Below are 94,220 nucleotides of genomic sequence, written 5' to 3'. Positions count from 1 at the left end.
CCCGCAGCCTCGCTGCTCAACCTACCCCATATCGATCAAACATCCCGGAAGTCTGCCGCAGCGAAGCGAAGGCAGGCTGTCCGGGATCCATTCCGCGGCTTGGCAAGCATGACGAAAGAGGGGATGGAAGCCGTTTTTGCCTACCGCCCTTCGCGGTACCACATGCCGCCCAGCGCCAGCAGGAGCAGGCCGAGGCCGAGGAAGCCGCCGAACAGGGGCACGCTGCTGACCGATTTCAGCACGCTGTCCTCGGTGTTGCGCAGGCCGATCCAGTCGCCGCCGGAGGCTTCTCCCGATGCGCGCACCGGCACGACCGAGGGCAGGTTGACGCCGCCCGGGTCGGAGCCGGCCAGCCGGCGCACGCTGCCGCCAACCGCCTCGGCCGCCGGTTTCAGCTTGTCGGTGGTCGAAACCACGTCGGCGAATTCCGGGGCGTTCACCGGGCCGACATGGGCAAGCGTGGACAACTCGCCATTGGTGATTTGGTAGAGGCCGATCTCGTCGGTCTCGATGCTGCCGGTGAAGATGCCGGGCTCGGATTGCGCAAGCCGCACCTGCACCTTCTTGCCCGATGGCGTGGTGACTTCCGCGGGGCCGGGGTCCTCGCTCATCGTCTGGCGGCGGATGTCGAGCGCCATGCCGCGTCCGTCGGCGGTCAGCCGCTCCTCCTCCAGCTCCGGTTCCTTCATCAGCCAGTGGGCCAGCCTGCGATAGAGCTGCACATGCGGGCCGCCGCCCTCGTAGCCGCGCGCCCACAGCCAGCCCTGGTCGGACAGCAGCATGCCGACCCGGCCTTCGCCCTTGCGGTCGAGCAGAAGCAGGGGCTGCTCGTCGGCACCCTTCATCACCACCTCGCCTTGCGGGTCCTCGATGCGTACCGTGCGGAACCACCGGCCCCAGCGCGGCGGCTCGCTGGCCGAACCGTCGAGGCCGCGGGTCACCGGGTGGCGCTGGCCAAGCTCGGTCAGGCGCGGATAGAAGGCCTTGTCGATCACCTCGCCGGTGGGCATGGCCGGCAGGGCGGACATCAGCGGCGTGTTGGCGATGGTGCTGTAGCCGGCATATTCGGGACCGGCGGCGATCAGCAGGGCGCCGCCCTTTTCCACATATTCGGCGATGTAGTCGTAATACAGGATCGGCAGCACGTCGCGGTGCTGGTAGCGGTCGAAGATGATCAGGTCGAACTCGTTGATCTTCTCCACGAACAGTTCGCGGGTGGGGAAGGCGATCAGCGAAAGCTCGTGAATAGGTGTCGAATCCTGCTTTTCCGGCGGGCGCAGGATGGTGAAGTGGACGAGGTCGACCGAGGCGTCGGACTTCAGCAGGTTGCGCCAGGTGCGCTCGCCGGCATGGGGCTCGCCCGAGACCAGCAGCACGCGCAAATTCTCGCGGATGCCGTCGACCAGCGCGATGGCGCGGTTGTTGGTGTCGGTGAGTTCGCCTTCCTCGGTGGGAATGGACAGTTCGACGATGTTGCGCCCGGCATTGGGCACGATGATCTCGAGCGGCATTTCCTGGCCGATCAGCGCCTGCTGCGTGCCCACGGTCTCGCCATTGACGGCGATGCGCACATCGACCGACCCCGTTTGCCCGTCGGTCGCGATGACGCGGTAGGTCATGTCGAGCGGCTTGTCGACGAGGCCGAAGCGGGGCGCCTTCTCGAAGCGGACGCGGCGGTCCTTCTCGCCCTCATGGCCGGTGACGAGCGCATGAAGCGGCGCCCCGAACTCGGGCGCGGTGGCGGGCACGTCATGCACCTGCCCGTCGGTGATCATCACCGCGCCGGCGATGCGGGAGTTCGGAACGTCGCGGAAGGCACCTTGCAGCGCCGAGAACAGGCGCGTTTCGGTGCGGTCGCCGGCAGCGGCATCGTTGCGGCCGGTCTCGACCACGCGCACGTCGAACTGGCCGAAGCGGGCGAGGCGCTCCTTCATGCCGGCCAGCGCGGCGTCGGTCTGCTGCTCGCGCTCGCCGATCGACTGGCTCTGGCTGCGGTCCACCACGAGGGCGACGACGCTTTGCAGGGGATCGCGCTCCTCGTCGAGCAGGACGGGGTTGAGGAGGGCGGCGGCAAGCGCCGCCAGCGCCGCGAGCCGCAGGACGGCGCCGCGACGGCGCATCCACAGGCCGGCCAGCGCTAGCAGCGCCAGCGGGATCAGCACCGCCACGAGCATGGGCAGGGAGAGCAGCGGTTCGAAGGACAGCGACCAGTTGTTCATGACATCACCGCTCCAATCCTACTGGCCCAGCCGTTCGAGCAGGATCGGCACATGCACCTGATCGGATTTGTAGTTGCCGGTCAGCATGTACATCATGATGTTGACGCCGCCCCGCAGCGCGTAGATGCGCTGCATCGGGTCCGGCGGCACGGTCGGCAGCAGCGGGCCGCCATCGGCGTCGATGGCCCATGCGCCGGCGAGGTCGTTGGCGGTGATCAGGATCGGCGACACGCCGTCGCCGGTGCGCACCGGCCGGTTGTCGGTGTTGGAGGCGTCGAGCGAGGCTTCCACCCACATCGGGCTGCCGTTGAAGCGGCCGGGAAACTCGGGAAGCATGTAGAACGACTTGGTCAGCACATGGTCGGCCGGCACGGGCTCGAGCGGCGGCACGTTGAGATTGCCGAGAATGTCGCGCAGGCGCTGGGTGGCGGGACTGGCCGAACCTTCCCCGAAGCCGCTGGAATACTGGTCGCGCGTGTCGAACAGGACCGTGCCGCCCTGGCGCATATAGGCGTCGATGCGGGCGATGGCGGCCTCGACCGGCATCGGGCCGGCGGGGTCGATCGGCCAGTAGATCAGCGGGTAGAAGGCCAGTTCGTCCTTGGCGATGTCGACGCCGGCCGGCTCCCCGGGCTCCAGCGCGGTCTTGTCGACGAGGAAGCGGGTCAGGCCCTGGAGGCCGGCGCGGCTGACCGCATCGACGCTGGAAACGCCTGTGATCACATAGGCGAGCCGGGTCGTGGACACGGCCTCGATGGAAATGGCGTCGTCGGGCCTGGCATCGTCCGGGTTGGCATCCTGCGCCAAGGCATTGCCGGCAAGCAGCACGGGCAGGGCGAACAGGACGAACATGGAGGCGGCGGTGGCGGCGTTGCTGCCGCCGCGCGACCGGCGGGCCATGACGCCACCCATCCAGAACACGGCCAGCGTGTCGAGCGCCATCAGCGCCAACGCGGCGGCGATGAGCGGGCCCTTGAGCGGGCTCGATTCATCGAAGGCATAGCTGATCTGCGTCACCGGCACCTGCGCCTGCGGGGGCTGGATCGGCGCAAGCCGGCTTTCGGAGGAAAGCAGGTTGTGGGCCAGCACACCAGCTTCCGAACCGTAGAGGCCGGGCGGATTTTCCATCGTCACTGCATTGCGGGCGCCCGGCGTCAGCGGCCGCGCCTCGGGCGAGGGCGGCACCAGCGCGCCGTCGGCGGCGATCATGCGATAGGGGGCGAGCGCTGCGGCCGTGGTGTCGGCGGAGGCCTCGACATTGCCCTGGTTGCGCGACAACTGCACCACGCGTTGCAGCATTTCCACGAAGCTGCCGGAAATCGGCAGGTTGGACCATGTCGCCGTCGGGGCGATGTGGAACAGCACGATTGAGCCCTTGCCCCGCTTGGCGCCGGTCACCAGCGGCGTGCCGTCGGAAAGGCCGGCCCAGGTGCGGTCCACGATGTCGGGCGAGGGCTCGGCCAGCACCTGCCGGCTCACCGTCACCTCGCGCGGCGGGGTGAGGTCGGCGAAGGGGCCGGAGGCGGGGAAATCCGCCACCGCCTGCGGCGTGGTCCAGGACAGCGCGCCGCCGAAGCTGCGCTCGCCGCTGCGCAACCGCACCGGCAAAAGGTCGTCATTGCCGGCATTGGCAAGGCGCGGGCCGGCGAAGCGCACCAGCGTGCCGCCGCCCTCGACCCAATCGGTGAGCCTCTGCTGCGCCTGCTCGGGCATGGTGCCGACGTCGGACATGACGATCATGGCCGGCTTCTGGTCGAGGATTTGCGGAATGGCCTCGGCAAGATCGGGGTTGGAGGGCTCGATCAGGTCGGCGAAGGGCGAGAGCGCGCGGCGGATGTAGTAGAGCGGCGACAGCAGCGGCTGCGCCTGGTCGGCCTCGGCCTGCGAGATCAGCCCGACGCGGCGGCGCTTGGAGCTTTCGTCCAGCACCCGCACCGCACCGGCGTGAAGCTCGCCGTCGAGCGCGATGGAGGCGAAATCGTTGCGCAGTTCGAACGGCACCGTCATCGTGGCCGTCGCCGTGCTCTCGCCGGCATTGAAGGTCAGCGCGGCGTCGGCGATGCGCCGGCCCTTGTCGTCGAACGCACCGGCCGTGAGCCGGGCCGGACCGGCATTGCCGGGCGCGCGGATCGCCGTCAGCGAAAAGCCGTCCACCTCGTTTTCCGAAGCGGTCAGCGCCACCGGCGCGATGCGGTCGGGCGCGGCCCAGACGAGGTTTGCCGCGCCGCGTTCGAGCAGCGCCTGGAAGGCCTGGTCGTCGCCCGGCGCTTCCAGCCCGTCGCTCAACACGGCGATGCTGGCGTCTGGCATCGAGGCCAAAGTCTCGGCGACACGGGCATAGACCGCCTGCCGGTCGGTCGGGATCGGCCGCGGCGTGGTCGCGCGCAGTCGGTCCAGCGCGCCGTTGGCGTCGAACGGGCCGATATCGGCATTGGGCTTCTCGGCGGTGAAGGCGATGACCACGGGCAGGTCGGAGGCGCCGGCATCGGCGATCAGGCGCTGCGCGGTGGCGACGCGCTTGTCCCAGTCCGGCGCGGAGGCCCAGCCATTGTCGATGACCAGCGCGAGGCCGGCCCCGCCCGTCGCCACCTTCTCGCGCGGGTTCAGCACCGGTTCGGCCAGCGCCATGATGACGAGCGCGGCCATCAGCAGGCGCAGCAGCGTCAGCCACCACGGGCTTTGCTGCGGCGTTTCCTCGCGCTTGAGGACGCGGGCGAGGATTTTCAGCGGCGGGAACAGTTCCGTCTGCGGCTTGGGCGGCGTGAAACGCAGCAGCCACCAGATCACCGGCAGGGCCAGCAACCCGAACAGCACCATCGGTGCGCCGAAGGAGAGCGGCAGCCAGCTCATGCCGTCCTCCTTGATGTCTGGCGCTCCCGGGAGTTCTTCACGCGCTGCATCTCAGATTCGCGCCCCCATTGGATAGCCGCCCGCCGTGCTGAGGGCCGCATGCAGGCGCACCAGCGCCTCGGAGGCGGGGCGGTCGGTATGGTTGACGGTGAAGCTCCAGTCGTGGCGCTTGGCGTGGGCGGCAAGCTCTTCGCGCCGGGCCACGTAAAGGTGGCGGTAGTCGGCGGCCAGCATCTCGGCGCGGCCGGCGGTCAGCCTGTCGCCGCTTTCGGGATCGGTGAATTCGGTGCGGCCCGCATAGGGGAAGGTTTCCTCGGCCGGGTCGGCCACCTCGATCAGATGGGCGCGCACGCCGTTGCGGGCCAGAACGTCCAGCCAGGCGAGCGTTTCTTCCACCGGATCGAGGAAATCGCCGATCAGCACCACGTCGCAGAAGCGGCGGATGCCGGAAAGGTCGGGCCTGTCCGGCAGGGCGGACGCGTGTGCGAGCTGGGAGGCGATGCGCTCGGCGCCGTTGCGGGCGCTGAACGGGTCGGTCAGGCCCAGCCAGCCGATGCGCTCGCCGCTGCGCGACAGAAGTTCCGCCGCCGCCAGTGCCAGCACCAGCGCGCGCGCCTGCTTGGAGACGCTGGCGAGCGTCGACTTGTAGAGCATGGAGCCGGACATGTCCGCCCACAACCACACCGTATGCGCGGCTTCCCACTCCCGGTCGCGGATATAGGTGTGATCGTCGCGGGCGGAGCGGCGCCAGTCGATGCGGCTGACGGATTCGCCGTCCACATAGGGCCGGAACTGCCAGAAATTCTCGCCGATGCCGCGCTTGCGGCGGCCGTGCCAGCCGGCGGTCACCGTGTTGACGATGCGCCGGGCCTCGATGAGCAGGTCCGGCACCAGGGCCACGCGCTGGCGTGCCCTTGCCAGCGCCTCGCGCGCTTCGGCAGGTGCCTGGAGCTCGCCGATCCTGGGCATCAGATCGCCTTTGCAAGCCTCGCCACGACATCGCGCACGCTCATGCCCTCGGCGCGGGCAGAGAAGGTCAGCGCCATGCGATGTTGCAGGACAGGCTCGGCCAGTGCCTTCACGTCGTCGACGGAAGGGGCGAGGCGGCCGTCATAGAGGGCGCGGGCGCGGGCGCACAGCGTCAGCGCCTGGCTGGCGCGCGGGCCGGGGCCCCAGGCGACATCGCGGTCGGTTTCGGTCACGCCCTGGCCGGGGCGGGCCGAGCGCACCAGCTTGAGGATCGCCTCGACCACGCTTTCGGGCACCGGCATGCGGCGGATGAGGGTCTGGATCTCCTTCAGGCGTTCCGGCCCGATGGCGTTCGTGGCCCGGGCCTCGGCGGTGCCGGTCGTCTCCAGCAGGATGCGCCGTTCCGCGTCCAGATCGGGGTAGAGGATGTCGATCTGCATCAGGAAGCGGTCGAGCTGGGCTTCGGGCAGGGGATAGGTGCCTTCCTGCTCCAGCGGGTTCTGCGTCGCCAGCACATGGAAAGGCGCCGGCAGGTCGAAGCGCTGGCCGGCCACGGTGACGTGGTATTCCTGCATGGATTGCAGGAGAGCCGACTGCGTGCGCGGCGAGGCGCGGTTGATCTCGTCGGCCATCAGCAATTGCGCGAAGATGGGGCCGGGAATGAAGCGGAAGGAGCGGCGGCCGTTCTCGTCCTGCTCCATCACCTCGGAGCCCAATATGTCGGAAGGCATCAGGTCCGGCGTGAACTGGATGCGGCGCGCGTCGAGGCCGAGCACGGTGCCCAGCGTCTCGACCAGCTTGGTCTTGGCCAGACCCGGCACGCCGACCAGCAACGCGTGGCCACCGGCCAGAAGCGCCACCAGGGTGCGCTCGACCACGCTTTCCTGGCCGAAGATCACCTTGCCGACGCCCTCACGCACCCGCGAAATATCGGCCAGCGCCTTTTCGGCCTGGGCGATCATGTCCTTTTCGGTGATCGGGCTTTCGGTGACGATGACGCTCATGGTGCCTCGATCCTTCTTGTCCGGGCCTTATGTAGCGGCGGTTTCCTGCCGCAATGCCGCGACTCGCGGCATTGCATAAAGACTTAAGGAGTCTAAATCACAGGCCAAGGCTGACAAGCGCGACAACAGTGACTATTTCGTGACCATGACCGAAAGCAAGCCAGATCGACAGCAAGGCCTCGCCGCCGCCGCGGATACCGGTGGACTGGAGGCGCTGATCGCGCGCGCCGCCCGCGCCGGCAAAGGGCTGCCGCCGGTGGAACGGTGGAATCCGGACTTCTGCGGCGACCTCGACATGGAGATCCGCGCCGACGGCACCTGGTTCTATCTCGGCACGCCGATCGGCCGGCCGGCGCTGGTGCAACTGTTCTCGACGGTGCTGCGCAAGGACGCGGACGGCCGCACCTATCTGGTGACGCCGGTGGAGAAGGTCGGCATCCGGGTCGTCGACGCGCCGTTCGTGGCCGTCGAGGCGGATGTCTCGAAGCAGGCCGGCCGGCAGGTTGTCACCTTCCGCACCAATGTCGGCGATGTGGTCGAGGCGGGTCCCGATCACCCCATGCGGTTCGTGGAGGAGGACGGCACAGGCGGGCTCAAGCCCTATGTGCTGGTGCGCGGGCGGCTGGAGGCGCTGGTGTCGCGCCCGGTGATGTATCAGCTCGTCGAGCATGGCGAGGAGCTCGAGACGCCGCAGGGGCCGATGTTCGCGCTGCGCTCGCATGGCGAAATCTACCCGATCATGCCACTCGAACAATTGACGCGGCTGAGCCGATGACCGCCATGACCACGATCCCTCCCTTTTCGGCCGAGGCGTTTCGCAGGCGGGCGCGCAGGCAGACGCCTGCCGGTGTGGCCGAGCCGGACTATGGCGACCATCGCTTCAATCCGGATCATCCGCGCCTGAAGCTCAACGGCGTGCGGCTGCGTCCCGCCGCCGTGCTGATCCCGGTGGTCGACCATGGCGACGAGGCCACGGTTCTGCTGACAAAGCGTTCGGAAACCCTGCGCAACCATACCGGCCAGGTAGCCTTTCCGGGCGGGCGCATCGATGCCACCGACCCGACGCCGGAATATGCGGCGCTGCGCGAGACGCAGGAGGAGATCGGCCTGCCGGACAGGTTCATCGATGTGGTGGGGCGCATGCCGGACTATGTTTCCGGCACGGGCTACCGCATCGCGCCGGTGCTTTCGGTGGTGAAGCCCGGCTTCCACCTCACCCTCAACCCGGATGAGGTCGATGCCGCCTTCGAGGTGCCGCTGCGCTTCCTCATGGACCCGGTCAATCACCGGCAGGGCAGCCGCATGTGGAACGATCTCGAATGGGTGTTCTACGAAATGCCCTATGGCGGCCAGCGCATCTGGGGCGTCACCGCCGGCATCATCCGCACCCTTTACGAAAGGCTCTATGCGTGAGCGGGACGGTAAGCATTGCCGGGCGCGGCGACTGGCTGGCCGACGAGCATCTGCAGCGGCTGCTGGCGGTGCTCGGCGAGGGGGACGAACAGGCCCGCATCGCCGGCGGCGCGGTGCGCAACGCGCTTCTCGGCCAGCCGGTGGCGGATGTGGACATCGCCACCACCAACCCGCCGCGCGAGACCATGCGCCGGGCCGAGGCGGCCGGCTTCAAGGCGGTGCCGACCGGTCTTGACCACGGCACGGTCACCATCGTCGCCGGGGGGCGGCCGTTCGAGGTGACGACGCTGCGCGCCGACATCGAAACCGACGGCCGCCATGCGCGCGTCGCCTTCGGGCGCGACTGGAAGGCGGACGCGGAGCGGCGCGACTTCACCATCAACGCGCTCTATGCCGAGGCTGACGGCACGGTCGTCGATCTGGTCGGCGGGCTGGCCGATATCGAGGCGCGGCGGCTGCGTTTCATCGGCGATGCCGAGGCCCGCATCCGTGAGGACTATCTGCGCATATTGCGCTTCTTCCGCTTCTTCGCCTGGTATGGCCATGGGCGGCCGGACGGCGAGGGCCTGAAGGCTTGCGCGCGGCTGAAGGAAGGGCTCGACCGGCTATCGGCCGAACGGGTCTGGGCGGAACTGAAGAAGCTGCTCTCGGCCCCCGATCCGTCGCGCGCCCTGCTGTGGATGCGGCAGGCCGGCGTGCTGTCGCGCATCCTGCCCGAAAGCGAGAAATGGGGAGTCGATGCGATCCATGCGCTGGTGCGCGCCGAAGCCGATCTCGGTTGGCCGGCCGACGCCATGCTGCGGCTGGAGGCGATCCTGCCGCCGGATGCCGTGCGCATGAAGGAACTGGCCAAGCGCATGCGCATGTCGCGGACGGAGGCAGACCGTCTGGTGCAGTGGGCTCTGGCGCCCGTCGCCAGGCCCGATACGGGCGAGGGGGCACTTGCCCGCCAGCTCTATGCCGGCGAGGCGCAGGCCATCACGGATCGGCTTCGCCTCGCCCTGTCGGGCGCGCGGGCGCGGGCGGCGGAAGATGACAAGGCGCTGGTGGAGGCCGGCAATTTTGCCCGCCAGCTCGGCTTCGCGCTGAAATGGCGGAAGCCGGAATTTCCGCTCAAGGGATCGGATCTGAAGGGCCTCGGCGCTGCGCCCGGGCCGGAACTCGGTGCCCTGCTCAAGCGCCTCGAGCAGGACTGGATCGCGAGCGGTTTCGCGCTCGGGCGCGACGCGCTTCTGGAGCGCGCGGCCGGCGAGGTCAGGCCGCGTCTCTGACCTTGTCGATGCGCGAGCGGATGGCCTCGATCATCGTTTCGCGGATGATGGTTTCGCCATGGGTCTCGCGCATATGCTCGACGGCACGGCGCATGACTTCCGCTTCCTCCTCGGCGCGGGTGTGCCACTCGCAACCGGGGACGAGCGATCCGCAATGAAATTCCTTCATCGGTTCCTCCTTTACCTGTCTGTCGGGCAACAATAACACATCAGGGCGCGGTTCGATCCCTTTCGTGTTCAAATTTGATCCGCGGCGCCGTGCGTGTCCGGGCGGAGCATGAGGCCCCACCCGGCAAGTGTCTGGAAAGTCAGCCTATTTCGTGACCGTGACGGATTCGGCGATCTTGTTCTTGCCACTCATGTCCCAGGTCACGGAGACTTTCTCGCCGACCTTGAGGCCGGGGTCCTTGAAGGTCTTCGCCAACTGGAAGGTCGAGCCGTCCTGAAGGACGAGGCTTTTGCCGGCGGTGAATTGCTTGATGCTGCCGGTGGTCTGGTGGGGTGCTGCGAATGCCATGGGACCGCTGGCGAGGAGGATGGCCGCAACGGTCGTAACAACAAGCTTGCGCATGGCAGGCTCTCCTGAGAATGCGGGCGCCCGGTCGTTGGAGCCCGCTTGGGCGGACCGTCCGGACACGTCGGGTCGCGGTCCGAGGCTTGACGAACCGCCGGCGTTTCCCGGTCCGTCACGCAACATATCGCTGTTTTTTCAGGAGGATATTAGACGAAAAAGAAAATCCGGAGCGCCGGGATGGCCACAATCCATGTCCGATTCCGCAATCTGGACATGGATTGTGGCGGCCGGTCCGTTCACGGAAATTTTTAACGCAGGACCGTCAAGGCCATTTCGCTTCCGGCGGCAGGCTGGACAGGATGGAATTGACGTTGCCGCCGGTCTTGAGCCCGAACACGGTGCCGCGGTCGTAGAGCAGGTTGAACTCGGCGTAGCGGCCGCGGCGCACGAGCTGTTCCTCGCGGTCCTGCTCGCTCCAGCCGTCGTTGAAGTTCTTGCGCACGATGTGCTGGTAGGCGACGAGGAAGGCGCGGCCGACATCCTGCACGAAGGCGAAATCAGACTTCCAGCCGCCCTTGTCCTCGCCCGAATGCAGCCAGTCGAAGAAGATGCCGCCGATGCCGCGCGGCTCGTTGCGGTGAGGGAGGAAGAAATACTCGTCGCACCAGTCCTTGTAGCGCGGATAGTCGGCGACGCCGGCATGCTTGTCGCAGGCGAACTGCATGGCACGGTGGAAGGCCACCGTATCGGCGTCCTCCTGGCTGCGGCGCCGGTCGAGCACCGGCGTGAGATCGGCGCCGCCGCCGAACCATTGCCGCGAGGTGACGACCATGCGCGTGTTCATGTGCACGGTCGGCACGTTGGGGTTCCACGGATGCGCGATCAGCGAGATGCCGCTCGCCCAGAAGCTCGGGTCTTCGTCCGCGCCCGGAATCTGGCTGCGGAACTCCGGCGAGAATTCGCCATGCACGGTCGAGGTGTGCACGCCCACTTTCTCGAACAGCCGGCCCTTCATGATCGACATGACGCCGCCGCCGCCGCGGCCTTCGTCACGTTCCCACGGGCTGCGCTCGAAGCGGCCGGGCGTCCAGGTGGATTGCGGGCCGGACAGTTCGTCCTCCAGCCCTTCGAAGGCCGTGCAGATGCGGTCGCGCAATTCCTCGAACCAGATCCTCGCCGTCTGCTTCTTTTCTTCGATGTCGGCAGGCAGTCCTGCCGGGATCTCGGGTCGTTGCTGCACTGGCGTCTCCGCTTGCGGGCCCCGCGGCCCGTAAAATGACTCGTCTTTTGCGGCCGTGATCCCTAATCTCTGTGAGGCAAGCGTCAAGGAGGCTTTTTTGCGCACGCCCGCAAGACCGCCGCTGGATGGCCTCAGGAAACGGCTGGAACGCAGCCGGACGGAGCGCGGCAGCAGGTCGCGCGACGGCTTCCTCAGGGAAACCTTCGTCCTGTCCCGTCCCGAGGCGCGCGCCAAGGCGCAGGAATGGTTCCAGCGCTGGCCGAAGCAGGCCTACTGGACCGAGATCGAAAGCTGGTTCGAGAGGCCGGGCGACATCATCGAGTTCACCATCCGCCGGCTGCCGGCGGCGGACTGACCCTCACCGCAACTGCCTGAGCGCCTCGCCGGCCACCATCGCGGCCGACAGGGCGATGTTGATGCTGCGCGCCCCTTCGACCATGGGAATGAGCAGGCGCGCATCCGCCGCCGCATGCACATGGTCGGGAACGCCAGCCGATTCGCGTCCGAACAGCAGGATGTCGGTCGGCGCAAAGGCGAAATCGGTGTAGGCGGTCGCCGCCCTGGTCGAGAGCAGAATGAGGCGATGCCCCTTGCCTTGCCGCGCTTCCTCGAACGCCTTCCAGTCGACATGGCGGGTCAGCGCCGCCATTTCCAGGTAATCCATGCCGGCGCGCTTCAGCGCCCGGTCGGAGAGGTCGAATCCCGCCGGCTCGATGATGTCGACGCCAAGCCCAAGGCAGGCGGCGAGCCGCAATATGGTGCCGGTGTTGCCGGCGATGTCCGGCTGGTAGAGGGCGATGCGCGGACGGGTTTCCAAAAGCTTGCTCTATTCCAAGTTGCAATTCGGCCACAGGTGGTGCTGGCATCATCGGTCGGCGCGCCTGTCGTCTGGCCACGGGGTGCGAATGGGTATATAGGAGCGCCATTGTCAACTCGAACCGAAGGAGGCGGGTATGCAGATACTGATGTACGCAATCATCCATCGCCTCCGGCCAATCGCCTGACGGCGGCAGTCGGTTCGACGTCATCTGACCTAGCAAGCACGTTCGATTCGATTCCCGCCTGAACCTTTCCCGGTTTCGAGCAGGAATCCCGACTTGTCCCGCCAATCAGATCTTCAAGCCTCCGCCTCGTTCAACGCCCTTCCATGGGCGTTCTGCCAGGCGGACCTATATTCCCCGCATGCGGCCGCATCCGCGGCTGCGCTCCCGGCGCTCCCGCGCCGTTCTGCGGGCATCGAAATTTGAACGCAAGAGAGCAAAGATGTTTCGCTGGTTTGAAAACAGGCTCAATCCGTTCCCGGCCGAGGAGCCGGTGGAGCCGCCGAAATCCCTGGTCGCCTTCTGCGTGCACTACACGCGCGGTGCGTGGCCCTATATCGCCCTCGACGCGGTGCTGATCGCGGCCATCGCCATCACCGAGGTGTGGATGTTCCAGTTCCTCGGCTCGATCGTCGACTGGCTGTCGGCGCACGACCGCGAGACCTTCCTGCAAACGGAAGGCTGGAAGCTGGCCGGCATGGCGCTGGTCGTGCTGGTGGTGTTGCCCGCGACCGTGTGGTTCCAGTCGCTGATCCATACGCAGACGCTGATGGGCAATCATCCGATGCGCATCCGCTGGCAGGTGCACCGCTACCTGCTCAAGCAGTCGATGACTTTCTATCAGGACGAGTTCGCCGGCCGCATCGCCACCAAGCTGATGCAGACGGCGCTGGCCGTGCGCGACTGCGTCATCAAGCTGGTCGACGTGCTCAACTATGTCGTCGTCTATTTCATCGGCGTGCTGGTCATCGTCGGCTCGGCCGACTGGCGGCTGGCCGCCCCGCTTCTGGTGTGGCTGGCCGGCTATCTGCTGCTTCTGCGCTATTTCGTGCCGCGGCTCGGCAAAGTCGGCCAGGAGCAGGCCGACGCGCGCTCTTTGATGACGGGCCGCATCGTCGACAGCTACACCAACATCCAGACGGTCAAGCTGTTCTCGCATGCGCGGCGCGAGGCGAGCTATGCGCGCGAAAGCATGGCCCTGTTCCTCGACACGGTCTATCGCTCCATGCGGCTGGTCACCAGCCTCTATGGCGTGCTCTATCTGTTGAACTCGCTGCTCCTGGCGTCCGTCGCCGGCCTGTCGATCTGGCTGTGGCTGGGCCAGCAGGTGTCGATCGGCGCCGTCGCGGTCGTCATCGGCCTGGTGCTGCGGCTGTGGGGCATGTCGCAGTGGATCATGTGGGAAGTATCGGGCCTGTTCGAGAACATCGGCACGGTGCAGGACGGCATCGGCTCGATCTCCATGCCGCGCCTGGTCGAGGACAAGCCGGGGGCGAAGGAGCTGGTGGTCGACAAGGGCGCGATCCGCTTCGACGACATCGGTTTCCACTACGGCAAGAAGAAGGGCATCATCGAGCACCTGTCGCTGACCGTGAAGCCGGGCGAGAAGGTGGGCATCGTCGGCCGCTCGGGCGCGGGCAAGTCGACGCTGGTCAACCTGCTGCTGCGCTTCTACGACCTCGAGCGCGGGCGCATCCTGATCGACGGGCAGGACATCGCCGCCGTCACCCAGGATTCGCTGCGCGCCCACATCGGCATGGTCACGCAGGACACCTCGCTGCTGCACCGCTCGGTGCGCGACAACATCCTCTACGGCCGTCCCGATGCGACCGAGGAGATGGTGATCGAGGCGGCGCGGCGGGCCGAGGCGCTCGACTTCATCGCCGGGCTTGGCGACGCCAAGGGCCGCAAGGGCTTGGACGCCCATGTCGGCGAACGGGGCGTGAAGCTTTCGGGCGGCCAGAGGCAACGCATCGCCATCGCGCGTGTTATGCTGAAGGACGCACCGATTCTCATCCTCGACGAGGCAACCTCCGCGCTCGACTCGGAGGTCGAGGCCGCCATTCAGGAGAACCTCTACAGGCTCATGCAGGGCAAGACCGTCATTGCCATCGCCCACCGGCTTTCGACCATCGCGGCGATGGACCGGCTGGTCGTCATGGACAAGGGCCGCGTCATCGAAGAAGGCACGCATGACGAGCTGATCGGGCGGGGCGGCCTCTACGCCCAGCTCTGGCAGCGCCAGTCCGGCGGTTTCCTGATCGATGACGACGGTCAGCACGAGCCTGCCGCCCGCATGAAGCTCGAACTTGGAGAAGAGCCGGCCGAATGATCGACACCTGCCCCGCCGAACGGCAATTTCCCAGCGCTGACCCGGCGGGGTGCCCGCGATGATGAAGGCCATCTACAACTGGTTCGAGGCGAGGGTCGATCCCTTCCGCGAACCCGGCAGCCTGCGGCCGCCGGCCACCGTCGGCGGCTTCCTCTGGCACTATGTCGGGCAGGCGAAATTCGCCTTCTTCGCCATGCTGGTCATCGGCGGCGTGGCACCCCTGGTGGAAGCGGGCCTGTTCTACTTCGTCGGGCGGCTGGTCGACATACTCGACCAGCTTCCGGCGGAGCGGAGCTGGGCGGTGCTGTGGGACGCGGCCGGCTGGGAACTTGTGTTCATGGTCGTCGTGGTGCTGGTCATCCGCACCCTTGTGGTGGGCCTGTCGGCGCTGCTCGACGAGCAGACCATCACGCCCGGCTTCTACAATCTGGTGCGCTGGCAGGCGCACCGGCATGTCTCGCGCCAGTCCTATTCCTTCTTCCAGAACGATTTCGCCGGCCGCATCGCCACCAAGGTGTGGCAGGCGGGGCAGGCGACCGGCGACCTCATGGAAAGCTTCATCGAGGTCGTGTGGTTCATGATCGTCTACACCGTCACCACGCTGGCGCTGGTCGCCGGGCTCGACTGGCGGCTGGCGGCGCTGGTGATGGTGTGGATCGTCGCCTTCGGCTGGCTGGCGCGCACCTACCTGCCGGAAATCCGCAAGCACGCGGAGGCCACGGCCGAGGCGGGTTCGATGATCAACGGCCGCATCGTCGATTCCTATTCCAATGTGCAGACGCTGAAGCTGTTCGCCGCCGACGGCGACGACCGCTATCTGCGCAGCGGCTTCGACATCTATCTCGGCGCGTTGCGGCCGTTCACGCGTCGGCTCACCGGCGTGCGCATGGCGCTGACGCTGCTGTCTGGTGTGATGATCACGCTGATCGCCTGCTTTGCCATCTATCTGTGGGTGGAGGGCGCCATCACCGTCGGTGCGGTCGCCTTCACCCTGTCGCTGGTGCTGCGCCTCAACATGCTGCTCGGGCGGCTGATGATGCAGCTCAACGGCATCCTGCGGAATCTCGGCGTGCTGGAAAATTCCAAGGCGCTGATCTCGCAGCCGCTCGGGCTGGTCGATGCGCCCGATGCGAAGGAGCTTGTCGTGGCCGGCGGCCGGATCGACGTGAAGGACCTCACCTTCCACTACGGCAAGGGGCAAGGCGTTCTGGACGGCATCGACCTCGTCGTGCGGCCGGGCGAGAAGGTCGGATTGGTCGGCCCCTCGGGGGCGGGCAAGACCACGCTCGTCAACCTCATCCTGCGCCTCTACGACACCGAGGGCGGCAGGATCGCCATCGACGGCCAGGATATCGCGGCGGTCACGCAGAACTCGCTGCGCGCCAATATCGGCGTGGTCAGCCAGGAGACGGCGCTGTTCCACCGCTCGCTGCGCGACAATATCAGGCTCGGCGCGCCGGACGCGACCGATGCCGAGGTGATCGCGGCGGCGAAGAAGGCCGAGGCGCATGAATTCATCCTCGCCTTGCAGGACAACAAGGGCCGCCACGGCTACGACGCCTTCGTCGGCGAACGCGGGGTCAAGCTTTCCGGAGGCCAGCGCCAGCGCGTGGCGATCTCGCGCGTCTTCCTCAAGGACGCACCGATTCTCATCCTCGACGAGGCGACTTCGGCGCTCGATTCGGATGTCGAGGCGGCGATCCAGGAAAATCTCCACAGGCTGATGGAGGGCAAGACGGTCATCGCCATCGCCCACCGCCTGTCCACCATCGCCGCGCTCGACCGGCTGGTGGTGCTCGACCGTGGCCGCATCGTCGAGGAGGGCACGCATGACGAGCTGGTGGCGCTCGACGGGCTCTATGCAAGGCTGTGGAAGCGGCAATCCGGCGGCTTCCTGTTCAACGAGGAAAGTCCGCTCGAAGAGACGCGCCCGGCCTGACAAGGGTGTGGGCAACGCGCCGCGCATGCTCGCCCGGACAGGCCGAAAGCCCGAAAAACCGGCATTTCGCGCCGGGCGCGACAATCTGCCCTCCTGTCATGTTGCGGTCTGGACAAGTGATGGCTTCGCGCATAAACCGAAGTCCAAATGCCGGAGGAATTCGCTAGCCTTTTGCCATGCGTGGAAGGCTGGCGTTTGAGCGGGGACAGGGCTCGATCTTCGGCACGGATGAGGCGAAAGGATCAGTCACCCGTGAGCGCAACCGATATCGAAAATCCAGCCCGTCGAGATTTTCTATACATCGCCACCGGCATGGCCGGCGTCGTTGGTGCCGGAGCCGTGGCCTGGCCGTTCATCGACCAGATGCGCCCCGACGCTTCGACGCGCGCGCTGTCGTCGGTCGAGGTGGACGTCGCGGCGCTGGAGCCGGGCATGTCGCTGACCGTCAAGTGGCGCGGCAAGCCGGTGTTCGTGCGCAACCGCACGCCTCAGGAAATCGAGGCCGCGCAGGCGGTCAAGCTTGAAGAACTGAAGGACCCGCTGGCCCGCAACGCCAATATCGGTTCCGACGCGCCCGCCACCGACGTCGATCGCTCGGCCGGCGAGGGCAAGGAGAACTGGCTGGTCATGGTCGGCGTCTGCACCCATCTGGGCTGCATCCCGCTCGGCCAGCAGGGCGATTTCGGCGGCTGGTTCTGCCCGTGCCACGGCTCGCACTACGATACGGCCGGCCGCATCCGCAAAGGCCCGGCGCCCGAGAACATGGCGGTGCCGACCTTCGAGTTCATTTCCGACACCAAGATCCGCATCGGCTGAGGCAGGGGACAATTCGATGAGCGAGGGACACTCCACCTATACGCCGAAGACCGGAATCGGTCGCTGGTTCGATGAACGCATGCCGCTGCCGCGGCTGGTCTACGACAGCTTCATCGCCTACCCGGTGCCGCGCAACCTGAACTACATGTGGACGTTCGGCGGCATCCTGTCGATCATGCTGGTCTCCCAGATCCTGACCGGCATCGTCCTGGCCATGCACTACGTTTCCGACACGAGCATCGCCTTCGGCTCGGTCGAGAAGATCATGCGCGACGTCAACTCCGGCTGGCTGCTGCGCTACATGCACTCCAACGGCGCGTCGTTCTTCTTCATCGCCGTCTATCTCCACATCATGCGCGGCCTCTACTACGGCTCCTACAAGGCGCCCCGCGAGCTGCTGTGGATCCTCGGCTGCATCATCTACCTGCTGATGATGGCGACCGGCTTCATGGGCTATGTGCTGCCCTGGGGCCAGATGTCCTTCTGGGGCGCCACCGTCATCACTGGCTTCTTCACCGCCATTCCGGTGGTCGGCACCTGGATCCAGGAGCTGCTTCTCGGTGGCTTCGCGGTCGACAACCCGACGCTGAACCGCTTCTTCGCGCTGCATTACCTGCTGCCGTTCATGATCGCCGGCGTCGTCGTGCTGCACGTATGGGCGCTGCACGTCACCGGCCAGAACAACCCGACCGGCATCGAGGTGAAGTCGAAGACCGATACCGTGGCCTTCACGCCCTATGCGACCATCAAGGACGCGCTGGGCATGATCGTGTTCCTGCTCGTCTTCGCCTACTTCATCTTCTACATGCCGAACTATCTCGGCCATCCGGACAATTACATCCAGGCCGACCCGCTGAAGACCCCGGCGCACATCGTTCCCGAATGGTACTTCCTGCCGTTCTACGCCATCCTGCGCGCCATTACCTTCAACATCGGGCCGATCAACTCCAAGCTGGGCGGCGTGCTAGCCATGTTCGGCGCCATCGCGGTCCTGTTCGTGGTGCCGTGGCTCGACACCTCGAAGGTTCGCTCCGCCGTCTACCGTCCGTGGTACCGGCTGTTCTTCTGGATCTTCGTCATCAACTCCATCTTCCTCGGCTGGCTGGGCTCGCGTCCGGCGGAGGGCACCTACGTCATCATGGCGCAGATCGCGACGCTCTACTACTTCGCGTTCTTCCTCGTCATCATGCCGGTGCTGGGCCTCATCGAGACGCCGAGGCGGTTGCCCAACTCGATCACCGAGGCGGTGCTGGAAAAGAACAAGGCCGGCGGAGCCGTCCATCCCGAGGGCGCGGCCGCGTCACCGGAAACCCGAGGCTGAGCGAAGAGTCTTTCGAGAGGAATTTGGGTATGAAGAAGATTCTCGCTTCACTGGCTGCCCTGGGCTTCGTGATGGCTGCTGGCGCCGCCATCGCCCAGGACGAGGGCCACAACGCGGCCGAGCCGACGCATTTCCCCATCCATAAGCCGAAATATGTGGACTGGAGCTTTGCGGGTCCGTTCGGCACCTATGACAAGGCCCAGCTCCAGCGCGGCCTCAAGGTCTACAAGGAAGTCTGCTCGGCCTGTCATTCGATGGATCTGGTGGCGTTCCGCACGCTGGAAGACCTCGGCTACTCCGAGGCGCAGGTGAAGGCCTTCGCCGCCGAATACACCATCGAGGACGGCCCCAACGACGACGGCGACATGTTCGAGCGTCCCGGCCTTCCGTCCGATCATTTCACCTCGCCGTTCCCGAACCACCAAGCCGCCGCGGCGGCCAATGGCGGCGCGGCTCCGCCGGACTTCTCGCTGATCGCCAAGGCGCGCGGCGTGGAGCGCGGCTTCCCGACCTTTATCTTCGACATCTTCACGCAGTATGCCGAGAACGGGCCGGACTACATCTACTCGCTGCTGACCGGCTATGACGAAGAGCCGCCGGAAGGCATGGAAATCGCCGAAGGCACGCACTACAACCCCTATTTCATCGGCGGCAAGTCGCTGGCCATGGCGCCGCCGCTGTCCGACGATCAGGTGACCTATGACGACGGCGCGCCGCAGACCGTCGACCAGTATTCGCGCGACGTGTCCGCATTTCTGATGTGGGCTGCCGAGCCGCATCTGGAGGCTCGCAAGAAGACCGGCTTCCGGGTGGTCGTGTTCCTGGTTCTGTTTGCGGGCCTTATGTACGCCACCAAGCGCAGGGTGTGGGCCAACGTCCCGCACTGACCGCACAGGCCGATAGCTTGAAAAGAAAAGGGCGCTGTCTGGCGCCCTTTTCTTTTGGGTCGAGTACCGTAAAACTGGCGCGCCAAGGGAACCTGCCTATGAACACTTCTGTCCGCGACAAGCTGCTCGCTTCCATCCGCACCATTCCTGACTATCCGAAGCCCGGCGTGCAGTTCCGCGACATCACCACGCTTCTGGGTGATGCGGATGCATTCGCCACGGCGGTGGACGGGCTGGTGGGGCCGTTTGCCGACCTCGGCATCGACAAGATCGCGGGGATCGAGGCGCGCGGCTTCATCCTTGGCGGCGCCGTGGCGCACCGGCTTTCCGCCGGCTTCGTGCCGATTCGCAAGAAGGGCAAGCTGCCGCATGAGACCGTGCGGGTGGCCTACAGCCTGGAATACGGCCTTGACGAGATGGAAATGCACCGCGACGGCGTGAAGCCGGGCGAAAAGGTGATCGTCATCGACGATCTCATCGCCACCGGCGGCACGGCGGAGGCGGCAGTGAAGCTGCTGCGCCAGATCGGCGCCGATATCGTCGCCGCCTGTTTCGTCATCGACCTGCCCGACCTCGGCGGACGCCGCAAGCTGGAAGCGCTCGGCGTATCGGTGCGGACCCTGATCGCCTTTGAGGGCGATTAGTCCTTTCGGTCGCCGACTTTCACGAGCATGGCGTTCTCGAATTCGAACACCTTGTCGCCGCCCGGATCGAAGGCTTCGCCCCTGATGCTGAACATGACCCAGCCGGGCCGCGATGCGAGCGGGCGATGCGAAAGCCCGGTGCGGGCGAAGGTGATGGTCTGGCCGGAATAGACCGGCTTCAGCCATTTCAGATTGCGGAAGCCGGGGGAGGGGCCGAATTCCGGTGCCGGACCGGCGCCCTGCCAGCCCTTCATGGCGGCCATGCGGTCGAGCGCGTCGAAGCGCATGAACATGGAGGCGGTGTGCCAGCCGGAGGCGCACAGGCCGCCCAGGACGCTGCGGCGCGCGGCTTCCTCGTCGAGATGGAAGGGCTGCGGATCGTATTTGGCGGCGAAGGCCTTGATCTCGCCGGCCTGGAAGGTGTGCGCGCCGATCGTCTTCGTCACGCCGATGCCGAGAAATTCGTCCAGTGTCATCGGGCGGCCTCGCGGCTCAGGAACATGCCGGTGTTCTCCAGCTCGAACACGCTCTCGCCGCGCTGGTTGACCATCTCGGCGCGCATGGAGACGAAGCCGAGGCCGGGGCGGGACGACGACAGGCGCTTGCCCAGAATGGTGGATCGCGCCGTCAGCCTGTCGCCGGCCAGCACCGGTTTCTTCCATTTGACCTGATCGATGCCGGGTGAGCCCTGCGAGGTGGAATCGAGCAGGAACGCATCGCACATCAGGCGCATGAAGATGCAGCAGGTGTGCCAGCCGGAAGCCGCCAGCCCGCCCAGAACGCTGGCCTTGCCGGCTTCCTCGTCCAGATGCATCGGCTGGGGATCGAATTGCGAGGCGAATTCCACGATCTCCTCGGCCGTCACCAGTTTGGAGCCGAGATCGAGCGAGGCGCCCACCTCGAAATCCTCATAGGCCCACTTCTTCGCCGCCATCCGCCAAATCCCGTTCAAGCTTGTACGATCACCATGGACGCTGCCGGCCCGTTTCGCAAGCGCGGGGCGGGCATGCCCTCCGGCGGCTTCGTAGCGAACGGCCTCGTTCAGGTGTTGAACCTGAACAGCATGATGTCGCCATCCTGCACCACATATTCCTTGCCTTCGTCGCGGGCCTTGCCGGCTTCCTTGGCCGCGACCTCGCCGCCCAGCGTGACGAAATCGTCATAGGCGATGGTCTGGGCGCGGATGAAGCCGCGCTCGAAATCGGTGTGGATGACGCCGGCGGCCTGCGGGGCCTTGGTGCCGCGCTCGACGGTCCAGGCGCGCGTCTCCTTGGGGCCGGCGGTGAAGTAGGTGATGAGATGCAGAAGCTCGTAGCCGGCGCGGATCAGCCGGTCGAGACCCGGTTCCTCCAGCCCCATGGAAGCGAGGAATTCCTGTGCTTCCTCGTCGGGAAGCTGGGCCACTTCGGCCTCGATGGCTGCCGAAATGACGACCACGCGCGCCCCTTGCGCCTCCGCCATGGTCTCCACAGCCTTGGTGTGTTCGTTGCCGCTGGCAGCGTCGCTTTCGGCGACGTTGCAGACATAGAGGACGGGATGCGAGGTGAGCAGGTTGAGGCTCTGGAGAATGCGCAGGTCCTCGGCGGCGATGCCGTCGAGCAGCACGCGCGTCGGCTTGCCGTTCTGGAGCAGTTCCAGCGCCTTTTCCATCATCGGCAGCACGGTGATGGATTCCTTGTCCTTGCCGGTGGCGCGCTTGCGGGTCTGGACGATGCGGCGCTCGAGGCTCTCCAGGTCGGCCAGCATCAGCTCGGTCTCGACCGTCTCCGCATCCGCCACCGGGTCGATGCGGCCCTCGACATGGGTGATGTCGTCATCCTCGAAGCAGCGCAGCACGTGCACGATGGCGTCGACCTCGCGGATATTGGCGAGGAACTGGTTGCCCAGCCCTTCGCCCTTGGAGGCGCCGCGCACCAGGCCGGCGATGTCGACGAAGGAGATGCGGGTGGGGATGATCTCCTTGGAGCCGGCCGCCGCCGCGATCTTCTTCAGGCGCGGGTCGGGAACCGCCACCTCGCCGGTGTTCGGCTCGATGGTGCAGAACGGATAGTTGGCGGCCTGCGCGACGGCCGTCTTGGTCAGTGCGTTGAAGAGCGTCGACTTGCCGACATTGGGCAGGCCGACGATGCCGCATTTGAAACCCATGATTTGCTGATCCTGTCCTGCTGGGGGAGTATTCCCGGCTATGGTCGATAGGGTTGCCGGTCGTCAAGGCCGGGCTGGCTATTCCTTGCCGAACAGCTTCTTGAGCATCGCGGCCATCGGACCGTTTTCGGGAACGTTGATGGCCGGTGCCTGCTGGCGAGCCTGCCTGATATGGCTCTGGGCCTTAGGAGTCTTTTTTTTGGCCGGAGGTGTGTCGTGTTCGCCGGTTGGCTGGAGCTTGTCGCGCAGGGCGAGCGTGATGCGGTTCATGAAGGAACTGTCGTCGTTGCCGGCGATCAGGCCGGCATTGTCGGCGATCGCATCCAGCAGCACGTCCAGCCACTCACGATCGGCCTTGGCGAAATCGCCCAGCACGTGGCCGTGCACCATCTCGCGCACGCCCGGATGGCCGACGCCGATGCGCACCCGGCGATAGTCCTTGCCGATATGCTGGTCGAGCGAGCGGATGCCGTTGTGGCCGCCGGCGCCGCCGCCCTTCTTCACCCGCACCTTGCCGGGTTCCAGGTCGATCTCGTCGTAGAAAACGGTAACGGCGGAGGGGTCGATCTTGTAGAAGCGCATCGCCTCGCCGACCGCCTGGCCGGAGAGGTTCATGAAGGTCTGCGGCTTGATCAGCAGCACCTTCTCGCCGTCCAGCCGGCCTTCGGCGATCTCGGCCTGGAACTTGCGCGTCCAGGGCGAAAAGGAATGGCGGCGGGCAATCGCGTCCGCCGCCATGAACCCGACATTGTGCCGGTTGTCCGCATATTTCGCGCCCGGATTGCCGAGGCCCACAAAGAGCAGCATCGTCAGCCTCCGGGCGTGGAGAATTACTTCTCTTCTTCCTCGGCCACAGCCTCTTCGCCGTCGGCGTCGGACTTGGCGGCGGCGGAGCCGGCCACGGTGGCCACGGTGAAGTCGCGGTCGGCGATCACCGGCTTGACGCCCTTCGGCAGCTTGATCGAGGAGATGTGGATGACGTCGCCGATCTCGGTGCCTTCCAGATCGACGGTGATCGAGTCCGGGATGGAGTCGGCCGGGCAGACGAATTCGACGTCATGGCGCACGACGTTGAGCACGCCGCCGCGCTTGAGGCCGGGCGACTTCTCTTCGTTGATGAAGTGGACGGGAATGTTGACGGTGACTTCCGACTTGGCGCTGACGCGCAGGAAGTCGACATGCAGCGGGAAGTCGCGAACGGCGTCGAGCTGGTAGTCCTTCGGCAGGACGCGGATCTTCTTGCCGTCCACGTCGATGGTGGCAACGGTGGTCATGAAGCCGCCGCCGTGGATCTTGTAGAAGATGTCCTTGTACGACACGACGATGGCCAGGGGAGGCTGCTTGTCGCCATAGATGACTGCGGGAATCTTGCCTTCACGGCGAATGGCACGGGCGGACCCCTTACCGACCCTTTCGCGCGTCTCGGCCTTGAGCTCGTAGCTGGTGCTCATGGCATTTCCTTTCATAATGTGCGGAGCGCTTGTAGCGGGACTCTCCCGGCACAAACGTGGAAACGCCGCACGTCCCGAAACGCCATGCCTGCCGGGCAGGTGGTGACGATGCGGGAAGGCGGGCTTCGACCGCGTTGCCTCCAAGGGTGTCTACGCGGCTGGCGGCTCTATAGCGGAAGGGGCGTGCCCGCGCAAGGCCGCGGGCGCCGGAAGCCCTCGGCGGCCGGTCGTCTTCAGGCCTGGGCGGCCCGCGCCTGCTTCATGTTCGGCAGGAAGATGGTCAGCAGGCCGATCAGCGGCAGGTAGGAGCAGGCATGGTAGACATATTCGATGCCCTTGGCGTCGGCGACCACGCCCAGCAGCGCCGCCGCGATGCCGCCCATGCCGAAGGCGAAGCCGAAGAAGATGCCGGCGATCATGCCGACGCGGCCCGGCACCAGTTCCTGTGCGAACACGACGATGTTGGAGAAGGCCGACGACATGATGAGGCCGATCAGGATGGTGAGGATGATCGTCCATTCATAGTTCGCGTAGGGCAGGGCCAGCGTGAACGGGATGACGCCGACGATGGAGAACCAGATCATCGCCTTCTGGCCGAAGCGGTCGCCGAACGGCCCGCCGAGCAGGATGCCGAGCGCGCTGGCGCCGAGGAAGGCGAAGAGCAGGACCTGCGACATCTGCACCGAAACGCCGAACTTCTCGATGACATAGAAGGTGTAATAGCTGGAAAGTCCCGCCATATAGGCGTTCTTCGACAGGACGAGGATGGTCAGCACCGTGAGCGCCCAGGCGACGCGCTTGCGCGGCAGCACGAGGACGGGTGCCGCCGACTTGGCGCTTGCCGCGTTCCGGGCCCGCAACCGCTTGTACCAGTTGCCGACCTGATAGAGCACGATGATGCCGAGCAGCGATGCGAGCGCGAACCAGGCGATGCTCGACTGGCCGAAGGGAACGACCACGAAGGCGGCCAGCAGCGGGCCGATGGCCTGGCCGGCATTGCCGCCCACCTGGAACAGGGATTGCGCCAGCCCATGCCGGCCGCCCGAGGCGAGGCGGGCGATGCGCGAGGATTCCGGATGGAATATGGACGAGCCGATGCCGATCAGCGAGGCGCCCAACAGCAAGGCCCAGTAGTGGCCGGCATAGGCGAGCACGACCAGCCCGATCAGCGAAGACGTCATGCCGACCGGCAGCGAGAACGGCATCGGCCTGCGGTCGGTGACCAGCCCGACCACCGGCTGCAGCAGCGATGCGGTGACCTGGAAGGTGAAGGTCAGGAGGCCGATCTGCCAGAAGTCGAGGCCGTAATTGTCCTTCAGCAACGGATAGATCGCCGACAGGAGCGACTGCATGATGTCGTTGATGCCGTGGCACAGGCTCACCGCCAGGATCACGGTAAAGGCCGTGCCGGTCGCGGAGGCGCGTTGGGCGGGCAGGGCGGTATCGGTCAAGGCAGGCTCCGTGCGCTCAGGCATCGCATCAATTCCAAGCTCGGGCTTATAGTCCTGTTGCAATGCGGTTTCTTTCGTGGTTTGGTCCATTACTTTCGCGAGTGGGCCAATAAGCATGGCGACTGCACATCCGGAAACGGCCGGCGGCCGGACCGATCTGTTCGAGACGCATCTGCGCCGATTGAAATGGCTGGAGCAGGCCAGCGACCAGATCGTGGCCATGCCCAGCGACTATCCCGACGGCCACAGGGTTCCCGACCATGAGCACAGCCGCTGCCAGTTGCTGCATGCGCTGACCGGCGTGGTGCTGGTCAAGACGCATTTCGGCCGCTGGATGGTGCCGCCCGACCATGCCATGTGGATTCCGGCCGGCATCGTGCACTCGGTGGAGATGCTGGGCGATGTCAGGATGCGCTCGGTCTATGTCGTGCCGGATGCGATAGAGGGGTTGCCGTCGCGCCTGCGCGTGGTTGCGGTCAGCGACCTGATGCGCAGCCTGATCGTCGAGGCGGTGCAACTGCCTGTCCGGCCGGTGCCGTCGGAGCGGGCGGTGCTGGTGCTCAACCTCCTGCTGCACGAGATCCCGCGCCTGCCGGAACGGCCGCTCGGCCTGCCGTTTCCCTCCGACCCGCGGATCGACTCGCTATGCCGTCGTTTCGTCGCCGAACCCTCGCCCCACACGACCATCGACGACTGGGCGGAATGGCTCGGCATGAGCCGGCGTTCCTTCACCCGTACCTTCCATCGCGAGACCGGCCTGTCGCTTTCGACATGGCGCCAACAGGCGCTGCTGTTCGCGGCGCTGCCGCGCCTGGCCGATGGCGAGCCGATCACCAGTGTCGCGCTCGACCTCGGCTATGACAGCGTCCCGGCCTTCACCACCATGTTCAAGCGGATGCTGGGCTCGGCGCCCCGCAGCTATCTGCGCGGCTCGCGCGAGGGGGAGAGGCCGGGCCGGACTTCCCGGCCCGACGAGAGCGGCATGCTCAGCCGTCCTTCAGCTCCATGAAGCGGATGCGGTTGTTGAACGGGTCGATGACCTCCAGTTCCAGCCGCGTTCCCTCATCCTCCAGCCCCGGTTTCATGTAGCGGTAGTTCCTGGCCGACAGCTCCCTGTGCAGGTCGCGGATGCCGGTCATGTAGACGCACATGTTGCCGCCGGGCGTGGCGTCGCCCGCATGCTCGGACAGGTGCAGCCGCAGGCCGGCGCGCGAAACCTGCGTGTAGAGCGGGAAGTTGTCGCCGTAGCGATGCTCCCAATCCACGCTGAAGCCGAGGAAGCCGAGATAGAACTCGTGCGCCTTGGCGACATCGAAGATGCGCACGATGGGCACGGCCCCCTCGAAGGCGATCGCGCCGGTGTCCGGGGCGGCGGTGTCGATCTTGTGCGCAAGGATGTTCCAGTTCGCCAGCCCGAACTGGCGTGCGACGATTTCCAGGGCCTGGCTGTGGGTGATGTCGATATGCTGTGCGGCCAGCGCCTCGCGCATGGCTTTCGCCATGGCCTTTGCATCGCGGTAATCCCGCATGTCCGTTCCTTTCGTCACGGCGAAGCTCTCGTCGGTGCCCGCATTGCCGACGCCTTCGCCTGACGGTGAAACGTGCAGGAAGGCTCGCGGGAGGCGTTCGCCAGGCCCCTTTCGGGGGCGCGGGCTGCCGGCCGCCTCCAGCCGTAGCCGCACTTTAATGCGTTGTTGCGGCTATTTCCAGCCGGCGTGTTTGCGAAACGGACGGACCATGCGCCGCAAGGTGTCGTCGCGGCGAAGGAAATGGTGGTGCAGCGCGGCCAGCGCATGGCCCAGCGCCAGCAGACCCGTGCCGTAGGCCAGCAAGGCATGGACGCGCGACCAGAACGCTTCCGCCGCGTCCGAGGCCGCCAGCGGAAGGTTGGGTATGACGACCAGGTCGAAGGCGTAGCTGGGTATGGCGAGCGGCGACGCCGACACCACTGCCCAGCCCGCCAGCGGCACCACAATGGTCAGGCCGAGCAACAGGGAGTGGGCTGCATAGGCGGCCAGCCTTTCCAGCCGGCCCATATGCCCGGCCGGCGCCGGTCGGATGCCGATCGCCCACCAGCCGAGTCTGAGCAGGGCCAGCGCCAGGATGAGGAAGCCCAGCGATTTGTGCCATTGATAGAGCCGGAATTGCAGCGCGGGATCATCGGCGCTTGCCTGGGTGAGGTAACCCAGCGCGAGCTGGCAGGCGAACAGCAGCGCGATCAGCCAATGCAGAACTTGCGCTGCGAGCCCGTAGCCGGCCTGCGTATTGCGCCACATGGCCTTCTCCCATGCCTCGGTGCTTTCAGCTCAATTGCCGGTAGGCGCGCACGGCGATCTCCTGAAGCCGTTCCTTGGGCAGGTCGCCGACCAGCGCGCAGCCCAGCGTCGCTTCGGTCCAGGCAAAGGATTCGAGGGCGCCGGCGGCGACATAGCGCAGCGAGGTTTCCTTGCCGTTCTGGGTGGGCACGACGTAGAGGGTGACGCGCCGGCCGCCATCGTCCTCATACATGAACTGCGCGGCCGCGCCGCCATTGGCCGGCAGCAACCGCCCACCCACCAGCGTCAGCCCCTCGTCGCGAAGGTCGGGGATGACGAGAGGGCGGTCGAGCCGCTTCGACAGCCAGGCGGCCAGATGGGCTTCCTGGTCGCCGCGCACTTCCACTGGATGCAGCACCTCGCGCGTATAGAGGCTGTGGGCGGCCAGGGCTTCGCTGATCATCGAGCTGTCGGCGAGCGAGCCTGCCGCCATCATGTCGCGCCCGAACCAGCCCGAAACGGCGCCGGCCGTCACCAGCAGGACCGCGGCCGCGGCCATACGCCAGTTGCGGTTCGTTTCGGCCTTCACCCGGTGGGCCATGCGATGCGCGGAAAGCCGGGCCGGCACCGTCTCGCGCGCGACATGGCCGTAAAGTTCGCGCAGCGTCTCGTTTTGCCTGCGCCAGTGGCCGACATCCTCGGCAAGCACGGGGTTGTCGGCGAGATGCCGCTCGATCTCGGTGCGACGATCATCGTCAAGCAGCCCGTCGGCATAGGCGAGCAGGTCGCTTTCGGTGATCGGACTGGTGTCGCCGGTCATTTCATCGTCCTCAGTTTCGGCCCGCCTTCCTCCGTAAGGCTGCGCAGCGTCGCGCGCGCCCGTCCGAGGCGCGACATCAGTGTGCCCACCGGTATGTCGAGAACCGCTGCCGCATCGGCGTAGCTGAAGCCCTCGACGGCGATCAGAAGCAGCGCCTCGCGCTGGTCGGCCGGCAGTTCCTGCATGGCCCGCGCCGTCTCGGCCAGCGCCAGCCGGCCGGGCGAAGCGCTTTGCACCTGCGGTTCCGCCACGAGGTCGGTCATCGGCATGGTGTCCGGGGCGCGGCGCCGATGCCGCAACTCATTGCGGTGGATGTTCAGCAGCATGCGGAACAACCACGCCCGCAGCGGCCCGGTCGGCCGCCACAGGCTGCTTTTGCGGATCGCCCGTTCGAGGCAGTCCTGGACCAGATCGTCCGCCAGATCGGCATTGTGGGTGAGGGCGCGTGCGTAGCGCCGCAGCGCCGGCACGCAATCCTCGACCTGGTCCAGGAATTGCGACATGGGCTTGGAACCGGTCCTACTCTTTCACCACATGCCAGGCACCGCCCACTCCGTCACCGCTCACGTCGCCCGGCTGCTTGTCGGCCTGCCACAGATACAGCGGCTTGCCGTTGTGCGCCCACTGCCTGGAACCGTCCTTTCGGCTCACCAGCGTGAACGGCGCTGCGTCGGTGGCGGAAGCGTCGGCCATCAGCGGCGGCCACTTCACGGCGCAGTCATCGTAGCAGTTCGAGGTGTTTTCGGCATCCTTGTCGAAAGTATAGAGCGTCATGCCCTTGGCGTCGGTCAGCACCTCGCCCTTGCTGGTTTCCATGGTCTTGATCGCACCGCCGGCATAGTCCTCGGCATGGGCGGCAAGCGGAAGGCCGAAGGCGACGGCTGCGATGGCAAGAAGCTTCGTGGTTGCGGACATGGTGCTTTCCTCCAGGTTGTTTGCTCGCGGATCATCCCGCCCACACGAGGGTCAACACCGGCCGGAAAGCTTTAATCCCGCCCCGGCCGGCTATTTTCGGCAATCACCGGCGTCCTTCGACGGTCATGTCGAATTTCACGACATTGGAATAGATGGGCGTGCCGACATCCATGCCATAGGGCGAGCGCAGCACGTTGCCGGTGACATGGAAGGCGATGCCGCGTCCCTGCTGCCGCAGCAGAACCACCTCGAAGCTCTCCCGGCGCGCAACGCCGCGCGCCGAAAGAACGCCTTCCACCGTGGCGCTGCGTGGTCCGGTCTGCGTGACCCTGGTCGAGCGGAAGGTGATGGCCGGATGGTTGTCCACGTCGAACACGGCCGAGGAGCGCAGGAAATTGGTGATGCGGGGCTGGCCGGCCTGCACGCTGGCGGGGCGCAGGGTGAAGGACACCGCCGAGCGCGAGACGCGCGCGGCATCGATGATGAAAGTGCCGGAGAACTGCCGGAACTGGCCCTCTATACCGCCGCCGCCGACCTGGCCGACACTGAAGACGATGCGTGACGAGGGTTCTATCGCATAGCGGCCGCCCGCGCTGGCCAGGCTTTCGCCGAACGAAGGCGACGAAGCCAGGGCCAGGGCGCCCGCCAGCAGGATGGGCCGGATCATGACGACCTCCCGGTGTTGAAGCTCTATCGGCAACAACACCGGCGGCGGGATTTTAATCCCGGGATTTTGGCGGAAACGTCAGTCGAACAGGCTGGACACCGACTGTTCGGACGCCGTGCGCGAGATCGCCTCGCCGAGAAGGTCGGCGATGGTGATGGTGCGGATGTTGGGGGCGTCGATCGTAGTCTGCGTCGGCTGGATGGAATCGGTGATGACCAGTTCCTGCAGTTGCGAGCCGGCGATGCGGTTCGCTGCGGCGCCCGAGAGCACGCCGTGGGTGATGTAGGCGGTGACGCTGGTGGCGCCCTTTTCCAGAAGCGCATCGGCCGCGTTGCAGAGCGTACCGCCGGAATCGACGATATCGTCGATCAGCAGGCAGTCCTTGCCGCGCACGTCGCCGATGACGTTCATGACCTCCGACTCGCCGGGGCGCTCGCGACGCTTGTCGACGATGGCGAGCTGGGCGTCGAGGCGCTTGGCCAGCGCACGGGCGCGCACCACGCCGCCGGTGTCGGGCGAAACGACCATGACGTTGTTGAGCTGCTTGTACTTGGCCTTCACGTCGCGGGCCATCACCGGAACCGAGAACAGGTTGTCGGTCGGGATGTCGAAGAAGCCCTGGATCTGGCCGGCATGCAGGTCCAGCGTCAGCACGCGCGAGGCGCCGGCGCGGGTGATCATGTTGGCGACCAGCTTGGCCGAGATCGGCGTGCGGCCCGAGGCGCGGCGATCCTGGCGCGCATAGCCGAAATAGGGGATGACCGCCGTGATGCGCCGCGCCGAGGAGCGCATGAACGCATCGATCATGATGAGCAGTTCCATCAGGTGGTCGTTGGTCGGGTAGGAGGTCGATTGCAGGACGAAGACGTCCTCGCCGCGCACGTTCTCCTGGATTTCGACAAAGATTTCCTGATCGGCGAAGCGCCGCACGCTGGCCTTGCCCAGCGGAATGTTCAGATAGCGGGCGACCGCCTCGGCCAGCACCCTGTTGGAATTGCCCGCAAAGAGTTTCATGCCTTGTCCCCGGAGAGAAATTTACGGGGTTTTTAGCCGCCTTGACCGGTATTGCAAGCGCCACAAACGGGATTCTCGAAGCAAATCCCAAGAATCAGGACAGGTTGTTGCCCGTTGGACATGGGAAAATGTCGCAGGCCGGTGCCTGCTATCCCTGGCCGGGGGCGCTGTCGAACCAGGTCGACAACTGGTCCATGGTCGTATCGGCAATGGCCTTGAGCGTGTCGGGACCCACGCCCGGCCAGCCCTCGGCGCCGTTCACCGCCGTCGCCTTCTGCTGGCCGGAGATGCGGTGCAGGCGGCTGCCGGCCGGGTCATACACGTCCCAGACATAGATGACGGTGGCGGCGCCGTCCTCGTTCAGGACCGAGAAATAACCCTTCAGCACATGGGTCGCGCTCTGGTCGGAACTGCCGGCAAGGGTGACGCCGCGCTGGCGGGCGCGCTGCTGCAATTCCTCCAGCAGCGGGCCGGCCGCTTCCACCGAAGTGCCGACGATGGGCGCGACCTGGAGCCTGATCCGGCCGGGGCGGGCCGGCGGCTGCACGGCGGCGGCCGACGAAGACGCGGCATTGTCGCTCGCCGGCGGCTGGCCTGTGGATGGCTGGCCCGTGGGTGGCTGGGCCGTGGCGGTCTGGCCGGGGGTGCCGATGGCGGACGGATCGAGCACGCTCGAACTGTTGCACGCGGCCAGGGCCAGCGCCACAAAAAGCACGGTCGACAAGGACGCTCGGCTCATGCCCCACAACACTCCATACGCACGGGGCCATCCAAGCGCCCCGCACGGAATGTATCACTTCACGATCAAGTCGAGATCATGGCGCGACAGCGGCCGGGCCTGGGATTCGGTGGTCAGGTAGGTGCGGCCGAGCGTCATCGCCGTCTCGGTTTCGGAATCCATGATGATCATGTGGGCGAACAGCGTCATGTTCGGGGCGATCGGCTCGGGATTGCCCTGGTAGAACATCGGCATGTCCATCCAGGAGGGCGAGAAGCGGGCGCCGACCGAATAGCCGCAGGCGTTCAGCCGGTGCTTGGTCAGGCCATAGGCTTCCATGGTGCGGGCGTGGGCTTCGAAAACGTCGCCGAAGGTGTTGTCGGGCGTCATCGCCTTCTCGACGGCCAGCAGGGCGGCCTGCGCGGCGTCGAACAGTTCCTGATGGCGCTTGGAAACCTTGCCGGTCAGCACCGTGCGCATCGCCGGTGCATGGTAATGGTGGAAGACGCCGGCCCATTCCAGCGTGAGCTGGTCGTTCTTGTTGAGCTTGCGGCGGCCGGCCTTGTAGCGGCACAGCAGCGCATCCGGACCGGAGCCGATGATGAACTCGTTGGCGGGATAGTCGCCGCCGCCGGCAAAGATGGTGCCCTGCATGGCGGCCAGGATGGCGGCTTCGTCGCCTCCCTGCTTGATCAGCGGCAGGGCGGCGTCGAGCGCATCGTCGGTCAGGGCGGCGGCCTTCTCCACCTTGGCGATCTCGGCCGGGCTCTTGAACAGGCGCAGCCGCCCGACAATGCCGGAGGCGTCGGAAATCTGTCCGAAGGTCTGCAACTGCTCGTCCAGCCGGCGGCCGTTGTAGGCGGTCAGGCCGTGCGTGTCGTATTCGACGCCGATGCGGGCGCCGAGCAGGTCCAGCTCGTTCAGCAGGTTGCGCAGGTCGATGGCCGGGTTGGCGCCGTCGCGGTCGGTCCACAGCACGATGTTGTCGATGATGGAGGTCTGGCGTGCCTGGCGCATGTCGGCCGAGCGCGTCAGCAGTGTCATGGAACCGTCCGCCTGCACCACCAGACATTGGAAGAAGCAGAAACCGAAGGTGTCGTAGCCGGTCAGCCAGTACATGCTTTCCTGCGCGAACAGCAGCACGGCGTCCAGCTTGCGCTCCGCCAGCTCGATCATCAGGCGGTCGCGGCGGGCGTCGAATTCGGAACGTTCGAAATGCAGCGCCATGGCTCTTACCTCTCCAGAACGATGGCCGAGACCTGCCGGCCGTAGTCCGGCTCCTTGCGGTGGGTCGTGCGGCGATAGGAATAGAACAGTTCTTCTTCCTCATAGGTGCAGCGGCCGAGCGCCTCGGCGGTCACGCCCGCCTTGCGCAGGCGCTCCACCGTGTAGCCGTTGAGGTTGAAGAGGAAATGATGCGGCTTGCCGGACGGGACGAACCAGTCTTCGTTGGCGGCATCCGCCGCCACGAACCGCTCGCGGAACTCGGGGCCGACCTCGTAGTTGCGGCCGCTGATCGAGGGGCCGAGCACGGCCACGATGCCGTCGCGGCGTGCGCCGAGGCCTTCCATGGCCGCGATGGTGTTTTCGAGGACGCCGGTGAAGGCGCCCTTCCAGCCGGCATGGGCCGCTCCCACCACGCCGGCCCCGGCATCGGCGAACAGCACCGGGCCGCAATCGGCGGTCGAGGCGCCGACGGCGATGCCCGGCCGGTCGGTGACGATGGCGTCCGCCTTCGGCCGTTCGCCGGCGAAGGGCTCGCGGGCGACGATGACGTCGGGCGAGTGGATCTGGTAGGCGGTCAGCAGGCGATCGGGCGCGACGCCCATCCATTCCGCCACGCGGCGGCGGTTCTCGGCCACCAGCGACTGGTCGTCCTGCGAGCCGGTGCCGATGTTGAGGCCTTGGTAAATGCCCTCGGAAACGCCGCCGATGCGGGTGAAATAGGCGTGGCGGATGCCGTGAGCCCCGGCCTTTTCCAGCAGTGGAGAGCGGATCGGTTCCGGCTTTTGCTGATTCACCATTAGGGCTTTGTTGTCTCCCCGGACCGTTTCGTCAAGCGGGAGATGCGAGGGATTTCGCCTGCGCGACGGCTTGCCAGAGTGGTCCCGGCGGACCGGAAAAGTCAATCGCGCGCCGGAAAAGGTACGTCGGCTGCGTCCTTTGGCAGCACCGCCAGCACCTTGAACAAATCGCCCATCTGGTCGGGCGCGGCCAGCCGCTCGACCTGCGCGGTGATCGCTTGCCGTGCGGCCTCGTCGGCGTCGGCGCCCAACCGGCCGGCGCGCTCCAGCAGGCCCATGGCGAGCAGGAATGCGCCTTGAGTGGCCGTCGAAACCTTCAATCCATGGGCGCGGGCCACCCCGCCGAGGGCGGCGAAATCGACATGCGTGGTCAGGTCCGCTTCGCCGGGGTGGGCCAGCACATCGTCGGGGGCATGGTCCTTGAGCGCCTGCAACGTGTCGCCGACACCGGCTTCGAGATAGCCATAGTCGATGAACAGGCCGGCCCCGCCGCGTGCGGCGATGCGCGCCGCGATATCCGCCATCAGGGCGCTGCGGGCCGGGGCGAGCTCGACAATGGCGCCTTCGGGGGCTGTGCCGGCATCTGCCGGCAGAAGCGACGGGTCGAGCGAGGCGGCGCCGGCGAAGAAGGCGAGCCGACCGGCCTCGTCCAGCCCCACCATGCGCTCGCGCCAGCCGGAGGCGGTGCGCACGAACTGGCGCACCGGAACGGCGTCGAACAGCTCGTTGCCGACGATGAGCAGTGGTGCGTGGGGCAGGGTGGCCACCGTTTCGTGCCATGTAACGCGTTCGGCCACCGCCCCCAGCGTCTCGCGCTGGATTTCCGTCAGGCGAGGGCTCGTCTCGATCAGAGCGAAGCGCGCTTCTGCGAAAAAGGCCGGGTCGAGCCGCGCCCATGTGCGCAGCATGTCCTTCATCAGCGTGCCGCGTCCCGGCCCGATCTCGACCACGGTGACGGGCAGCGGCCGGCCATTGGCGATCCATGCCTGATAGAGCCAGACGGCGACAAGCTCGCCGAACATCTGGCTGACCTCTGGCGCGGTGATGAAGTCGCCCCTGGCGCCGAACGGCTCGCGGGTTGTGTAGTAGCCGTGCCGGGGGTGGAACAGGCACAATGCCATATATTCGCTGACCGGGATCGGGCCGTCGGCCGCGATCAGTCCGGCTATATGCCGGCCGAGCCCCGTCATGCCTGTGCCGAGCGCGCCAGCGGCCTTGCGGTGGTCATCGCCCAGATGCCGATCAGCACCATCGGCACCGACAGCACCATGCCCATGGTCAGCCAGTTGCCGGCGAGATAGCCGATCTGGGCGTCCGGTTCGCGGAAGAACTCGACGAAGATGCGCGACAGGCCGTAGCCGCAGATGAAGGCGCCGGAAACGAAGCGTGGGGTCCCCAGCTTCAGGCGCGAATGGGTGAGCAGGCGCAGGACCAGGAACAGCACCACGCCTTCCAGCAGGCCCTCGTAGAGCTGGCTCGGATGGCGGGGCAGGGAGCCGCCGGTGGGAAACACCACCGCCCAGGGCATGTCGGAAACGCGGCCCCACAATTCGGAATTGATGAAGTTCGCCAGCCGTCCCAGCCCTAGGCCCACCGGCACCCCGGCGGCCACCACGTCGAACAGCGACCAGGGATGGATGCCGCGCGAACGGGCGAACAGGAGCATGGCGATGGTGGTGCCGAGAATGCCGCCGTGGAAGGACATGCCGCCCTGCCAGACGGCGAAGATGTCGCCCGGGTTTGCAAGATAGCGGGCGAAATCGTAGAACAGCACATAGCCGATGCGCCCGCCGAGCACGACGCCGACCGCGGCCCAGACGACGAAATCGTCTATGTCCTGCGGCTTCATCGGCAGCTTGCCGTCCGGCCACAGGCGCGGGTTGGAAACCAGCCGCTTGGCGTACCACCAAGCAAACACGATGCCGACGACATAGGCCAGACCGTACCAGTGAATGGCGAGCGGGCCGATCTGCACGATGACCGGATCGATTTCGGGGAAGGGCAGGGCCGCAATCGGCAGCAAAGACGGAAAGCTCAACGAGATGTCCTCGTGCGGGTTGGATCGGCGCGGACCATGCGGCAGGGTTTGGACATGGTCAAGGCGACATGGCAAGGCGATGAAGGACCCGCGCGGGCGGCAATCATGCATGCGCCTGCGCGGATGCACTTGCATTCGCAATCCATCGCCACTACGTCAAACCGACCAAGCGAGGTGCAGCCATGTCAACCGGACCCAACCGCATTCTGGACGAATTCGCCAAGCTGATGACCGATGCGGCCGGTGCCGCCCAGGGCGTGCGGCGCGAGGTGGAGACCGCCTTCCGGGGGCAGGCCGAGCGTATCCTCAATTCCATGGACATCGTCCAACGCGAGGAATTCGAGGCCACCCGCGACATGGCCGTCAAGGCGCGCGAGGAAAATGCCAAGCTTTCCGCGCGTATCGAAGCGCTCGAGGCAAGAATTGCCGAGCTGACCGCCAGCGCGGAGAAGTCCGCGCCCGCTTCCGGCTCCCGCGCCAAGAAATAATTCCAGAAGTTTTCCACAAAGGGCGATTCTGGAAAAGCTCTTTGTCATGAATCCCTTACGCACCGGCAGGGAATCCGGTCGTAAGAGGCTTTCCACATGCGAATGACTCTTCGCCGAAAATTGGGCTGGTCACGCGACTCCGGATCAATAGACTGAATTTGTTGCATGATTCGTGAAGGCGAACATGCGCCGGGCGGTGGGGTCCGGTCATGGGTTGTTGTTGCGTCGAGCAGTCCAGACCGTCCGAGTTCTAGAAATCAATGTTCGTTGTGCGTGCCTATCCACGGAGCGTGTGATGGTGCTCCCGAACGACAGGAAGCAGTGAATGGAACTCCTCGAACTCGAAGTCTCGCGCGAAATCCATCCGGTGGATGTCATCGAGCAGGTCGCCCACAACAATGACTGGTCCTTCGAGCGGGCCGGTGACGATGAAATCTCCATCTCGGTTGCCGGAAGCTGGACCGAATATCACGTCTCCTTCTCCTGGATGGAGGATTTCGAGGCGCTGCATCTGGCCTGCGCCTTCGACATCAAGGTGCCGGAAAACCGGGCGCTGGAGGTGATGCGGCTGCTCTCGCTCATCAACGAACAGATGCTGTTCGGCCATTTCGACCTGTGGGAGCAGGAAGGGGCCATCATGTTCAGGCAGTCGCTGCTGCTTGCCGGCGGGGTCGAGCCGTCGAGCCAGCAGGTCGAGGTGCTCCTGTCCTCGGCGCTGGAGGCCTGCGAATGCTATTTCCAGGCATTCCAGTTCGTCGTGTGGTCGGGAACCTCGGCCAGGGATGCACTGGCCAGCGTCCTGTTCGAGACGCACGGCAACGCATAAGGACCAGCGCAGAAATGAGTTCAGGTACGGCGCGCAAGCCGGAGATCGGTTTTGCCGATTTCGACAAGGTCGATATCAGGACCGGCACCATCGTCGAGGCCGAGCCTTTTCCTGAGGCGCGCAAGCCGGCCTTCAAGCTGAAGATCGATTTCGGCCCGGAGATCGGGGTCCGGAAATCGTCGGCGCAGATCACCCGCCACTATACGCCCGAGGCGCTGGTGGGGCGGCAGATTTTCGCGGTGGTGAACTTTCCGCCACGGCAGATCGGTCCGTTCATGTCCGAGGTGCTGACGCTCGGCTTCTCCGACGAGAACGGCGATATCGTGCTGGGCGCCGTCGAGCGCACGGTGCCCAACGGCAGCCGGCTTCACTGACCCGGATATCCGTGACTGGTGCCGGTTTTGAGAGTGAGGCATTCCATTCCGAAGACCATGCCTATTTTGAATTGAGAATCTCTGGATTGATGCAATCCAGGAACGATATCCTTTGAGGAAGGTTCAGTCTTTGCCGAGGATAGGGTAGGCTTCGCGAGGTGCGATGCCACCAGACACCCTTCCAAGGCTTGTGAGATTTGAAATGACCATCCTCAGGAACACCCCGCGCGCCGTTGCCTTTGCCGGCACCAGCCGGCGCACCGCGCTGCTTGCGCTTGCCGCCTCCGTGCTCACCGTCGCGGCGCTGACGCTCATCCCCTCCGCGCATGCCGAGGACAAGACCTCGGTCAAGGTCGGCATCATGGCGGGCGAGGAAGAGGACACCTGGGCGGCGGTGAAGGAGCAGGCGGCCAAGAACGGCCTGACCGTCGAGACGGTCATCTTCAACGACTACACCCAGCCCAACGAGGCGCTGGCGCGCGGCGACATCGACGCCAACGCCTTCCAGCATGAGCCTTACCTCGAAAACCAGATCGCCACGCAGGGCTACAAGATCGTGGTCGCCGGCTACACGGCGCTGTGGCCGGTCGGCCTCTATTCCAAGAAGCACAAGTCGCTGGCCGATCTGCCCGACGGGGCGGTGATCGGCGTGCCGAACGACCCGTCCAACGAGGGCCGTGCCCTCAAGGTGCTGGAGGATGCGGGGCTGATCAAGCTGCGCGAGGGCGCCGGCATCCTGGCCACGGTGACGGATGTCGCGGAAAATCCGAAGAATCTGGAGATCAAGGAACTCGACGCCGGCATCGTCGGGCGCTCGGTCGACGATCTCGACGGCGCCGTCGTCAACACCGACTGGGCGCTGAAAAGCGGGCTGACCGCCGACATCCAGATCGCCAAGGAAACCATCGAGAACAACCCGTACCGCAACTTCATCGCGGTCAGGGAAGAAGACAAGGATGCGCCCTGGGTGAAGAAACTCGTCAGCTCCTATCAGAACGATGCGGTCAAGGCCGCATTCGACCAGATCTACAAGGGAGCGGGCGTTTCCGCCTACTGATCCGACCGGGTTGCGTGGCGCCCGTTCGGGCGCCACGTGGCCTTTGCTAACCAAACGGCCATTGCCCCGTCATCTGATTTGGCGCAAGGAAAGGCGGCCCGCGGCATGTGCGGTGGGCCGCTTTGCGCATGAAGCATCATGAGGCGACAGGGCAGGATGGCTTCCCGGCACATGAAAGACGGCACGATGAACCAGCATGTGGGGCAGCAGCACGTGGAAGCGCTCGCTCCGGATGGGCGACGGGCGGCACCGGCTGCGTCCGGCACCGGGCCGGTGGTGCGGCTGGTCGACGTCAAGCGCCATTTCGGCCCGACCGCCGCGCTGGACGGCGTGTCCCTGACCGTCGGCAAGGGCGAGATCATCGGCATCATCGGCCGCAGCGGGGCCGGCAAGTCGACGCTGATCCGCTGCCTCAACGGCCTGGAGCGGCCGGATTCGGGCGAGGTCCATATCGAAGGGCGGGAGATCAGCCGGCTGGACGAAAACCAGTTGCAGCCGCTGCGCCGGCGCATCGGCATGATCTTCCAGCATTTCAACCTGCTGTCGGCCAAGACCGTCGAGGAAAATGTCGCCCTGCCGCTCAAGATCGAGGGCGTGCCGAAGGCCGAGCGCCTGCGCCGCGCAGCGGAGTTGCTGGAGCTTGTCGGCCTTGCCGGCAAGGCCAAGGCCTATCCGGCCTCGCTCTCGGGCGGCCAGAAGCAGCGTGTCGGCATCGCCCGCGCGCTGGCCGCGCGGCCAGCGCTTTTGCTTTCCGACGAGGCCACTTCGGCGCTTGATCCGGAAACGACGCGCTCCATCCTTGCCCTGCTCAAGGACATCAACCGCCAGCTCGGCCTCACCATCATCCTCATCACCCACGAGATGGAGGTGGTGCGCTCGATCGCCGACCGCGTGGCGGTGATCGATGCCGGCCGCATCGTCGAGCAGGGCGAGGTCTGGAAGGTGTTCGCCGACCCGCAATCCGACATTACCACCAGCCTGTTGCAGGGCATCCGCCCGCAACTGCCGGCCGAGATCGCGCAGCGGCTCTCGCCGACGCTCGGATCGGAAGCGGTGCTGCGCGTCGACATTGCCGGCGAGGCGGCGCTGGGGCCGCTGCTGGCGGATCTCGCCGCCAAAGCGGGCTCGTTCCGCTTCGTCCATGGCGGTATCGAGCGGGTGCAGGGGCGGCCGGTCGGCACGCTGTTCCTCGCCGTGCCGGCCGGCGAGCCGGACCTTTCGCAAACCGTGCAATTCCTGACGGGCCGGGGCGCCCGCGTCGAGGTGCTGGGCCATGTCTTCGGCAATGATTGAGCTTTTCCTGCGTTCGCTCTGGGAAACGGTGCTGATGACCGGTGCCTCCGGCGTGGTCTCCTTCGTGTTCGGCCTTCCGCTCGGCCTCGCGCTCGTGGTGACCGATCGTGGCGGCATTGCCGAGAACCTGTGGACGAACCGCCTGCTGGGCGGCATCGTCAACGGGTTCCGCTCGGTGCCGTTCATCATCCTTCTGGTGGCGCTGATCCCGGTGACGCGCTTCATCGCCGGCACCTCGATCGGCACCTGGGCGGCGATCGTGCCGCTTTCCATCGCCGCCACGCCCTATTATGCGCGCATCGCCGAAGTGTCGCTGCGCGAGGTCGACCGCGGGTTGATCGAGGCAGTGCGCGCCATGGGCGGCTCGCGCTGGACCATCGTGCGCGAGGTGCTGGTGCCGGAAGCGATGCCGGGCATCGTGGCGGGCTTCACCGTCACGCTGGTCACGCTCGTGGGCGCTTCGGCCATGGCCGGCGCCATCGGCGCGGGCGGCCTAGGCGACCTTGCCATCCGCTACGGCTACCAGCGTTTCGAGACCACGGTGATGATCGCCGTCGTCGCGGTGCTGATCGTCATGGTCAGCGTCCTGCAATGGGCGGGCGACCGGCTGGTCGCCCGGCTGGACCGCCGCACTGCCTGACACCGATACGGCCTACGCCGGTATCCTGATGCGCGCCCGCAGGCCGCCGAGCGGACTGTCCTCGAAGGTCAGGTCGCCGCCATGGCTGCGGGCGATGTCGCGGGCGATGGGCAGGCCGAGGCCGGTGCCGGTGGCGTCGAGATTGCGCGCCGCATCGAGCCGCACGAACGGTTTGAACACTTCCTCGCGCTTTTCCGGCGGAATGCCGGGGCCGTCGTCGTCGATGGTGATGGTGAGCCAGCCATCGCCATGTTCGGCGTGGATTTCGACGGATTTGGCGTAACGGAAGGCGTTGCCCGCCACATTGGCCACCAGGCGGGTGAAGGCGTTGGGTCGCACCTGGATGTCGGGCGAGCCGGTGATCGAGGTGATGAGCTTGCACTTGCGCAGCTTTGCCTCGTCCGCCAGCCGCTGGAAGCAGGCGGCAAGGTCGAAATGCCCGGTGTCCTCGGCCGCCTCGCCGCGCGCGAAGGCCAGATAGCCCTCCAGCATGGACTGCATGTCGTCTATGTCCTTGCCCAGCGCCTCGATGTCGGCCTTGGTGCGGGTCAGCGCCAGTTGCAGCTTGAAGCGGGTGAGGATGGTGCGCAGGTCGTGGCTGACGCCGGTGAGCATCGCCGTGCGCTGCTCGATCTGGCGCTCGATGCGCTCGCGCATCTGCATGAAGGCGAAGCCCGCGCGCCGCACCTCTTCCGCGCCGCGCGGGCGGAAGTCGCGCGGCATCGGCCGGCCCTTGCCGAAGCTCTCGGCCGCCTCCGCCAGCGCCAGGATCGGCCTGATCTGGTTGCGCAGGAAGGGGATGGCGATCATCAGCAGCACCAGCGAGGTGCCGACCATCCACAACAGGAAGATGTGGGTGTTGGACGCATAGGCCTGGCTGCGGCGCACGAAGACGCGCAGCACCCTGCCTTCGAGCTGGATGCGCACCTCGATGACATTGGAATTGCCGACCGTGTCGAGCCAGAACGGCCGGTTGATCTGGCGGGTGATCTCTTCCGACAGGATCTGGTCGAGGATCGAGAAGAAGGGCTTCGGCCCCGGCGGGGGCAGGGGCTCGGGCGGCAGCAGGTCGACCTTGAGCTGCATCCGGTCCTGGGCGATGCGGATGATGTTGGCGTAGTCCGGCTCGTTCGGATAGGTCTCCAGCAGGTCGATGATGGCGGCGATGTCGCGGGTGACGGCTTGCGACAGGCGCTGGGTCACCGTCTGCCAGTGGCGCTCCATGAAATCGAAGGCGATGACCGATTGCAGCAGGATCATCGGCGCGATGATGATGATTAGCGAGCGGGCATAGAGCCGCTTCGGCATGTAGAGCGAAACCAGGCGCCAGAAGCGCTTCCACGATTTCTGCACCGAGGCGGCGGCGCGCTGGACGCGGGCGCGGAAGTTGTCTGGAGGCGGGCCCTGCAATTCTGTCGTCGTCATTCCGTTCCGGCCTGCGCTTGGGGCGGCGCGTCATGCGGCCGTCCGGCCGACTCTATTCCACGCTGAGGCGATACCCAATACCGCGCACCGTCTGTAGCCACACCGGGTTGGAGGGGTCGCGCTCGATCTTGCGGCGCAGCCGGTTGATCTGCACGTCGATGGTGCGTTCGCCGACTTCCGAATCCTCGCCCACCAGTTCGTGGCGCGGAATCGTTTCGCCGGCCCGTTCGGCGAAGATCGCCAGGATTTCCTGCTCGCGGTCGGTCAGCTTCAGCACCTCGCTGCCGCGTTTCAACTCGCGCTTGGCGATCTGGAAGGTGTAGGGGCCGAAGACGAGCTGTTCCACCTTGGGCGTGGAGGCGGGGCCGCCGCGCCGCAATATGTTGTTGACGCGCAGGATCAGCTCGCGCGGGTCGAACGGCTTCGGCAGGTAGTCGTCGGCCCCGGCTTCCAGCCCGGTGATGCGGTTGTCGGTCTCCGAAAGCGCCGTCAGCATCAGGATCGGCACGTTGCGCTCGGCGCGCAGCGACTTCGTCAGCTCGACGCCGCTTTCGCCCGGCATCATCACGTCCAGCACCAGCAGGTCGAAATCGAGCCCGGCCAGCTTGCGCCTCGCCTCGGCCGCGGTTCCGGCCACGGTGACGCGGAAGCCGTTCTCGCTCAGGAACTGCCTGAGCAGGTTGCGGATGCGGGTGTCGTCATCGACCACCAGCAGGTGGAACGCATCGTCATCCGGCGCACAGGCCGGCTGGTCCAGCCTGTCGCTGCCATCCCTGTCAGTGCCTTCCATGACGGTCTCCTAGTCTTCTGCTGCGCCATGCGAGGGGTCGGTGTCGATCTGGGCCCTCAGCTCCGGATTGACCATCGCCTTGAGAAACTGCTCGATCGACTTGCGCCCCGCATCCTCCATTTCCATCAATGCGCCTTGTATTCGGCGGGACTGTGGCCGCGAAAGGGCAAGCGACAGCTCACGCCCCTTGGCGGTGGGATAAAGCTCGCGCTGGCGGCGGTCACGCGGTCCCTGCAATTGCACGATGTGGCCGGTGTCGATGAGCTGCTTGAGCACCCGCGCCAGCGATTGCTTGGTGATCTTGAGCACATCGAGCAGTTCGGCCACCGTCAGGCCGGGCCGGCGGTTGACGAAGTGCAGGACCCGGTGATGGGCGCGGCCGAATCCGTAGTCCGCCAGCATCTGGTCGGGGTCGGAGGTGAAGTCGCGATAGGCGAAGAAGAACAGCTCGATCAGCGTGAAATCGATGCCGTCCTCGTTGGCCACCGCCGCCCGGATCGGTGCCTCGTCGCCGGTTTTTTCCTTCAGCATGCTTCTCCCGCACCAAATTAAGTCAGCACTATTGACGTATTCTGCGCCCAATGATAATTTTTGACAAGCTTTAGGGCTTATTGCGACCGAAAACGCAAGGCTGGACCGGAAATCCGGAACTTCCTGAGTTTGCCATGGCCACAATATGGGCCTAGGCTTCGGACTGGCGGTTGCCTCATCGCTGCCGGATCAAACTTCAACGCACAGACTTATGCAGGCAGGCTGCCTGCGGGAGGTTATTGTCATGGCATCCGTTTCCTTCGACAATCTCGACGGTTATATCTGGATGAACGGCGAATTCGTCAAATGGGCGGACGCCAAGATTCACGTGCTGACCCACGGGCTTCACTATGCCAGCGCCGTATTCGAAGGTGAGCGCGCCTATGGCGGCGAGATCTTCAAGCTGACCGAGCACACCGAGCGTCTGCATGAATCGGCCCGCATTCTCGGCTTCAAGATTCCCTATTCGGTGGCCGAGATCGACGCGGCCTGCAACGAGCTGCTGAAGAAGCAGGGCTTCAAGGATGCCTATGTGCGCCCCATCGCTTGGCGCGGCAGCGAGCAGATGGGCGTCTCGGCCCAGAACAACCGGATCAACGTCGCCATCGCCATCTGGCAGTGGCCGAGCTATTTCGATCCGGAGCAGAAGCTCAAGGGCATCCGCCTCGACATGGCCGAATATCGACGCCCCGACCCGCGCACGGCCCCGTCCAAGTCGAAGGCCGCCGGCCTCTACATGATCTGCACCATCTCCAAGCATGCGGCCGAAGCCAAGGGCTATGCCGACGCCATGATGCTGGACTGGCGCGGTCAGGTGGCCGAGGCGACCGGCGCCAACATCTTCTTCGTCAAGGACGGCAAGATCCACACGCCGACGCCGGATTGCTTCCTCGACGGCATCACCCGCCGCACGGTGATCGGCCTGGCCCGTGATCGCGGCATCGAGGTGATCGAGCGCGCCATTCAGCCGGAGGAACTGGAAGGTTTCGAGCAGTGCTTCCTCACCGGCACGGCGGCCGAGGTGACGCCGGTTTCGGAGATCGGCCCGCACCGTTTCGAGGTCGGCGAGATCGCCAAGACGCTGATGAACGACTATTCGGCAGCGGTTCAGCCCAAGCGGGCCATCGCGGCGGAATAGAACTTCGTCGTCCCGTGAAGTTGCGAGGGAGCGGCCCTCTGGGCCGTTCCCATTGTTTTTGAGCGTTTGACTTTCGTCAGAATCAGCGTCTCATGACCGCATTCGGCTCACTCGAGTCGAGGTTGTCTGAGAGGGATCACAGATGGAAACGCTACTTCCTATCATCGTGCAGGTCATCACGGGCATTATCGGCGGCCAGGCCGTCGGTGCGGCGATAAAAACGGCCGCGATGGGCCAGCTTCCCAAAATCCTCAGTGGCGCGATCGGAGGAGTCGGCGGCGCCGCCATCCTCGGCAGCCTGCTGGGTGGGGGCACCATTGATCCGGCAGCGGCGACGGCCGCGGCAGAAGGCCTCGGCGGGGCCCTCAACCTCAACAACATTCTCGGCGGCGTGGGCGGCGGCGCGATTCTCACCGGCATCGTCGGTGCGGTCATGAACGCCATGAAGAAATAAGCCGGACCAGTGGTTCGACGAAAAAGGGCGGCTTCGGCCGCCCTTTGCGTGATGGGGCGTGATCGAGGTGGACGCGGCGGCGCCATGACCCTACATCGGGGCAATGTTTCTCGGCCGTCTTTCTGCCGACAGGAAAAGGGTCATCATGGGTCAGCTCAACGCCGGCATCGTTCCCGTCACGCCGTTCCAGCAGAATTGCACCATCCTGTTCGACCAGGATGAGAAAATCGGGGTCGTCGTCGATCCCGGTGGCGATGTCGACCGCATCCTGGCGGCATTGAAGGAAAATGCCATCACCGCCACAGCCATCTGGATCACCCATGGCCATATCGACCATGCCGGCGGCGCGATGGATCTGAAGGAAGCGCTGGGCGTCGAGATCATCGGCCCGCACGAGGACGACCGGCCGCTGCTCGACAATCTGGAAAACCAGGCGCAGCGCTTCGGCCTCACCGGTGCGGTCCGCAATTGCGTTCCGGATCGCTTCCTGAACGAAGGCGACAAGGTTTCCTTCGGCGAGCACGAGTTCGAGGTCCTGCACTGTCCGGGCCATGCGCCCGGCCACGTCGTCTATTACAACCGCGCGGCCAAGTTCGCCCATGTCGGCGATGTGCTGTTTCGCGGTTCGGTGGGCCGCACCGACCTGCCGGGCGGCAACCACGAAGCGCTGATCCGTTCCATCAAGGAAAAGCTGCTGCCGCTCGGCGACGACATCGGTTTCATCTGCGGCCACGGACCGGGCGGACGCCTCGGCGAGGAGCGGCGGTCAAATCCGTTCCTGATCTGACCGGGGAATGCCATGGATTGGGGGCGCGCTTTGCCAGAGGCAGGCCCTCGCTCCTGCCCGCTCCCGCAGGTGGCATGCTTCTCCCGTTTGCGGCAGGGGTTTATTGGATCCGAATTGCCCCACCCCTAACCCTTCCCAACAAGGGGGAGGGGAATTCTGCGACGGCAGCATCCAGTCGAATGTCGAAGATTGTTGCTGTGACGTCGGTGAAATCGTTCCCTACCCCCCTTGTGGGGAGGGGTTAAAGCATGTCGCCCGAAAGTGGGAACCGGTTTCGGGATAACGACATGCGTAAAAACAACAACTTAAAGCGTAAGGAGCGAATCCGGAAGATCGCGACGCGCTTTAGGGGTGGGGGGTACGACATGTAGAAAAGGGCCGCTCGAAAGCGGCCCTTTTCGCAGGCAGGGAACCCTTCCGGCCGTCAGTTGGCCTGGCAGAAATGGCGCAGCCCATCATAGCCCATGAAGGTGCCGCTGCGCGCATCGAAGCTGCGGTAGCGGTCCGAGCAATACCTGTACCATTCGGGGCTCCACGGCTCGTAGGACGCGCGATAATAATCGTCACGATAATAGCGGCGAACCGGCGCGGGGCGCGGCTCGCGGATGATGTAGGTGGGTTCCGGCTCGTAATAGCGCGGCTGGGAGGCAAGCGCTCCGCCGATCAGGGCGCCGGCGGCCAGCCCGATGACGCCGGCGGCGACCGCATCGCCGTTGGACCGGCTGTGATGGTGGTGATGGCGGCGCCAGTCGCGCGCTTCAGCCGCGGGGAGGGCAGTCGCCATGGTCGCGACGACCGCCGTCGACAACACGAATGCCTTGAAAAATCTGTTCATGACGGTCTCCTGTTCGCAGCCCCACCGCGTACGCGGCCCGATGTTGCCTGAACAGATAGTGGACCGTGCCTGAACGGCGGCTGAACGAAACGGTGCTTTACCCGTAAAAACGCAGCCGCCGGCCAGTTGTTCCGCGCAGCCTCAGCCGATGGTGAGGTTGACCGCCTTGGGGCCCTTGCCGCGCTTGTCCGGTTCGGTCTCGAACGTCACCTTCTGGCCGTCCTCCAGGCCGGGAAGGCCAGAAGCCTGTACGGCCGAGATGTGGACGAAGACGTCCTTGGCACCATCGTCTGGCGTGATAAAACCGAAACCCTTGGCGTGGTTGAAGAATTTTACGGTGCCGGTCTGCGGCATGGGATGCTCCCTTATAGTCCCATAGTCTTGTTCTCGGGTTTGCGAAGGCCCGAAGATCGAATTTGTGATTTATTTTGAGTTCATCGGCAACAAAAACTTTGTACCAGCAGGCTATTCAAGCCGTTAGTCAGCAAAGATTCTGGCGATGAAACCCAAAGGGCGCGGCAATAGCTGCCGCGCCCCCTGCCGGAACTGCAATCAGCAGTCGAAATCAGGCGGCGCGCAGATTGACCGCCTTCGGGCCCTTGCCCATGCGGTCGGGCTCGACGTCGAAGGTGACCTTCTGGCCATCGACGAGGGTGCGCATGCCCGAAGCTTCGATCGCCGAGATGTGGACGAAGACGTCCTTGGCGCCGTCTTCAGGCGTGATGAAGCCGAAGCCCTTGGTGGTGTTGAAGAATTTTACGGTACCGGTCTGGGACATTGGGAGAACTCCTTCACCCGTTCGTCGTTCTGGACCTCTTCCTGCCAGCGGCTGCCGGGCAAGGGGAAGTCCGGTGGTTGCTCGGCGGTCATGCATTCGCGCACGGGTAAACCCCCCGCCAGAAACGGGGCTGTCAGAGATTCACGATATCGGGGATAGGGTCGTCCAAAACGTTCCATTCTCCGGGATGCAAATACCCGAACGATGGACTTATCGCACGGTTTTGTGACTGTGGCAAGACGGCGCTATTTCAGGGCCAATCAGGCCAGTCTGCGGACCGATGAAAATCAACGACTTGCCGGTACCCGGCGGAACTGCCAGCATCGGTGCGCGTTGTTTGCGCTGCCCCAGGCAAATAGGAGAGGACAATCCATGAAGCTCAAAAGCGTTTTCGTGTCGGGAGTGGCGGTCCTGCTGACTTCCGGCCTGCTCGCGGCCTGTACCGTGGCGGTCGACGAGGGTCCCGGCTACCGCCCGCCGCCGCCACGTCCGCGTCCGCCGGCGCAGGCCTGCACCATGGAATACGCGCCGGTCTGCGGCGTGCGCGGCTCGGATAGCCGCACCTTCGGCAATAGCTGCCAGGCCAGGACCAACGGCTACCGCATCAGCCATCAGGGCGCATGCCGCTCCGGCGGTGACCGGCCCGGTTGGGGTGGGCGTCCCGGCTGGGGTGGGGGGCCCGGCACGCGTCCTCCCGAGCGCCCGTCGCGAGCCTGCACGCGCGAATTCGCGCCCGTCTGCGCTTCGAGCCGGGGCCAGCTGCGTACCTTCCCCAACGCCTGCGAGGCGCGCGCCGCCGAATGGCGGATCGTCCGTAGCGGTAGCTGCCGCTGATCGGTCGGCAAAGAGGAGGGGGCGGCATGGTCCGCCACCTCCTCTTTCTTTTTGCTGGAATTGCCTAGAGAGCGGCTTCCTTCTGCACGTCCAGGAAGGATTCGAATCCGCCATAGATCATGCGCTTGCCGTCGAAAGGCATGTTTTCCATGTCGCCTTTCAAACGTGGATCGGCCATCACCTTGGCAAGGATCTCGTCCCGGTCCTGGCGTGATTTGTAGACCACCCAGGAAAAGATCACGAGTTCGTCCTTGGCCTGCACCGCGCGCGGAAACGAGGTCAGCTCGCCATAGGGCACGTCGTCGCCCGTGCATTCGACATAGGCGAGCGCGCCGTGATCCATCCACACATCGGACGCCTTGCGGGCCATTTCCTTGTATTCGTCCAGCTTTGCCTGCGGCACGGCAAGCACGAAACCATCGACATAGGACATTGCTTCCTCCTTCAGCGTTGTCGTCCGGTTGCTTACTGATTGACGGGTGCGTTCATGGCCCAGTCGACGCCGAACGGGTCGCGCAGGCTGCCCCAGCGGTCGCCCCAGAACATCACGTCCAGCGGCATGACCACCTCGCAGCCGGCATCGACGGCGCGCTGCCACCACGAATCGATGGTGTCCGCCGTCAGGTGAAGCTGCATGGTGCAGGCCTGGATCGGCTGGTGCGGATGCCCGTGTTCCGGATAGGCATCGCACAGCATCAGGCTGGAGCCGTTGACGTAGAGATGGACATGCATGGTCCGGCCCTGTTCGTCCGGCGGCACGGCGAAGACCTGCTCGGCGCCGAAGGCCTTCTCGTAGAACGCGGCGGCTTTCAGCGCGCCGTCCAGTTGCAGGTAAGGGGTGAGGCCCCCGAGCGGCTTCGGCATCGGCGGGGCCTGGGGCTTCGCGTCGGCATTGGTCATGGGCATCTCCCGGGTCTGGGTTGAAAGCCCCCACAGGACGTATGACGAAGCGGCGGTCCGACACTGACGGCGGAAATTTTCCGCCGTCGCAGCAATCTACTTTCCGGGCTTCCCGGTTTTCGCGGGACGACGCCGGCGCTGGGCCGTATCCGACGGGTCCTCATAGGAGCCTATGCCGGCGCGCTCGCGGCGGATCGGCTTCACATCGTCCGGCTTGACCGGCTTGCGGCCTTCCACCGGCTTCTCCGTGCGGCCCACCGTCATTTCGTCGAGCGAATTCTTCCTGAACAGGGAAGGTTTAGCCTCGCTCACGCTGCCGCCGCTGCGCGGCTCGCTCCGTGGGCGCGCCGAACGGTCGGCGGCGGCCTGTCGGTCGCTCGAGCTTCCCCCGGCTTCACCGGGAATGCCGAAGTCCGAGCCATGCGCCTCCTGCGCCGACTGCTTCTTGAACAGCGAGCGCGAAACGGCTCCGGCCGGCGTCGTCATGTCGGTGCCCGGGCCCATGTCGTCCAGTGAGGGCTTGGCGAACAGCGGCTTCTTCACCGGCACGGCCCCGTCGGCGCCCATCTCGTCGAGATGCGGCTTGCGGAACAGGGAGTCGCCCTCGGTGCCGTCTTCCACGGCCCGGTGGCGGGCGCGGCCCTTGTTGTGCTTGCCCTTCTCGCGGCCGGAGACCGGACTTTCGGATTCCGCATATTTGGCCAGCGGGTCGTCGGCAACGGCCAGTTCCAGTTCGGTGAGCCGCTTGATCTCGTCGCGCAACCGCGCGGCCTCCTCGAAATTGAGGTCGGCGGCGGCGTCGCGCATCTTCTTTTGCAGGAACTCCAGATGGGCCTTGAGGTTGTTGCCCATCAACTGGCCGGCGTCGTCGGTGAACTGCGAGATGTCGGCGCGCACGTGATCCTTCTCGTAAACCGAGTCGAGGATGTCGGCGATGCGCGACTTGACCGATTCCGGCGTGATGCCGTTGGCCTCGTTGTATTCGAGCTGCTTCTCGCGGCGGCGATTGGTCTCGGCCATCGCCCGTTCCATCGAGCCGGTGATCTGGTCGGCGTAGAGGATGACCTTGCCGTCGACATTGCGCGCGGCGCGGCCAATGGTCTGGATCAGCGAGGTTTCGGAGCGCAGGAAGCCTTCCTTGTCAGCGTCGAGAATGGCGACGAAGCCGCATTCGGGAATATCCAGGCCCTCGCGCAGCAGGTTGATGCCGACCAGCACGTCGAACGCGCCGAGGCGCAGGTCGCGCAGGATCTCGATGCGCTCCAGCGTGTCGATGTCGGAGTGCATGTAGCGCACGCGGATGCCCTGCTCGTGCAGATATTCGGTGAGGTCCTCGGCCATGCGCTTGGTCAGCACCGTCACCAGCGTGCGATAGCCTTTCTTCGTCGTCTCGCGGATTTCGCCCAGAACGTCGTCCACCTGGCTCTTGGCCGGGCGCACCTCGACCGGCGGGTCGATCAGGCCGGTCGGGCGAATGACCTGCTCGGCGAAGACGCCGCCGGACTGCTCAAGCTCCCAGCCGCCGGGCGTCGCCGACACGGCGACGGTGAGCGGGCGCATGGCGTCCCATTCCTCGAAGCGCAGCGGCCGGTTGTCCATGCAGGAGGGCAGGCGGAAGCCGTATTCGGCGAGCGTCGCCTTGCGGCGGAAGTCGCCGCGATACATGCCGCCGATCTGCGGAACGGTGACGTGGCTTTCGTCGATGAAGATCAGGGCGTTGTCGGGCACATATTCGAACAGCGTCGGTGGTGGGTCGCCGGGCTGGCGACCGGTGAGATAGCGCGAATAGTTCTCGATGCCGGCGCAGGAGCCCGTCGCCTCCAGCATCTCCAGGTCGAAGCGGGTGCGCTGCTCCAGCCGCTGCGCTTCCAGCAGGCGCCCAGCCCTTTCAAGCTCCTGCAGGCGTTGCTTCAGCTCTTCCTTGATCGACTTGATGGCCTGATTCAAGGTCGGGCGCGGCGTCACATAGTGCGAGTTGGCGTAAATCTTTACGCTCTTGAGCTCGCCGGTCTTGCTGCCGGTCAGCGGGTCGAACTCGGTGATCGCCTCGATCTCGTCGCCGAACAGCGAGATGCGCCAGGCGCGGTCCTCAAGGTGGGCCGGGAAGATTTCGATGGTGTCGCCGCGCACGCGGAACGAGCCGCGCACGAAATTCGCATCCTGCCGCTTGTATTGCTGGGCGACGAGGTCGGCGAGAAGCTGGCGCTGGTCCAGACGGTCGCCGATCGTCATCTGGAAGGTCATCGCCGTGTAGGTCTCGACCGAGCCGATACCGTAGATGCACGACACCGAGGCGACGATGATCACGTCGTCGCGCTCCAGCAGAGAGCGCGTGGCCGAGTGGCGCATGCGGTCGATCTGTTCGTTGATGGAGGATTCCTTCTCGATGTAGGTATCCGTCCGCGGCACATAGGCCTCGGGCTGGTAATAATCGTAGTAGGAGACGAAATATTCCACCGCGTTGTTCGGGAAGAACTTCTTGAACTCGGCATAGAGCTGGGCGGCCAGCGTCTTGTTGGGCGCGAGGATCAGGGCGGGGCGCTGCGTCTCCTCGATTACCTTGGCCATAGTGAAGGTCTTGCCCGAGCCGGTGACGCCGAGCAGGACCTGCGTGCGGTCCTCGTTGGAGACGCCTTCGACAAGGTCCTTGATCGCGGTCGGCTGGTCGCCGCGCGGCTCGAATTCCGACTCCATGCGGATCGCGATGCCGCCTTCGGATTTTTCCGGGCGGGCAGGGCGGTGCGGCGCCCATAAAACGCCGTTCTTGTGCAGCGGATTGCCGCTCTCGATCAGGTCGGCCAGCGCCTGCACCGTGGCGGTTACGCCGGAATTGGAAATCGTCCCGGCGTCTTCCAGCGAGATGTCGAGGCCGGCCACCGGGTTTAGGCCGACGGCCGCGCGCTCCTTGGCCGAAGCCGCGCCGCCCATCGAGGTGCCGCGCGCGGTGCGGGTGGGCGAGGCCGACCGGGCCGGGATCTTCCTGGCGGGCTTGGTGCCGGTCTTGTCCTCCTTGCGGGGAGGCCCGGACTGCGGTGCGGGGGCGCTCCCCCGCTGGTCCGCTTCCCTCGAAATCTGCTCGGCCCAGTCCGAGATCGAGCCGGACAGGGCCGTGCCCGACAGCGGCGGCTGCGGGGCTTCGGCGAAGCCGCCCTTGTGCAGCGGCTCGCTGGCATCCATGAAATCGGTCAGGGGGCTGCGCCGCTTGGGCTGCGCCTGCTTGTCGGGAGATTTGGCCATGGCCCCGAATATGGGTGGACTCGGTTCAAATGGAAAGGGGGCGCCCTGCCCGGAAAGCGGTCCCGGCGGCTCTGCTGACAGGAGGCTGTCAGGAGCGTTTCAGCCGAAGCGCAGCTTCATGGCAAGGATGGCGCCGACGAACAGCAGCGTCAGCACATTGGCGACGATGACCGGCCATGAGCCGATGAGCACGCCATAGACCGCCCAGAGCGCCACGCCTGCCGCGATCGAGCCGGTGGCGATAAGCGAGATGTTGTCGGCCTTGCGCTCGCGCGCCAGCTTGACAACCTGAGGAACCCAGCCGAGCGTGGTGATGAAGGCGGCCAGCGCGCCTATGATTTCAATCCAGTGATGCAAGGTGGGGGCTCCGAACAGTGCCGCTCATCCTATGCCAGATTTCGCCGTCGCGGGGAAGCAGCCCAGGGGCTGGCCCAACGAAACAAAATGTGTCCTCAGCGGGTTTTTCTTGGCGCTTTCCGTGATCGTCGGGAGGGGAGGACTGTGGTGCCGGCGTGGCTGTCACATTGCTCGCCCGGAACCGCTCCAACCGACTCGATTTGCGCGCTTGGAGCATGTCGCAAACGGGCTGCGCGACGGCATCGCTTCCACCGGCTCCAGGACAATGTGTCGGAATTAAGCCGCTGATTACGTTTGGAAAAGTTACCCTTCGTGATTTGAAATCGAGGGCAGGCTCCATAGGTTCCGGGGGTGTCGCGGGGCGGCCGGCTTGTCCGGCACCTCTGGCCAAAACCGCTGAAAACGGGAGTTCCCGACATGAAGAAGACCCTTGCCACCGCCAGTGCCCTCCTTGCCCTTCTCAGCACCGCCTATGCGGCGACCGTACAGGGCACGATTCAGGCGGTCGACCCGGAAACCAAGTCGATCACCCTCGACGACGGCAAGATCTACCAGTTGCCCGCCGAGGCCGCCGTCGACCAGCTTGCGGTCGGCACCAAGGTGGTGGTGACCGTGGACGATACCACCGGCACCGTGACGTCGATCGAGGCCGCCGCTTCATAGCGGGTTTGCATATCCGCGCGTTTCAGGCCGGTCCCGTCGGGGCCGGCCATTTCATGTCGGCTGCAATCGCCGCTTGCCGAATCCGCCGGGTCCGCGCTTCAATAGATGGCGCGGAGCTTCGGGAGGAGGCGTGTGAAGGTCGGGGTGATCCTCAATCCGGTGGCCGGCGGCGGCCAGCTCAAGGACCATTGGCCTCAGGTGATGGCCGAACTGCGCACGCAGTTCCCGGAGGTCGAGGTGCGCGAGACGCAAGGCGCGGGCGATGCCGAAAGGCTGGCGCTCGATCTTGCGATGTCGGGTTGCCGGCTGGTGATCGCCGCCGGCGGGGACGGCACGGCCAGCGAGGTGGCCGATGGTCTCCTGCTCGCCCGGCGCGAGGGCGTGAAGAACACGGAACTGGCCCTGCTGCCCTGCGGCACCGGATCGGACTTCGCGCGCGGCTTCGGCCTGCCGCGCGATGCGGCCGGGTTGCTCCGGCATATTGCCGGGGCCAAGAGCCGCCAGATCGATGTCGGGCGCATCTCCTTCGTCGACGACCATGGCGCGCTGTCCAGCCGCCATTTCATCAACATCGCCAGCCTCGGCCTGTCGGGCGTCACCGTGCGGGCGGTGAATGCAGACAAGCGCAAGGGGAGGGTGTCGGCCAAGGCGCTGTTCTACTGGCGCACCATCGGCTCGTTCCTGCGCTATCGGTTCCAGACCGTCCGCATCACGCTGGACGATGGGGAGCCGGTCGAGGCGTGCGTGGCGCTGGTGGCGGTGGCCAACGGCCGCTTCTTCGGGGCCGGGATGATGGTCGCGCCCGATGCGGAGATGGATGACGGCTGGTTCGACGTGGTCATCGTGCGCGCCGCCGGCAAGCCCGGCCTGATCCGCGATCTGACCCAGCTCTATGGCGGGCGCCACCGCAACCACCCGGCGGTGACCATGGTGCGCGCCAGGAAGGTGCTGGTGGAGCCGGTCGGAAGCGCCATGGCCGACGGTGCCCTGCTCGACATAGACGGGGAGTCGCCGGGCCGCATTCCGGCGACGTTCGAGGTGCTGCCGCGCGCACTGACCTTGAGATGCTGATTCAACAGGTTGCGAAATCGATTCCGCAAGGCGATGCAATCGCTTGATTTCATTGAACCGTTTCGTCCGGCCGTTGACGCGTCCCTGTCGCGAAGCTACGGCAGGATGAAGCAAACGTCCCGGAGGTCAGGCATGGTGCAATATGTGAACGGCGCGCCGCAGGGGGAACTCACGCTGCGCACGCTGGCCATGCCGGCGGACGCCAATGCGGCCGGCGACATCTTCGGCGGCTGGGTGATGGCGCAGATGGACCTTGCCTGCGGCATCCGTGCCGCCGAGCGCGCCCGCGGACGGGTGGTGACGGCGGCGGTGAAGGAAATGTCCTTCGCCAAGCCGGTCAAGATCGGCGACACGCTGTGCATCTACACGCATGTCGAGCGCGTCGGCCGCAGCTCGATCACGCTGAAGGTCGAGGCGTGGGCGCAGCGCTATCTGTCCGAGTTGATGGAAATGGTCACCCACGCCGATTTCGTCATGGTTGCGCTGGATGGCGAGGGCAAGCCGACGCCGGTGCCGGCGGAATAGGGCAGCCTTGCCCCACCTTACTGTTTCGGCGTGCTGTCGAATTGCTCGCGGGCGGCGTTGATGCGGCCGGTATTGGCGCGGGCCCAGTCGGCCAGCGCGGTGACCGGAATCAGAAGCTCGCGGCCGAGGTCGGTCAGTTCATAGTCGACGCGCGGCGGGATGGTCGGGAAGACGGTGCGGGTGGCGAAACCGTCGCGTTCGAGACTGCGCAGCGTCGTGGTCAGCATCTTCTGTGAGATGCCGCCGATGGCATGGCGCAATTCGTTGAAGCGCATCGGTCCGCTGCCGAGCATCGACACGACCAGCACGGTCCACTTGTCACCCACGCGTTGCAGCACCGCGCTGACAGCCCGGCAATCCTCGCTGCGGTGATGGTGCCTTGGTTTCAAAAAAGTGCCTCCTTGCGTGGCGGTATCCTGGTTACATAAATAGCGTCGGTTTCCTTTTTATACCACCATCAACGGAGAACATGCATGTCATCTTCCAAAGCCAGGCTGGCCGTGGTCATCGGCTCGATCCGGGCGAAGCGCTTTGCCGACAAGCCCGCCCGCTGGATCGCCGACCTCATCAATAGCCGTGACGACGTCGAGGCGGAGATCGTCGACCTGAAGGACTATCCGATGGCGATGTTCGCGGAGGACACGTCGCCGCTGTGGGGACCTTCCAAGGATGAGCATGCGTTGCGCTGGCAGGCGAAGATGGCCACGTTCGACGGCTACGTCTTCACCGCCGCCGAGTACAACCACGCCCCGACCGGGGTGCTCAAGAACGCGCTCGACTATCTCGGCTCCCAGGTGTTCCGCAAGCCGGCCGGCTTCGTCGGCTATGGCGGCGTCGGCGGCGCGCGGGCTGTGGAGCAGTTGCGGATGATCGCGGTGGAATTGCAGATGGCGCCGGTGCGGGCGGCCGTGCACATCCAGTTGCCCGACTATGTCGCCATCCAGCAGGGACAGGATATTGCCGAACTGGCGCATCTGCGCACCAGCGCCGATGCGCTGCTGGCCGACATGGCGTGGTGGGCCAAGGCGCTGCGCGCCGCGCGGGACGCCGAGGAACGCGCCGAGGCGGCCTGACGAGGCCACAAAACACGGATGCAAGAAGAAGGGCCTGTGCGGTTGCACAGGCCCTTTTTGCCGGATCAGTTGGCCGGCAGCTTGGTCGCCAGCACCTTGTCGATGCGGCGGCCGTCCAGGTCGACCACCTCGAAGCGCCAGCCCTGCGCGTCCACCGTCTCGCCGGTGGCGGGCAGGTGGTGCATGTGCGACAGGATATAGCCGGCCACGGTTTCGTAATCGCGGTTCTCCGGCAGGTCGATGCCCATCATGTCGGCCATTTCGTCGGCCTGCATGTAGCCGGCCAGCAGCCAGGAGCCATCCTCGCGCTGCACGGCGGTGTCTTCGGTATCGTCCTCGTCGAGGTCGGATCGGAACACGCCGGTGATGGCTTCCAGAATGTCGGCAGGGGTCACCACGCCTTCGAAATGGCCGTATTCGTCATGGACGAGCGCCATCGGCATGTCGGCTTCCTTGAGCTTGGCCAGCACGTCCAGCGCATCGGCCTGGTCGTGCACGATGGGCGCCTCGCGCACATGCTTGCGCGCATCCAGCGGCTTGCCGGCCAGCAAGGTGGCCAGGATGTCGCGGGTCTGGACGACGCCGATCATGTTGTCGACATTGCCGTCGGCCGCCGGCAGGCGCGAATGCTGGCTTTCCATCAGCAGGCGGCGAATGGCCGCCTCGTCCGACTGGATGTTGAGCCAGTCGACATCGGTGCGCGGGGTCATCACCGCGCGCACGGCGCGGTCGCCCAGCCGCATCACGCCGGCGATCATGCGCCGCTCGTCGGATTCGATGGTGCCCTGGTGCTCGGCTTCCGCCACGATCATCTTGATCTCTTCGTCGGTGACCCGCTCCTCGCTCTCGCCGCGCTGGCCGAGCAGCCACAGCACCGAGCGGCCGGACAGGTCGAGCAGCCACACCAGCGGCGCCGAAATGGTGGCCAGCATGGCCATCGGCCCCGCGACCCTGGAGGCGACGCGTTCCGGATCGCGCAGGGCGATCTGCTTGGGCACCAGTTCGCCGATGATGAGCGAGGCATAGGTGATGACCGCCACCACGATGCCGACGCCGAGCGTATGGGCGAGACCGGTCGACATGCCCGATTCGACCAGCACCTTCGACAGGCGGTCGCCCAGCGTGGCGCCCGAGAACGCGCCCGAAAGCACGCCGACCAGCGTGATGCCGATCTGCACGGTCGACAGGAACTTGCCGGGATTGGCGCCCAGTTCCAGCGCGCGCGCCGCGCCGCGCACATTGCGGTCGATCATGGTCTTCAGCCGCGCGGGCCGGGAAGAAACGATCGCCAGTTCCGACATGGCCAACAGGCCGTTCACGCAGATGAGGACGACCACGATGGCGATTTCAATGTATAGCATGAATGCTCATTAGCATTCCCGATGCCTCTTGGAAAAGAGAGCAAATCGGGCTTCGTATATCGTCGCCGATCCGGCCGCTTTTTTCAGCGGCAGGCGCGATAGCCGCTCTTGCGGCTCTTGATGTCGAAATGGAAATGGTTGCGGTGGTCGTAGTTGTAGCCCGGCCCGAGCACCGTGGTGAAATAGGAGCAACCGTCGGCGCGCACGGTGTTCAGCAGGCCGCGCTCGCGGAAGGCGAAAAGGCCGGGCTTGCGCACGTCGATCACCTTGCCGTTGTTCAGCTCGATGGCCATCACGTCGAGCGCATTGCCCTTACCGTGCTCGGAGAGCACGCCTTCGCCCCGTATCTTGCGGCAGGAATAGCTCGAGCCCTGGCGGATGGACTTGACGCCGCTGAAATAGCGCCAGCGCGCGGCCGATGTCAGCTCGTTGCGGGTCCAGCTCGCGAAGCTGGCCGCCATGGCGCAGGTGAGCGTCGCGGCCGGCTTCATCTCGATATTGCCGATCGCCGAGACCTTGACCGGATGGGCGATGCCGCACTGGCCGCCGTCGCTGATCGGAGCAAGGTCGGTATAGGCCACGCGCAGCCGCTTCAGCTCCCTGCGGCAATCCACCTCGTCCGGCGATAGCTGGTTGGTCGGCGACAGGGGCCGGTCGAAGCGCGGATAGGCGGCGGTCATGTAGGGATTGGAGGGGACCAGCGCCTGCATGCCGACGCCGGGCTGTACGCCCGATGTGGTGCCGACGTCGACGGCGGGCTGGAGATCGAACACACTGCCGGTGTTGCAGGCCGAAACGCCGGCCACCGCCGCCAGGGCGGCAATGGCTGCCAGAAACCGGCCGAGGCGCCGCCCATAGGGGGCGCCGGGCATTGCGCTGCGGGGCGTGCCTGCCATGGCGATGAACTCTGTTTCCTTGGAAAGCAGAGCCTAACCGTCAAGGGTAAAGGAAAGATCAGCGCCGCCATTCATGCCTGTGGCCGCATTGGGGCAGGCCGCCTCGTGGCCTCTCACTGGCAGAAGGTCGAGCCGTTGCGGCGCGGCGCAAGGTCCAGATGCAGGTGCGTTTCATGATCGGCATCGCTGCCGGGTCCGAGCACGGTCTTGAACGGGCCGCAGGCGGCCTTGCGGATGCGGTCGAGAAATTTCCCCTGCTTTTCCGCAGGCGCGAGGCCGACCTCGACGCTGCTCTTGTCCTTGAGGGTGAAGGAGGCGATATCCAGCGCATTGCCGAAGGCATGTTCCGACATTTTCGCGCCGTTGTGGCGCGGGCGGCAGACATAGGCGGAAGCGTGGGTGACGCCGGCCACCTCCGAACCCATGATCTCCCTGGCCGCCGGCTGCACGACGTCGGCCATGAAGCGCGCGAGGGTCTCGGCCATGGCGCAGTTCAGCTCCGCTTTCGGAGCCAGTTCGACGGGTTTGCCGAGGCTGGTGACGATAACCGGGTAGGGGATCGAGCAGCCGGCAGCCGCGTCGTGCTGTGCCGGCTCGTCCTCGAACGCGACGCCCATGGCGCGCAATCTCTTGCGGCAGGCCTCCTCCTCGGCCGGCATCTTTTCGGCGGCAACCATGCCCGAACGCGGATCAGGCTGCGGGGTGGGCCGCTTGTCCTCGGCTTTTTCCGGTTCGTCCGGCTTGCTTTCGGGCGGCTTGCTTTCGGATGGCTGCTTTTCGGGCGGCTTGGCTTCCGGCACGGGCGCCTGGCTGGGTGGAGAGGCTGGCTGCGGCGCGTCGTCCGGCCGGGGCTCCGGTGTCGGCGTTTCCGTCTGGGAGGCAATATCGGGCTGTGGGGTCCGTTCGGCAAGCATTTCGGGCACGGGCGCCGATTGCGGCAGCCGCACAGGCTGGCGCCTTGCGACAGCGGGCTGCGCCATCAGGCAGGCAAGGATCAACAGGGACAGGGAACGAAATCGCGAAACGGCCATCGCATCCAAACGGGTACGGGCCCGCGCGGTTGCAGCGAAAAATGATCACCTTCGGTAACGGCCTGTTGCCGCCGGCGTGTTCCTCGCACTTCGCAGGCAGATTCCGGAACGCTGCCCAAGTCGTTGAAGCCGAATCCCTTTTGCAGGTTCATGCGTGGCTGTCATGCAGCCGGCGGCTCCAGTCCTCGACCTTGCGGCTGGCGATGCGCCGCGCGGCAAGCTCACGCCACGACGGCGCCAGTTCCGGCAGGGCACCAAGCTCCTGAAGCGATTCCGTGTCCATGGTGCGCGTGTAGAGAAGCCCGATGATGCGCGCCAGCGACCACTCCGGCTGCGGGCGCTCATGCAGCACCAGCGCATTGCCCGCCTCGGCCGCGCCCTCTTCCAGCACCCTGTAGTACCAGCCGGTGCGCCCGCTCTTTTGCACTCTGATCGCCATGTCCGGGCGGTCGAAGCGGGCATTGAGCCGCCAGCAGGGCTGGCGTCCCTGGCTCACCTGCAGCAATGCGGAGCCGAGGCGAAAGACATCGCCGATGCAGACATCGGCTTCGGACAGGCCGCTTGTCGTGATGTTCTCGCCGAAGGCCGGCGCCGCGGCCTCGATGCCTTCCTTGCGCCATTCGCCATAATGGTCGGCGGGGTAGTGATGCACGGCCTTCTCGGGGCCGCCATGGTGGCGGGTGTCGCCATGCTCGTCGCCTTGCAGTCCGACGCGGGTGATGGCCAGATGTCCTTGCACCGGCTTCTTGTCGATGCCGCTCGGCACCTGCCGCGGTCCGAGCGGCGCTAGCGTACCGATGAAAAGCCCCTCGACGATGGCCGGCGCCGGTGCCGTGGTCTTATTCGGCAACGCTCTCGAGCCCCTGTTCCAGCCAGTCGGCAAGCTGCGGCAGGCCGAGCAGGTAGCGGGCCGTCTGCCGCAGCGGCCGCTGTTTCGCCGCTGTCAGCGCCTCGTCCCACTCGCTTGCGTCGAAGTCGCCGCGCCCGATCCATGCCAGCGCGATCAGCTCGGCGGCCTCGTCGACGTTGAGATCGCTGATCAGTGCCCGGAATTCGCGTTCGGTCAGGTCTTCCGTCTCTTCCTCCGCCAGGCCGTGATGATGCTGGAGGTCGCGGCTTTCGCCGTCGAATTCGATCTCATGCTCGCTGCCGGCATCGAAATCGTCGCGCATGCCGGCGCTCAACGCCTTCGCCTTGAGGATCAGCATGCGGACCGTGTCCGGCCCGATCGAAAGCTCCCACTCGCGTTCCTGGCTGTTCCGCATCGAAAATCCTCGTGCCAATCCAGCCCGGCCGGTGCTGCCGGACCCGCCCGATGATAGCCTATCTCGCACATTCGTCATACGGCCGAGCTTCGGCCGCAACAGGCCGGATTGACAGGGCCAGCGCGGCGAATGAAATGGCGCAAGCTCTCTCCATTCGATCGGATTCCCCAGCGTGGCGTCGCTCCTCACTCCCAAGGTCCTGCCCATCCTCATGCTGCTGGCCTCGAACGTCTTCATGACCTTCGCCTGGTACGGCCATCTGAAGTTCAAGGGCGCGGCGATCTCTGTCGTCGTCCTGGCGAGCTGGGGCATCGCCTTCTTCGAATACTGGCTGGCGGTGCCGGCCAACCGGCTCGGCAATCAGGTCTATTCGGCGGCGGAGCTGAAGACCATCCAGGAGGTCATAACGCTCGGCGTCTTCGCCGTGTTCTCGGTCACCTATCTGAAGGAGGCGCTGACCTGGAACCACTTTTTCGGCTTCCTGCTGATTGCCTGCGGCGCGGCGCTGATTTTCAGGGCCTGATTTTTTTGCCGGGCAAGCGTCCTTCGTTTTTAGGACGTGAAAAACCTCCAGCAATTGCTATATTGTGACGAGAATCCGAGATGTGACGGTTCCGTCAGTGTCCTGACGGACCGTTTTCTTTTTGTCGAAAGGGCGCCTGGAAAGGGCGTACGGCAGGAAAGGAGTGGCTATGAACAAGGTGCCGATGACAGGCGGTGGCTTCGAGACGCTGAAGGAGGAGCTGCGCTGGCGCCAGCAGGATGAACGGCCGCGCATCATCGAGGCGATTTCCGAAGCGCGTTCGCATGGCGATCTCTCGGAAAACGCCGAATACCACGCCGCCAAGGAAGCGCAGAGCCTCAATGAAGGCCGAATCAGCGAGCTTGAGGACCTGATCGCGCGCGCCGAGGTCATCGACATCAGCAAGCTGAGCGGCGACAAGATCAAGTTCGGCGCCACGGTCGTGCTCGTGGATGAGGACACCGAAGAGGAAAAGACCTACCAGATCGTCGGCGACCAGGAAGCCGATGTGAAGGCGGGGCGCATCTCCATCTCGTCCCCCATCGCGCGCGCCCTGATCGGCAAGGAAGTCGGCGACGCCATCGAGGTCAACGCACCGGGCGGTGCGCGTGGCTACGAGATCGTCCAACTGCGCTGGGCCTGATCCGGTCGCCGGATAGGAAGATCCAGCCATGGCCGCAGCGCCGGTCGACCTGTCGCGGGTCCATGTCGTGGTGCCCAATTTCAAGAAGCGCCTGTCCGGCGTCACGAGCACCATCATCCAGCTCGTGCCGTTGCAGGCGAAGGAGATCGGCATCGCCACGCTTGGGCCCGGCCTGCCCGACCACCTGCCGCGCCTGCGCTGGTGGCAGGTGCCGGGCCTGCTCCGACGGCCGCAGGGCGCCTCGGTGCGTGTCTGGCATGCGCGCCGCAACCCCGAAATGCTGGCCGGCGTGGTGCTGCGCGACATCTTTCGCGCGCCGCTGAAGCTCGTCTTCACCTCGGCCTCGCAGCGCCGCCACAAGCGCTGGACGAAGTTTCTCATCCGCCGCATGGACGGGGTGATCGCCACCAGCCGCAAGACCGCCGCCTATCTCGAAGTGCCGAACACGGTGGTCATGCACGGCATCGATATCGAACGCTTCCACCCGCCGGCGGATCGTGCCGAGGCGGCGCGGGAACTGGGGCTCGACCCCGGCCAGTTCCATGTCGGCTGTTTCGGCCGCGTGCGGCACCAGAAGGGCACCGACCTGTTCGTCGATGCCATGATCGCGCTTCTGCCGCGCCATCCGCGCTGGTCCGCCATCGTGGCCGGCCGCGCGACGGCCGAGCACAAGGGGTTCGAGGCGGATCTGCGCGCCCGCGTCGAAAAAGCCGGCCTGGCCGACCGCATCCTGTTCGTCGGCGAGCACCGCGACATCGAGCGCTGGTATCGGCCGCTGTCGCTGTTCATCGCTCCGCAACGCTGGGAGGGGTTCGGCCTCACCCCGCTCGAAGCCATGGCGACGGCGGTCCCCGTCGTCGCCACCGATGTCGGCGCCTTCTCCGAGCTGATTGAAGACAGCGTCACCGGCACGCTCATCCCCCGCGACGACCTCGGCGCGATGATCGCTGCGGCAGAGCGATGGATGGAGGACGAGGCCGGGCTAGGGCAGGCGGCGGCGAACAGCCGGGCCCACGCCGCGACGCGTTTCAGCATCGAGGGAGAGGTGCGGCGGCTGGGAGAGATCTATGCAGCCGCTATACACGGGCAATGATCCGTGCGAGATGCCGGAATGGCACGATGGTCGCCGCACCCCGCCTGTGCAGAATTTGAGCCGATGAGCACACAAGCCGAGAACCGCCCCACCGTCTCCGCCGTCGTCACCAGTTGCCGGCGCTTCGACCTGCTTGAGAAGACGCTGGAGAGTTTCCTCGAACAGAACGACTATCCGCTCGACGAGCTGATCGTGATCGAGGACTCGGACGATCGCGGCGTCTACGGCATCGAGCCCCTGTTGCAGGGGACAAGGCACCGCATCATCTTCAACGGCAAGAATATCGGCCAGATCGCCTCGATCGACAAAGCCTACGCGGACATCGCATCGGACTATATCTTTCACATGGAAGACGACTGGCTGTTCACCCGCAAGGGCTTCATCGCCCGGGCCGTCGAGATCCTCGAACAGGAGCCGCAGGCCATCATGGTGACGGTGCGCGACGATGCCGACATGCCCCGCTATGTCCGCAGCCTCAAGACGCGCCGGACCGGAACAGCGAGCTACAAGCTGGCTTTTCCGGAACTGCACTTTCTATGGCATACGTTCACCTTCAATCCGGGATTGCGGCGGACCGAAGATTACCGGGCACTACGGGGCGGCTACGCGGCCATCGGGGATGAAATGGCCATCAGCCACCATTACAAGGCCCGCAAGTGGGACATGGCTTGGATGATCGGCGGCGGGGTAAAACACGCCGGCGATGCGCGATCCGCTTACGGAAATGGAGCGGGATATCGCAGGCCGGCCTCGTCGGGCGGCCTGTCACGTCTGCTCAGGCGCGAAAATTTCCGCAAATGGCGCGAATCTCTGGGGCGCCATTTCTGGCACAGGCTGCGGCTGATGGGGATTGACACCGAGCCACTGCAACGCAGGAAACGGTGACGATGAAAGGATCGATCCGCACCTATGTGATCAATCTGGACGGTGGCACCGAGCGCCTTGAATCCGTCAGCCGGATGTTTGGTTCATTCGGCATGGATTTCGAGCGTGTTCCCGCGTTCGATGGCCGCAAGCTCGATCTGAGCGAAGTTGCCGACTACGATGCGGGCCGCGCGGAGCGCTATATGGGGCGAAGCCTGGTTGGCGCGGAAATCGGGTGCTACCGCAGCCATCTTTCGGCTGCGGCGCAGTTCCTGCAGTCGGATGCCGAGTACGGATTGGTCTTCGAAGACGACGTGCTGTTGCGTTGCAATCCCATTGCACTTCTAGAGGAGGCGCTTCCCGCATTGGAGAGCGCGGACAAGGATTGGCTCCTGCTCAATATCGGCGCCAACAAGTCCAAGATCACCAGCCCGATTTCGGAGCATGACATCGGCGGTTATCGATGCGGTCTCGTTGCCGCGCATTATTTTCCCATGATGGCATGCGCGATCGTCTGGTCCCGGGAAGGAGCCAGGCAATTCGTCGAAAGCCACGACAAGATATTCGCCCCTGTCGACAATTACTTTCGCTATTGGCTGACCCGCGCCGGGCATGGATATGCCTTCTGGCCGGCGCCGGTTACCACCACCGATGCGGAAAGCCAGATTGCCGCATCGGATGGCCGCAAGCGCAGCAGATATGGCCGTAAATGGTATTACGGCTTCTCCAAGCAGAAGAGACTTCTTGAGGATAAGCTGATTGCCCTGGGTCGTCGGTATCGCTTCAAGGCAAAAGCCTAGAAGTCCTTCAATCCAGGGCGTGCCCAGCGTAGATGAGCTTATCAATGAAGGTCTATTACATAAACCTGGACAGGTCGCCCGAGCGTCGCGCGTGGTTCACGCAGCAGGCCGAAGCGCTCGGGCTCGATCTCGTGCGGGTTCCTGCGGTCGATGGCCGGGAACTGCCGGCGGCGGAATTGGACCATTGGCGGCAATTGTCCGAAGGGAACAAGGTTCTCTCGCCTGGCGAAATCGGCTGCTACCTCAGTCACAGAAAAGCATGGGAGGCGGTGCTCGCCGGAGATGAAAAGTGGGCCTTCATCGCCGAGGACGACATTCATTTTTCGAGGAATGCCGCGGCTTTTCTTTGCGACGATAGCTGGATCCCCGCACAAGCCGGCTTGATAAAGGCGGAGACAGATTTAAGGCGACATGAGTTTTCTCCCACTTCATGGCCGGCGCCCTTCGGCCATGAACTCAGGCGATTGAAGTCGACGCATCTGAACACTGGGGGGTATTTTCTGACGCGTGAGGCCGCTGACCGCATGCTGACCTTCACGGAACGGAAATGCGAGGCTGTCGACGGTCTGTTGTTTGCAATGAGGTATATGCAGGAACACCGGCTGAAGGTGATGCAGATCATTCCGGCAATCTGCATCCAGGATACTTATATGGAACTCGTACGAACTATGGCTCTTGGCAGCCTTATTGATGAGGAGCGTAATGCAGGGCGCAAAGCTACAAAACAGACACTATCTACCTACGCAAGGATCAAGAGGGAAATGAAACGTATATTGATGCAATTATGTGGTTTTATTATCCGAATTTTCCGTACGCTTACGCGGAAGTCCATATTCATGGCTGTTAATTTTGATGAGGCCAGATAGCGGGTCGAGAGAGTGATGAAATGCTATCTTATAAACTTGGACAGAAGTCCTGAGAGACTGAAGCGTATGTCGACCCTGTTCGCTGGCATGGAAGTTGCCTTTATAAGGGTATCGGCCGTTGACGGAAAAAAACTGACACAGCGGGAAATCGATGGCTGGCTTGCTGGAGAAGGGAATTTTTATCATCTCGGTCCGGGAGAGGTTGGGTGCTTCCTCAGTCATCGCAAGTGTTGGGAATTTATCGCTGAAGGGGAAGACAGCCATTCGGCGATTTTTGAAGATGATCTGCACTTTGGGGCAGGACTGAAGGATGTACTGGTCACTGCGGACTGGATTCCAAATGATGCGGATATCGTGAAACTGGAAACTACGCTCACACGCACTCTGTATCAGCGTAGGCAGGCCGCGACGATTGCGGGACGGACAGTTCGACGTCTGCATAGTTCCCAATTTGGATCAGGAGGATACATAATATCTCGACCTTGTGCAAAAAAGCTGGTGGAGGAGAGCAAAAAAATAGCTGATCCTGTTGATCAGTTTATCTTTAATAATAATTTATCTATGGCATTGAGTCTGAAAATTTATCATTTGGTGCCTGCAATATGCATTCAAGATTTAATTCTATCACAGAATAGGTTTAAGAATTATAATATAGGTAGTGAATTAAGCGGTGAGCGTCCTAAGCTCCAAGAAACTCTGAGGAGAAAAATTCTAAGGGAAATTCAAAGGCCGATTAAGAGAATTTCAATAAGATTGAAGGCGTCACTAGGTGGTATGGAATGGAAGAAAATTCCTATAGAATAGAAATAAGAATGTCTAGAGCAGAAATTGCCCACAGAGGTGCTGCCATATCTCTTGTTTAGAGCGCTTCCATGAAAAATATCTATAGAGAATTTCAATGCCTTTTTGATGATATAAATTTATTATCAAAAGGGAAGGGGTTATATTACTTTCATAATTATGGGAACTGGGGAGACTCTGTTATTCGTCAGGGTTTCTTGGATTTTGCAGATTTTTATGGCTTGGGATATAGAAATTACATTAGGCGAGGCCTGAAGCGAAGACGGACTCGCCTCGGACAAATTCAAAATAAGATTCTATCAGAATACCATAGATTTGCGAGTGTTCTTATTTATGGCGGCGGCGGGGGATGGTGCAGGAACTGGAATACAAGCATCTCGGAAGTTGAATATGCATCGAGGGCCTTTAACAAGGTTATTGTATTGCCTTCGACCTACGAATTTCCGCCATCTAGGAAATACGACAACGTTGTATTTTATGCGCGTGACCGATTTGAGAGTCAGCGTGTCGTTTCCGATTCGAAATTCTGTCATGATATGGCATTTTTTTTGGAAAGACGTATTTCGAGGATGAATATCTTAAAGGATAGAAGTGACGGGTTCTTCTTCAGAGAAGATAAGGAGTCGTTGGGTTGTTTTAATATTCCTAGCGGAAATAGAGATATATCTTCTGAAGGCAATCAGGATACTCCTATAGATAAATTTTTGATGGAAATAGGAAGATATAAAAATATACATACGGACCGGCTCCATGTTGCGATATGTGGAGCAATGCTTGGATGTTATGTAAATATGTACCCTGGGAATTATAGAAAGAATGAAGATTTATTTAATTCTACCCTTTCTATTTATTTTGATAATGTAAGATTTTTAAAATGATATTAAATTGTTAGGTTATATTTACCCGATCCTCACCGGCACTTCATCCTTCACCTTGCGGATGGTCAGCGCGGTGCGCACCGTGTCCACGTTCGGTGTCGAGGTCAGGTCCTCGATCACGAAGCTCTGGAAGGTGCCGATGTCGCTGGTCACGCAGTGAAGCAGGAAGTCGGATTCGCCCGACACCATCCAGGCTTCGCGGACGATCGGCCAGTTGCGGGTGCGCTCGGCGAAGGCCTTCAGTTCCACCTCGGCCTGATGCTTGAGGCCGATCAGGCAAAATGCCACCACCTCCATGCCGAGCGAAGGGGCGTCCAGCAGGGCGCGGTAGCCGCGGATGATGCCGGTTTCCTCCAGCCGGCGCACGCGCCGCAGGCAGGGCGGGGCGGAAATGCCTACCCTTTGCGACAATTCGACATTGGTCATGCGGCCGTCATGCTGCAATTCGCGGAGGATTTTCCAGTCGATGGCGTCGAGGTCGGCCTTCACGGTCATGCGATCATCTCTGCGCAAGAATCTGTCGTGTTCCGGTAATTAAACGACTTTTTATCATACGCCAGCGATTTTACGTTACGCCGCGTTTCTCTTTCTCTCCTGCGACAAGCTTTCCGGGGACACTTTGCCGTTTGCCTTGCTGGCACGGCGGCCAGCACTTACATTGACGGCGCATATCGATCTGTTTTTCCTGCGGGCTGCCGGGCGGCCCGCCATCGCCAAGGCAGCGCCATGACCGTCAAGCATGCTCCCGTCCTCATCATCGGTTCCGGTCCGGCAGGCTACACGGCCGCCATCTATGCGGCGCGCGCCATGCTGAAGCCGATGCTGGTGGCGGGGCTGCAGCAGGGCGGCCAGCTCACCATCACCACCGATGTCGAGAACTATCCGGGCTTCGCCGAACCGGTGCAGGGCCCGTGGCTGATGGAGCAGATGGCCAGGCAGGCCGAGCATGTCGGCGCGGAGATTGTCCACGACATCGTCGTCGAGGTCGACCTCGATGCGCGTCCCTTCGTGGCGAAGGGGGATTCCGGCACCGTCTACACGGCCGATGCGCTCATCATCGCCACCGGCGCGCAGGCCAAGTGGCTCGGCATTCCCTCCGAACAGACCTTCATGGGCTTCGGGGTGTCGGCCTGCGCCACCTGCGACGGCTTCTTCTACCGCGGCAAGGACGTGGCGGTGGTCGGCGGCGGCAATTCGGCGGTCGAGGAGGCGCTTTACCTGTCCAACCTGGCGCGCAGCGTCACCGTCATCCACCGCCGCAACGATTTCCGTGCCGAGCGCATCCTGCGCGAGCGCCTGCTGGCCAAGGACAACATCAAGGTCATCTGGGATACGGTTGTGGACGAAGTCACCGGCCGTCCGGGGCAGCCCCCGCAGCCGCCTTCGGTGGAAGGGCTGAAACTGCGCAATGTGGTGACCGGCGAGGAAAGCAACCTGCCGATCGACGGCGTGTTCGTGGCCATCGGCCACGCACCCGCCGTGGAACTGTTCGCCGGCAAGCTGAAGCAGAAGCCGAACGGCTATCTGTGGACCGAGGCGGATTCCACCCGCACCAACATTCCCGGCGTGTTCGCCGCGGGCGACGTCACGGACGACATCTATCGCCAGGCGGTGACGGCGGCCGGCATGGGCTGCATGGCCGCGCTGGAAGCCGAGAAATATCTGGCGACCGTCGAAGCACACCGGGACGCGGCGGAGTAGCCGCAAAAAATCCCAACTCGTCTTTCAGACGCCGCATCACACGAGGGGAATCATGGCGCTGGATTGGGACAAGCTCAGGGTTTTTCATGCAGCCGCGCAGGCGGGGTCGTTCACCCATGCCGCCGAGACGTTGCATCTGTCGCAGTCCGCGATCTCGCGGCAGGTGAGCGCGCTGGAGCACGATGTCGGCGTGCCGCTGTTCCACCGCCATGCGCGCGGCCTGGTGCTGACCGAACAGGGCGAGATGCTCTATCGCACGGCGCATGACGTGCTGATGAAGCTGGAGTCGATCCGTTCGCGGCTGCTGGAAACCAAGGACCACCCGACCGGCGTGCTGCGGGTGACGACGACGGTCGGGCTCGGCACCGGCTGGCTCACCGAGCGCACCAAGGAGTTCATCGATCTCTATCCGGAGATCAACCTGCAGCTCGTCTTCACCAATGAGGAGCTGGACCTGACCATGCGCCAGGCCGACTGCGCCGTGCGCCTGCGCCAGCCGCAGCAGCCGGACCTGATCCAGCGGCGCCTTTTCACCGTGCACCTGCATGTCTTCGCCTCGCCGGCCTATATCGAGCGCCACGGCAAGCCGAAATCGGTGGCGGAACTCGACCAGCACCGCATCGTCACCTTCGGCGAGCCGGTGCCCTCTTATCTGGGCGGTCTCAATGCGCTGGAGACGGTGGGCCGGCCGGATGGCGAGAAGCGGCCCAGCGTGTTGCAGATCAACGACCTGATGTCGATCCGCAAGGCGGTCAAGCGTGGCGTCGGCATCGCCATGCTGCCGGACTACATGGCCGGAAAGGAGTCCGGGCTCGTCCCGATCCTCGAGGAGCTCGAAGGGCCGTCCTTCGACACGTTCTTCGTCTATCCCGAGGCGATGAAGAATCAGGCCAAGCTCAAGGCCTTCCGCGATTTCATGTTCGCCAAGGCCCGCAACTGGTCCTACTGAAGCGGGCGGCGGGTTCGGCGCTCGGGCCGGTATCGGCCGGCTTCATCCCCGCCTTGGTGCGGCCTCCGGAACAGACTGTCCTGTCTGGCAGCCGGTGCAGAAATACGCATGCCGTCGCCTCGCCACTGGTGCCCCTGCCTCGGGAGCAGGCATCCGGCCAGATTTCGTGCCTTTATTCTGGCCTTATTGCTGCATGCGATGCATTGGACCACAGATGCCGCCTTTTTGCATGCGTGCGTTGCAAAATAGATGCTTGTTTGTTGAGCAGCGGTGGCCCATATATCAGTCATCTCCTGAGCGCGTTCTCCTCCCATTAGCGCTCACGAGTGTTCCCCTCTGGAGGTTTAGCCTTTTTGGCACTTCCATCAAACTCAGCCGGATCTTCTGATCCGGCTTTTTTGTTTTTGGCTTCCGCCGGCTGATCTTCAGCTTTCTTGTCGGGTCGGTTTTCGGCCGGGCCGGGCGTTCTTCACCACCATCAAAATCTTCGCAGCCCGCCACAGGAGCAAACGTCGACATGCTCGTCGACATGCTCGCATGACGGTGGGCCGCCGGTTTCGCCGCCCTTGCAAGCCGGCGAACGCATCCATGGGTGCTCGCGATGTTCAGGGGCAGCGCGTAACGGTCATGTAACCCCTGTAACGTGACCGCAAAGGCGAATCTTCACTACACAGGACAAGGACGCGGCAGGCTTCGGGGATGGGGGCATCTTCCGGAGCCGGGTCTCAGGTGACGGCCGCGTCCATCCAGTTTCCTGCCGGTATTGCCGGCAGGCCCGATGCGGCGGACCTGCCGTTTTCCTCCCCGGGGACGGTCCGCAACAAACGGCGGCAGTATCATCTGCCGCCGTTTGTTCATATCCGGGCATGCGCTACGGTATTTCAGGCCGCTTTGCCGGCGGCGTTCATCACGTCATCGGCCAGCCGGCCTGTCAATTCAGCCATATGGCTGAAGCTTGCGACATAGGTGGCGACGCCTGCGGTTGCCGAACGCAGTTCGACGATCAGGTCGCCCATCTCCGCCTGCGGCATGCTCGCCTCCACCACATCCCAGCCCGGCCAGCCGTCGCGGGCGTCATAGCCCAGTATCTGGCCACGCCGTTGCGGGATGAGGGCGATGATGCGCGCCGTCGCATCCGAGGGGGTGAAGATCTCGACCTTCATGACCGGCTCCAGCAGCACCGGCGAGCATGCGGCCATGCCTTCCTTCATGGCGAGCCGCGCCGCCATCTGGAACGCCATGTCGGAGGAATCGACCGTGTGGTAGGAGCCGTCGCTGAGATTGACGGCGACGTCGACCACCGGAAAGCCCAGCGGGCCGCTTTTCAGGTAGTCGCGTATGCCGGCCTCGACCGAGGGGATATATTGCTTCGGCACCACGCCGCCGCTGATCGTGTCGGTGAACTCGAAGCCGCTGCCGCGCGGCAGCGGCTTGATCTCGATCACCACGTCGCCGAACTGGCCGTGCCCGCCGGACTGCTTCTTGTGGCGGCCGCGCTGCTGCGTTCCCTTGCGGATGGTTTCCCGGTAGGGCACCGCCGGTGCGTGGCCTTCGACGGCGATCTGGTTGCGGCCCTCCAGCCGTTCGCGCACCACCCGCAGATGCATTTCGCCATGGCCGGACAGAACCGTTTCGGCCGAATCCTGGTTGTGGGCAAGGCTGAGCGAGGGGTCCTCCTCGGCCAGCCGCTGGACTGCGGCCGAAAGCTTCACGTCGTCCTTGCGTTCCTTGGGGCGCAGGGCAAAGGCGTAGACCGGTTTCGGCGGCGTCAGTTCGATCAGCGGCGCCCTGCCGCCCTTCGCGGAGGTCAGGGTCTGGCCGGTGCGGGCGCCGTCGAGCTTGCCCACCGCCACCGTGTCGCCGGCCACGGCCTGGCCGAGCTTGGTCTGGTCCTTGCCGAACATGCGGTAAAGGCCGGAAACCTTGTTGACCTCGCCGTCGGGCAGGTAAAGCTCCCCGCCATCCGCCAATTGGCCGCACAGCACGCGCGAGACGGAAAGCTTGCCGCCGTGCGGCGTGTAGATCGTCTTCATCACCTGCACCAGCGTGGCGCGCTCGTCGTCGCCCACGCCGAGCCGCCGGCGCGTCGCCTCGACATCCGGCGCGTCGTGGCGGATCGCTTTCAGCAGCCGCAGCACGCCATTGCCCTTTTCGGCCGTGCCGAGCAGGACCGGCGTCACCCGCCCTTCGCGCAGATCGGCGGCGAGGTCGTCGAACACCGCATCGCGCGGCGGCTCGATCTCCTCCAGCAATTGCTCCATCAACTCGTCATTGTGGTCGGCCAGCGTCTCGAGCATCGAAAAGCGCGCCTCGATCTCGCGCGCCTTCTCGTCGCCGGGAATCTCGGCCACCTCGCTCTCGGCATATTCGCGGTAGATGTAGGCGCGCTCCAGCGCCAGGTCGATCGAGCCGATGACGACGCCGTCCTTGCGCAGGGGAATCTGGCGCAGCAGCAGCGGCACCGAGCTTGCCGGCTGCAATGTCTTGAGCGCTTCGCGAACGCCGGTCGTCGCCTTCTCGACCTTGTTGAGGAACAGGATGCGCGGCACGCCGAGTTCGTCGAGGCGGCGCATGATGAGTTGCAGGGCCGGTATCTTCTTCTCGTCGGGCTCGGCCACGACGATCGCGGCGTCGCATGCGGCAAGCACCGGCTCGGCCTCGAAGGCGAACTCGATCGAGCCGGGGCAGTCGACGAAGGTCAGCGTGTCGCCCATGAAGTCGACGGTGGCGAAATTGGCCTCGACGCTCATGGCGTGTTCGCGGGCTTCGGGAGAGTGGTCGGAAACGGTGTTGCCCGAGGCGGTGGGATTCTGGCGGGCAATGGCGCCCGTGCGGGCGAGAATGGCTTCGAGAAGTGTCGTCTTGCCGCTTGAGAAGGGACCGACGATGGCAATGCATTTCGGTCCCGTACGTCGTCCTCCGGCGCGATTACCCATGGCTGACCTCCGCTCAGGCATTTTTGAAGGGAGCGGCGGCCGGCCTGGCGGCCGTCGCGCGGCGGCAGCTTCGTGGCGCGGCTGCCTGCCGTGAAGCATGGTCACATGGCTTTGCAGGAAGGACAAGTAGGCTTTGCAGGCAGGGCAAGTGGATCAGGCGCGAAGCGGGCTTGCCGCGCATCCTCGCTTCGGCTGAAATGAGGCAAAGGAGAGAGCCGATGAAGATCATTCGTGGCGGCAGCGTGCCGACCGTCATTGCCTCCGATGCCTATTTCACCGGCCGGGTCACCCAGACCCCCATCGTCGAGGCGGAAGCGCCGGCGCGGCTGCGGGCGGTTTCGGTGAGTTTCGAGCCCGGCGCACGCACGCACTGGCACACCCACCCGCTCGGCCAGACGCTCCACGTTGTGGCGGGCGCCGGGCTGGTTCAGGTGTGGGGCGAGCCGATCCAGCAAATCGGTGTCGGGGACACGGTCTGGTTCCCGCCCGGCGAGAAGCACTGGCACGGCGCCGGGCCGCAGACGGCCATGACCCACATCGCCATGCAGGAAGCGCTGGACGGCAAGGCCGTCGACTGGCTGGAGCCGGTCGACGACGCGCAATATGGCGGGTGAGGGGAACCCCGGATGGCCGGCACGTCGTCACGGATTGCCGCCTTTGTCGAAGCCCTTCCCCTGAAGCGCGGGATGCGGGTTCTGGAGATCGGGTGCGGCCCCGGCGTGGCCGCTCGCGAGGCGGCCAGGCGCATAGGCGATGGGTTCGTCCTGGCCATAGACCGGTCCGAGAAGGCGGTCGGCCTGGCCCGCGCGGGATCGGTTTCCGAGATGGCTTCGGGCCGGCTCGATTTCAGGTGCGTTGCGATCGAGGACTTCGTGGCGGAGGCCGGCGAGGAGCCCTTTGATCTGGCGTTTGCCATGCGGGTCGGCGCGCTCGACGGGCGCCATCCGAAAGCGGCGCCCATGGCCTTGCTGCGCATCAAGGCAGCCTTGAAGCCCGGCGGCCGCCTGTTCATCGACGGCGGCGATCCCTTGAAGGAAATCGATCCTGACAGCGGATGACGACCCTTGATCCGGACCCATGCGGCCGTTGCGCTTGATTGTCCGTGCCCTGTCGGGCTAGGCTCCATCATCGACCGAGTGGCAACTAGGGTTCCGGGCGGCATGTCCGCTGCTGGACCGAGCGTTGCAGAGACCGCGGGAATTTCCGCGGCTGCACCCAAGGGATAAAACACCAGGGGAGGAGACGTCGAGATCAACCGGCGCCACAGGCGCGCAAGGGGGTCTCAATGACGCTGTCCTCGCTGCTTTTCGTCGTTCTGGCATCGCTCATCCACGCGAGCTGGAACCTGCTCGCCAAACGCGCGGCCTCGGTCGGCCCGGTTTTCGTGTTTGCCTACAACCTCGTTTCCTGCATCGGCTACGCGCCGTGGGTGCTTTACGTCCTGGGGCAGGGCCACATCGCGTGGAGCGGCGCCGGGGTCGGCTTCGTGCTTCTCAGCGGTGTCATCCATCTGGCCTACAGCCTGTGCTTGCAGCGGGGCTACCAACTGGCCGATTTTTCGGTGGTCTATCCGGTGGCAAGGGGCACCGGCCCGATGCTGTCGACGATCGGCGCTTTCCTGATCCTCGGGGAGATGCCGACCGGCGTGGGGCTGGTTGGGCTGGTGCTGGTGGTCGCCGGGATCGGGCTCATCGCAACGCGGGGCGACCTCTCGGCATTCCGGCGGCCGGGCGGCCAGTCCGGCGTTCGCTGGGGCACGACCACCGGCGGGCTGATCGCGTCCTATACGGTGGTCGATGCCTATGCGGTCAAGGTGCTGGGCATCGCCCCCGTCGTGCTCGACTGGTTCTCCAACCTTTTGCGGTTCTTCCTGCTGGGCCCCTTCGTCGTCGCGCATCCGCGCCGGGCCCTGAAGGCCATGCGCGGCTTCTGGTGGACCGCCGTCGCGGTCGGCCTGCTGTCGCCCCTGTCCTATATCCTCGTTCTGGCGGCCTTGGGATCGGGCGCACCCCTCAGCCTGGTCGCGCCGATGCGGGAGATGTCCATGATGGTGGGGACGCTGATGGGGATGTTCTTCCTGAGGGAAATCGTCGGGCCCTGGCGCCTCACCGGATGCGCGGTCCTCATCGCCGGCGTGATCCTTCTCGGGGTCGGATAAGAAAAGCCCGGCGCGAGGCCGGGCTTTTGGAGTCTTTTGAATCGCTTGCGCCGATCAGCTCAGGCTGGCCGTGAAGCGCTGGATGCGCGTGCAGGCTTCCTCCAGCAGCGCATCCGACGTGGCATAGGAGATGCGGAAGTTGGGGCCGAGGCCGAAGGCCGAACCGTGCACCACGGCCACGCCTTCCGCCTCCAGCAACTCGGAGACGAAGGTCTCGTCGGTGTCGATCACCTTGCCCGAGGGGGCCGCCTTGCCGATCAGTTCCTGGCAGGACGGATAAACGTAGAACGCGCCTTCCGGCGTCGGGCAGGTGATGCCGCGCGCCTGGTTGAGCATCGAGACGACGAGGTCGCGCCGGCCCTGGAAAACCGCCTTGTTCTTCGCGATGAAGTCCTGCGGGCCGTTCAGCGCCTCGACCGAAGCCCACTGCGCGATGGAGCAGGCGCCCGAGGTCTGCTGGCCCTGGATCATGTCCATGGCCTTGATGAGCTGGATGGGGCCTGCGGCATAGCCGATGCGCCAGCCGGTCATCGCATAGGCCTTGGACACGCCGTTCATGGTCAGCGTGCGGTCGTAGAGGTTGGGCTCCACCTCGGCGATGGTCCTGAAGACGAAGTCGCCATAGGTCAGGTGCTCGTACATGTCGTCGGTCAACACCCACACATGCGGGTGCTTCAGGAGCACGTCGGCCAGCGCACGCAGTTCGGCTTCGGCATAGGCCGCGCCCGAGGGGTTGGACGGTGAGTTCATCACCAGCCACTTGGTCTTCGGGGTGATCGCCTTCTCCAGCGCCTCGGCTGTCAGCTTGAAGCCGTTGGCGATCGAGGTTTCGGCAAAGGTCGGCGTGCCGCCGCACAGCGCCACCATCTCCGGGTAGCTCACCCAGTAGGGACGCGGGATGACGACCTCGTCGCCGGGGTTCAGCGTCGCCATGAAGGCGTTGAACAGGATCTGCTTGCCGCCGGTACCGACGATGGTCTGCTCCGGCTTGTAGTCGAGGTTGTTCTCGCGCTTGAACTTCCTGGCGATCGCCTCGCGCAGCGGCGCGATGCCCGACACCGGCGGGTACTTGGTCTCGCCGCGGCGGATCGCCTCGATGGCGGCGTTCTTGATGTTGTCCGGCGTATCGAAATCGGGCTCGCCCGCGCCGAGCCCGATGACGTCGCGCCCGGCGTTTTTCAGCTCGCGCGCTTTCTGCGAGACCGCGATGGTCGCGGAAGGCTTCACGCGGGAAAGGGCGTCGGCAAGAAAGGCCATTTGGACGTCTCCGATATATGGCTGGACGGGGAAAAATGCTGCACGCCTCTAATGTCGCATCGTGCTGTCGAGTGCAAGCATTGTTCGCTGCTGGCGCAATGGTTGCCGGGTCTTAAAGGGCCGGATTAACGCGGGTTAAACCGCTTTTAAGCGTTTCGTGACAGTTTGGACGAATCCCGCGAAGCGAAGGGAAAGATCGTAAGGGTGGAGCGCAGGGCAGGCCTATCTCATATCGAGCGCGAGGCGGATGGCACCGCGATCGGGCGGTGGGGGCCTTTCACGCTCAGGACCGCCTTCCAGCCGATCTTCGCCTTCCATGAAGGCAAGCTGCGCGTCGAGGCATTCGAGGCGCTGGTGCGTCCGTTCCGCAACGGGGAGCCGGAGACGCCGCCGGCCTTCTTCGCCACCTGCAATGCCAGCGACAGGTTGCAGGTCGAGGAACTGACGCGGACGCTGCACCTGCTGAATGCCGGGGTGTGCCTGCCTGAAGGCGTCATGCTTTTCATCAACATCGATCCGTCGGTTTTCACCGAGCAGGACATCGGTGACACCACGCTGCGCAACATGCGGCTGGTGCTGAGCAGCGTCGGCATTGCGCCGGCCCGCGTCGTGTGCGAGGTCACGGAGAACCCGACCGGGTCGCAGGAGGCCTTCTACAGTTTCGTCACCGGCCTGCGCGGCAACGGCTTTCGCATCGCCGTCGACGACTACGGCGCCGATGAATCCGACATCAGCCGCATCAAGGATCTGATGCCCGATATCGTCAAGTTCGATGCGGTCTGGATCAACCGGCTGATGGAATCCGATGTCGGTTTCGCCTTGCTGGCGACCATGGTCAGATCGTTCGAGGAGCAGGGCATCCGCACGGTGTTCGAAGGCATCGAGGAGGACTGGCAGATCGAACTGGCCGAAAAATCCGGCGCTTCCATGGTGCAGGGTTTCGTGCTGGCGCGGCCGGTGATGGCCTCGCCCGAAATGAAGGGGTCAGGTACGCCGCCCCCGGAACCGGAGCCGGAGGAACAGCTCAAGCCAGCGGCGCCACGGTCCGGCCCGCAACATCCGCCCGGAAGGACATTCGGCCGGCGGGTGGTACGATGACAGCCGGAAACAGACGCCGGCGCATGGTCGCGGATGCCATATTCGCCGATGAGATCGGCATCGAATATGCCGTGCACGAGGATTTCCGGCTGCGCAGCACCTACCAGCCGATCTTTGCGCCGCGCGGCGAGCTGTTGCGCATGGTGGCGGTGGAAGCGGCCGTCGAGGCGCATCACCGGGGGTGCAGCGTTTCGCCAGCCATCTTCCTCGACGCGGTTCTGCCGGGGGAGCGTCCCTTCGTCGATGCGCTGTGCCGCACGCTGCACCTGCGCAATTTCCGCAATATCGGCCTGGACGGTCTGAAGCTGTTTTTCGGCTTCGACCTCGACGTCAATGACGGGGCGGGGCGCACGGTTTCCGAATTGCGGCTGATGGCCGGCCGGCTGGACGAGCTGGGCCTGCATCCGGGGCAGGTGATGTGCCAGGTTGCAGGCGGCCATGCGGACGAGCCGGACCTCCTGTGCGAGGTGGCCTATGAAATGCGCGCCAGCGGGCTTGGCGTGGTCCTGTCCGGCTTCGGCACCGGCCATGAGAGCGAGCAGCAGGTCGACGTGATCCGGCCGCATGTCGTGCGGGTCGACGGGCCGCTCTTCGCGCTGCTGTGCTCCTATCCGGCCGCCGGGCACCTGTTCGGGCGGCTGGTGTCCATGCTTCAGGATGCCGGGGTCGAGGTCCTGGTGGAAGGTATCGAGACGGCGCGGCAGTTGCGCGTGGCGCTGGAAGCCGGCGCCGACCTGCTGCAAGGCCTGCTTCTGGCAAGGCCGCTTGCCGCCGGCGCGTTCTTCGACGAAAGCCCGCTGGTGATCGACCGGCTCCTGCCCAGGGCGGATGCGGCCATGGCGCTGCGGCCGGATCGGGGCAGGTAAAGCTTTTTTTGATGCTTCCAGCAAATTAAGTCATTGGAACCCGGCGTCCGCGCCGCGCAATATGCGCGCCAACGGAGCGATGCCCATGCCCAGACTTTACGGAATGATCGACAGCGGCAATTGCTACAAGCCGCGGCTCTTGATGGCCAAGCTCGGCCTGCCCTTCGCCCATGTCGAGGTGAGTTCCCGCACCGGCGCCACCCGCACGCCCGACTACAAGGCGCGCAATCCCAATGCCATGGTGCCCCTGCTGGAGCTGGACGACGGCAGGGCGATCGCGGAATCGAACGCCATCCTGCTTTATCTCGCCGAGGGCACGCGGTTCCTTCCGTCCGACCGCTACGAGCGGGCCTTGGCCTATCAGTGGCTGTTCTTCGAGCAGTACAGCCACGAGCCCTATATCGCCGTGCGCAAGGCGCTGCTGACCTTTCCCGAACGCGCCGCGGATGCGACACCGGAACGGCTGGCGCTGACGCTGGAGCGGGGCAACAAGGCGCTTTCGGTGATGGACGGGCATCTTTCCACCCACGATTTCTTTGCGGGTGGCGGCATCAGCGTGGCGGACCTGGCGCTTTATGCCTACACCCACAGCGCGGGGAAGGGCGGCTTCGACCTCGACGCCTATCCCCATGTGGTGGAATGGCTGCGGCGGGTCGAGACCGATCCGGGGCATGTTCCGGCCGAGTGGCTGCCGCCGGCCTGAAACGCCGGCGTGAAAAAGGCGGGCAAAGCCCGCCTTTTCCTATTCGATGGGGTCAGGTGGCCTGACAGGGAGCTTTCTGGCCGGGCCGGCAGCAATCCGCTGCTTCGGCTGGTCGGTTTCTTCAAGCTCCGGCGCGCTTCCCTCGCGACCGCCAGTACATTCGTGGCTTGCCGCGCGGTCCGGGTCGATCACCCGGCGCGCGCTCGCGCAGGGTCAGGCCGCCTGCAGAGATCCAGCGGACGACTTGCCGGTACGGCGGTCCTGCTCGATCTCGAAGGTGACTTTCTGGCCGTCGGCGAGCGAGGTCAGACCTGCGCGCTGCACGGCGGAGATGTGGACGAAAACGTCCGGACCACCATTGTCGGGCTGGATGAAGCCATAACCCTTGGTGGCGTTAAACCATTTCACGGTTCCGGTTGCCATATTGCGTATTCCTTCAAGTTGGCTGCTTTGTCTGTGACCGGAAAACCATCCGGCCGGTGGTATCGAGATTTTGCAGATAGACGGCAGCAAGCTCGTAGGAACGCGCGGCCCGGATCGATCGGCCGAAATATCAACGAGCCGCATATAACGTTTGCTTGCGGCCAAAACAAGGGGCTGCGATAAACGGGCTTCTGCCGCCTTGCGGAACAAGGCCCGCCGGGACGGCGTTTCAGGAGCCTCGCATTGCGGAGGACGAAAATGACCAAACTTCCCTTCGGCAAGACGTTTCACCTTGGCAAGATCGCTGTTCTCGGGCTGGGCCTGAGCCTGCTTGCGGCCGAGGCGCATGCCGTCTCACGCTACGACCCGACGCGCATGAGCTGCGACGGCGTGCAGGTCCGCGTCGCCCGCGAGGGCGCGGTGATCCTGCGCTACCGCTCGCCCCGCAACCCCAGCCTGCCGCTCTACGACCGCTATGTGAGCGACAGCCGCTTCTGCCCGGCCGGACAGGTGCGGGCCCGCGCCTATGTGCCGAGCGCCGACACGCGCTCGTGCCCGGTCTACAAATGCAAGCAGCCGGAATTCGAGCGGCGCGGCCGGATTTGGATGTTCGGGCGGGACTGACGGCTGGAGCCTGGTTTCCTTGGCTGCATTTGTGCAACGCCAGGCGGTTGCGTCTGGCATGCAAAATGCTCAAAAGCCGAACGACGTCTGGGCGGGCGGCGGCGGGCCGACCCGCACGCCCTCCAGCGCCAGCATCTTTTCCTTGGTCGCCGAGCCGCCGGGGGCGGAAAAGCCGCCGATCTTGCCGCCGGCCGCCACGATGCGGTGGCAGGGCACCACCAGCGGCACCGGATTGGCGCCGAGCGCCGCCCCGGTTTCGCGCGCCATGCCCTCATGCCCGGCGCGGCGGGCAAGCTCGCCATAGGTGACGGCCTCGCCGAAGGCCAGCCGGCGCGCGGCGGCGTAGATGTCGAGCCGGAAGGCGTCGATGCCGGAAAGGTCGACCGGCACGGCGGAGAAATCGATATCGGCACCGGCGAAATAGGCCCTGATCGCCTCCACCAGCTCCGCAACCCAGCCTTGCGGCTGGGCGACGGCGGGACCGTGGCCGGCCAGCCGCCGCTCGACGCCGGCGCGGCTTTTCTCCGGCAGGCAGAGCCGCGTGATGCCGGTTTCGCTCCAGGCAAAGCCGGTGAAGCCCATCTGCGTTTCGAAGACGGTATGGCCGGCGGTTTTGTCGGAATTGTTACGCATTGTTACATTATCTCATCTGCCTGCCGTGGCCGCCACCCGAAAACAGCACATCCGCAGGTTGCCCGCCGGAATCGGCTGGTGTAAGGAGCGATTAACCGATCAACGGACTTGTACCGCTCTTGCCAGCGAAGCTCAAAATCGTCGCCTTTGGCATGGTGCTGGCCGCTTTTGGCCTTTCCGGCTGCACGACCACGTCGCAGACCACCCAGAACCTTGTCGAGACGAGCGAAGCGGAGGCCGACGCCGGCTTCGTGGTGCCGCTGCCCGAGACGGTGGCCGTGCTGCCCGAGAGCGCTTTCGCCGATGCTTCCCGCAACGCCGATCTGGCCGCTTTCCCAGCGCCCGCGCAGCCCGGCGAGACCGCGCCGGTGATGGCGCTGGCCTCCGCGCCCGCGGCATCCCCCATCCAGCTCGCCTCCGCCGCCGCCATGCCGCGCGCGGAGCCCGCGGTGCTGACCACCACGACCGCCGATGCGGAGCCCGTCTCGCGCGGCGGCGTCGACGGGCTGATCGCCAAATATGCCAATGTCTACGGCCTGCCGGAGCAGTTCGTGCGCCGCGTGGTGAAGCGCGAAAGCACGTTCAATCCCAAGGCGTACAACAACGGCCATTGGGGCCTGATGCAGATCAAGCACGCGACGGCGCGCGGCATGGGCTATGACGGCCCGGCCAACGGCCTGCTCGATGCCGAGACCAACCTGAAATATGCGGTGAAATATCTGCGCGGCGCCTGGCTGGTGGCCGATGGCGACGAAAACCGCGCCGACCGGCTTTACCAGACCGGCTACTACTACCACGCCAAGAGGCGCGGCATGCTGGAGATCACCGGTCTCGGCAAGGACCGCAAGCGCCGCCGCGAACCGGCCGCCATCCCGGCCCTGCCGGTGGAAACACCGAGCCATGTCGACCTGCCGGTCGCGCTGAACGAATCCTGATCCTTCCGGCATTTTTCTCCCCTGCTCGAGGACGGCCGGGCCACCGCGCAATTCATCCTCGCCACGCCCGGAAAACCGTCTGGCCATTGATCAAGTCGGGATGACGGGCGGCGCTCGGTCGCTCATCTGAAGTTTTGTGGTGCGGCCTTGCGACCGCCCGTCCAGCGTCCTACCGGGCCCAGCCGGCTACAGCCTTCGAGGCCGCGCATCCCTTGCGAGGATACGCGTGCAATGGACCGACCCGTCCCGTTTCCAGAACGGTTTCAGCCGGGCTGCCGCATTACCGCACAGTCCAGCCTGCGGCGAACCATCGATCCCTTCGCCAGGCACTCCCGATCAGCGGCTTGCCCTCACGTTCAGGGTTCGCCGCCGCGCCGTCCCATCCTCCGCCGCCACCGTCATGATCGGCGGTCCCGCAGGAAGGGCAGGGGAATGATAGGCGAGGCGGCGAGGGTGGGGATAAAAGTGCCGGTTTCTTTCGGATTTTGCAGGAAAAAGTCCCTCACCCTTACCCTCTACCCCCGGGCGGGGAGAGGGAGGCATCGGCGTTGCGGCCATCTTCCTTCTCCCTGTCTGCGGAGAAAAGAATCTTTCGGGCAGCAACCGGAAGCTTATCTGTCGCCCGATGCGGCGAGGAACACGGCCAGTTGCGCCGCGAATGCCCGCTGGAAGGCCGGTCGCGCCTCGCCTCGGGCGACATAGGCGGCAAGGTTCGGATATTCTTCCAGCATCCCCGACCCGTTCAGCCTGCGCAGCACCATCACCATCATGAGGTCGCCGGCGCTGAAGGCGCCATCGAGCCAGCCGTCGTCGCCAAGACGGCGGGAAAGTTCGGCCAGCCGGACGCGGATGCGATCCTCGAGGAAGGACAGGCGCTCCCTGCCGTACCAGGGCTGGCCGCGTTCCACATAGGGCGCCTGTTCGTGCTCGACGATAGGCGGCTCCACCGTGTTGAGCGCGGCGAACATCCACATGATGGCGCGGGCCCGGCCATGCGGATCGTCCGGCAGCAGGCCGGCATGATGTTGCGCGATATGGAGCACGATGGCCCCCGACTCGAACAGCGCGAGATCGCCTTCCTGATAGGTCGGAATCTGCCCGAAAGGCTGGAGCGCGCGATACGCGGCTTCTTTCATCTCGCGGAACGAAACAAGACGGACCTCGTAAGGCTGGCCCACTTCCTCGAACGCCCAGCGGACACGCATGTCGCGCGCCTGACCCTTGCCGCGGTCGGGCGAACTTTCAAAGGCGGTGATGGTGGGGATCATGGGAAGGCTCCGGGCGGTTTCGCTCATATTATTCGGCTACTGGGCTTTTCAGCCAGAGGACGAATGAGCAGCTGCGTTCCCGACAAGCGCTGCGGCCAAATGAAAAGGCCGGGTCGAAACCCGGCCTTTTCGTGAACCCTTCAGGACTCAGAAATATTCCTGCAACGGCCGCACTTCCAGCGAGCCGGCCTTGAGGGCGGCGATGGCTTCGGCTACCGCCGCCATGCCGGACAGCGTGGTGTAGTAGGGCACCTTCTGCATCAGGGTGGCGCGGCGCAGCGACTTGGAGTCCGACACCGCCTTCTGGCCGTCCGTGGTGTTGAAGACGATCTGCACCTGACGGTTGCGGATGGCGTCCTCGATGTGGGGGCGGCCTTCGAGCACCTTGTTGATCTTTTCCGCCTCGATGCCGTTCTCGGCCAGGAAGCGCTGCGTGCCGCCGGTCGCCAGCACGCGGAAGCCCTGTCCGGCGAGGCGGCGCACCGGCTCCAGTATGCCGTGCTTGTCGTCGTCGCGCACCGAGACGAACAGCGTGCCCGAGCGCGGCAGGTCGACGCCCGCGCCGAGCTGCGCCTTGGCGAAGGCCAGCGCATAGTCGCGGTCGAGGCCCATGACCTCGCCGGTCGACTTCATCTCCGGCCCGAGCAGGATGTCGACGCCGGGGAAGCGGGAGAAGGGGAATACGGCTTCCTTGACCGCGATGTGGCCGGGATTGCGGGCGTTCGGCTTCTCGCCATAGTGCGCGAAGGCTTCGTCCAGTGTCTCGCCGGCCATGATGCGGGCGGCGACCTTGGCGATCGGCTTGCCGACCGTCTTGGCGACGAAAGGCACGGTGCGGCTGGCGCGCGGGTTCACCTCCAGCACGTAGATGGTGCCGTCCTTGATGGCGTACTGGACGTTCATCAGGCCGCCGACATTGAGCGCTTTGGCGAGCGCGGCCGTCTGGCGCTCGAGTTCGTCGACCACTCCCTTGGTAAGGGAGTGCACCGGCAGCGAGCAGGCCGAGTCGCCCGAATGGATGCCGGCCTCCTCGATGTGCTCCATGATGCCGGAGACGTAAACGTCCTTGCCATCGCACAGGCAATCCACATCGACCTCGATGGCGCCCGACAGATAGGTGTCGAACAGCAGCGGGTTCTTGCCGAGCAGCGTGTTGATCTGGCCGGTCTTGTCGTTGGGGTATTTCTGCTTGATGTCCTCCGGCACCAGCTCGGGCACGGTGTCGAGCAGGTAGGTTTGCAGCATGGCCTCGTCATGGATGATCTGCATGGCGCGGCCGCCCAGCACGTAGGAGGGACGCACCACCAGCGGGAAGCCCAACTCGCCGGCAACGGTACGGGCCTGTTCGACCGAATAGGCGATGCCGTTCTCGGGCTGGGTGAGGTCCAGCTTCTGGAGCAGCTTCTGGAAGCGGTCGCGGTCCTCGGCAAGGTCGATCATGTCGGGCGAGGTGCCGAGGATCGGGATGCCGTTCTTCTCCAGCGCCTCTGCCAGCTTCAGCGGGGTCTGGCCGCCGAACTGGACGATGACGCCGACCAACTCGCCGCGGCTCTGCTCCATCTTGAGGATCTCGATGACGTCCTCGGCGGTGAGCGGCTCGAAATAGAGGCGGTCGGAGGTGTCGTAGTCGGTCGAGACCGTCTCCGGGTTGCAGTTGATCATGATCGACTCGTAGCCGGCCTCGGCCAGCGCGAAGCAGGCGTGGCAGCAGCAGTAGTCGAACTCGATGCCCTGGCCGATGCGGTTGGGGCCGCCGCCGAGGATGACCACCTTCTTGCGGTCCGACACGCCGGCCTCGTTGGCGGGGGCGCCGGCGAAGGGCTGCTCATAGGTGGAGTACATATAGGCGGTGGGGGAGGCGAATTCGGCGGCGCAGGTGTCGATGCGCTTGTAGACCGGGTGGACGGCCAGCGAATTGCGAAGCTGGGCGACTTCCTTGGGTTTCTTGCCGGTCAGCGAGGCGAGGCGGGCGTCGGAGAAGCCCATGGCTTTCAGCATGCGCAGATTGGCGGCGTCCTGCGGCAGGCCATGCTCGCGGATGCGGGTTTCCATGGCGATGATGCCGGCGATCTGCTCGAGGAACCACGGGTCGATCTTGCACATGGCGTGCACGTCTTCCAGCGAGGTGCCCATGCGGATGGCCTGCGCCACCATGCGCAGCCGGTCGGGCGTCGGGGTGCCGAGGGCGGCGCGGATGGCGTTCTTGTCATCACCCTGGCCGATGCCGGGGATCTCGATCTCGTCGAGGCCGGTGAGGCCGGTCTCCATGCCGCGCAGCGCCTTCTGCAGCGATTCCTGGAAGGTGCGGCCGATGGCCATGACCTCGCCCACCGACTTCATGGCGGTGGTGAGGGTGGGTTCGGCGCCGGGGAATTTCTCGAAGGCGAAGCGCGGGATCTTGGTGACCACGTAGTCAATGGTCGGCTCGAAGGAGGCGGGGGTGGCGCCGCCGGTGATGTCGTTCTCCAGCTCGTCCAGCGTGTAGCCGACGGCCAGCTTGGCGGCGATCTTGGCGATGGGGAAGCCGGTGGCCTTGGAGGCAAGTGCGGAGGAGCGCGACACGCGCGGGTTCATCTCGATGACGACGAGGCGGCCGTTCTCGGGGTTGACCGCGAACTGGACGTTGGAGCCGCCGGTCTCGACGCCGATCTCGCGCAGCACCGCAATCGAGGCGTTGCGCATGATCTGGTATTCCTTGTCGGTCAAGGTCAGCGCGGGCGCGACGGTGATCGAGTCGCCGGTGTGGACGCCCATCGGGTCGATGTTCTCGATGGAGCAGACGATGATGCAGTTGTCCGCCTTGTCGCGGACGACCTCCATCTCGAACTCCTTCCAGCCGAGCACGCTTTCCTCGATCAGCACCTCGGTGGTGGGAGAGGCGTCGAGGCCGGACTGCACGATGGCGAAGAACTCCTCGCGGTTGAAGGCGATGCCGCCGCCGGTGCCGCCGAGGGTGAAGGAGGGGCGGATGATGGCGGGCAGGCCGACGGCATCCAGCGCCTGCGCGGCCACGCCCATGGCGTGCGCGACGTAGCGCTGCTTGCGGTCGCCCTCGCCGAGGTTCCAGCGGGTTTCGAGCGCGTCGAGGTCAGTGTCGGAGGCGCCGGACGCCTTGAGCTCGGCGCGCTCGGCCTCGTGCTTCTTGCGGTCGGCATCCTTGACGTCGGTGGCGTTGGCCAGCATCGACTTCGGCGTCTCCAGCCCGATCTTGGCCATGGCCTCGCGGAACAGGGCGCGGTCCTCGGCCTTGTCGATGGCCTGCGCGTCGGCGCCGATCATCTCGACATTGTAGCGCTCCAGCACGCCCATGCGGCGCAGCGAAAGGGCGGTGTTGAGCGCGGTCTGGCCGCCCATGGTGGGCAGCAGCGCATCCGGGCGCTCCTTGGCGATGATCTTGGCGACGACTTCGGGCGTGATCGGCTCGATATAGGTGGCGTCGGCCAGCTCCGGGTCGGTCATGATGGTGGCCGGGTTGGAGTTGACCAGGATGACGCGGAAGCCTTCCTCGCGCAGCGCCTTGCAGGCCTGGGTGCCGGAATAGTCGAACTCGCAGGCCTGGCCGATGACGATGGGGCCGGCACCGATGATCAGGATGGATTTGATATCGGTGCGTTTTGGCATGGCAGGGTCCGTTATGGCTGTGCGCGCGAAACGCCGGCGCCGGGAAACCGGGCCGATGTGCGCGAGGTGAATACTGGTATCAGGCTAAGGGGGCCTTATAGGGGAGAGTTTCAACCGATGTAACCCCGAAAAATGCATGTTTGCCCAGCCAATGCGCATGGCCGGGCAAAGGGGCTGGGCAAAGGAGCCGGATTAAACGCGTGGGCTGGGCGCTCGCGGCGGCGCTCAGCCGTCCTCGTCGAGCGCAAACGACCCGGCGACGATCTCGCCCGCGCGCTCGTAGGTGGCCATGAGGACGCCGGTGGTGGAGACCTGCGAGTGCCGCAATCTGAAAGCGCCCGGCATGGCGCCGTCGCCGAACAGGCGCTTGCCCTTGCCCAGCACCAGCGGGAAGGTCAGCAGGCTGATCTCGTCGAGCAGGTCGCCGGCAAGCAATGCCTGGAGCAGGACGGTGGAGCCCTGCACCAGCAGATCGGGCCCGGTGCCGGCCTTCAGCTCCCGCAGCGCCGCAACGGGATCGGGCGTCAGGGCCCGGCTGTTGCGCCAGCCAAGGCTGTCCGGCCGGTGGGTGGCGACGTGCTTGGTCACGGCGTTGAAGGATTTCGCGATCGGGTCGGTATCGGGAACGCGCGGCCAGTGGGCGGCGAAGATGTCGTAGGTGCGCCGGCCGAGCAGCAGCTCGAAGGGCGTGTCGAAGGTCCGGTCCATGAACGCGCCCATCGGCTCGTCCCAATGGTGGAAGGTCCAGCCGCCATGCTCGAAGCCGCCGTCGCGGTCCTCGTCCGGGCCGCCGGGGGCTTGCATGACGCCATCCAGGCTGACGAAAGCGGTGAGTCGGATCTTTCTCATTGGATGTCCCTTCCGGGTTTCTGGTCGGCGATGGTGCCGCACCGGGCGGTTTCGTGCCCGGCGCATGTTGCAAGGACGTTGGGCAAACGCCGCTTCCGACACTTCGTTTCATTCCCCGGCGGAACCGCGTGCGGCCAGCGGCGTTGAAGGCGATGCCGACCGGCCGGCGGCGCAGTCAATGCAAGTCGAGATGGTCAAGTCGAGATGGGCGATGGAGGCCAAAATGGGCAAGGAGAATGCGACGACGGCCAAGGGCGCGGCAGCGGCCGAGGGATTGCTGAAGGCCGCGAAGAACGAGGAACGCAAGGTTGAGGAAGCATCCGGCAGGGACCTGAAGAAGGGCGCCAAGCGGTTCGAGGAGCGCTCGAAAAGCTCCGACGGCAAGAGCGCCGGGGCCAAGCAGCGCGGCTGAGTTTGCCGGGCATGGTGCGGGACGAAGAATGGTCATGACTCGTCCCGGCCATTCAGTTATCTGTTAACGGACAGGAAAAGGGCAGGCCGCCGCGCCTGCCGGCAGAATGGGGATCGTGCATGCGCTGGAGAGGCCGCCGTCAAAGCGACAACATCGAGGACCAGCGCGGGCAGGGCGGCTTCGGCCGGCCCGGCGGTTTCGGCGGCGGCCCCGGCCGCATCCGCATTCCCGTGGGCGGCCGCGCCGGCGGCGGCGGCATTTCCACCATCATCATCCTCGTGGTGCTGTTCTTCGCGCTCAAGGCCTGCGGCATCGACCCGATGCAGGTGCTGACCGGCGGAGGCGGCGGGCTGCTGCCGGGCGAGGACAACGGCCGCATCACCTCCACCGAACCCGGCTCGGGCTCGGTGCGCAACGACGAGATGAGGCAGTTCGTGGCCACGGTGCTGGCCGAGACGGAAGATGTTTGGAACGGCATCTTCAAGGCCAACGGCCTGACCTATGAGGAACCGAAGCTGACCCTGTTCGACGGCCAGATCCGCTCGGCCTGCGGCTTCGCCTCCTCCGCTTCCGGGCCCTTCTACTGCCCGGCCGACAAGAAGGTCTATCTCGACACGTCCTTCTTCCGGCAACTGTCCGACCAGTTCGGCGCCTCCGGCGATTTCGCCGAGGCCTATGTCGTCGCCCATGAGGTCGGCCACCACGTGCAGAACCTGATCGGCGTTCTGCCGAAGTTCAACCAGATGCGCCAGAGCATGGGCGAGCAGGAAGCGAACCACATGTCGATGCAGGTGGAATTGCAGGCCGATTGCTTCGCCGGCGTGTGGGGCCACTACACCGCGCAGAAGGGCATTCTGGAAGAGGGCGACCTGGAAGAGGCGCTGAACGCCGCCCAGCAGATCGGCGACGACACGCTGCAAAAGCGCATGCAGGGCTATGTGGTGCCGGAAACCTTCAACCACGGCACCTCCGAGCAGCGCCAGAAATGGTTCGCCCGCGGCTACCAGAGCGGCAAGCTTTCCGACTGCGACACGTTCAATAACCCGATCTGAGGCAACAACCCGATCCGAGGGCCGCATGGCACAACGCCGCATCGCCGTTATCCAGGCCGGGACCAGCCTGTTCGACACGCCGCGCACGCTCGAGCGCATGGAGGCTCATTGCCAGGCGGCCGCCGCCGAAGGCGTCGAACTCGCCGTCTTTCCCGAGGCCTATGTCGGCGGCTATCCCAAGGGACTGGATTTCGGCGCGCGGATCGGATCGCGCACGGCGCAGGGTCGCGACGATTTCCTGCGCTACTGGCAGGCCGCGATCGAGGTGCCGGGGCCGGAGACGGCCCGCATCGGCTCCTTTGCCGCCAAGATGAAGGCGCATCTCGTCACCGGCGTGATCGAGCGCGACGGCGGCACGCTCTATTGCACGGCGCTGTTCTTCGGGCCGGACGGCGCCTTGCTCGGAAAGCATCGCAAGCTGATGCCGACCGCCAGCGAGCGGCTGGTGTGGGGGCAGGGCGACGGCTCGACCATTCCCGTCTTCGACACGCATATCGGCCGCATCGGCGCGGCGATCTGCTGGGAAAACTACATGCCCAACCTTCGGCAGGCGATGTATGGCAAGGGCATCAGCCTGTGGTGCGCGCCGACCGTGGACGAGCGCGACATCTGGCAGGCCTCGATGCGCCATATCGCCTACGAGGGGCGTTGCTTCGTGCTGAGCGCCTGCCAGTACATGACGCGGGCCGATGCGCCGGACGCCTATGACTGCGTGCAGGGGAACGATCCTTCGACCGTCCTCATCCGGGGCGGCAGCGTGATCGTGGGGCCGCTCGGCGATGTGCTCGCCGGCCCCGTCTACGATCGGGAAGCGGTCCTGACCGCGGACATCGACCCTGCCGATACGATCCGCGGCAAGTACGACCTCGACGTGGCCGGGCATTATGCGCGCCCGGACATATTCAGGCTCAGCGTGAACGAGACGGCGCGCGCGCCGGTGAGCTATCAGGTCGAACTCGCCGACGGCGAGGACGGCGAGGAGCCCGGCGAGGCCGCGCCCTAGCCGGAAGGCATTGATGCCGGACCGTCATGGCCTTGTGCACGCCCTTCGATTGACGGGCGGAAAATCTGCGCCATACTGACTTGCAATGCATGGCGCGCGGGCTCCCGAGTTTCGGGGCGGTCACCTTGTCGGCATAGCGGACATTGCCCTCCGTTTTCGGGGCGGATGGCTGTTGCGAGGCCTGTGCGCGATTTCCGGCATCCCGGACACTTCACGTCATCGTCGAAGGGCCGGCGCGGTCCTGCTTGCGGCCCTGGCCGCCGTTTCGCTGGCGTTGCCGGTGCAAGGAGCGGTGGCGGCTGACGCGATGGCGGAGCTTCGCCCGGCACCCCAAGCCGATGCCGCCCCGTCATTTTCCCTGACCGACCTTTCCGGCAAGACCGTCAAGCTGCCGGACCATGGCGGGGGGCCGGTCCTCGTCCACTTCTTCGCCACATGGTGCGAACCGTGCCGGGAGGAACTGCCGGCCTTGCAGCGTCTGGCCGCGCGCTCGCAGGCGCAGCCCAGGCACCAGCCGCTGACGGTGCTGGCCATTTCCGTGGGCGAGGTGGAATTGCGGGTGCGGCGCTTCTTCGAGGAGGCGCCCGTCGCCTATCCGGTTCTGCTGGACATGGACATGAGCGTTGCCAGGGAGTGGGGCGTGCGCTCCCTGCCGACCACCTTCGTGCTCGATGATGCGTTGACGCCGCGCCTTGTCGTCACCCACGACCTCGACTGGGACGGTATTGCGGTGGAGCGGCTGCGGGAACGGCTGGCAACCGGCAATCCGGAAATGGAAACGGTTCAACGGGAGGAAAACCAATGAGGATCGACAGGCGGGATTTTCTGAAGGCGGGTGCCGCGGCTTCCGCTGCGATGCTGCTGCCCGCAACGGCGCGCGCCAACAGCGCCTTTGCACCGAAGCCCGGCAACTGGCGCCGCTTCGAGGTGGTGACGCGGCTTGAGATCGCCGAGCCGCAGGGCCGGACGCAGGCATGGATTCCGCTGCCTTCGGTGAACGAGGCCGACTGGTTCCGTTCCGAAAACAGCGAATGGACGACCAATGCCGGCAGGGCGCAACTGGCGCGGGAGCCGAAATACGGCGCCGACATGCTGCATGTCGAATGGGAGGACGGGGAGAAGGCCCCGGTGGTGGAGGTGGTCAGCCGCATCGCCACCCGGGACAGGGCCGTGGATCTTTCCGCCCCCGGCAGCCCGCCGCCGCTGACGCCGACCGAACAGGCGCTCTACACGGCCGGAACCGACCTCATTCCCGTCGACGGCATCGTGCTGGAGACGGCGCAGAAGATCACCGCCGGCGCGAACACCGACCTCGACCGGGCGCGGGCGATCTACGACTGGGTGGTGGACAACACCTTCCGCGACGCCAGCGTGCGCGGCTGCGGCATCGGCGACATCGCGGCGATGCTGGAGAGCGGCAATCTCGGCGGCAAATGCGCGGACCTCAATGCGCTCTATGTCGGGCTGGCGCGGGCCGCGGGCCTTCCGGCGCGCGACGTCTACGGCATCCGGGTGGCGCCCTCGCAGTTCGGCTATGCCAGCCTCGGTGCGAAGAACGAGGTGATCACCAAGGCGCAGCACTGCCGGGCGGAGGTCTATCTGGACGGTCACGGCTGGGTGCCGGTCGATCCGGCCGACGTGCGCAAGGTGGTGCTGGAGGAGCCGCCCGGCAACCTGGCCGCCGACGACGCCAAGGTGGTGGCGGCGCGCGAGGCGCTGTTCGGCGCATGGGAAACCAACTGGCTGGCCTACAACATGGCGCATGACGTGTCGCTGCCGGGGGCGGCAGGGCCGAAGCTCGGCTTCCTGATGTATCCGCAGGCGGAAACGGCCTCGCTGCGGCTGGACTGCCTCGACCCGGACAGGTTCAGATATGCGATCACGGCGCGCGAACTGATGGCGTAGATCGCAGGCCGCGGGACCGCTATGCCGCCGGGGCCAGCGGCGGCAGGCGCGGCAGGACCGGCGACGACTGGACGATGGCGGTGTTCGTCATCGCATAGGGGACGAGCTGGTCGAGCAGCCGCTCCAGATCGGCCACCGAGGCGACCCGCACGCGCGCCAGGAAGCAATCCTCGCCGGTGATGCGGTCGCATTCGGTGATTTCGGGGATGGAGCGGATGATCTCGGCGACGCGCTTCAGCTCGCCCGGAACCGGGCGCACCCTCAGCCACGCCGAGACCGGATAGCCGATCGCCGCCGGGGCGATGCGGGCCATGTAGCCTTCGATGACGCCGCTGTCCTCCAGACGCCGGAGACGCTCCGCGACGCTCGGGGCGGACAGGCCGACCGACCTTGCAAGCTCGGCCGTGGGGATGCGGGCGTTGTCCGCCAGCAGCGCGACGATGCGCGCGTCCACCGCATCGAGGGCGCCGTTTTCGATTCCAAGGCGTTTCATGGTAATGCCCTGCATAGAGAAACAAAATTCGCAAATTATGCCATGGAATAAGCATATAAGACAGCGGATGCGGCTTCTATAAATAGGCGAACGACCGGAGACGGCTTCGCCATGCAGCCGAAGAGCCAGATTGACAGGGTTTCGACGGCGGTTCCGCCGCAGCTATGGTTCGGCGTCAGCGCCGTCTTCCATTATCTGGGACCGTCCTTCGCCGTGCTGCTGTTTCCGGCGGTGGGGGTGCTGGGCGTGGCCTGGTTCCGTGTCACGACGGCGGCGGGGGTGTTTGCCGTACTCACACGTCCGTGGCGGACGCTGGCGGAGGCGGACGGGACCACGCGCCTGCTTCTCGTGGCGCTGGGTGTCTGTCTCGCGGTGATGAACACCTCGTTCTATCTGGCGCTGGAGCGGCTGCCGATGAGCCTGGTGGCGGCGATGGAATTCGTCGGCACCATCGGGGTCGCCCTTTATGGGGAGCGGCGCGCCAGAAACGTCGTTGCGCTGGTCCTGGCCGTGAGCGGGGTCTTCCTCCTCATCGACGTGAAATGGGCGTCCGATCCGGCCGGGCTGTCGTGGGCGGCGCTGAACGCGCTGCTGTTCGTCGGCTACATCATCCTCGGCCACCGGGCCGCGCGCGGCGGGGCGGGGGACGGGGTGCGCCGCCTCGGCGCGGCGATGGCGATCGCGCTGGTCGTTCTCATGCCGGTGGGCCTTGCCGAGGCGGCGCGCGCAATGGCGTCACCGACGCTGGTCGCGGCCGGCGTGGCGGTCGGCATGTGCTCGTCGGTCATTCCCTATGTCTGCGACCAGCTGGCGATGTCGCGGCTGCCGCGCGCGACGTTCGCGCTGTTGCTGGCGCTGCTGCCGGCCTCGGCGGCGGCGATTGCCGCGCTGGTGCTGGGGCAGATCCCCGGCGGGCGCGACCTGGCCGGCATCGCGCTGGTGATGGCCGGCGTCGCGGTTCACAAGCCGGCCCCGGCATGAGGGCGCGCCGCCACGACAGCTTATGTCAGCATGAAAACTTTTGAAGTGTTCTCCCATTGTTCCATCCTGGCGACACGCCTATAAGGAGCGCTTCGCCTTTCTGGCGAAGGGAGGACGCAGGATGGTGGACACCGCCACGGCACGGCGCGGACTTGCGCTCGTCTTCGTCACATTGCTGCTCGATATCATCGGCTTCGGCATCATCATGCCGGTGCTGCCGGCCTATCTGCAGGAATTGTCCGGCATTGACGTTAGCGCCGCGGCCCTCGAGGGCGGCTGGCTGTTCTTCGCCTATGCCGCCATGCAGTTCGTGTTCGCGCCGGTGATCGGCAACCTGTCGGACCGTTTCGGGCGGCGGCCGATCCTGCTCGCCTCGGTGTTCACCTTCGCCATCGACAATCTGATCTGCGCCATCGCCTGGTCCTATCCGATGCTGTTCATCGGCCGGCTGCTGGCCGGCATCAGCGGGGCCAGCTATTCCACCGCCTCGGCCTTCATCGCCGATGTCAGCACCGACGAGAACCGGGCGCGCAATTTCGGCCTTCTGGGCATCGCCTTCGGCGTCGGCTTCGTCATCGGGCCGGTGCTGGGCGGCCTTCTGGGCGAGTTCGGGCCGCGCGTGCCGTTCTATTTCGCGGCGGGGCTGGCCTTCCTCAACTTCGCGGTCGCCTTCTTCCTGCTGCCGGAGACGCTGGCGCCGGCCTATCGCCGCCGCTTCGACTGGCGGCGCGCCAGCCCGCTCGGCGCCCTGAAGCAGATGCGCAACTATCCCGGCATCGGCTGGCTGGGACTGGTGTTCTTCCTGATGACGCTCGGCCACATGGTCTATCCGGCGGTGTGGTCCTTCGTCAGCGACTATCGCTATGGCTGGAGCGAGCGCCAGATCGGCCTGTCGCTCGGCCTGTTCGGGCTGTGCGGGGCGCTGGTGATGGCCTTCGTGCTGCCGCGCGTCATCCCGGTGCTGGGCGAATGGCGCACCGCCGCGGTGGGGCTCGCCTTCACCGCCATCGCCGCCTTCGGCTATGCGGCGGCCTGGCATGGCTGGATGATCTATGCGGTGATCGTGGCCACCTGCCTGGAGGCGCTGGCCGATCCGCCGCTGCGCAGCCTCGCCGCCGCCAAGGTGCCGCCTTCGGCGCAGGGCGAGCTGCAAGGGGCGATCACCAGCCTGTTCTCGATCACCTCGATCATCACGCCGCTGCTCTACACGAACATCTTCGCCTGGTTCACCGGCCCCTCGGCGCCGGTGACGTTCGGCGGAGCGCCCTATGCGCTGGCCGGGGTGTTCCTGGCGCTGGCGCTGCTGGTGCTGGTGACCAAGGTGCGGGCGCCCGAACGCAAGCCGGTGACTGTGGGAGTGACGGAGGAGGCATAAGGGGTGCCGGGGTTGGCCCTTTTGTGGACCTAAATTGCTCCGGCAAATACTCCATCGTCATCAACTCTGATGGTTTTGATTGTCTCTGAGCCTTGCGTTGAGGGTTATGATGATCTTTCGCATGGTCGCTGCGATTGCGAGGA

The 94,220-nt window shown here is 65.1% G+C and carries 101 protein-coding genes; 50 read left to right on the top strand and 51 right to left on the bottom strand.

The window, feature by feature from the left end; translation table 11 throughout:
- Positions 1 to 140: 140 nt before the first annotated feature.
- Genes ABID37_RS22125 through ABID37_RS22110 form a run of 4 tightly spaced genes read right to left on the bottom strand, consistent with a single transcriptional unit; the run spans position 141 to position 7,042 of the window.
- On the bottom strand, positions 141 to 2,219 hold the full coding sequence (locus tag ABID37_RS22125; RefSeq protein ID WP_354198749.1) for a hypothetical protein: 2,079 nt from the start codon (positions 2,217 to 2,219) through the stop codon (positions 141 to 143).
- Between the two features lie 18 nt (positions 2,220 to 2,237).
- Positions 2,238 to 5,069, bottom strand: coding sequence for a DUF4159 domain-containing protein (locus ABID37_RS22120; protein ID WP_354198747.1), 2,832 nt, complete (start codon positions 5,067 to 5,069; stop codon positions 2,238 to 2,240).
- 51 nt (positions 5,070 to 5,120) lie between these two features.
- Positions 5,121 to 6,038, bottom strand: coding sequence for a DUF58 domain-containing protein (locus tag ABID37_RS22115; RefSeq protein ID WP_354198745.1), 918 nt, complete (start codon positions 6,036 to 6,038; stop codon positions 5,121 to 5,123).
- Positions 6,038 to 7,042, bottom strand: coding sequence for an AAA family ATPase (locus tag ABID37_RS22110; protein ID WP_354198744.1), 1,005 nt, complete (start codon positions 7,040 to 7,042; stop codon positions 6,038 to 6,040). Before ABID37_RS22110 ends, ABID37_RS22115 begins: the two co-directional genes overlap by 1 nt.
- Before the next feature lie 145 nt (positions 7,043 to 7,187).
- Here ABID37_RS22110 and ABID37_RS22105 point away from each other — a divergent pair, with 145 nt between their 5' ends.
- Genes ABID37_RS22105 through ABID37_RS22095 form a run of 3 tightly spaced genes read left to right on the top strand, consistent with a single transcriptional unit; the run spans position 7,188 to position 9,726 of the window.
- Complete coding sequence (locus ABID37_RS22105; protein WP_354198757.1) at positions 7,188 to 7,817, top strand: DUF1285 domain-containing protein; 630 nt, start codon at positions 7,188 to 7,190, stop codon at positions 7,815 to 7,817.
- Positions 7,818 to 7,822: 5 nt separating this feature from the next.
- On the top strand, positions 7,823 to 8,455 hold the full coding sequence (locus tag ABID37_RS22100) for a CoA pyrophosphatase (RefSeq protein ID WP_354198742.1): 633 nt from the start codon (positions 7,823 to 7,825) through the stop codon (positions 8,453 to 8,455).
- Positions 8,452 to 9,726: a CCA tRNA nucleotidyltransferase gene (locus ABID37_RS22095; RefSeq protein ID WP_354198740.1), complete on the top strand. Its 1,275-nt coding sequence runs from the start codon at positions 8,452 to 8,454 to the stop codon at positions 9,724 to 9,726. The genes ABID37_RS22100 and ABID37_RS22095 overlap by 4 nt, the downstream gene beginning before the upstream one ends.
- Here ABID37_RS22095 and ABID37_RS22090 read toward each other — a convergent pair.
- The 3 genes from ABID37_RS22090 to hemF all read right to left on the bottom strand — a co-directional run bounded on the left by ABID37_RS22090 (position 9,710) and on the right by hemF (position 11,480).
- Positions 9,710 to 9,895, bottom strand: coding sequence for a DUF1059 domain-containing protein (locus ABID37_RS22090; RefSeq protein ID WP_054310583.1), 186 nt, complete (start codon positions 9,893 to 9,895; stop codon positions 9,710 to 9,712). The genes ABID37_RS22095 and ABID37_RS22090 overlap by 17 nt on opposite strands.
- Positions 9,896 to 10,039: 144 nt before the next feature.
- The gene (locus ABID37_RS22085; RefSeq protein ID WP_354198738.1) at positions 10,040 to 10,297 is read right to left on the bottom strand and encodes a DUF1344 domain-containing protein; all 258 of its coding nucleotides are present in this window, start codon (positions 10,295 to 10,297) and stop codon (positions 10,040 to 10,042) included.
- Between the two features lie 265 nt (positions 10,298 to 10,562).
- Positions 10,563 to 11,480: an oxygen-dependent coproporphyrinogen oxidase gene (gene hemF, locus ABID37_RS22080; protein ID WP_354198736.1), complete on the bottom strand. Its 918-nt coding sequence runs from the start codon at positions 11,478 to 11,480 to the stop codon at positions 10,563 to 10,565.
- 97 nt (positions 11,481 to 11,577) lie between these two features.
- On the opposite strand from hemF, the gene ABID37_RS22075 reads away from it, so the two are divergent.
- Positions 11,578 to 11,835: a hypothetical protein gene (locus ABID37_RS22075; RefSeq protein WP_354198734.1), complete on the top strand. Its 258-nt coding sequence runs from the start codon at positions 11,578 to 11,580 to the stop codon at positions 11,833 to 11,835.
- Positions 11,836 to 11,838: 3 nt separating this feature from the next.
- On the opposite strand, the gene ABID37_RS22070 is transcribed toward ABID37_RS22075, so the two are convergent.
- Positions 11,839 to 12,297 (bottom strand): tRNA (cytidine(34)-2'-O)-methyltransferase, encoded by a 459-nt coding sequence (locus tag ABID37_RS22070; protein ID WP_354198732.1) that lies wholly within the window; start codon positions 12,295 to 12,297, stop codon positions 11,839 to 11,841.
- 446 nt (positions 12,298 to 12,743) lie between these two features.
- Here ABID37_RS22070 and ABID37_RS22065 point away from each other — a divergent pair, with 446 nt between their 5' ends.
- From ABID37_RS22065 to ABID37_RS22040, 6 genes are all read left to right on the top strand, one after another.
- Complete coding sequence (locus ABID37_RS22065) at positions 12,744 to 14,633, top strand: ABC transporter ATP-binding protein (protein WP_354198730.1); 1,890 nt, start codon at positions 12,744 to 12,746, stop codon at positions 14,631 to 14,633.
- A 58-nt stretch (positions 14,634 to 14,691) separates the two neighbouring features.
- Positions 14,692 to 16,572 carry an ABC transporter ATP-binding protein gene (locus ABID37_RS22060; protein WP_354198728.1) on the top strand — a complete coding sequence of 627 codons (1,881 nt, stop codon included), beginning with the start codon at positions 14,692 to 14,694 and terminating at the stop codon, positions 16,570 to 16,572.
- 252 nt (positions 16,573 to 16,824) lie between these two features.
- Positions 16,825 to 17,388, top strand: a complete 564-nt coding sequence (gene petA, locus ABID37_RS22055; protein ID WP_354198726.1) for a ubiquinol-cytochrome c reductase iron-sulfur subunit — start codon at positions 16,825 to 16,827, stop codon at positions 17,386 to 17,388.
- Between the two features lie 16 nt (positions 17,389 to 17,404).
- On the top strand, positions 17,405 to 18,709 hold the full coding sequence (locus ABID37_RS22050; RefSeq protein WP_354198724.1) for a cytochrome b: 1,305 nt from the start codon (positions 17,405 to 17,407) through the stop codon (positions 18,707 to 18,709).
- A 29-nt stretch (positions 18,710 to 18,738) separates the two neighbouring features.
- Complete coding sequence (locus ABID37_RS22045) at positions 18,739 to 19,596, top strand: cytochrome c1 (RefSeq protein ID WP_354198722.1); 858 nt, start codon at positions 18,739 to 18,741, stop codon at positions 19,594 to 19,596.
- A 98-nt stretch (positions 19,597 to 19,694) separates the two neighbouring features.
- A complete protein-coding gene (locus ABID37_RS22040; RefSeq protein WP_354198720.1) occupies positions 19,695 to 20,240 on the top strand; it encodes an adenine phosphoribosyltransferase in 546 nt (181 codons plus the stop codon).
- Here ABID37_RS22040 and ABID37_RS22035 read toward each other — a convergent pair.
- The 6 genes from ABID37_RS22035 to ABID37_RS22010 all read right to left on the bottom strand — a co-directional run bounded on the left by ABID37_RS22035 (position 20,237) and on the right by ABID37_RS22010 (position 25,311).
- Positions 20,237 to 20,716 carry a MaoC family dehydratase gene (locus ABID37_RS22035; RefSeq protein ID WP_354198718.1) on the bottom strand — a complete coding sequence of 160 codons (480 nt, stop codon included), beginning with the start codon at positions 20,714 to 20,716 and terminating at the stop codon, positions 20,237 to 20,239. The two genes, ABID37_RS22040 and ABID37_RS22035, sit on opposite strands and share 4 nt — an antisense overlap.
- Positions 20,713 to 21,174 carry a MaoC family dehydratase gene (locus tag ABID37_RS22030; RefSeq protein ID WP_354198716.1) on the bottom strand — a complete coding sequence of 154 codons (462 nt, stop codon included), beginning with the start codon at positions 21,172 to 21,174 and terminating at the stop codon, positions 20,713 to 20,715. The genes ABID37_RS22035 and ABID37_RS22030 overlap by 4 nt, the downstream gene beginning before the upstream one ends.
- A gap of 107 nt (positions 21,175 to 21,281) precedes the next feature.
- Positions 21,282 to 22,385 carry a redox-regulated ATPase YchF gene (gene ychF, locus ABID37_RS22025; RefSeq protein WP_354198714.1) on the bottom strand — a complete coding sequence of 368 codons (1,104 nt, stop codon included), beginning with the start codon at positions 22,383 to 22,385 and terminating at the stop codon, positions 21,282 to 21,284.
- A gap of 78 nt (positions 22,386 to 22,463) precedes the next feature.
- Positions 22,464 to 23,192, bottom strand: a complete 729-nt coding sequence (gene pth, locus ABID37_RS22020) for an aminoacyl-tRNA hydrolase (protein WP_354198712.1) — start codon at positions 23,190 to 23,192, stop codon at positions 22,464 to 22,466.
- A gap of 23 nt (positions 23,193 to 23,215) precedes the next feature.
- Positions 23,216 to 23,836, bottom strand: a complete 621-nt coding sequence (locus ABID37_RS22015) for a 50S ribosomal protein L25/general stress protein Ctc (protein WP_354198710.1) — start codon at positions 23,834 to 23,836, stop codon at positions 23,216 to 23,218.
- 233 nt (positions 23,837 to 24,069) lie between these two features.
- Positions 24,070 to 25,311, bottom strand: coding sequence for an MFS transporter (locus tag ABID37_RS22010; RefSeq protein WP_354198708.1), 1,242 nt, complete (start codon positions 25,309 to 25,311; stop codon positions 24,070 to 24,072).
- A gap of 91 nt (positions 25,312 to 25,402) precedes the next feature.
- On the opposite strand from ABID37_RS22010, the gene ABID37_RS22005 reads away from it, so the two are divergent.
- Positions 25,403 to 26,296 carry an AraC family transcriptional regulator gene (locus tag ABID37_RS22005; protein ID WP_354198706.1) on the top strand — a complete coding sequence of 298 codons (894 nt, stop codon included), beginning with the start codon at positions 25,403 to 25,405 and terminating at the stop codon, positions 26,294 to 26,296.
- On the opposite strand, the gene ABID37_RS22000 is transcribed toward ABID37_RS22005, so the two are convergent.
- The 12 genes from ABID37_RS22000 to lgt all read right to left on the bottom strand — a co-directional run bounded on the left by ABID37_RS22000 (position 26,274) and on the right by lgt (position 35,738).
- Positions 26,274 to 26,816, bottom strand: a complete 543-nt coding sequence (locus ABID37_RS22000; protein ID WP_354198755.1) for a glyoxalase superfamily protein — start codon at positions 26,814 to 26,816, stop codon at positions 26,274 to 26,276. The two genes, ABID37_RS22005 and ABID37_RS22000, sit on opposite strands and share 23 nt — an antisense overlap.
- Before the next feature lie 171 nt (positions 26,817 to 26,987).
- Positions 26,988 to 27,563, bottom strand: coding sequence for a cytochrome b (locus tag ABID37_RS21995; RefSeq protein ID WP_354198704.1), 576 nt, complete (start codon positions 27,561 to 27,563; stop codon positions 26,988 to 26,990).
- A 25-nt stretch (positions 27,564 to 27,588) separates the two neighbouring features.
- Positions 27,589 to 28,362, bottom strand: a complete 774-nt coding sequence (locus ABID37_RS21990; protein WP_354198702.1) for an anti-sigma factor family protein — start codon at positions 28,360 to 28,362, stop codon at positions 27,589 to 27,591.
- Positions 28,359 to 28,865 carry a sigma-70 family RNA polymerase sigma factor gene (locus tag ABID37_RS21985; RefSeq protein WP_354198700.1) on the bottom strand — a complete coding sequence of 169 codons (507 nt, stop codon included), beginning with the start codon at positions 28,863 to 28,865 and terminating at the stop codon, positions 28,359 to 28,361. The genes ABID37_RS21990 and ABID37_RS21985 overlap by 4 nt, the downstream gene beginning before the upstream one ends.
- A gap of 16 nt (positions 28,866 to 28,881) precedes the next feature.
- Complete coding sequence (locus tag ABID37_RS21980) at positions 28,882 to 29,277, bottom strand: COG4315 family predicted lipoprotein (protein WP_354198698.1); 396 nt, start codon at positions 29,275 to 29,277, stop codon at positions 28,882 to 28,884.
- Positions 29,278 to 29,380: 103 nt separating this feature from the next.
- Positions 29,381 to 29,944 (bottom strand): YceI family protein, encoded by a 564-nt coding sequence (locus ABID37_RS21975; protein ID WP_354198696.1) that lies wholly within the window; start codon positions 29,942 to 29,944, stop codon positions 29,381 to 29,383.
- A gap of 78 nt (positions 29,945 to 30,022) precedes the next feature.
- Positions 30,023 to 30,958, bottom strand: a complete 936-nt coding sequence (locus ABID37_RS21970) for a ribose-phosphate pyrophosphokinase (protein ID WP_354198694.1) — start codon at positions 30,956 to 30,958, stop codon at positions 30,023 to 30,025.
- A 148-nt stretch (positions 30,959 to 31,106) separates the two neighbouring features.
- The gene (locus ABID37_RS21965) at positions 31,107 to 31,697 is read right to left on the bottom strand and encodes a hypothetical protein (protein WP_354198692.1); all 591 of its coding nucleotides are present in this window, start codon (positions 31,695 to 31,697) and stop codon (positions 31,107 to 31,109) included.
- A gap of 54 nt (positions 31,698 to 31,751) precedes the next feature.
- Positions 31,752 to 32,903, bottom strand: a complete 1,152-nt coding sequence (locus tag ABID37_RS21960) for a M24 family metallopeptidase (protein ID WP_354198690.1) — start codon at positions 32,901 to 32,903, stop codon at positions 31,752 to 31,754.
- A gap of 5 nt (positions 32,904 to 32,908) precedes the next feature.
- Positions 32,909 to 33,700, bottom strand: coding sequence for a peptidoglycan editing factor PgeF (gene pgeF, locus ABID37_RS21955; protein WP_354198688.1), 792 nt, complete (start codon positions 33,698 to 33,700; stop codon positions 32,909 to 32,911).
- Between the two features lie 101 nt (positions 33,701 to 33,801).
- A complete protein-coding gene (locus ABID37_RS21950) occupies positions 33,802 to 34,890 on the bottom strand; it encodes a class I SAM-dependent methyltransferase (protein WP_354198686.1) in 1,089 nt (362 codons plus the stop codon).
- The gene (gene lgt / locus ABID37_RS21945) at positions 34,887 to 35,738 is read right to left on the bottom strand and encodes a prolipoprotein diacylglyceryl transferase (protein ID WP_354198684.1); all 852 of its coding nucleotides are present in this window, start codon (positions 35,736 to 35,738) and stop codon (positions 34,887 to 34,889) included. The genes ABID37_RS21950 and lgt overlap by 4 nt, the downstream gene beginning before the upstream one ends.
- Positions 35,739 to 35,920: 182 nt before the next feature.
- On the opposite strand from lgt, the gene ABID37_RS21940 reads away from it, so the two are divergent.
- The 6 genes from ABID37_RS21940 to ABID37_RS21915 all read left to right on the top strand — a co-directional run bounded on the left by ABID37_RS21940 (position 35,921) and on the right by ABID37_RS21915 (position 40,416).
- Complete coding sequence (locus ABID37_RS21940; protein ID WP_354198682.1) at positions 35,921 to 36,226, top strand: accessory factor UbiK family protein; 306 nt, start codon at positions 35,921 to 35,923, stop codon at positions 36,224 to 36,226.
- A gap of 325 nt (positions 36,227 to 36,551) precedes the next feature.
- A complete protein-coding gene (locus tag ABID37_RS21935; RefSeq protein WP_354198680.1) occupies positions 36,552 to 37,052 on the top strand; it encodes a type III secretion system chaperone family protein in 501 nt (166 codons plus the stop codon).
- A 14-nt stretch (positions 37,053 to 37,066) separates the two neighbouring features.
- Positions 37,067 to 37,426 (top strand): tRNA-binding protein, encoded by a 360-nt coding sequence (locus ABID37_RS21930; RefSeq protein WP_354198678.1) that lies wholly within the window; start codon positions 37,067 to 37,069, stop codon positions 37,424 to 37,426.
- A 202-nt stretch (positions 37,427 to 37,628) separates the two neighbouring features.
- Positions 37,629 to 38,483: a MetQ/NlpA family ABC transporter substrate-binding protein gene (locus tag ABID37_RS21925; protein ID WP_354198676.1), complete on the top strand. Its 855-nt coding sequence runs from the start codon at positions 37,629 to 37,631 to the stop codon at positions 38,481 to 38,483.
- 186 nt (positions 38,484 to 38,669) lie between these two features.
- Positions 38,670 to 39,776 carry a methionine ABC transporter ATP-binding protein gene (locus ABID37_RS21920; RefSeq protein WP_354198674.1) on the top strand — a complete coding sequence of 369 codons (1,107 nt, stop codon included), beginning with the start codon at positions 38,670 to 38,672 and terminating at the stop codon, positions 39,774 to 39,776.
- Positions 39,757 to 40,416: a methionine ABC transporter permease gene (locus ABID37_RS21915; RefSeq protein WP_354198672.1), complete on the top strand. Its 660-nt coding sequence runs from the start codon at positions 39,757 to 39,759 to the stop codon at positions 40,414 to 40,416. The genes ABID37_RS21920 and ABID37_RS21915 overlap by 20 nt, the downstream gene beginning before the upstream one ends.
- Positions 40,417 to 40,428: 12 nt before the next feature.
- On the opposite strand, the gene ABID37_RS21910 is transcribed toward ABID37_RS21915, so the two are convergent.
- Genes ABID37_RS21910 through ABID37_RS21900 form a run of 3 tightly spaced genes read right to left on the bottom strand, consistent with a single transcriptional unit; the run spans position 40,429 to position 43,162 of the window.
- Entirely contained in the window at positions 40,429 to 41,841 is a 1,413-nt protein-coding gene (locus tag ABID37_RS21910) for a sensor histidine kinase (RefSeq protein WP_354198670.1), read from the bottom strand.
- A gap of 52 nt (positions 41,842 to 41,893) precedes the next feature.
- The gene (locus ABID37_RS21905) at positions 41,894 to 42,631 is read right to left on the bottom strand and encodes a response regulator (RefSeq protein ID WP_354198669.1); all 738 of its coding nucleotides are present in this window, start codon (positions 42,629 to 42,631) and stop codon (positions 41,894 to 41,896) included.
- Positions 42,632 to 42,640: 9 nt separating this feature from the next.
- Entirely contained in the window at positions 42,641 to 43,162 is a 522-nt protein-coding gene (locus ABID37_RS21900) for a MarR family winged helix-turn-helix transcriptional regulator (RefSeq protein ID WP_354198667.1), read from the bottom strand.
- 244 nt (positions 43,163 to 43,406) lie between these two features.
- Here ABID37_RS21900 and ABID37_RS21895 point away from each other — a divergent pair, with 244 nt between their 5' ends.
- The 3 genes from ABID37_RS21895 (at position 43,407) to ABID37_RS21885 (ending at position 45,541) form a co-directional block, all read left to right on the top strand.
- A complete protein-coding gene (locus tag ABID37_RS21895) occupies positions 43,407 to 44,300 on the top strand; it encodes a branched-chain amino acid aminotransferase (RefSeq protein ID WP_354198665.1) in 894 nt (297 codons plus the stop codon).
- Between the two features lie 142 nt (positions 44,301 to 44,442).
- Positions 44,443 to 44,754: a hypothetical protein gene (locus ABID37_RS21890; protein ID WP_354198663.1), complete on the top strand. Its 312-nt coding sequence runs from the start codon at positions 44,443 to 44,445 to the stop codon at positions 44,752 to 44,754.
- A gap of 145 nt (positions 44,755 to 44,899) precedes the next feature.
- The gene (locus ABID37_RS21885; RefSeq protein WP_354198661.1) at positions 44,900 to 45,541 is read left to right on the top strand and encodes an MBL fold metallo-hydrolase; all 642 of its coding nucleotides are present in this window, start codon (positions 44,900 to 44,902) and stop codon (positions 45,539 to 45,541) included.
- Positions 45,542 to 45,965: 424 nt separating this feature from the next.
- On the opposite strand, the gene ABID37_RS21880 is transcribed toward ABID37_RS21885, so the two are convergent.
- The 3 genes from ABID37_RS21880 to ABID37_RS21870 all read right to left on the bottom strand — a co-directional run bounded on the left by ABID37_RS21880 (position 45,966) and on the right by ABID37_RS21870 (position 47,154).
- Positions 45,966 to 46,376: a BA14K family protein gene (locus ABID37_RS21880; RefSeq protein WP_354198659.1), complete on the bottom strand. Its 411-nt coding sequence runs from the start codon at positions 46,374 to 46,376 to the stop codon at positions 45,966 to 45,968.
- Positions 46,377 to 46,517: 141 nt separating this feature from the next.
- Positions 46,518 to 46,730, bottom strand: coding sequence for a cold-shock protein (locus tag ABID37_RS21875; protein WP_035028221.1), 213 nt, complete (start codon positions 46,728 to 46,730; stop codon positions 46,518 to 46,520).
- Positions 46,731 to 46,941: 211 nt separating this feature from the next.
- Positions 46,942 to 47,154, bottom strand: a complete 213-nt coding sequence (locus tag ABID37_RS21870) for a cold-shock protein (RefSeq protein WP_354198657.1) — start codon at positions 47,152 to 47,154, stop codon at positions 46,942 to 46,944.
- 372 nt (positions 47,155 to 47,526) lie between these two features.
- Between ABID37_RS21870 and ABID37_RS21865 the strand changes: the two genes are divergently transcribed.
- A complete protein-coding gene (locus ABID37_RS21865; RefSeq protein WP_354198655.1) occupies positions 47,527 to 47,988 on the top strand; it encodes a Kazal-type serine protease inhibitor family protein in 462 nt (153 codons plus the stop codon).
- 64 nt (positions 47,989 to 48,052) lie between these two features.
- On the opposite strand, the gene ABID37_RS21860 is transcribed toward ABID37_RS21865, so the two are convergent.
- The 4 genes from ABID37_RS21860 to ABID37_RS21845 all read right to left on the bottom strand — a co-directional run bounded on the left by ABID37_RS21860 (position 48,053) and on the right by ABID37_RS21845 (position 52,482).
- The gene (locus tag ABID37_RS21860) at positions 48,053 to 48,421 is read right to left on the bottom strand and encodes a DUF1428 domain-containing protein (protein WP_354198653.1); all 369 of its coding nucleotides are present in this window, start codon (positions 48,419 to 48,421) and stop codon (positions 48,053 to 48,055) included.
- A 32-nt stretch (positions 48,422 to 48,453) separates the two neighbouring features.
- Positions 48,454 to 48,888: a VOC family protein gene (locus ABID37_RS21855; RefSeq protein WP_354198651.1), complete on the bottom strand. Its 435-nt coding sequence runs from the start codon at positions 48,886 to 48,888 to the stop codon at positions 48,454 to 48,456.
- A 96-nt stretch (positions 48,889 to 48,984) separates the two neighbouring features.
- A complete protein-coding gene (gene uvrB, locus ABID37_RS21850; protein WP_354198649.1) occupies positions 48,985 to 52,125 on the bottom strand; it encodes an excinuclease ABC subunit UvrB in 3,141 nt (1,046 codons plus the stop codon).
- Between the two features lie 99 nt (positions 52,126 to 52,224).
- Positions 52,225 to 52,482 carry a SemiSWEET family sugar transporter gene (locus ABID37_RS21845; protein ID WP_354198647.1) on the bottom strand — a complete coding sequence of 86 codons (258 nt, stop codon included), beginning with the start codon at positions 52,480 to 52,482 and terminating at the stop codon, positions 52,225 to 52,227.
- Between the two features lie 417 nt (positions 52,483 to 52,899).
- Here ABID37_RS21845 and ABID37_RS21840 point away from each other — a divergent pair, with 417 nt between their 5' ends.
- The 3 genes from ABID37_RS21840 to ABID37_RS21830 all read left to right on the top strand — a co-directional run bounded on the left by ABID37_RS21840 (position 52,900) and on the right by ABID37_RS21830 (position 54,741).
- Complete coding sequence (locus ABID37_RS21840; RefSeq protein ID WP_354198645.1) at positions 52,900 to 53,145, top strand: DUF1344 domain-containing protein; 246 nt, start codon at positions 52,900 to 52,902, stop codon at positions 53,143 to 53,145.
- A gap of 132 nt (positions 53,146 to 53,277) precedes the next feature.
- Positions 53,278 to 54,216: a diacylglycerol/lipid kinase family protein gene (locus ABID37_RS21835; RefSeq protein ID WP_354198643.1), complete on the top strand. Its 939-nt coding sequence runs from the start codon at positions 53,278 to 53,280 to the stop codon at positions 54,214 to 54,216.
- A 132-nt stretch (positions 54,217 to 54,348) separates the two neighbouring features.
- Positions 54,349 to 54,741, top strand: coding sequence for an acyl-CoA thioesterase (locus ABID37_RS21830; RefSeq protein ID WP_354198641.1), 393 nt, complete (start codon positions 54,349 to 54,351; stop codon positions 54,739 to 54,741).
- A 17-nt stretch (positions 54,742 to 54,758) separates the two neighbouring features.
- Here ABID37_RS21830 and ABID37_RS21825 read toward each other — a convergent pair whose 3' ends face one another.
- Complete coding sequence (locus ABID37_RS21825) at positions 54,759 to 55,130, bottom strand: winged helix-turn-helix transcriptional regulator (protein ID WP_354198639.1); 372 nt, start codon at positions 55,128 to 55,130, stop codon at positions 54,759 to 54,761.
- Between the two features lie 84 nt (positions 55,131 to 55,214).
- Here ABID37_RS21825 and ABID37_RS21820 point away from each other — a divergent pair, with 84 nt between their 5' ends.
- Entirely contained in the window at positions 55,215 to 55,814 is a 600-nt protein-coding gene (locus ABID37_RS21820; protein ID WP_354198637.1) for an NADPH-dependent FMN reductase, read from the top strand.
- Positions 55,815 to 55,879: 65 nt separating this feature from the next.
- Here the strand turns inward: ABID37_RS21820 and ABID37_RS21815 are convergent, their stop codons facing one another.
- The 5 genes from ABID37_RS21815 to ABID37_RS21795 all read right to left on the bottom strand — a co-directional run bounded on the left by ABID37_RS21815 (position 55,880) and on the right by ABID37_RS21795 (position 60,367).
- Positions 55,880 to 57,175 carry a hemolysin family protein gene (locus ABID37_RS21815; RefSeq protein WP_354198635.1) on the bottom strand — a complete coding sequence of 432 codons (1,296 nt, stop codon included), beginning with the start codon at positions 57,173 to 57,175 and terminating at the stop codon, positions 55,880 to 55,882.
- Positions 57,176 to 57,258: 83 nt separating this feature from the next.
- A complete protein-coding gene (locus tag ABID37_RS21810; RefSeq protein ID WP_435521614.1) occupies positions 57,259 to 58,071 on the bottom strand; it encodes an extensin-like domain-containing protein in 813 nt (270 codons plus the stop codon).
- Between the two features lie 113 nt (positions 58,072 to 58,184).
- Positions 58,185 to 59,102: an extensin-like domain-containing protein gene (locus ABID37_RS21805; RefSeq protein ID WP_354198633.1), complete on the bottom strand. Its 918-nt coding sequence runs from the start codon at positions 59,100 to 59,102 to the stop codon at positions 58,185 to 58,187.
- 148 nt (positions 59,103 to 59,250) lie between these two features.
- The gene (locus ABID37_RS21800) at positions 59,251 to 59,952 is read right to left on the bottom strand and encodes an MOSC domain-containing protein (protein ID WP_354198631.1); all 702 of its coding nucleotides are present in this window, start codon (positions 59,950 to 59,952) and stop codon (positions 59,251 to 59,253) included.
- Positions 59,942 to 60,367, bottom strand: coding sequence for a DUF3775 domain-containing protein (locus ABID37_RS21795; protein ID WP_354198629.1), 426 nt, complete (start codon positions 60,365 to 60,367; stop codon positions 59,942 to 59,944). The genes ABID37_RS21800 and ABID37_RS21795 overlap by 11 nt, the downstream gene beginning before the upstream one ends.
- 211 nt (positions 60,368 to 60,578) lie before the next feature.
- Between ABID37_RS21795 and ABID37_RS21790 the strand changes: the two genes are divergently transcribed.
- From ABID37_RS21790 to ABID37_RS21755, 8 genes are all read left to right on the top strand, one after another.
- On the top strand, positions 60,579 to 60,890 hold the full coding sequence (locus ABID37_RS21790; RefSeq protein WP_435521615.1) for a DMT family protein: 312 nt from the start codon (positions 60,579 to 60,581) through the stop codon (positions 60,888 to 60,890).
- A gap of 169 nt (positions 60,891 to 61,059) precedes the next feature.
- A complete protein-coding gene (gene greA / locus ABID37_RS21785; protein WP_354198625.1) occupies positions 61,060 to 61,533 on the top strand; it encodes a transcription elongation factor GreA in 474 nt (157 codons plus the stop codon).
- A gap of 28 nt (positions 61,534 to 61,561) precedes the next feature.
- On the top strand, positions 61,562 to 62,626 hold the full coding sequence (locus tag ABID37_RS21780) for a glycosyltransferase family 4 protein (RefSeq protein WP_354198623.1): 1,065 nt from the start codon (positions 61,562 to 61,564) through the stop codon (positions 62,624 to 62,626).
- A 63-nt stretch (positions 62,627 to 62,689) separates the two neighbouring features.
- Positions 62,690 to 63,511, top strand: coding sequence for a glycosyltransferase (locus ABID37_RS21775; RefSeq protein ID WP_354198621.1), 822 nt, complete (start codon positions 62,690 to 62,692; stop codon positions 63,509 to 63,511).
- Between the two features lie 2 nt (positions 63,512 to 63,513).
- Positions 63,514 to 64,290, top strand: a complete 777-nt coding sequence (locus tag ABID37_RS21770; protein ID WP_354198619.1) for a glycosyltransferase family 25 protein — start codon at positions 63,514 to 63,516, stop codon at positions 64,288 to 64,290.
- 44 nt (positions 64,291 to 64,334) lie between these two features.
- On the top strand, positions 64,335 to 65,156 hold the full coding sequence (locus ABID37_RS21765) for a glycosyltransferase family 25 protein (protein WP_354198617.1): 822 nt from the start codon (positions 64,335 to 64,337) through the stop codon (positions 65,154 to 65,156).
- Positions 65,157 to 65,171: 15 nt separating this feature from the next.
- Positions 65,172 to 65,960 carry a glycosyltransferase family 25 protein gene (locus ABID37_RS21760; RefSeq protein WP_354198615.1) on the top strand — a complete coding sequence of 263 codons (789 nt, stop codon included), beginning with the start codon at positions 65,172 to 65,174 and terminating at the stop codon, positions 65,958 to 65,960.
- Between the two features lie 68 nt (positions 65,961 to 66,028).
- Complete coding sequence (locus tag ABID37_RS21755; RefSeq protein WP_354198613.1) at positions 66,029 to 66,835, top strand: hypothetical protein; 807 nt, start codon at positions 66,029 to 66,031, stop codon at positions 66,833 to 66,835.
- 21 nt (positions 66,836 to 66,856) lie between these two features.
- Here ABID37_RS21755 and ABID37_RS21750 read toward each other — a convergent pair whose 3' ends face one another.
- Positions 66,857 to 67,330 carry an Lrp/AsnC family transcriptional regulator gene (locus tag ABID37_RS21750; protein WP_354198611.1) on the bottom strand — a complete coding sequence of 158 codons (474 nt, stop codon included), beginning with the start codon at positions 67,328 to 67,330 and terminating at the stop codon, positions 66,857 to 66,859.
- Between the two features lie 231 nt (positions 67,331 to 67,561).
- Between ABID37_RS21750 and trxB the strand changes: the two genes are divergently transcribed.
- Both trxB and ABID37_RS21740 read left to right on the top strand, forming a co-directional pair.
- A complete protein-coding gene (gene trxB / locus ABID37_RS21745; protein WP_354198610.1) occupies positions 67,562 to 68,536 on the top strand; it encodes a thioredoxin-disulfide reductase in 975 nt (324 codons plus the stop codon).
- Positions 68,537 to 68,588: 52 nt separating this feature from the next.
- Positions 68,589 to 69,485 (top strand): LysR family transcriptional regulator, encoded by an 897-nt coding sequence (locus ABID37_RS21740; RefSeq protein WP_354198608.1) that lies wholly within the window; start codon positions 68,589 to 68,591, stop codon positions 69,483 to 69,485.
- 881 nt (positions 69,486 to 70,366) lie between these two features.
- Here the strand turns inward: ABID37_RS21740 and ABID37_RS21735 are convergent.
- Positions 70,367 to 72,421 carry an elongation factor G gene (locus tag ABID37_RS21735; RefSeq protein WP_354198606.1) on the bottom strand — a complete coding sequence of 685 codons (2,055 nt, stop codon included), beginning with the start codon at positions 72,419 to 72,421 and terminating at the stop codon, positions 70,367 to 70,369.
- A 218-nt stretch (positions 72,422 to 72,639) separates the two neighbouring features.
- On the opposite strand from ABID37_RS21735, the gene ABID37_RS21730 reads away from it, so the two are divergent.
- The 3 genes from ABID37_RS21730 to ABID37_RS21720 all read left to right on the top strand — a co-directional run bounded on the left by ABID37_RS21730 (position 72,640) and on the right by ABID37_RS21720 (position 74,579).
- A complete protein-coding gene (locus ABID37_RS21730) occupies positions 72,640 to 73,035 on the top strand; it encodes a (R)-mandelonitrile lyase (protein ID WP_354198604.1) in 396 nt (131 codons plus the stop codon).
- Between the two features lie 12 nt (positions 73,036 to 73,047).
- Positions 73,048 to 73,479 carry an SAM-dependent methyltransferase gene (locus ABID37_RS21725; protein ID WP_354198602.1) on the top strand — a complete coding sequence of 144 codons (432 nt, stop codon included), beginning with the start codon at positions 73,048 to 73,050 and terminating at the stop codon, positions 73,477 to 73,479.
- A gap of 227 nt (positions 73,480 to 73,706) precedes the next feature.
- Complete coding sequence (locus ABID37_RS21720; protein ID WP_354198600.1) at positions 73,707 to 74,579, top strand: EamA family transporter; 873 nt, start codon at positions 73,707 to 73,709, stop codon at positions 74,577 to 74,579.
- Positions 74,580 to 74,633: 54 nt separating this feature from the next.
- Here the strand turns inward: ABID37_RS21720 and ABID37_RS21715 are convergent, their stop codons facing one another.
- Positions 74,634 to 75,836, bottom strand: a complete 1,203-nt coding sequence (locus ABID37_RS21715) for a pyridoxal phosphate-dependent aminotransferase (RefSeq protein WP_354198598.1) — start codon at positions 75,834 to 75,836, stop codon at positions 74,634 to 74,636.
- Positions 75,837 to 76,040: 204 nt separating this feature from the next.
- Here ABID37_RS21715 and ABID37_RS21710 point away from each other — a divergent pair, with 204 nt between their 5' ends.
- The 3 genes from ABID37_RS21710 (at position 76,041) to ABID37_RS21700 (ending at position 78,503) form a co-directional block, all read left to right on the top strand.
- A complete protein-coding gene (locus ABID37_RS21710; protein WP_354198596.1) occupies positions 76,041 to 76,934 on the top strand; it encodes an EAL domain-containing protein in 894 nt (297 codons plus the stop codon).
- Positions 76,931 to 77,800, top strand: coding sequence for an EAL domain-containing protein (locus ABID37_RS21705; protein ID WP_354198594.1), 870 nt, complete (start codon positions 76,931 to 76,933; stop codon positions 77,798 to 77,800). The genes ABID37_RS21710 and ABID37_RS21705 overlap by 4 nt, the downstream gene beginning before the upstream one ends.
- An 85-nt stretch (positions 77,801 to 77,885) precedes the next feature.
- Positions 77,886 to 78,503: a glutathione S-transferase family protein gene (locus tag ABID37_RS21700; RefSeq protein WP_354198592.1), complete on the top strand. Its 618-nt coding sequence runs from the start codon at positions 77,886 to 77,888 to the stop codon at positions 78,501 to 78,503.
- Positions 78,504 to 78,716: 213 nt separating this feature from the next.
- Here ABID37_RS21700 and ABID37_RS21695 read toward each other — a convergent pair whose 3' ends face one another.
- Positions 78,717 to 78,926, bottom strand: a complete 210-nt coding sequence (locus ABID37_RS21695) for a cold-shock protein (protein ID WP_354198590.1) — start codon at positions 78,924 to 78,926, stop codon at positions 78,717 to 78,719.
- Between the two features lie 258 nt (positions 78,927 to 79,184).
- Here ABID37_RS21695 and ABID37_RS21690 point away from each other — a divergent pair, with 258 nt between their 5' ends.
- Complete coding sequence (locus tag ABID37_RS21690) at positions 79,185 to 79,550, top strand: hypothetical protein (RefSeq protein ID WP_354198588.1); 366 nt, start codon at positions 79,185 to 79,187, stop codon at positions 79,548 to 79,550.
- Between the two features lie 69 nt (positions 79,551 to 79,619).
- Here ABID37_RS21690 and ABID37_RS21685 read toward each other — a convergent pair whose 3' ends face one another.
- Positions 79,620 to 80,183, bottom strand: a complete 564-nt coding sequence (locus tag ABID37_RS21685; protein WP_354198586.1) for a methylated-DNA--[protein]-cysteine S-methyltransferase — start codon at positions 80,181 to 80,183, stop codon at positions 79,620 to 79,622.
- 119 nt (positions 80,184 to 80,302) lie between these two features.
- Here ABID37_RS21685 and ABID37_RS21680 point away from each other — a divergent pair, with 119 nt between their 5' ends.
- Positions 80,303 to 81,118 (top strand): transglycosylase SLT domain-containing protein, encoded by an 816-nt coding sequence (locus ABID37_RS21680; RefSeq protein WP_354198584.1) that lies wholly within the window; start codon positions 80,303 to 80,305, stop codon positions 81,116 to 81,118.
- 611 nt (positions 81,119 to 81,729) lie between these two features.
- On the opposite strand, the gene ABID37_RS21675 is transcribed toward ABID37_RS21680, so the two are convergent.
- The 3 genes from ABID37_RS21675 to ABID37_RS21665 form a co-directional block, all read right to left on the bottom strand.
- Positions 81,730 to 82,386: a glutathione S-transferase family protein gene (locus ABID37_RS21675; protein ID WP_354198582.1), complete on the bottom strand. Its 657-nt coding sequence runs from the start codon at positions 82,384 to 82,386 to the stop codon at positions 81,730 to 81,732.
- Between the two features lie 147 nt (positions 82,387 to 82,533).
- The gene (carB, locus tag ABID37_RS21670; RefSeq protein WP_354198580.1) at positions 82,534 to 86,007 is read right to left on the bottom strand and encodes a carbamoyl-phosphate synthase large subunit; all 3,474 of its coding nucleotides are present in this window, start codon (positions 86,005 to 86,007) and stop codon (positions 82,534 to 82,536) included.
- Positions 86,008 to 86,232: 225 nt separating this feature from the next.
- Positions 86,233 to 86,856, bottom strand: a complete 624-nt coding sequence (locus ABID37_RS21665; RefSeq protein ID WP_354198578.1) for a dihydrofolate reductase family protein — start codon at positions 86,854 to 86,856, stop codon at positions 86,233 to 86,235.
- Positions 86,857 to 87,079: 223 nt separating this feature from the next.
- On the opposite strand from ABID37_RS21665, the gene ABID37_RS21660 reads away from it, so the two are divergent.
- From ABID37_RS21660 to ABID37_RS21640, 5 genes are all read left to right on the top strand, one after another.
- The gene (locus ABID37_RS21660) at positions 87,080 to 87,268 is read left to right on the top strand and encodes a hypothetical protein (RefSeq protein WP_354198576.1); all 189 of its coding nucleotides are present in this window, start codon (positions 87,080 to 87,082) and stop codon (positions 87,266 to 87,268) included.
- A gap of 119 nt (positions 87,269 to 87,387) precedes the next feature.
- A complete protein-coding gene (gene ypfJ / locus ABID37_RS21655) occupies positions 87,388 to 88,320 on the top strand; it encodes a KPN_02809 family neutral zinc metallopeptidase (RefSeq protein WP_354198574.1) in 933 nt (310 codons plus the stop codon).
- Positions 88,321 to 88,345: 25 nt separating this feature from the next.
- Entirely contained in the window at positions 88,346 to 89,323 is a 978-nt protein-coding gene (locus ABID37_RS21650) for a nitrilase-related carbon-nitrogen hydrolase (RefSeq protein ID WP_354198572.1), read from the top strand.
- A 172-nt stretch (positions 89,324 to 89,495) separates the two neighbouring features.
- The gene (locus ABID37_RS21645) at positions 89,496 to 90,128 is read left to right on the top strand and encodes a TlpA family protein disulfide reductase (RefSeq protein WP_354198570.1); all 633 of its coding nucleotides are present in this window, start codon (positions 89,496 to 89,498) and stop codon (positions 90,126 to 90,128) included.
- A 2-nt stretch (positions 90,129 to 90,130) separates the two neighbouring features.
- Positions 90,131 to 91,228, top strand: coding sequence for a transglutaminase-like domain-containing protein (locus ABID37_RS21640; RefSeq protein ID WP_354198751.1), 1,098 nt, complete (start codon positions 90,131 to 90,133; stop codon positions 91,226 to 91,228).
- A 19-nt stretch (positions 91,229 to 91,247) separates the two neighbouring features.
- On the opposite strand, the gene ABID37_RS21635 is transcribed toward ABID37_RS21640, so the two are convergent.
- Entirely contained in the window at positions 91,248 to 91,721 is a 474-nt protein-coding gene (locus ABID37_RS21635; RefSeq protein WP_354198568.1) for an Lrp/AsnC family transcriptional regulator, read from the bottom strand.
- Positions 91,722 to 91,832: 111 nt separating this feature from the next.
- Here ABID37_RS21635 and ABID37_RS21630 point away from each other — a divergent pair, with 111 nt between their 5' ends.
- Entirely contained in the window at positions 91,833 to 92,702 is an 870-nt protein-coding gene (locus ABID37_RS21630; RefSeq protein WP_354198566.1) for an EamA family transporter, read from the top strand.
- A 121-nt stretch (positions 92,703 to 92,823) separates the two neighbouring features.
- A complete protein-coding gene (locus ABID37_RS21625) occupies positions 92,824 to 94,077 on the top strand; it encodes a TCR/Tet family MFS transporter (RefSeq protein ID WP_354198564.1) in 1,254 nt (417 codons plus the stop codon).
- Positions 94,078 to 94,220: the final 143 nt, after the last annotated feature.

This window comes from Aquamicrobium terrae, from assembly GCF_040545735.1.
Lineage (GTDB): Bacteria > Pseudomonadota > Alphaproteobacteria > Rhizobiales > Rhizobiaceae > Mesorhizobium > Mesorhizobium terrae_A.
Note: the sequence above shows the minus strand (reverse complement) of the source record. Positions and strands in the feature narration are given on the sequence as shown.

Bases quoted from the DNA above. Each gene is read 5' to 3' on its own strand.
- ABID37_RS21865 (WP_354198655.1), top strand. From the start codon at position 47,527: ATGAAGCTCAAAAGCGTTTTCGTGTCGGGAGTGGCGGTCCTGCTGACT.
- ABID37_RS21890 (WP_354198663.1), top strand. From the start codon at position 44,443: ATGGAAACGCTACTTCCTATCATCGTGCAGGTCATCACGGGCATTATC.
- ABID37_RS21780 (WP_354198623.1), top strand. From the start codon at position 61,562: ATGGCCGCAGCGCCGGTCGACCTGTCGCGGGTCCATGTCGTGGTGCCC.
- ABID37_RS21690 (WP_354198588.1), top strand. From the start codon at position 79,185: ATGACCAAACTTCCCTTCGGCAAGACGTTTCACCTTGGCAAGATCGCT.
- ABID37_RS21985 (WP_354198700.1), bottom strand. From the start codon at position 28,865: ATGTCGCAATTCCTGGACCAGGTCGAGGATTGCGTGCCGGCGCTGCGG.
- ABID37_RS22015 (WP_354198710.1), bottom strand. From the start codon at position 23,836: ATGAGCACCAGCTACGAGCTCAAGGCCGAGACGCGCGAAAGGGTCGGT.
- ABID37_RS21965 (WP_354198692.1), bottom strand. From the start codon at position 31,697: ATGAGCCGAGCGTCCTTGTCGACCGTGCTTTTTGTGGCGCTGGCCCTG.
- ABID37_RS21885 (WP_354198661.1), top strand. From the start codon at position 44,900: ATGGGTCAGCTCAACGCCGGCATCGTTCCCGTCACGCCGTTCCAGCAG.
- ABID37_RS22040 (WP_354198720.1), top strand. From the start codon at position 19,695: ATGAACACTTCTGTCCGCGACAAGCTGCTCGCTTCCATCCGCACCATT.
- ABID37_RS21625 (WP_354198564.1), top strand. From the start codon at position 92,824: ATGGTGGACACCGCCACGGCACGGCGCGGACTTGCGCTCGTCTTCGTC.
- ABID37_RS21880 (WP_354198659.1), bottom strand. From the start codon at position 46,376: ATGAACAGATTTTTCAAGGCATTCGTGTTGTCGACGGCGGTCGTCGCG.
- ABID37_RS21815 (WP_354198635.1), bottom strand. From the start codon at position 57,175: ATGCTATACATTGAAATCGCCATCGTGGTCGTCCTCATCTGCGTGAAC.
- ABID37_RS21810 (WP_435521614.1), bottom strand. From the start codon at position 58,071: ATGGCAGGCACGCCCCGCAGCGCAATGCCCGGCGCCCCCTATGGGCGG.
- ypfJ (WP_354198574.1), top strand. From the start codon at position 87,388: ATGCGCTGGAGAGGCCGCCGTCAAAGCGACAACATCGAGGACCAGCGC.
- ABID37_RS21665 (WP_354198578.1), bottom strand. From the start codon at position 86,856: ATGAGAAAGATCCGACTCACCGCTTTCGTCAGCCTGGATGGCGTCATG.
- ABID37_RS21975 (WP_354198696.1), bottom strand. From the start codon at position 29,944: ATGATCCGGCCCATCCTGCTGGCGGGCGCCCTGGCCCTGGCTTCGTCG.
- ABID37_RS21755 (WP_354198613.1), top strand. From the start codon at position 66,029: ATGAAAAATATCTATAGAGAATTTCAATGCCTTTTTGATGATATAAAT.
- ABID37_RS21870 (WP_354198657.1), bottom strand. From the start codon at position 47,154: ATGTCCCAGACCGGTACCGTAAAATTCTTCAACACCACCAAGGGCTTC.
- uvrB (WP_354198649.1), bottom strand. From the start codon at position 52,125: ATGGCCAAATCTCCCGACAAGCAGGCGCAGCCCAAGCGGCGCAGCCCC.
- ABID37_RS22030 (WP_354198716.1), bottom strand. From the start codon at position 21,174: ATGGCGGCGAAGAAGTGGGCCTATGAGGATTTCGAGGTGGGCGCCTCG.
- ABID37_RS22115 (WP_354198745.1), bottom strand. From the start codon at position 6,038: ATGCCCAGGATCGGCGAGCTCCAGGCACCTGCCGAAGCGCGCGAGGCG.
- ABID37_RS21795 (WP_354198629.1), bottom strand. From the start codon at position 60,367: ATGCGGAACAGCCAGGAACGCGAGTGGGAGCTTTCGATCGGGCCGGAC.
- ABID37_RS21960 (WP_354198690.1), bottom strand. From the start codon at position 32,903: ATGGCGCTGCATTTCGAACGTTCCGAATTCGACGCCCGCCGCGACCGC.
- ABID37_RS22125 (WP_354198749.1), bottom strand. From the start codon at position 2,219: ATGAACAACTGGTCGCTGTCCTTCGAACCGCTGCTCTCCCTGCCCATG.
- ABID37_RS22100 (WP_354198742.1), top strand. From the start codon at position 7,823: ATGACCACGATCCCTCCCTTTTCGGCCGAGGCGTTTCGCAGGCGGGCG.
- ABID37_RS21660 (WP_354198576.1), top strand. From the start codon at position 87,080: ATGGGCAAGGAGAATGCGACGACGGCCAAGGGCGCGGCAGCGGCCGAG.
- ABID37_RS21970 (WP_354198694.1), bottom strand. From the start codon at position 30,958: ATGAAACTCTTTGCGGGCAATTCCAACAGGGTGCTGGCCGAGGCGGTC.
- ABID37_RS21760 (WP_354198615.1), top strand. From the start codon at position 65,172: ATGAAATGCTATCTTATAAACTTGGACAGAAGTCCTGAGAGACTGAAG.
- ABID37_RS21840 (WP_354198645.1), top strand. From the start codon at position 52,900: ATGAAGAAGACCCTTGCCACCGCCAGTGCCCTCCTTGCCCTTCTCAGC.
- ABID37_RS21725 (WP_354198602.1), top strand. From the start codon at position 73,048: ATGGCCGGCACGTCGTCACGGATTGCCGCCTTTGTCGAAGCCCTTCCC.
- ABID37_RS22090 (WP_054310583.1), bottom strand. From the start codon at position 9,895: ATGAAGGAATTTCATTGCGGATCGCTCGTCCCCGGTTGCGAGTGGCAC.
- ABID37_RS21925 (WP_354198676.1), top strand. From the start codon at position 37,629: ATGACCATCCTCAGGAACACCCCGCGCGCCGTTGCCTTTGCCGGCACC.
- pgeF (WP_354198688.1), bottom strand. From the start codon at position 33,700: ATGGTGAATCAGCAAAAGCCGGAACCGATCCGCTCTCCACTGCTGGAA.
- ABID37_RS21860 (WP_354198653.1), bottom strand. From the start codon at position 48,421: ATGTCCTATGTCGATGGTTTCGTGCTTGCCGTGCCGCAGGCAAAGCTG.
- ABID37_RS21930 (WP_354198678.1), top strand. From the start codon at position 37,067: ATGAGTTCAGGTACGGCGCGCAAGCCGGAGATCGGTTTTGCCGATTTC.
- ABID37_RS21695 (WP_354198590.1), bottom strand. From the start codon at position 78,926: ATGGCAACCGGAACCGTGAAATGGTTTAACGCCACCAAGGGTTATGGC.
- ABID37_RS22110 (WP_354198744.1), bottom strand. From the start codon at position 7,042: ATGAGCGTCATCGTCACCGAAAGCCCGATCACCGAAAAGGACATGATC.
- ABID37_RS21855 (WP_354198651.1), bottom strand. From the start codon at position 48,888: ATGACCAATGCCGACGCGAAGCCCCAGGCCCCGCCGATGCCGAAGCCG.
- ABID37_RS22005 (WP_354198706.1), top strand. From the start codon at position 25,403: ATGGCGACTGCACATCCGGAAACGGCCGGCGGCCGGACCGATCTGTTC.
- ABID37_RS21940 (WP_354198682.1), top strand. From the start codon at position 35,921: ATGTCAACCGGACCCAACCGCATTCTGGACGAATTCGCCAAGCTGATG.
- ABID37_RS21775 (WP_354198621.1), top strand. From the start codon at position 62,690: ATGAGCACACAAGCCGAGAACCGCCCCACCGTCTCCGCCGTCGTCACC.
- ABID37_RS22000 (WP_354198755.1), bottom strand. From the start codon at position 26,816: ATGCGGGATTACCGCGATGCAAAGGCCATGGCGAAAGCCATGCGCGAG.
- ABID37_RS21735 (WP_354198606.1), bottom strand. From the start codon at position 72,421: ATGGGTAATCGCGCCGGAGGACGACGTACGGGACCGAAATGCATTGCC.
- ABID37_RS21895 (WP_354198665.1), top strand. From the start codon at position 43,407: ATGGCATCCGTTTCCTTCGACAATCTCGACGGTTATATCTGGATGAAC.
- ychF (WP_354198714.1), bottom strand. From the start codon at position 22,385: ATGGGTTTCAAATGCGGCATCGTCGGCCTGCCCAATGTCGGCAAGTCG.
- ABID37_RS21935 (WP_354198680.1), top strand. From the start codon at position 36,552: ATGGAACTCCTCGAACTCGAAGTCTCGCGCGAAATCCATCCGGTGGAT.
- ABID37_RS21765 (WP_354198617.1), top strand. From the start codon at position 64,335: ATGAAGGTCTATTACATAAACCTGGACAGGTCGCCCGAGCGTCGCGCG.
- ABID37_RS21790 (WP_435521615.1), top strand. From the start codon at position 60,579: ATGCTGCTGGCCTCGAACGTCTTCATGACCTTCGCCTGGTACGGCCAT.
- ABID37_RS22065 (WP_354198730.1), top strand. From the start codon at position 12,744: ATGTTTCGCTGGTTTGAAAACAGGCTCAATCCGTTCCCGGCCGAGGAG.
- ABID37_RS22050 (WP_354198724.1), top strand. From the start codon at position 17,405: ATGAGCGAGGGACACTCCACCTATACGCCGAAGACCGGAATCGGTCGC.
- ABID37_RS21750 (WP_354198611.1), bottom strand. From the start codon at position 67,330: ATGACCGTGAAGGCCGACCTCGACGCCATCGACTGGAAAATCCTCCGC.
- ABID37_RS21805 (WP_354198633.1), bottom strand. From the start codon at position 59,102: ATGGCCGTTTCGCGATTTCGTTCCCTGTCCCTGTTGATCCTTGCCTGC.
- ABID37_RS21910 (WP_354198670.1), bottom strand. From the start codon at position 41,841: ATGACGACGACAGAATTGCAGGGCCCGCCTCCAGACAACTTCCGCGCC.
- ABID37_RS21905 (WP_354198669.1), bottom strand. From the start codon at position 42,631: ATGGAAGGCACTGACAGGGATGGCAGCGACAGGCTGGACCAGCCGGCC.
- ABID37_RS22045 (WP_354198722.1), top strand. From the start codon at position 18,739: ATGAAGAAGATTCTCGCTTCACTGGCTGCCCTGGGCTTCGTGATGGCT.
- ABID37_RS21995 (WP_354198704.1), bottom strand. From the start codon at position 27,563: ATGTGGCGCAATACGCAGGCCGGCTACGGGCTCGCAGCGCAAGTTCTG.
- ABID37_RS21705 (WP_354198594.1), top strand. From the start codon at position 76,931: ATGACAGCCGGAAACAGACGCCGGCGCATGGTCGCGGATGCCATATTC.
- ABID37_RS22120 (WP_354198747.1), bottom strand. From the start codon at position 5,069: ATGAGCTGGCTGCCGCTCTCCTTCGGCGCACCGATGGTGCTGTTCGGG.
- ABID37_RS21875 (WP_035028221.1), bottom strand. From the start codon at position 46,730: ATGCCGCAGACCGGCACCGTAAAATTCTTCAACCACGCCAAGGGTTTC.
- ABID37_RS21675 (WP_354198582.1), bottom strand. From the start codon at position 82,386: ATGATCCCCACCATCACCGCCTTTGAAAGTTCGCCCGACCGCGGCAAG.
- ABID37_RS21650 (WP_354198572.1), top strand. From the start codon at position 88,346: ATGGCACAACGCCGCATCGCCGTTATCCAGGCCGGGACCAGCCTGTTC.
- ABID37_RS21980 (WP_354198698.1), bottom strand. From the start codon at position 29,277: ATGTCCGCAACCACGAAGCTTCTTGCCATCGCAGCCGTCGCCTTCGGC.
- ABID37_RS21950 (WP_354198686.1), bottom strand. From the start codon at position 34,890: ATGACGGGGCTCGGCCGGCATATAGCCGGACTGATCGCGGCCGACGGC.
- ABID37_RS21685 (WP_354198586.1), bottom strand. From the start codon at position 80,183: ATGCGTAACAATTCCGACAAAACCGCCGGCCATACCGTCTTCGAAACG.
- ABID37_RS21715 (WP_354198598.1), bottom strand. From the start codon at position 75,836: ATGGCCTTTCTTGCCGACGCCCTTTCCCGCGTGAAGCCTTCCGCGACC.
- ABID37_RS22060 (WP_354198728.1), top strand. From the start codon at position 14,692: ATGATGAAGGCCATCTACAACTGGTTCGAGGCGAGGGTCGATCCCTTC.
- pth (WP_354198712.1), bottom strand. From the start codon at position 23,192: ATGCTGCTCTTTGTGGGCCTCGGCAATCCGGGCGCGAAATATGCGGAC.
- ABID37_RS22010 (WP_354198708.1), bottom strand. From the start codon at position 25,311: ATGCCTGAGCGCACGGAGCCTGCCTTGACCGATACCGCCCTGCCCGCC.
- ABID37_RS21915 (WP_354198672.1), top strand. From the start codon at position 39,757: ATGTCTTCGGCAATGATTGAGCTTTTCCTGCGTTCGCTCTGGGAAACG.
- ABID37_RS22035 (WP_354198718.1), bottom strand. From the start codon at position 20,716: ATGACACTGGACGAATTTCTCGGCATCGGCGTGACGAAGACGATCGGC.
- carB (WP_354198580.1), bottom strand. From the start codon at position 86,007: ATGCCAAAACGCACCGATATCAAATCCATCCTGATCATCGGTGCCGGC.
- ABID37_RS21830 (WP_354198641.1), top strand. From the start codon at position 54,349: ATGGTGCAATATGTGAACGGCGCGCCGCAGGGGGAACTCACGCTGCGC.
- ABID37_RS21630 (WP_354198566.1), top strand. From the start codon at position 91,833: ATGCAGCCGAAGAGCCAGATTGACAGGGTTTCGACGGCGGTTCCGCCG.
- ABID37_RS21700 (WP_354198592.1), top strand. From the start codon at position 77,886: ATGCCCAGACTTTACGGAATGATCGACAGCGGCAATTGCTACAAGCCG.
- ABID37_RS21900 (WP_354198667.1), bottom strand. From the start codon at position 43,162: ATGCTGAAGGAAAAAACCGGCGACGAGGCACCGATCCGGGCGGCGGTG.
- ABID37_RS22085 (WP_354198738.1), bottom strand. From the start codon at position 10,297: ATGCGCAAGCTTGTTGTTACGACCGTTGCGGCCATCCTCCTCGCCAGC.
- ABID37_RS21730 (WP_354198604.1), top strand. From the start codon at position 72,640: ATGAAGATCATTCGTGGCGGCAGCGTGCCGACCGTCATTGCCTCCGAT.
- ABID37_RS21920 (WP_354198674.1), top strand. From the start codon at position 38,670: ATGAACCAGCATGTGGGGCAGCAGCACGTGGAAGCGCTCGCTCCGGAT.
- trxB (WP_354198610.1), top strand. From the start codon at position 67,562: ATGACCGTCAAGCATGCTCCCGTCCTCATCATCGGTTCCGGTCCGGCA.
- greA (WP_354198625.1), top strand. From the start codon at position 61,060: ATGAACAAGGTGCCGATGACAGGCGGTGGCTTCGAGACGCTGAAGGAG.
- ABID37_RS21740 (WP_354198608.1), top strand. From the start codon at position 68,589: ATGGCGCTGGATTGGGACAAGCTCAGGGTTTTTCATGCAGCCGCGCAG.
- ABID37_RS21720 (WP_354198600.1), top strand. From the start codon at position 73,707: ATGACGCTGTCCTCGCTGCTTTTCGTCGTTCTGGCATCGCTCATCCAC.
- ABID37_RS21820 (WP_354198637.1), top strand. From the start codon at position 55,215: ATGTCATCTTCCAAAGCCAGGCTGGCCGTGGTCATCGGCTCGATCCGG.
- ABID37_RS21635 (WP_354198568.1), bottom strand. From the start codon at position 91,721: ATGAAACGCCTTGGAATCGAAAACGGCGCCCTCGATGCGGTGGACGCG.
- ABID37_RS21770 (WP_354198619.1), top strand. From the start codon at position 63,514: ATGAAAGGATCGATCCGCACCTATGTGATCAATCTGGACGGTGGCACC.
- ABID37_RS21990 (WP_354198702.1), bottom strand. From the start codon at position 28,362: ATGACCGGCGACACCAGTCCGATCACCGAAAGCGACCTGCTCGCCTAT.
- ABID37_RS22105 (WP_354198757.1), top strand. From the start codon at position 7,188: ATGACCGAAAGCAAGCCAGATCGACAGCAAGGCCTCGCCGCCGCCGCG.